This is a genomic window from Azospirillum sp. NS33 (genome assembly GCF_059703765.1).
Map to the genome: position 1 here is coordinate 56081 of NZ_BAAKJB010000008.1, position 112461 is coordinate 168541.

Here is a 112461-nt window from a genome sequence, read left to right on the forward strand (position 1 = left end):
CGTCGTGACCAGCGCCGACAGGGTGGCCGAGTCGAAGGGCTGGCGCAGCCGCACCCAGCCATAGCCGATGCCGGCGATGGCGAAGACAGGCAGCAGGATGGCGAGAAGCTGGTCGAGCATGGCAGCGCGCATTCCTGCGCCGGCGCGCGGAAAAAAGGAAGGGGCAGGCGGCACAATCGGCCGAGTACATATGGATTATTGGCCCTAAGCCGGGGGTGTGCTAAACGTCCGGTCGTCTCTCTGGACCGAACCACACGCTCAAGGTACGATAGCGATGATGAATGATCGCTCCGCGGTCCTCGACCGCATCCAGCCCGGAGACGTGGTGCTGGACATCGGCGCCTGGAACGACATTTTCCCCCGCGCCGACTGGATCATCGACCTTGCGCCCTACGAGACGCGGCGCAACCACACCGGGGAGGCGGAGAACTTCTCCGCGGACACCTGGGTCATCGGCGACGTCAACAGCCCGGAGGTGTGGAGCCGGTTTCCCGACAAGTTCTTCGACTGCGTGATCTGCTCGCACCTGCTGGAGGACGTCCGCGACCCCCTCTTCGTGTGCCGGCAGCTCAACCGTGTGGCCAAGCGAGGCTACATCGAGGTGCCGACGCGGTTCCGCGAGTGCGCCCGGTCCCACCCCCTGGAAACGGGCAGCGGCTACGATCACCACCGCTGGATCGTCGACATCGTGGACGGCGACCTCGCCTTCACCGCCAAGCTGCACTGGGCCAGCACCATCGACTACCTGCCGCCGGCGCTGCGCCCGCACTTCCACGACTTCAAGGTGCAGTTCATCTCCTACTTCTGGGAGGGCAGCTTCGGCTTCCACGAGCGCATCCCGAAGGGGGAGCTGAACGAGGGCGCGAACATCCTGTTCTACTACGACACCTTCGACGTGGTCGCCTTCTCCAACCTCCACGAGATCCGCGACGGCCAGGCGCACAGCGCGGTGCCGGCGGGGGCGACCTTGTGGACCAGCGAGTTCCTGCTGCCGATGGAGGAGGCCGGGGTGGCGGAGCGGTACTGGCGCCTCTACGAGGACCGCCTGCTGGCCATCGGCATGGCGCCGACCCGGCAGCGCACCGACGTGCAGCTTCCCGCCGTGACCCCGCCCGCCGCGCCCCGCCGCCGCCTGGTGGACCGTCTGCGGCGGCCGCGCCCCCCGGCGGAGCCCGTCCGCTCCGCCGACTGACCATGCCCGGCGCCGCGTCCGAATTCGGCAATCGGGGGTGCCCGATTGCCGAAATCCGTGCGACCACGCTGTCAGGTGACGCGGATAATCGCCAGAAATGTCCAGGACGGATTCGCCGCGATCGAGGCCGTTGTGCCATTCTGGTGATGGCAGTGGAGCTCGATGTAATCGCCCGAACCGTCCAGGTATATCACGTCGTGAACGAGTGAATTGAACAAGCCGGCGGTTGCAGCACTGCCGGCTCGGCAGACGGAGACGATGTTCCCGTTCTTCGCGATCCCGGCGGCGACGTTGGTGTCGACGCCAAGATTCATGGAGACCGCCCCAGTAACGGAATAAAAGCCGGCGGCCTCAGCGCGAAACCGATGGGTCACAGCGTCGAAACCCTCACCGACGTCGAAGTCGGTGGCCGTCAGTTTCACCTTCGTCCAGGCGCCGCTGGGAACCCCGGCCTGGTTCACGTTGTTCAGGTGCGCGCGGCAGGCGGTGCCGGCTGCCGCCGGCGGCGTGAGGTCACACAGCGCACGCTCATCGACGATCAGATCATTGGTGACGGTGGTGGTGGTGCTCTCCAGGAACACGCGGGCCACCGGCAGTGTGCCGGCGGGAATCGCCGGCGGCGTCAGGCTGTCGGGCGTGCCGGCGACGACCTGCGCGGCGCCGTTCGAGCGGTCGACGACCACGCGGTCGATGCGGAAGCCCGACGACGGAGTGAGCACGGCGTCCGCGTGCCCTGTGGAGACCAGTTCTTCGGCGGTCCGGTCGTCGAAACCGGCAAGCGGCCGGTGGTGGAACCAGAGGATGGCCCTGTCCGTGTCGCCGCCCAGCAGGTCGGACGCTGCGGCGATGACCCGCGCCACGTCGCCTTTCCAGGATTTGTGCCGAAGGGTGCTGGGCATGGAAGTTCCTGCGTGCATGGTGTGCAGGACGTCGATCGATCCTGCACACCATGCACGGGTGGGCGTGGAGAAGACAAGCCGGAGGTCGATCAGCCGATGCGCTGTGCCGTCAGGTAGGTGCGGGCGGGATTGCCGCTGAACGTGGGCGTGCCCCCGCCGATTTGGGCGCCGTAGAGCTCGACGTAGTCTGACACGCCGTCGAGTTGGACGATGTCACTGATCCAGCAGCACCAGTTTCCGATATTGGGCGCTGCACAGGACGCTGCGGCGGTCTCCGCCCCGCTCTTGTAGACGGCGGCGACCACATGGCCCTGCTCCGACATGACTGCGGTCACCAGCCCGTTGATCAGGTAGTTCCCGGGGGTCGACGGCTTGAAGCGGTGGTTGGCGGCGTCGAAGCCGTCTCCAACGTCGATAGAGGCGGTGGTCAAAGTCACCTTTGTCAGGGTCTGGGCGGGGAATCCCGTCTGGTTCGTGCCGCCGAGCGAGGCCCTGCAGACCACCGTCTGCGGGATAGGCGCCAGGTCACACAGCGCACGCTCATCGACGATCAGATCATTGGTGACGGTGGTGGTGGTGCTCTCCAGGAACACGCGGGCCACCGGCAGTGTGCCGGCGGGAATCGCCGGCGGCGTCAGGCTGTCGGGCGTGCCGGCGACGACCTGCGCGGCGCCATTCGAGCGGTCGACGACCACGCGGTCGATGCGGAAGCCCGACGACGGAGGAACCAGGGCCGGCGTGGATTGGGCGTTGACCTCGGTCAGGTCGGTGCCGGCGAGAAGGTGTCCCGGGTCGAGGGCCACCGTCATGTTGGGCGACACCTGGGCATGGGGAGCGAAGGGGCCGACGATGCGCTGGGCGACGGCCCAGTTGGCGGTGCTCTGGGACAGGTTGGTGGGATTGAAACTCTGGACCGGCATGACTGAAGTCCTTCCGACTGGAGAGAATAGATGTGGGAATGGAGCCGGTTGCGGCGGCGCCACACCGCTCGGCCGGCAAGGAAAGGACTATCAGCCTATGGCGCAGAACGCAACAGAAAAGTTTCCTAGTTAGGAACAGGGACCTATCCGTTGTTCGCCCACCGGAAGCCCGGATTGACAAACCCGCCGGGCCGGGTAGCTTAAACCCCACGCTGACGATCCCTCGCGGGAGAGACCGCCGCGGCGCCTGACGGTCCCTGGACCGGGAGGCACCGGCCGGGCGGCGCCGAAGGAGCAACCGCCCCGGAAACTCTCAGGCAAATGGACCGCGCGGGAAAGGCGCTCTGGAAAGCAGGTTCCCGGCCGTCCGCGGCCGGGGCCTCACCGAAGGAGTAAGCCGGTGAAGCGGGCCCCGGGCCCGGCCGGTGAATCTCTCAGGTCCAAGACAGAGGGGGCCCCCAATCCGCGCAGCCCCTGCGCGGAGGGCAAACCTGTCGGAGGATCGTGTGACCCAGGCGCCGGAGTCCCTCAAGACCACCCCCCTCAACGCCCTGCACCGCGAGCTGGGCGGCAAGATGGTGCCCTTCGCCGGCTACGACATGCCGGTGCAGTTTCCCATGGGCATCCTCAAGGAGCATCAGCACACCCGGGCCCGCGCCGGCCTGTTCGACGTCTCGCACATGGGCCAGGTGCGGCTCACCGGCGACGACCCGGCGGCCGCGCTGGAGGCCCTGGTGCCCGGCGACATCCGCGGCCTGAAGCCGGGGCGGATGCGCTACACCCTGTTCCTGGACGAGCGCGGCGGCATCCTCGACGACCTCATGGTGACCAACGCCGGCGACCACCTGTTCCTGGTCGTCAACGCCGCCCGCAAGGCGCACGACGTCGCCCATCTGCGCGCCGGCCTGGCCGGGCGCGCCGAGGTGCAGACGCTGGACGACGCCGCGCTGATGGCGCTGCAGGGGCCGGACGCGGCGGGGGTGCTGGCGCGCTTCGTGCCCGAGGCCGCCACCATGCGCTTCATGAGCTACCTGCCCGCCACCGTCGACGGGGTGCCGGTGCTGCTGACCCGCTCCGGCTACACCGGAGAGGACGGCTACGAGATCTCCTGCGCCGCCGCCGACGCCGAGGCCATCGCCCGCACCCTGCTGGCCGAGCCCGAGGTCGAGGCCATCGGCCTCGGTGCCCGCGATTCGCTGCGCCTGGAGGCCGGGCTGTGCCTCTACGGCCACGACATCACCGAGGAGACCACGCCGGTCGAGGCGGCGCTGGAATGGACGCTGTCGAAGCGCCGCCGCCAGGAGGCCGACTTCCCCGGCGCCGCGGTGATCCTCGACCAGCTCGCCACCGGCGCGGCGCGCCGGCGCGTCGGCCTGCGCCCCGAGGGCCGGCAGCCGGCCCGCGAGGGAGCCGGCGTCGTCGACGCGGACGGCACCAGCATCGGCACGGTCACCAGCGGCGGCTTCGGCCCCACGACCAACGGCCCGGTCGCCATGGGCTACGTCGACGCGGGCCACGCCGCCGTCGGTACGGCGGTCGGCCTGATGGTGCGCGGCAAGCCGCTGGGCGCCCAGGTGGCGGCCATGCCGTTCGTGCCGCAGCGCTACCACCGCGGCTGAACGCCGCCCGAAACACACGCATCGACACACACGCTTTTTCCGGAGGGGATGGGATGAGCACGGTCAAGTACACCAAGGACCACGAGTGGATCCGCGTCGAGGGCGACGTCGGCACGGTCGGCATCAGCGACTACGCCCAGAGCCAGCTCGGCGACGTCGTCTTCGTCGAGGTGCCGGAGCCCGGCCGCACCCTGGCCAGGGGCGCCGAGAGCGCCGTCGTCGAGTCGGTCAAGGCGGCCAGCGAGGTCTACGCCCCGGTGTCGGGCGAGGTGACCGAGGGCAACGCCGCCCTGGTCGAGGACCCGTCGCTGGTCAACTCCGCGGCCGAGGGCGAGGGCTGGTTCTACCGGCTGCGCCTCAGCGATCCGGCCGAGCTGGACGGGCTGATGGACGAGGCCGCCTACAAGGACTTCGTGGAGGGGCAGCACTGATGCGCTACCTGCCCCTGACCGACGCCGACCGGCGGGCGATGCTCGACACGGTGGGCGCCGGGTCGGTCGACGCGCTGTTCCGCGACGTGCCGGAGGCGGCCCGCCTCGCCGGCCCCATCGAGGGGCTGCCCGCCCACATGGGGGAACTGGAGGTCGAGCGGGCGCTGTCCGCGATGGCCGGGCGCAACGTGCCGGCCGGCAGCGTGCCCTCGTTCCTGGGGGCCGGAGCGTACCGCCACCACGTCCCGGCCAGCGTCGACTACCTGATCCAGCGCGGTGAGTTCCTCACCGCCTACACGCCCTACCAGCCGGAGATCAGCCAGGGCACCTTGCAGGTGCTGTTCGAGTTCCAGACCCAGGTGGCGCTGCTCACCGCCATGGACGCGGCCAACGCCTCCATGTACGACGGCGCCACCGCGTGTGCCGAGGCGGTGATGATGGCCAACCGCCTGACCCGCCGCAAGAAGGCGGTGCTGTCCGGCGGGCTCCACCCGCACTACCGCGACACCACCACCACCGACGCCCGCTTCATCGGCTTCGAGACGGTGGTGATGCCGGCCGCGCCGACCGGCGGCGAGGACCTGGCGGGCCGGGTCGACGACGACACGTCCTGCGTGGTCGTCCAGAACCCCGACGTGTTCGGCCACGTCCGGGACCACAGCGACCTCGCCGCCCTGTGCCAGGCCAAGGGGGCGCTGCTGATCGTCGTCGTCACCGAGGCGCTGTCGCTGGGTCTGCTGACCCCGCCCGGCGAGATGGGCGCCGACATCGTCGCCGCCGAGGGCCAGTCCCTGGGCAACCCGCTGGGCTTCGGCGGGCCCTATGTCGGGCTGTTCGCGGTGAAGGACAAATACGTCCGGCAGATGCCGGGCCGCCTGTGCGGCCAGACGGTGGACGCCGACGGGCGGCGCGGCTTCGTGCTGACCCTGTCGACGCGCGAGCAGCACATCCGCCGCGAGAAGGCCACATCCAACATCTGCACCAACTCCGGACTGTGCGCGCTGGCCTTCTCCATCCACCTCGCGCTGCTGGGCGAGGAGGGGGTGACCCGGCTGGCCCGCCTCAACCACGCCGCCGCCGTGCGGCTGGCCGACCGGCTGGCCGGGGTGCCCGGGGTGGAGGTGTTGAACGACGGCTTCTTCAACGAGTTCACGGTGCGTCTGGCCAAGCCGGCGGCCGCGGTGGTCGACGCCCTGGCGGCGCGCGGCGTGCTGGCCGGCGTTCCGGTGTCGCGGCTGTTCGCCGGCGACCACCCCGACCTCCTGCTGGTGGCCGCCACCGAGACCACCACCGACACCGACATGGACGCCCTGGCGAACGGCCTGGCCGAGGTGCTGCGATGACGATGAACGCCCAGGGGCGGCCGACCGCCGCCCACCCCCACCCCGGCGCCGGTCCGACCGAGACCGTGACCGGCAACCGCGGCCTCCAGATGGAGGAGGCGCTGATCTTCGAGCAGGACTCGCCCGGCCTCAGCGGCGTCGACCTGCCGCAGCCGGCCGACCGGCCGCTGCGCCTGGGCGCCGTGGCGCCGCGCGGCGCCATCGGCCTGCCCGGCCTGTCGGAGCCCCAGGTGGTGCGCCACTACACCCGGCTGTCGCAGAAGAACTACGCGATCGACAGCGGCCTCTACCCGCTGGGCTCGTGCACCATGAAGCACAACCCGCGCCTCAACGAGAAGATGGCGCGGCTTCCCGGCTTCTCCGACCTCCACCCGCTGCAGCCCACGGCCACCGTGCAGGGGGCGCTGGAGCTGATGGACACGCTGGCCCACTGGCTGAAGACCCTGACCGGCATGCCGGCCGTCACCCTGGCCCCGGCCGCCGGCGCCCACGGCGAGATGTGCGGCATGATGGCCATCCGCGCCGCGCTGGAGCACCGCGGCGAGACCGGACGCCGGCGCGTCCTGGTGCCGGAGAGCGCCCACGGCACCAATCCGGCCACCGCCGCGGCGCTGGGGTTCACCGTCGACCCCGTGCCCGGCGCGCCGGACGGCCGGGTCGACACCGCGGCGCTGACCGCCAAGCTGGGGCCGGACGTGGCTGGCATCATGCTGACCAACCCCAACACCTGCGGCCTGTTCGAGCGCGACATCCGCACCATCGCCGAGGCGGTGCACGCGGCGGGCGCCTACTTCTATTGCGACGGCGCCAACTTCAACGCCATCGTCGGCCGGGTGAGGCCGGCCGACCTCGGCGTCGACGCCATGCACATCAACCTGCACAAGACCTTCTCCACCCCCCACGGCGGCGGCGGACCGGGCTCCGGCCCGGTGGTCTTCTCCGCGGCCCTGGCGCCCTTCGTGCCGGTGCCCTACGTGGTCCACGACGGCGACGGCTTCCGCCTGGTGGAGGAGGCCGGCGCCGGGACGGGCGCCGGGACGGGCGACGGCGACGGCGCCGCCTTCGGCCGCATGAAGGCGTTCCACGGGCAGATGGGGATGTTCGTGCGGGCGCTGGCCTACATGATGAGCCACGGCGCCGACGGGCTGCGGCAGGCGTCGGGTGACGCCGTGCTCAACGCCAACTACGTCATGGCGCGGCTCGCCGACGTGATGACGGCGTCGTTCGAGGGGCCGTGCATGCACGAGTGCCTGTTCGACGACCGCTTCCTCAAGGGCACCGGGGTGACCACCCTCGACATCGCCAAGGCGCTGATCGACGAGGGGTTCCATCCCATGACCATGTACTTCCCCCTGGTCGTCCACGGCGCGCTGCTGATCGAGCCGACGGAGACGGAGTCCAAGGCCGGCCTCGACGGCTTCGTCGATGCCCTGCGGGCCCTGGCGGAGCGGGCCAAGGGCGGCGACGCCGCGTGGTTCCAGGCCGCCCCGCGGCTGACCCCGCGCCGCCGCCTCGACGAGACCACGGCGGCGCGCAAGCCGGTGCTGCGGTGGCGCGCGGCCGGGTGAGGCGGGGCCGGACGGGCCGCCCATGAAGAAGCGGTCCGTCCTGATCGCCGGCCACTCCACCAGCGTGTCCTTGGAGGAGGAGTTCTGGGAGGCCCTGCGGGTCATCGCCGAGGCGCGTGGCGTGTCCCTGAACGCGCTGGTGGAGGAGATCGACGCCGGACGCGGCGGCAACCTGTCCAGCGCCATCCGCGTCCACGTGCTGCGCCATTTCCGCGCCCGGGCGACGGCCGTTCCGGGGGGGGGCGCGGGGTAGCCGGCCGGCCGGGGGGCCTCAGCGCTGTTCGGCGGCCGGCCCCGGCCGCTCGGCCACCGTCGTCTGGGCGGCGCGTTCCGCCACCAGATCGGAGCAGCGCTCGCGCCGCTGGCTCAGATAGGCCTCGCGCATGCGGGTGAAATCGTCGAAGGGCATCGCCTTGGCCCGCGGGTCGATCTGGCGGGTCGCGGCGATGTCGGCGACGATCTCGATGCCCTCCACCACCAGGATGGTCTCCAGCCCCGAGCCCGCCGGCATCAGCGGCATGAACATGGAGTAGAGCACGGCGTTGGTGATGAGCACGTCGACCACGCCGTCGCGCAGGGTGCGCGGCCCGATGAAGGGGATCACCAGGTACGGCCCCTCCGCCACGCCATGGGCGCACAGTGCCAAGCCGAGGTCGGTGTGGTAGGGCTCCAGCCCCCAGCCGCTGGCCACGTCGTAGAAGCCCAGCAACCCCACCGTGCTGTTGACGGCGAACCGCCCGGCCGAGCGGGCCATCGCCCCGCCGTCGCCGGAGACGGCGGCGGCAAGGAACGACATCGGCTCGTTGACGACGTTGGAGGCCATGTGGCCGATGCCGGTCAGCAGCGCCGACGGCGCGGCCGGCGCCGGCTCCGCGGCCTCGGCGGTGGGCTGCGGGGCCGGCTCCGGCGCGGCGTCGGCCGCGCCGGGCTGGCCGTTCAGCGCGCTGTAGACCCACTGGTTGAAGGTGAAGACGTAGCGGCTGTAGGTGTCGAGCCACTCCCGCTCCTCGTAGGGCGGGCGGTCGCGGAAGGCGTCCCACTCCGCCCGGGCGGGCGCGGCGGCGGCAACCAGGGCGGACGCCGCGACCGCCACGAGCAGCAGCCTCGCCGGCAGTCGGCGCAGGGCGGCGCCCACTAGGCGTACGCCTTGTCGTCGTTGGCCCGGATAAGACCCTTGATGGTCCGGTAGAGGCTCCAGACCACCACGGCGGCGAGCAGGAGCCAGCCCACCAGGAAGATGGTGGTGATGCCGCCGACGATGCCGACCAGAAGGCCGATCCAGAACACCGAGATCTGGTTGCGGAAATGGGATTCGAAGAGGGTTCCGGCGGCGTCGCCCTTCTTCACGTGGGCGATGATGACGCCGATGACGCTGGTGAACCCGACGAACAGGGACGCGATGTAGAGGCCGTAGACGATCATCACCATCGTCTTCAGGCGCCGTTCCTCGGCCGTGAGCTCGCCGGGGAGCCGGGCGGAGCCGGTGGCGTTGACGTCGGTGGGCATGGCTGCTGTCCCTTGTGGTGCATCCCGCGGCCCAGTGTACCCGGGCACTCCGGCGAGGGAACAGGAAATCCCCGGCCGCGGCGGATGGCGGGCCGGCGCGGCGGCGCGGAGCGGCTTGCCAGCCGGGGGCGGCGGGGCTACACGGGGATCCCGTCTCCGTTCGCCGCCGGGAGGGCCGAGCCCCGTGCCTGCATCGCTGCCCGCCGACATCACCGCGCTCGACGTCTTCGCCTTCGCCTGGTTCTTCGGCGTCTGGGTGCTGTTCAACCTGTGGCAGGACCACCTGCTGCACGGCCGCGGCACCCTGAACCAGCACATGAAGGTGCTGCGGCGCCATTGGATGGAGCGCATGCTGGAGCGCGAGAACCGCATCATGGACTCGACCCTGGTCGGGCACACCATGCAGAGCTGCACCTTCTTCGCCTCCACCACCATGCTGGTGATGGCCGGGCTGATCGGCTCGTTCGGCGCCATCGACCTGGCCCACGGCATCGTCGGCGAGCTGAGCTTCGCGGTGCGGGTGTCGCGGGAGTTCTTCGAGATCAAGATGCTGACCCTGATCGGCATCTTCACCTTCGCCTTCTTCAAGTTCACCTGGGCGCTGCGCCAGTACAACTACGTCTGCGCGCTGATGGGCGCCGCACCGCTGCCGCCGCTGCCCGGGGACGAGCGGGCGGGGATGGCGGTCCATCTGTCCAAATCGATGACGCTGGCGGTGACCGCCTTCAACGGAGGCCTCCGCGCGTACTACTTCGCCCTGGCGGCGCTCGGCTGGGTGTTCGGCCCAATCCCCTTCGCGGTCGGCAGCGCCGCCGTGGTCGCCATCCTGGTGCGCCGCCAGGTGCTCTCGGGCACGGAGGTGGCGATCCGTGCCCAGACCGACGCCCTGGAGGAGCGGGGCAAGGGGGGGCCGCGGTAGGGACGCGCTGGCCGGCCCGGCGCCGGCCGGCGCGGCGCGGTCAGCGCCGCAGCGTCTTGCCGCCGCGGCCGCCCAGCGCGGCGTTGGCGCGGGTGAAATAGGCGAAGTCGCGGCTGGGGTGGCCGTAGAGGAACCCCTGGGCGTAGCCGACGCCGAGATCGACCAGCAGCTGGGCGTGGTCCGGCTCCTCCACCTGTTCGCCGACCAGGGCGAGGCCGAGCTGGCGGCAGACGTCGACCATGGAGCGCAGCATGGCCATGTCCCGCGGGTTGCCGGCGGCGCCGCGCACGAACGAGCCGTCGATCTTGGCGAAGTCGACCTGCAGCCCGTAGAGCGACTGGAACGAGGTGGAGCCGGCACCGACGTCGTCGAGGCAGATCCGGTAGCCCTCCTGGCGCAGCGTCTGCAGCACCCCGTTCAATCGGGCGATGTCGGTGACCACGACGGTCTCCGTCACCTCGATCAGCAACTTGCGGGCGAGCTCGCCGTAGGGTTGCGTCACCGCCTGGAACTGGGTGAGGAACAGCGGGCTCATCAGCGTCTTGGCCGAGAGGTTGATGGCGACGTCGGGCAGCCGCGTCTCCTTCTGGTGGGCGCGCAGGGTGTCGAGCACCGACTGGGTCAGCAGCAGGTCGAAGTCGTGGATCAGGCCGACATCCTCGGCGAAGGTGATGAAGTCGATGGGGGACGCCATGCCGTCGACCCGGGTCAGCGCCTCGAGGTGGTGGACCGCGCCGGTGTCCAGCGCGACGATGGGCTGGTAGACGACCGCGAACTCGCGCTTCTCGATGGTGGCGCGCAGGCGGGTGATGCGCTCCACGGCACCCGACATCATGCGCTTGGCCCCGTCCTCCAGGCTGGCGATGGTGAATTCGCCGCTCTGGGCGGTGGCGAACGCCTGCACGGTGTAGACCAGGGCCCGCGCGGCGTCGCCGGCGTCCAGCGGGCTGTGGTCGAGGTCCATGTCCCAGGTGCGGACGCCGCCCCCCAGGGCGCCCCCGGCCTCGGCGACGATGCGGGCGATGTGGTTCTGCACCTCCTGGCTGTCGACATCGCAGGCGTGGACGATGCCGAAGCGGTCGGCGGCGAGCTGCCCGGCGCTTTCGCCGTCGGCCGAGATGCCGCGCAGATAGGCGTCGATGCCCTGGCGGACCTCCGCCGCGGCGCCCGCGGGGAGGGTGTCGACCATCGCCTGAAGCCCTTCGACCAGCAGCAGGGTCAGGCCGTGGTCGAGTCCCTTCTCCCGGGCCCGCACGATGCGGTCCTCCAGCACCGACAGGAAGCCGTGGCCGTCCAGCAGCTGCCCGTCGGACGACGCCGCGGCCTGGGGGCCGTGCGGCCCGGACGCCAGCAGCACGGTGAGGAACAGGGAGCCGGGGCAGGAGTCGAGTCGGCAGCCGCCGAGCAGGGCGGGGAAGCGGTGCCCATCCACGCCCTCGAAGATCACCCGGGCGGGCTTGATCCGGGTCCGCTCCACCACGCGGTCGAGCAGCACGCGCAGGTACCGGCGGTCGCTGACCGCGACCAGCTCGGCCAGGTTGCGGCCCACCAGGGTGGCGACGTCGCCGTGGGTCAGGCGGCAGCGCGCGCCGGCGCAGAACAGGATGGTGCCCTGCCCGTCGGTCTCGATCAGCAGGTCGGCGGCGGCGAAGGCGAAGCCGACGAAGCGGTCGCGGTCGCGGTTGGACGGCACCGCGGCGGCCCGGCGCTCCGTGGCCCGGGGCGGGCGGGGCGGGCGGGCGGCGGTCGGGTCCATGCTGGGTGCCAAGGGGTCCATGCCGCACGCCGGAAGGTTCATCGGAGAGGAACGGGAACCGCCCGGTCGCGGCGATTTCCTTCAAATGCGAGAGTAGCCGGGAAGTCCGGGGGAAAAAAGCGGGAAGGCGCCGGTGGGGCTCAGCGCCGGCGCGGTGCCACCCGGTTGACGTGGCCCATCTTGCGCCCCGGCCGCGCCTCGGCCTTGCCGTAGAGGTGGAGGCGGGCGTCCGGCTCGGCCAGGATCGCCGCCCAGCGCTCCACGCCGTCGCCGATCAGGTTCTCCATCTCCGCGTCCATCAGGGCCTCGGTGGGCCCCAGGGGCAGGGCGCAGACGGCGCGCACGAACTGCTCGAACTGGCTGGTGGCGCAGGCGTCCATGGTCCAGTGGCCGGAGTTGTGGGGACGCGGCGCCATCTCGTTGACCAGCACCCGGCCGTCGGCGGTGACGAACATCTCCACCGCCAGCAGGCCGACCACGCCCAGCGCCTCGGCCAGCCGGGCGGCGACCCGCTCGGCCTCGGCCGCCGTGTCCGGGGCCACGCGGGCGGGGGCCAGGGTGCGGTCGAGGATGCCGTTCCTGTGGATGTTCTCCACCGTCGGAAAGGCCGCCATGGCACCGTCGGGGCGGCGGGCGACGATCACCGAGACCTCGCAGGCGAAGTCGACGAAGCCCTCGACGATGCAGGAGTCGGAGCCGACGGCGGCCCACGCCGCGGCCGGGTCGGTGCCGGCGTCGATCCGCGCCTGGCCCTTGCCGTCGTAGCCCAGCCGGTTCGACTTGACGACGCAGCGCGGCCCGATCGCGGCGCGGGCGCGGGCCAGGTCGTCCGGCCCGGTCGCCGCCCGCCAGGGGGCCGTGGCGATGCCCAGCCCGTTGGCGAAGGTCTTCTCGGCGACCCGGTCCTGGGTCACCGCCAGCACCCCGGCGCCAGGGCGCACCGGCACCAGGGCGGCCAGGAATTCCACGGTGTCGACGGGGATGTTCTCCCATTCCAGGGTGACCACGTCGACGGCGGCGGCGAAGGCCGCCAGGGCGGCGCGGTCGTCCCAGGCGGCGCAGGTCGCCGCGGCGGCCACCTGGGCGCACGGGCTGTCCGCCGCGTCCGGGGCGTAGACGTGCACCCGGTAGCCCAGGCGCGCGGCGGCCAGCGCGGTCATCCGGCCGAGCTGGCCGGCACCCAGCATGCCGATGGTGGAGCCGGGAGCGAGCATCGGGCTACGGCGCCTCGTCGCTGGGGGCCTCGGCCACCGCGGCGGTCTGGCGGGCCCGCCAGGCGTCCAGCGCCGCGGCGACGGCCTCGTCCTGGAGGGCGATGACCGCGCCGGCCAGCAGGGCGGCGTTGATCGCGCCGGCCTTGCCGATGGCGAGCGTGCCGACCGGCACGCCGCCCGGCATCTGGACGATGGACAGGAGGCTGTCCATGCCCTTCAGCGCGTGGCTCTCGATGGGCACCCCGAACACCGGCAGGGGCGTCATGGAGGCCGCCATGCCCGGCAGGTGGGCGGCGCCGCCGGCCCCGGCGATGACCACCTTCAGGCCGCGGCCGCGGGCGGTGCCGGCGTACTCCACCAGGCGCTGCGGCGTGCGGTGGGCGGAGACGATGCGCACCTCGTGGGGGACGCCCAGAACCGCGAGGGTGTCGGCGGCGTGCTTCATGGTCGGCCAGTCCGACTGGCTGCCCATGATGATGCCGACCAGCGGCGCGGCGGCGGGCGGGGATTCGGCGGACACGCGTCGTGGCTTCCCAAAGGGTTCCGGAAAGCGGCGCATTATAGGAAGCGGCGCGCCGGAGTCCAGCCGCTACGTGGCGGCGCCCGGCCGGTTCAGCCCGGCGCCGCGTCCGACGCCACGCCCGGCGCGTGCCCATCCGCCGCCGTCCGCTGGCGGGCCGCCCGCTGCTGGGCCGCCAGCGCGGTGAGGCCGAGGTCGTGGAGGATGGCGTAGAAGGCGGGCACGACGAAGACGATCAGCAGGGTCGCCGCCAGCAGGCCGAAGGCGATCGAGGTGATCAGCGGGATCAGGGTCTGCGCCTGCAGGCTGGTTTCGAACAGCATGGGGAACAGGCCGGCGAGCGTGGTCGCGGTGGTCAGCAGGATGGCGCGGAAGCGCGACGCCGCGGCGCGCGACGCGGCGACCGCGATGTCGGGCTCGTCCGGGCGGTGATGGTCCTTCATGAACTCGATCATCAGGATCGAGCCGTTGACGACGATGCCCGCCAGCGACACGGTGCCGAGCACGCTGGGCATGGCGAAGTTGATGCCCATGACCAGGTGGCCCAGCACCGCGCCGGTCAGCGCGAAGGGGATCACCACCATCACCGCCACCGGCTCGGCGTAGCTGCGGAACTGGAAGCTCAGCAGCAGGAAGATGCCGATCACGCCGATGGCCAGGCCGCGCACCATGGACGCCTGCGTCTCCGCGGCGTTGCGCGTCGCCCCCTCGACCGTGATGGTCAGTCCGGGATGGCGCGCTTCCAGCTCGGGCAGGAAGCGCGCCCGGGTGTCCTTGACGATCTCCGCGGCGTTGGCGACGGCGGTGTCGACGTCGCCCTCCACGGTCACGGTCGGGCGCCCGTCGATGCGGCGGATGCGGGCGTGGCCGCGGCCCTCGGCGATCTCCGCCACGGCGCTCAGCGGCACGTGGCCGCCGCCGGGCGTCAGGATGACGAAGCGGTCGAAGTCGTCGACGCCGTCGCGGTCGCCGAGATCCGCCCGCACGTCCACCTCGAAGGATTCGCCGCCCACCTGGATCTCGTCCGCGATGGTGCCCTGGAAGGCGGCGCGGATCTGGCCGGCCACCGCCTGGGCGTCGAGGCCGAGGCTGCCGGCGCCGTCGCGCAGGCGGATGCGCAGCTCGCGCTGGCCCGGGTTGAGGTCGTCGCCGACGTTGACGACGCCCTGGTAGCGCTCCAGCCACGCCTTCAGCTCGTCGGCGGCGCGGTCCAGCGCGGCGGTGTCGTCGCCGGCCAGCCGGAACTCCAGGGGCCGCCCCGCCGGCCCCAGCACCGCCTCGGTCAGGTTGACCCGCGTCGCCGCCAGGTCGGCGGGCAGGGCGGACCGCCACGCCCCCAGGATGGTGGCGTTGTCGACGCCGCGGACCTCGGCGTTCAGCAGGTCGACGACCACCGTCGCCAGGTGCGGGCCGACGGTGCCGGCGTCCTCGTTCTCGTTGAAGCGCACCAGCACGCCGCGGATCACCGGCTGGCCGCCGGGCTCGGCGGCGGTCCAGTCCGCGGCCAGGGCCTCCAGCGGCGCCACGACGCGGCGCACCGCCGCCTCGGTGTCGGCCAGGGTCGCGCTGGGCGGCATCTGGATGCGCGCCTCCAGCACGTCGCCGTCGAGATCGGGGAACGCCTCGAACTTGACGCCGCCGCCGGCCATCACCGCCAGCGCCACCAGGAAGACCAGGGCACCGACCCCCAGGGTCAGGTAGCGCCAGCGCACCGCGGCGAGCGCCGACGGAGCCACCAGCCGGTCGCGTGCCCACGCCACCGCGGCTTCGGCGGCGCGGGCCGCCCGGCCCGGCGCCGCCGGCGCGCCGTGGCTGAGATGGTTGGGAAGGATGAGGAAGGCCTCGACCAGCGAGAAGGTCAGCACCACCACCATGACCACCGGGATCACCCGCAGCAGCTCGCCCAGATCGCCCGCCAGGAAGGCCAGCGGCGCGAAGATGGCGGCGGTGGTGAGGAAGGAGTAGGCGACGCCGGAGGCGACTTCGCGGGTGCCGTCGACCGCCGCGTCGATCGGCGTCTTGCCGCGGGCGCGATGGCTGGCGATGTTCTCCGACAGGACGATGGCGTCGTCCATCAGGATGCCGATGACGATCAGCAGCCCGACCATGGTCAGCATGTTGAGGGAATAGCCCAGCGCCGCCATGACGGCGATGGCGCCGAGGAACGAGGTGGGCAGGCCCATGGCGATCCAGAAGGCCTGGCGCGCGCCGAAGAACAGCCACATCGTGGCGAACACCAGGGCCAGGCCCTGCAGCGCGTTGGACACCAGCAGGTCGAGGCGGTCGGCGACGATGGAGGAGACGTCCCTGGAGATGGTGAGGTCCACCCCCGGCGGCGCGGTGGCGCGCTCGGCGTCGAGGAAGGCCTGGATCGCCGCCATGACGTCGAGGGAATCGTCGTTGGCCGTCTTGGAGACGTTGAGCACCGCGGCCGGCCGGCCGTTGTAGACGGTCTTGACCTCGTCGTCCTCGAATCGATCGGTGATGGTGGCGATGTCGCCCAGGCGGATCTGACCACCCAGCTCGCCCGACACGACCACCAGGTCGCGGTAGGCGTCGAGGGTCAGCCGCTCGTCGGTGAAGCGCAGCCGCACCAGCCCGTCGGCCGCCTCGATCTCGCCGGCGGGCAGGTCGACGTTCTGGCGTTCCACGGCGGCGGCCACGTCGGCGAGGCTGACGCCGAGCCGGCGGGCCATCACCTCGGGGATCTCGATGCGCACCTGGCGGTCGGAGAAGCCGGTGATGTCGACCTTGGGAATGCCGCCCCAGCGCAGCATCCGCGTCTTGACGTCCTCGGCCAGCGCCTTGAGGTCGGTCGGGCGCGCCGGCCCGCTGACCACCAGGGAGGCCACGAACTCGGTGCGGCCGCGCTGGGTGACGATGGGCGTCTCCACGATGTCGGGAAAGTCGTCGATGCCGTCGATGGCGGTGCGGATGTCGGACAGGAACTGGTCGAGGTCGCGGCCCGCCACCATCTCCGCCGAGGCCACGGCGCGGTTGGCGCGGGCGTCGCAGATCACCTCGGCGAGGTTCTCGGTGCCCTCCACCGCGTCCTCGATGCGCCGGCAGACGGTGCGCTCGACGTCCTCGGGGCTGGCCCCGGGGTAGCGCACGCTGATCTCCACCTCGCGCGGCTCGATCCGCGGAAAGGTCTCGCGGCGCAGCGTCGGCAGGGTCAGCAGCCCCAGCGCGAAGAACATCAGCATCAGGATGTTCGCGGCGGTGGGGTGGCCGGCGAAGTAGCGGATCATCGCGCCGTCCCCCCACCCGCGGCGACGGCCTGCAGGCGTTGCGCCCGCTCGTCGTCCGGCACCGCGGTCAGGCGCTGGCCGGGCAGGGCGGGAACGATCTCGCTGACCACCACCCGGTCGCCCGCCGCCAGCCCCTCGGCGATCACCGCGGCGTCGCGGAAGGTGTAGGCGACGCGGACCTTGCGCGCCTGCAGCCGCTCGTCGTCACCGATCACATGGACCAGGCCGTCGCTCACCGCGGCGCGGGGCACCACCAGGCTGCCGGCGACCGCCCCGCCCCGCACCTCGACCTCGACGAACATCCCCTTGATGAGGGGCGGCCGCTCGCCCGGCACGACGCCGGCATAGGGGTCGTCGACGGTGACGATGACGCCGACCGTGCGGGTCCGCGGGTCGACCGTGTCGCTGATCCGGGTGACGCGCCCCCGCCACTCGATGGCGCCCTCGCCGACCCGCAGCCGCACGGTGGCGGGCAGTTGCAGCCGCCCGCCCACGTCCTCGGTGGTGACGTGCACCGCCCCGCCCGGCGCCGCCCCGCCCGGCGCCGCCCCGCCCGGCGCCGTGGCGCCGAGGGCGACCAGCCGGCCGAAGTCGCGCATGTCGGTCTGCGGGATCTGCACGTCGACCTCGGCGGCCCCGGTGCCGTCGATGGTGCCGAGCACGGTGCCGACGGCGACGAACTGGGTCGACTCGACGTTGGCCGCGGCGACCCGCCCGGCGAAGGGGGTGCGGATGACGGTGCGCTCCAGGTTCAGCTCGGCGATCCGGCGGTTGGCCGCGTTCAGCGCCTTCTGCTGCTCCAGCGCCCGCAGCTTCGACGGGACCAGGGCCAGGCTGTTCTCCAGGTCCTGGATCTTCGCCCGCTGGCGCAGCACCTCGCCCTGCTTCTGGTCGACGGTGGCCGCCGAGGCCGAGCCGCGGCCCAGCAGCGTGCGCTGGCGCTCCAGGTCCTGGAGCTCGAGCTGCAGGGCCTGCCGCTCGATCTCCAGCGACAGGGAGGTGGCCTCGGCGGTGGCCTGCAACTCGGCGATGTTGGCCTCGGTGGCGCCGATGTTGGCGTCGGCCTGGGCGATGGCCAGGGTGAAATCGTCGGGGGCGATGCGGGCGACCGCCGTGCCCTTCTCCACGAAGGCGCCGCGGACGAACTCCGGCGCCACCTCCTCGAGCCGGCCCCCGACCTGGGCCACGGCGGTCCAGGTGCGGGCCGGCGCCACGGTGCCGTAGCCGACCACCCGCGGCACGAAGGCGGTGGGCTCCACCGTGATGTAGCGGGCGACCACCGTGCGCTCCTGCGCGGCGACCTGGGCCGGCGCCGGGCGGTTGGCCGCGGCGACGGCGACCAGCGCGACGCCGGCGGCCAGGGGTGGAAGGATCAGCAGCGTGCGCAGAACCGACATGGATGCCCCCGGGTGGACCCGCCTCGTGCCCGGGACAATGCGCAGGCACGCGCGGGTTGTCCAGGGGTGCCGGCCATCGCCGTCGCGAGGGGGTGTGAGGTCAGGCGATGATGTCGGGAAGCAGCCGGCTTTCCAGGTGGGTGATCTGGTCCTTGAGCCACAGCTTGCGCTTCTTCAGACGTTGCATCTGAAGCTGGTCGAAGGGGGCGCGCTCCACGAGTCGTGCGATCACGTCGTCGAGATCGCGGTGTTCGCTCTTGAGGGCCGCGAGCTTCTGCCTCAACATTTCCTGTTCGTTCATCGTGCCGGCGCAAGGGCTGAAACGCGAGCCGGATCATAGCAGATTCCGCGCCCGGCGGTACGACGAAACGGCCGCGCCGCGGCCCGTCGGCCGCACGCATGCCATTGCGGTGCCGCAGCATTCTGGTATCTCTTGTACCAGTGTACAGGTCCACGCGAAACGGGAACCCCACATGACTCCTGCCAAGCGCATCGGCATCCTGACCAGCGGCGGTGACTGCGCCGGTCTGAACGCCGTCATCCGTGCCGTCGTTCACCGCGCCGTGCTCACCTACGGCTGGCAGGTGCTCGGTCTGAAGGAAGGCACCCAGGGTCTGCTGCACCGCCCCGCCCAGTATCAGGTGCTCGACCTGCCCATGGTCGACGGCAACATGATGCGCATGGGCGGCACCATCCTCGGCACCACCAACCGCGGCGACCCCTTCGCCTATCCCATGGGCGACGGCACCACCAAGGACCGTTCCGACGAGATCCTCGGCGGCTACCGCGAGCTGGGGCTGGACGCGGTCATCGGCATCGGCGGCGACGGCAGCTTCGCCATCCTGCGCAAGCTGGCCGAGAAGGGCGGGCTGAAGCTGGTGGGCGTGCCCAAGACCATCGACAACGACCTCGGCCTGACCGAGGTGTCGGTGGGCTTCGACACCGCGGTGGGCGTGGCGGTGGAGGCGCTGGACCGGCTGCAGCCGACGGCGGCCAGCCACGCCCGGGTCATGGTGCTGGAGGTGATGGGCCGCGACGCCGGGCACATCGCGCTCTCCGCCGGCATCGCCGGCGGCGCCGACGTCATCCTGATCCCCGAGATCGCCTACTCCATCGAGAAGATCGCCGCCAAGATCAAGCAGGTGCGCTCCACCGGCCGCAACTTCGGCCTGGTGGTGGTGTCGGAGGCGGTGAAGACCGAGGGCGGCGGCGAGATCCAGAAGGTCTACGAGGGCGGCGAGAAGCGCTACGGCGGCATCGGCGACTACATCGGCGAGCGCATCGCCAAGGCGACCGGTGCCGAGACCCGGGTCACCGTGCTGGGCCACGTCCAGCGCGGCAGCCCGCCCAGCCCGCGCGACCGCCTGGTGGCGGCGGCCTTCGGCGTCCACGCCGTCGACCTGATCGCCGAGGGCAAGTTCGACCGCATGGTCGCGTGGTCCAACCGCGGCGTCGTCGACGTGCCGATCGAGGAGGCGATCGCCCGCTACTCCTGCGTGGAACTCGACGGCACGCTGGTCAAGACGGCGCGCGGCCTGGGCATCAGCCTGGGCGACTGAGCCGGGCGGTGGCGGAGACCCCCTTCTGGGCGTTCTCGCTGGCGCTCTACGACCGCCCCGGCGTCGCCGCGGCGTGCCTGGACCTCCAGGACCGCCACGGCGCCGACGTCAACCTCGTGCTGTTCGCCCTGTGGGCGGGCGCGGCCTGCGGCGCGACCCTGACGGCGGGGGAGCTGGAGCGGCTGTGCGCCGCCGCCGCCCCCTGGCAGGCCGGGGTGGTCGGTCCGCTGCGCGGCGTGCGCCGCCGCCTGAAGGGCGAGCCCGACGCCCAGGCTCTGCGCGAGGAGGTCAAGCGGCTGGAACTGGCGGCCGAGCGGATCGAGCAGGACCGCCTGCACGCCCTCTCCGGCCTGCGTCCGGGGCGTGGCGACGCGGCCGCGGCCGCGGCCAACCTGCGCCTCCTGCTGCCCGCCACCGCCGATGGGGCGGTGCGTGTCCTGGTCGACGCCGCGGTCGGGGCGGGCGGGTGACGGTCAGAAGAACTGCACGATCCGCAGCGCCAGCTCGCTGCGCATGCGCAGCCCATTCTCCGGCGCCAGCGGTGTGTCGCTGCGGACGCTGGCGCAGGGGAAGGCCAGCGCCGGCGCCACGGTGACGCCGCCGATGCTCAACGTGCGGGCGAGTCGCAGGGCGCCGATGCGGGTCCGCAATGTGGTGTCGGTCTGCGGCCGTCCGCGGCGGTAGGGTCCTTCCTGATCGCGGTGGATGGCGTAGGCGGCGACGCTCCACAGCCCGGGAGGGGCGGGAACGGTGTCGCCGGGATAGGGGGCGTTGGCGCCGGCCCGGGCCACGGCCGGCAGGGCCATCTTGCGATCGCCAGAAGGGCGGCGGACACGGTGTGGCGCATCGATCGGGGTGCTCGGCTGTTGCCCTGGCACCCACCATTTACCCAGGCAACGGCCGGCCGCCACACGCGCCGAGTCCGTTTGATGACGAACCGTACGTGCAGCATATGGGGCGAAAGACTGCTTCTCCTCCCACATGCCGCGCCTGGCCCCGGGTGTCGCCCGGACCGGACGAGTGCCGATCGTCCGCCGGGTCACGCGCAATCATCGGTCGCGCCGCTTGTCCGCCTTCAACGACGCCTTCAGCGCGTCCATCAGGTTGACGACGTTGTCCGCGGGCGGCTTCGGTCCCTTGAGCGGCGCCGGCTTCGGCCCCCCCTTGTCCTTGGAGCGGGCGAGCTTGAGCAGGGCCGCCTTGTAGCGGTCGCGGAAGTCGCCGGGGCGGAACGGTCCCTCGCGTTCCTGCACCACCTTGCGCACCAGCGCGCGGGCGTCGGCGGGCAGTTCGGGGGCCGCCTCCACGGCGGCGAAGGCGTCGGCGCCGTCGCGGACCTCGTAGGGGTAGCGCAGGGTGGTCAGCATCAGCCCCTTGTCCCGCGGGACGATCAGGCAGCGCCGCTCGCGGCTCTGGATGGTGACCCGGCCGACCCCGACCAGCCCGGTCTCCTCCATGGCGTCGCGGATGACCCCGTAGGCGTCGAGGCCGACGGTGTCGTCGGGCACCAGGAAATAGACGGCGCGGTGCCACACCGGGTCGATCCGCTCCGCCTCGGTGAACATGCGGATGTCGATGGTGTGGGTCGATTCCGGGCGCAGTGCCTCGAGCTCCTCGTCCTCGACCTGGACATAGGTGTCCTTGGCCACCGCGTAGCCCTTGACCTGATCGTCCGGCTCGACCACACGGCCGGTTTCGCCGTCCACGAAGCGCCGGCGCAGCCGGTTGCCGGTGCCGGCGTTGAGGGTGTGGACGCTCACCCGCTCCGCCTCGTGGGCGGCGGGGATCACGGCGACCGCGCAGCTCACCAGGCTGAGCTTGAGGTATCCGCGCCACAGGCGGCCGCTGTCGCCACGCGGGATCTTGCGGTGCCGGGCCATCGCTCAGCCCGCCTTGCGCTTGGAGGCGGCGCCGGCGCGGCGCGTCGTGCGGGGCGGCCGGCGCTTGGCCGTGGACGGCGCGCCCCCCTCGGCCTTGACGCTGTCCAGCAGTGCGGCGCGCAGGTCCGACACCGGCTCCGGCCGCGGCGCCGCGCGCGGTGTCGGCGCGCGCCCCTCCTGCTTGGCGCGGATCAGGTCGGTCACCGCCTCCTCGAACTCGTCCTCGCAGGCGTCGAAGTCGAAGGCCGCCCGCTTGCGCTCCACGATGTGCGTCGCAAGGTCGAGCATCTCGTCGTCGGCGTCGTCGTCGGGGACGTCGGCAAACACCTCCTCGGCCTTGCGCAACTGGTCCGGCCAGCGCAGCGTCACCACCAGCATGCCGGCCCCGTGGGGGCGCAGCGCCACCAGCCGCTCGCGCGTCGACAGCACCACCCGGCCGATGCCGCAGAGATCACGCTCGTCCATCACGTCGCGCAGCAGGGCGAACAGCTGCTGGCCCACCGTGTCGCCGGGCGCCAGGTAATGGACGCCATCGGCGCGCTCCGGCTCGACCTCGTCGCGCGCCACGAACCGTTCGATGCACAGGGTGTGGGTGCTTTCCACGCGGATCGTCTCCAGCTCCTCGTCGCTCAAGGGGGCGTAGCGGTTCTTGGCCACGGCGATTCCCTTGACCGCGTCGTCGCGTTCCACCGGCTTGTGCGTCTTCTCGTCGATCATCTGCTGGCGCAGGCGGTGGCCGGTCTTGCGGTTCAGCAGGTTGAAGCTGACCTTGTCGCGGTCCGACTGGGCCACGTGCATGGTGACGGCGCAGGCGATCTTCCCCACCCGCAGATGCCCCTTCCAGGACGCGCGTGCCGCCATGTCCGCTCCTCCTCACGCACTCTTGCGCCGGCGCGGCGCCGTGGCGCGCGGCAGGGTCTGCCGGGTGGTGGCGAGATCCGCCCACGGGTCCCGGTCGAGGGCGGCCAGACGGCGCGGCAGGGTCGCCACGGTGAAGGCCGAGGGCGTGACCCCGGCCTCCAGCTCCTGCCAGGTCACCGGGGTGGCCACCGGCGCCCCCTCCCGCGCCCGGGTGGAGTAGGCGGCCACCGCGGTGGCGCCGCGGCCGTTGCGCAGGTAGTCGATGAAGATCCGCCCCTGGCGGGCTTTCTTGGCCAGGGTCGCCGTGTAGCGGTCGGGCTGGTCGGCGGCGATCGCCTTGGCCAGGTCGTGGGCGAAGCCCTTGACCCGGTCCCAGCCGTCGCGTGGCGTCAGCGGCACCACCACGTGCAGACCCTTGCCGCCGGTGGTCTTGACGACGCTGGCGAGGCCCTGGTCGGCGAGTCGGTCGCGCACCAGCAGGGCCCCCTCCACCACCGCCTCCCAGCCGACCCCGGGGCCGGGGTCCAGGTCCATCACCAGGCGGTCCGGGCGCTCCAGGTCGGCGGCCGTGGCGCCCCAGGGGTGCAGCTCCAGCACCCCCATCTGGACCAGCGCCACCAGCCCGCGCAGGTCGTGGACCATCATGTAGCGGTCGCCGTCGTCCGCGTCCTCCCCGGGGTCGCTGACGTCGACCCGGCGCACCGCCTCGTCCAGCCCGGCCAGGGCGTGCTTGGCGAAGAAGCAGGGCTTGCCCGACCCGCCGGGGCAGCGCACCAGGCTGAGGGGACGGTCGACCAGATGGGGCAGCACCCAGTCGGCGATGCCGGCGTAGAATTCGGCCAGCCCCAGCTTGGTGACGCCCTGTCCCTTCCACAGCACCCGGTCGGGGTGGCTGAGGGTGATGCCCGCCACCGTGCCCTCCGGCTCCGCTGCGCCACCACCGCCGGTCGCCGCCGGGATCGCCCGTTCCGCCACCACCTCGCCCGCCTCCTTGTCCTCGCGCATGCCCTTGAACACCCCGTGCCGGATCATCCCGTCGCCGGTCCAGCCGCGGAACTCCACCTCCGCCACCAGCTCCGGGCGCAGCCAGCGCACCCCGGCGGGACCGGCCAGACCCTTCGGTCTGGCGGTTTCCAGGGGCTCCAGCCGGCGGCGCAGCGCGGCGGCGTCGCGGGCGTTGAAGCCGGTGTTGACCTTGCCGACGGGAACCAGCCCGTCGGCGCCGTTCACCCCCATGAGCAGCGAGGCCACGGCCTTGGCGCGGGTGGTCGAGGGCTGGTAGCCCAGCACCACGAACTCCTGCCGGTCGGTGCATTTGACCTTGAGCCAGTCGCGCCCGCGCCCGCCGCGGTAGGGCGCGTCGGCGCGCTTGGCGATGATCCCCTCCGCCCCCAGCCGGCAGGCGTGGCGCACCATGCGCGCCGCGTCCTCCTCCAGGTGCTCGCTGTAGGCCAGCCGGCCGCCGGCCGGCTGGTCCTTCAGCAGCGCCTCCAGGGCCGCCTTGCGCTCCACCAGCGGCGCGCGGCGCCGGTCGGCGCCGTCCAGGCGCAGGAGGTCGAACAGCATCAGCCGGACCCGCGCCGGGTCCCGGGTCGCCAGCGCGTCCTGAAGGGCCGCGAAATCGCTGTGGCCGGAGGCGGATTCCACCACCGCCTCGCCGTCGAGCACGGCGTCCTCGACCGGCAGGGCGGCCAGCGCCTCGGCCAGCAGGGGAAAGCGGTCGGTCCAGTCGAGGCCGGAGCGCGTCAGCAGCCGGGCCCGGCCATCGGCGACGTGCGCCTGCAGACGGTAGCCGTCGAACTTCAGCTCGTGCACCCAGCCGGGGCCTGCCGGGGCCTCCTCGGCCAGGGTCGCCAGCATCGGCGCCAGGAACTTCGAGGGTGCCACCTTGGACGCCCGCCGTGGCGCCCCCTTCCGGCCCGCGGCGATCGCCGTCATGGTGCGGCCGCTGATGGCCGAACGGTCCTCGGCCAGCACGTCCGCGGCGTCCTCGCCGCGCGCCGCCTCGTCCTCGGCCTTGATCAGCAGCCAGGATTCCTGGGTTTCGCCGCGCTTGGCGCGCATGCGCACGAGGTGCCAGCGCCCGGTCAGCTTGCCGCCCTCCAGGCGGAAGGCGAGATGCCCTGTCTTCAGGCCCTTGGCCGGGTCGCCCTCGGGCTCCCACCGGCCGCGGTCCCACACCATCACCGTGCCGGCGCCGTACTCCCCCTCCGCGATGGTGCCTTCGAAGTCGCGGTAGCCGACGGGGTGGTCCTCGGTGCGCACCGCCAGGCGCTTGCGCCCGGCCACCAGGCTCGGCCCCTCGGGCACCGCCCAGCTCTTGAGGACGCCGTCCAGCTCCAGCCGGACATCGTAGTGCAGGCGCCGCGCGGCGTGCTTCTGCACGACGAAGGAGTCGCCGCCCGCCGACGCCGCCTCGCCCGCCGGCTCGGCGGTGCGGCGGAAGTCGCGCCGGGCGTTGTAGTCGTCCAGGGAATGCGCGGTCTGCCGGTCCATGCCCCTTAAACACACGAACCGGCGTCGGGTGCCGCGCCCGCCGGCGCGCTACTCCGACGGGGCCGCGGGCAGGGGCGCGCCGATCCGCAGCAGGTTGCCGTCCGGGTCGATGTGGGCGAACTCGCGCAGGCCGTAGGGCGTGTCGGCCGGCTCGGTCAGGCGGCCGGCGATGCCGGCCCCGCGCCACGCCCGGTGGAGCGCGTCGGCGTCGGACACGTAGAGGTAACAGGCCGACAGGGACGCCGTGGGGTCGAGATCCGGCACATGGGCGAGGTGGATCGTCACGCTGTCGCGGCTGAGGAACCCGTAGATCGGGGCGCCGCCGGTGCCGTCCTCGTAGGCGTGCCCCGTGAAGCCCAGGGCGCGGTAGTGCTCCAGCGCCGCGCGGACGTCGCGCACGGGCAGGATCGGTGCCACCACCCGGGCCGTCGCCGGCGTCTGAGTCATCGCCGTCATCCCTCCGGCGCGGTGCCGTTCTGGGTGAAGAGATAGGGCACGAAGCTGCGGTGGCGCTCGTCCACCGAGATTTCGCTGCCGATGGGCGGAAAGGCGCGCTGCTGGCAGTCGGTGCGTTCGCAGATGCGGCAGTTGACGCCGATCGGCACCGCCGCGGATTCGTCGGTGATGTCGATGCCCGCGGCGTAGACCAGCTCGTGGGCGTGGCTGGCCTCGCAGCCCAGCCCGACCGCGAAGCGGCGCGACGGCCGCAGATAGGCGCCGCCGCGCTTGGTCACCGTGCGGGCGATGCCGATGTAGGTGGTGCGGTCGGGCATCCGGGCGAACTGGACCAGGATCTTGCCGGGCTGGGCGAACGCCTCGTGGACGTTCCACAAGGGGCAGGCGCCGCCGAACCGGGCGAACTGGAAGCGGGTGGCGGAGTGGCGCTTGGTGATGTTGCCGGCCATGTCGACGCGCACGAAGTAGAAGGGCACGCCGCGCGCCCCCGGCCGCTGCAGGGTCGACAGGCGGTGGCAGACCTGCTCGAAGCTGGCGCCGAACCGGCTCTGCAGCTGCTCCACGTCGTGGCGCAGGGCGCGCGCCTCGTGCAGGAAGGCACGGTAGGGCATGACCAGCGCCCCGGCGAAGTAGTTGGCCAGCCCCACCCGGCAGATCGAGCGCGCGTCCTCGCTGGAGAAATGGGCCTTGCCGATGATCCCCTCGATGAGGTCGCCGTAGCCCAGCAGGGCGATCTGGTGGGCCAGCTGGAAGGCGCGGCTGGGGCCGTTGAGCAGGGCGGAGAGGCCCATGGTCCCGGTCCGCTCGTCGTAGGCGCGCATGGCGGTGTCGCTGCGCTCGTCGGCGACCACGGTGACCCGCACGTCGTGGCGCCGCTTGAGGTAGGCGGCGAGGTCGGCGGTCAGCTCGCCCGAGCCCGACCGCAGCTCCTCCGCCTCCCACAGCCGCTCCGCCGCCTCGTCCAGGGGGCCCACGTAGTTGTTGCAGTAGTGGAAGTAGTCGCGCACCTCCTCGTAGGGGAACTGCGCGCCCGTGGGGTCGCCGCCGACGTCGGGATGGCTCAGGCTGTCGGCCAGCGACTGCACCCGCTCGTGCATCTTCTGGTAGGCCTGGTGCAGGCCGAGCACGCGGCGCGCCAGCTCCGGCGAGGCGTTGACCACACCGCGCAGCTCCGCCATGCCGAGTGGCGCCCCGCCCAGCAGCGGCCCGGCCAACGCCTCGCGCAGGTCGGCGACCAGCCGCGCCTCATCGTCCTCGACGAAGGCGGTGAGCTCCACCTCGAAGGTGTTGGTGACCTTCAGCAGCACCGGCAGGGTCAGCGGCCGCTGGTTGTTCTCGAGCTGGTTCAGGTAGCTGGGCGAGAGCCCCAGGGAGGTGGCCAGCGCCGCCTGGGTCAGGCCGCGCTGCTCGCGCAGCCGGCGCAGCTTGTAGCCGAGATAGAGCTTCTTCTGCACGGGCCCCGCCTTCGCAAACGTCGCAAGCCATCTTCCGCGATTGCGAAGGAGTTTGCAACTTCGCACGTTTTATGCATTCGCGGCGTTGCCCCATTGTGAATCTTGTGAATAATTCGCCTCGTTCCGGGGGGAACGCGCCGCAAGCGCCCGCGCCACCCTGCGCACAAGACAGGGGGCGCGGGCGCTGCCACCGGCCGGACGTCAATTCTTGGGAAATCGCTGATGCAAGAGATCCTGGCGAAGTTGGAAGCCATGCGCTCGGCTGCGCGCGCGGGCGGCGGCGACGCGCGCGTCGCCGCGCAGCACGGCAAGGGAAAGCTGACCGCGCGCGAGCGCATCGAGCTGTTTCTCGACGAGGGGTCCTTCGAGGAGTGGGACATGTTCGTCGAGCACCGCTGCATCGACTTCGGCATGGAATCCCAGAAGGTGCCCGGCGACGGCGTGGTGACCGGCTACGGCACGGTCAACGGCCGCCTCGTCTTCGTCTACAGCCAGGACTTCACGGTGTTCGGCGGTTCGCTCTCGGAGAGCCACGCCGAGAAGATCTGCAAGCTGATGGACCAGGCGATGAAGGTGGGGGCGCCGGTGGTCGGTCTGAACGACAGCGGCGGGGCGCGCATCCAGGAGGGGGTGGCGTCGCTCGGCGGCTACGCCGAGGTGTTCCAGCGCAACGTGACCGCGTCGGGCGTGATCCCGCAGATCTCGCTGATCATGGGGCCGTGCGCCGGCGGCGCCGTGTACTCCCCGGCGATGACCGACTTCATCTTCATGGTGAAGGACAGCTCCTACATGTTCGTGACCGGCCCCGACGTGGTGAAGACCGTCACCCACGAGGTCGTCACCGCCGAGGAGCTGGGCGGTGCCGTCACCCACACCGCCAAGTCCGGCGTCGCCGACCTGGCCTTCGAGAACGATGTCGAGGCGCTGCTCAACCTGCGCCGCTTCTTCGACTTCCTGCCCGCGTCCAACCGGGAGGCGCCGCCCGAGCGGCCCTGCGCCGACGCGCCCGACCGTTCCGACGCCTCCCTCGACACCCTGGTGCCGGCCAATCCCAACCAGCCCTACGACATGAAGGAGCTGATCCTGAAGGTCGTCGACGAAGGCGATTTCTTCGAGCTCCAACCCGACTACGCCCGCAACATCCTCATCGGCTTCGCCCGCATGAACGGCTCCACCATCGGCGTCGTCGCCAACCAGCCGATGGTGCTGGCCGGCTGCCTCGACATCGACAGCGCGCGCAAGGCGGCGCGCTTCGTGCGCTTCTGCGACGCCTTCAACATTCCCATCGTCACCTTCGTCGACGTCCCCGGCTTCATGCCGGGCACGGCCCAGGAGTACGGTGGCATCATCAAGCACGGCGCCAAGCTGCTGTTCGCCTACGCCGAGGCCACGGTGCCCAAGGTGACGCTGATCACGCGCAAGGCCTATGGCGGCGCCTACGACGTGATGGCGTCCAAGCACCTGCGCGGCGACGTCAACCTCGCCTGGCCGTCGGCGGAGATCGCGGTGATGGGGCCGAAGGGCGCGGTGGAGATCATCTTCCGCGCCGACATCGGCGACCCCGCCAAGATCGAGGCGCGCACCGAGGAGTACCGGCAGAAGTTCGCCACCCCCTTCGTGGCGGCCTCGCGCGGCTACATCGACGACGTCATCATGCCCCACGGGACGCGGCGCCGCATCGGCAAGGCATTGGCCATGCTGAAGAACAAGGCGCTCCAGAATCCCTGGCGCAAGCACGACAACATCCCGCTGTGAGGCCGGCGACCATGTTCACCAAGATCCTCATCGCCAACCGCGGCGAGATCGCCTGCCGCGTCATCCGCACCTGCCGGCGCCTCGGCATCAAGACGGTCGCGGTCTATTCCGACGCCGACCGCACCGCCCTGCACGTGGAGATGGCCGACGAGGCGGTCCACGTCGGTCCCGCCGCCTCGGCCCAGAGCTACCTGCAGATCGACCGCATCGTCGAGGCTTGCCGGGCGACCGGTGCCCAGGCCGTGCACCCCGGCTACGGCTTCCTGTCCGAGAAGCCCGCGTTCCAGACGGCGCTGGCCGCCGCGGGGATCGCCTTCATCGGCCCCGACGCGCACGCCATGAGCGCCATGGGCGACAAGATCGAGTCCAAGAAGCTGGCCAAGGAGGCCGGGGTCTCGACGGTGCCGGGCTATCTCGGGGTGATCGCCGACGCCGAGGAGGCGGCGACCATCGCCCGCGACATCGGCTACCCCGTCATGATCAAGGCGTCGGCCGGTGGCGGCGGCAAGGGCATGCGCATCGCCTGGAACGACCAGGAGGCGCGGGAAGGGTTCGTCTCGGCGCAGAACGAGGCCCGCTCCAGCTTCGCCGACGACCGCGTGTTTCTGGAGAAGTACGTCCAGCAGCCGCGCCACATCGAGATCCAGATCCTGGCCGACGGCCATGGCAACGCCCTCTACCTGGGCGAGCGCGAATGCTCGATCCAGCGCCGCCACCAGAAGGTCATCGAGGAGGCGCCCTCGCCCTTCCTCGACGCCGCCACCCGCAAGGCGATGGGCGAGCAGGCGGTGGCCCTGGCCAAGGCGGTGAACTACAAATCCGCGGGCACGGTGGAGTTCATCGTCGACGCCGGGCGCAACTTCTACTTCCTGGAGATGAACACCCGTCTCCAGGTCGAGCATCCCGTGACCGAACTGGTGACCGGGCTGGACCTGGTGGAGTTGATGATCCGCGTCGCCGCCGGCGAGGCGCTGACCATCCGCCAGGAGGAGGTCCGCCTGCACGGCTGGGCGATCGAGGCGCGCGTCTACGCCGAGGACCCGTTCCGCAACTTCCTGCCCTCCACCGGACGCCTCACCCACTACGTCCCGCCGGCCGAGGACCCCCATGTGCGGGTCGACACCGGCGTCTACGAGGGTGGCGAGATCTCGATGTTCTACGACCCCATGATCGCCAAGCTGTGCACCTGGGGGTCGACCCGCGACAGCGCCATCCGGCGCATGCGCGAGGCGCTGGACCAGTATTACATCCGCGGCGTCAGCCACAACATCCCCTTCCTGGCCTCGCTGATGGCCCATCCCCGCTTCGTCGAGGGGCGGCTGACCACCAACTTCATCGCCGAGGAATACCCCGACGGCTTCCACGCCGCCGACCTGCCGCCCGACGACCCCGCCTGTCTGGTCGCCATCGCCGCGGTGATCCACCGCTGCGTCAACGACCGCGACATCCAGATCAGCGGCAAGATGCCCGGCGCCCGGGCCACGGTGCGGGCCGACTGGGTGGTCGTCCTGGACGGCACCCTCCACCCGGTGCGGGTCGAGCCGACCTCCGACAGCCCGCGGCGCATCGGCTATCTGGTCGACATCGACGGCCAGCACCACACCGTGTGGAGCGACTGGCGGATCGGCGAGCCGCTGTTCCGCGGCACCGTCAACGGCCAGCACCTCTGCGTGCAGATCGACCGCGTCGGGGTCGGCTACCGGCTGATCCACAACGGCGCCCAGGCCGTGGCCAAGGTGCTGACGCCGCGGGCCGCCTCCTTCGACGCGATGATGCCGGTCAAGGCGCCGCCGGACATGTCGAAGTTCCTGCTGTCGCCGATGCCCGGGCTGCTGGTGAGCCTGGCGGTCGCCGAAGGGCAGGAGGTGAAGTCCGGCGAAGTCCTGGCGGTGGTCGAGGCGATGAAGATGGAGAACGTGCTGCGGGCGACCCGGGACGGCACCGTCGCGAAGGTCCACGCCACGCCCGGCAGCAGCCTGTCGGTCGACCAGACGATCCTGGAATTCGCCTGACCCGGCGCTCCACCCCCACGAGAGGTTCCTCCCGATGATCCACGACCTGGCTCTCGCCGGCCGCCCGGCCTCCCTGCTCGACACCGTGCTGCCCCGCGGCGGCGCGGCCAAGGCGGTGGCCGCCGCGGTCCTGGGCAGCCTGCTGCTCGCCGCGTCCGCCAAGGTGCAGGTGCCGTTCTGGCCGGTGCCCATGACCATGCAGTCCATGATGGTTCTGCTGCTCGGCATGGCCTACGGCAGCCGGCTGGGGACGGCGACCGTGCTGCTCTACCTGGCCGAGGGGCTGGCCGGGCTGCCGGTGTTCGCCGGCGCCGGGGCCGGGCCGGCCTACATGGCCGGGCCGACCGCCGGCTACCTCGCCGGCTTCGTGCTCGGCGCCTGGGCCACCGGCCGGCTGGCCGAGCGCGGCTGGGACCGCGGGCCGCTGACCGCGCTGGCCGCCATGGCGGCGGGCCATGCCCTGCTGTTCGTGCCCGGCGTCGCCTGGCTGGCCGTGCTGTTCGGGCCGGAGAAGGCGGTCGCCGTCGGGCTGGTGCCGTTCTGGGCCGCCTCCCTGTTGAAGACCGCGCTGGGGGCGGTTCTGATGCAGGGCGCCTGGTCGCTGGCGGTGCGCCGCAGCCCCTGAGAACGGCGGCCACTTGCGGTGGATCAAGGGACGCCGCCACCGCTGTGGTACAAATCGGACGTCAGCCCGCCCCGCGCGCGGGGCGGTGCTCGGCCGCGACACGCAAGACCCGACCACGCAAGACCCGACGCCGAATGAGGGTTCCATGACCGACTTTCCGAAGAAGACGCCCGCCGATTGGGAGGCGCTGGCCGCCAAGGACATCGGCGCCAAGGGCTCGCTCCAGGACCTGACCTGGCAGACCCCGGAAGGCCTGGCCGTGAAGCCCCTCTACACCGCGGCCGACCTGGAGGGGATGGAGCTCGACACCCTGCCGGGCTTCGCGCCGTTCACCCGCGGGCCGCGCGCCACCATGTACGCCTTCCGGCCCTGGACCATCCGCCAGTACGCCGGCTTCTCCACGGCGGAGGAATCCAACGCCTTCTACCGCGCCAACCTGAAGGCCGGGCAGAAGGGGCTGTCGGTGGCCTTCGATCTCGCCACCCACCGCGGCTACGACAGCGACCACCCCCGGGTGGTCGGCGACGTCGGCAAGGCCGGCGTCGCCATCGATTCCGTCGAGGACATGAAGATCCTGTTCGACGGCATCCCCCTGGACACCATGTCCGTGTCGATGACCATGAACGGCGCCGTCCTGCCCATCCTCGCCGGCTACATCGTCGCCGCCGAGGAGCAGGGGGTCAGCCAGGACACGCTGAGCGGCACCATCCAGAACGACATCCTCAAGGAGTTCATGGTCCGCAACACCTACATCTACCCGCCGGAACCCTCAATGCGGATCATTGCCGACATCATCGAGTACACGGCGACCCACATGCCCAAGTTCAACTCGATCTCCATCTCCGGCTACCACATGCAGGAGGCCGGGGCGACGGCGGTCCAGGAGCTGGCCTTTACCATCGCCGACGGGCTGGAGTACGTGCGCGCCGCCATGTCCAAGGGGCTGGCCGTCGACACCTTCGCGCCGCGCCTGTCCTTCTTCTTCTCCATCGGCATGAACTTCTTCATGGAGATCGCCAAGCTGCGCGCCGCGCGTCTGCTGTGGGCGAAGCTGATGAAGGAGAAGTTCGCCCCCAAGGACGCCCGCTCCCTGGCCCTGCGCACCCATTGCCAGACCTCCGGCGTGTCGCTGACCGAGCAGGACCCCTACAACAACGTCATCCGCACCACGGTGGAGGCGATGGCCGCGGTGCTGGGCGGCACCCAGTCCCTGCACACCAACGCCTTCGACGAGGCGCTGGGCCTGCCCACCAAGTTCTCCGCCCGGGTCGCCCGCAACACCCAGCTCATCCTCGCCGAGGAGACCGGCATCCCCCACGTGGTCGATCCGCTCGGCGGCTCCTACTACGTGGAGAGCCTGACCCACAGCCTGGCCGACGCGGCGCTGGAGCTGATCGGCCGGGTCGAGGAGATGGGCGGCATGACCAAGGCGGTCGACAGCGGCATGCCCAAGCTGCTGATCGAGGAGGCCGCCGCGCGGCGCCAGGCCCGCGTCGACCGCGGCGAGGAGGTGATCGTCGGCGTCAACAAGTACCGTCCGGACAACCCCGAGATGGTCGACGTCCTGGACATCGACAACACCGCGGTGCGCGAGAGCCAGATCGCCCGCCTCAACACCGTGCGCGCGACCCGCGACGAGGCCCGCTGCCGGGCCGCCCTGGAGGCGCTGACCCGGGCGGCGGCCGACAAGACCGGCAACCTGCTGGCCTTGTCGGTGGAGGCGACCCGCGCCCGCGCCACGGTGGGCGAGATCTCCGCCGCGCTGGAGACGGTGTTCACCCGCCACGTGGCGCAGATCCGTTCGGTTTCGGGCGTCTACGGCAAGGCCTACGAGGGCGACGACGCCTTCGCGGCGATCCAGAAGGACATCGAGGCCTTCGCCGACGAGGAGGGGCGGCGCCCGCGCATCCTGGTGGTCAAGATGGGCCAGGACGGCCACGACCGCGGCGCCAAGGTGATCGCCACCTCCTTCGCCGACATCGGCTTCGACGTCGACATCGGGCCGCTGTTCCAGACGCCGGAGGAGGCCGCCCGCCAGGCCGTGGAGAACGACGTCCACGTGGTCGGCGTGTCCAGCCAGGCGGCCGGCCACAAGACCCTGGTGCCCCAGCTGATCGACGAGCTGCGCCGCCAGGGGGCGGGCGACATCCTGGTGGTGTGCGGCGGCGTCATCCCGCCCCAGGACTACGACTTCCTCTACAAGGCCGGCGCCGCGGCGATCTACGGGCCGGGCACCAACATTCCCAAGGCGGCGTCCGAGGTGCTGGCCATGCTGCGCAAGCAGCGCCTGGCCGCCTGACCGCCACCCGCGCCTTCCGCCGGCCCGCCGCCGGGGCTATCATTCCGGTGGCGGAACGGCGATGACCGGGGCGGGTGGGGCGTGATGGCGGACGGGATGCTGGAGGCGGAGGCCGCGGCGCGGGTCGCCGCGGTGGCGGAGGTCGACCTCTACGGCCCGGTCAAGGCCTTCCTGGAGGCGCTCGGCTACGACGTGAAGGGCGAGGTGCAGGGCTGCGACGTGGTCGGCGTCCGCGACGGCGAGCCGCCGGTGATTGTCGAGCTGAAGACCCGCTTCACCCTGGCCCTGGTGCTGCAAGGGGTGGACCGGCTGGCGCTCAGCGACGCCGTCTACTTGGCGGTGCCACGCTCCGGACGGCGGCCCGGCCCCCACGCGCCGGAGCGGTCGGACGTGCGCCGCCTGTGCCGCCGGGTCGGGGTGGGGCTGATGGTGGTCGACGCCGCGCGGGGGGCGGTGGAGGTGCTGGCCGACCCCGTGCCGTACAGCCCGCGCAAGGACCGCAAGCGCACGGCGCGCCTGCTGGGGGAGCACGCCCGCCGGGTCGGCGACCCCAACCGGGGCGGCGCCACCCGCACCCCCATCGTCACCGCCTACCGCCAGGACGCCCTGCGCTGCGCCCGCCTTCTGGGGACCGGCGCGGCGGCCCTCAAGGCGCTGCGCGCGGCGGGGGCGCCGGGCGACGCCGCGGCCATCCTGCAGCGCAACGTCTATGGCTGGTTCGAACGGGTGGGGCGCGGCACCTACCGCCTCACCGAGGCCGGCACGCGCGCGGTGGACCTCTACGCCGACGCCCTGGAACCGGCGGCCGTCCCCGCCGCCGACGGGTGAGAGGGTGGCCTGGCACGCCAGTTGTGACCCTCAGCGGAACGAGACGGCATTCGGATGTTGACACCATATATGGCATCATGCGGTATGATCCGCTGCTGTGATGTCGAATATGACGTCCCATGTTGAAGCTCGTTCTCGACACCGATGTCTTGTTCGCGGCGTTCCACAGTCCTGGAGGCGCGTCGCGCCGCCTTCTGCTGGATGTGCTGGATGAAAGGCGCAGCTTCTCCTCTCCACCACGGTGATGGTCGAGTATGAGGCCGTTCTAACGCGGCCTCGAAACCTCGACCAGTTTGGCATTGGGGTTGACGACGTTCTCGACGTCCTGGACGAGCTTGCCGCTCTGTGCGTACCGGTTGCCTTTGATTTTCGCTGGCGATCTGGTGCGGCTGACCCGGATGACGACTTGGTCTTGGAGACCGCGATCAACGGCGGGGCTGACGTCGTCGCCACATTCAACATCGTTGATTTGGCGGCCGGAGCCGCCGCTTTCGGCATCGTCGTCGAACGCCCGGCAGATGCCCTCAGGAGGATTGGAACATGAGCAGCTTTCCACTGCGGATTCCCGATGACCTGAAGAAGCAGGCCGCTGCCCAGGCGGAAGCCGCCGGCGTCAGCCTCAACCAGTACATCGCCGTGGCACTCGCCTCGCGCGTCGGCGCCCAGGCCGAGGCGGAACGGTATTTCAAGGCGCGCGGCGCACGCGCCGTGCGTGGTCGGGCCAAAGACGGTCTGGCCCGCTCGGGCGCCGGCAACGCGCCCCGCGACGACGATACGCTGTAGCACGAACCGGGGGCGACGGCCCGGCCACCGCGGCCGGGACCAGCGTCACGCCTTGCCGGCGCGCAGGAAATAGAGGAAATCCAGCACCGGACCCGGCACCCCCAGCTGGGTCAGCAGGCAGTGGGCCTGGCCGCGGTGGTGGGTCTGGTGGTTGAAGACGTGGGTGAGCACCTGGGTCATCGGCTGCTCGAAGGGCACGCCGGCCATCGTGGTGTAGGCCAGGGTGCCGGCCAGGCGCTCCGGTTCCAGGGCGTCGGCGAAGGCGAGGATACGCTCGTCCTCGGCCTCGCGGGCGGCGCGCAGCTCGGGCAGGCGGTCGTGGAGGATGGCGTCCAGCGAGGGTCGTTGCGGTCCCGTCCCCTCGAACCGGTGCATCCAGATGCGATCGGCCACCAGGATGTGGTTCAGCGTGCCGCCGAGCGAGCCGAAGACGGCGCCGCGGTCCTCGAACAGGCGCCCCTCCGGCACCGCGGCGGCGGCGTCGTAGAGGCGCCGGTTGGCCCAGCGGTTGTAGAGGGCGAACTCTTGAAAATGCGTCTTCATGGCCGCCTCACACCCCTGCGCGCTTGGCCGACAGACCGGCGATCGACAGCAGCACCTCGCGCTTGCCCTGGTGGTTGGCCGGGGAGACCACGCGCTCCTGCTCCATCCGCTCGACCAGGCGGGCGGCCCGGTTGTAGCCGATCTGGAGCTGGCGCTGGATGAACGACACCGACACCTTCTGCTCGCGCACCACCAGGTTGACCGCCTGGAGGTAGAGGTCGTCGGCCGAGCCGCCGCCGCCGCCGGCACCGCCGTCCTCCTCCTCCTCGGCGACGATCTCCTCGTCCTCCTCGGTGATGGCGGTGACGTAGTTGGGGGCGCCCTGGGCCTTCACGAACTGGACGATCTCCTCGACCTCGGAATCCGAGACGAAGGGGCCGTGGACGCGGGTGATGCGGCCGCCGCCCTGCATATACAGCATGTCGCCCTGGCCCAGCAGCTGCTCCGCCCCGGCCTCGCCGAGGATGGTGCGGCTGTCGATCTTCGAGGTCACCTGGAACGACACGCGGGTCGGGAAGTTGGCCTTGATGGTGCCGGTGATGACGTCGACCGAGGGGCGCTGGGTCGCCATGATCAGGTGGATGCCGGCGGCCCGGGCCATCTGGGCCAGACGCTGGATCGCCGCCTCGATCTCCTTGCCGGCGACCAGCATGAGGTCGGCCATCTCGTCGACGATGACGACGAGGAAGGGCAGCGGCACCGGCTCGTTGGAGGCGAGGTCGAGCAGCGCCATGTCGGTGTCGCCGTTGCGCGGCGGCAGCTTCTCGCCCTTGGCCGCCATCTCGGTGACCCGGGCGTTGTAGCCTTCGATGTTGCGCACGCCCAGGCGCGACATCGCCTCGTAGCGGTTCTCCATCTCCCGCACCGCCCAGCGCAGGGCCACCACCGCCTTCTTCGGGTCGGTCACCACCGGGGTCAGCAGGTGCGGGATGCCGTCGTAGACCGACAGCTCCAGCATCTTGGGGTCGACCATGATGAAGCGGCAGCGGTCGGGCGGCAGCCGGTAGAGCAGCGACAGAATCATGGTGTTGATCGCCACCGACTTGCCCGAGCCGGTGGTGCCGGCCACCAGCAGGTGGGGCATCCGGGCGAGGTCGGCGACCACCGGGTCGCCGCCGATGTCCTTGCCCAGGGCGATCGCCAGATGGGCCTGGCTGTCGCGGAAGGCGGCGGCCTCCAGCATCTCGCGCAGATAGACCATCTCGCGCACCGGGTTGGGCAGCTCCACGCCGATCACGCTGCGCCCGGCGACGATGGCGATGCGCGCCGTGACCGCGCTCATCGAGCGGGCGATGTCGTCGGTCAGGTTGATGACGGTGGCCGATTTGGTGCCCGGCGCCGGCTCCAGCTCGTAGAGGGTGACCACCGGGCCGGGGCGCACCTCCATGATCTCGCCGCGCACCCGGAAGTTCCTCAGCACCGTCTCGAGCTGGCGGGCGTTGCGCGCCAGCACGCCCTCGTCGTGCTGCTGCTGCGGGCGCGGCGGCGGCGGCTGCAGCAGCACGATGGGCGGGAACTGGTAGCCGGCGCCGGCCGGCACCCGGTCCAGCGCCTCCTGGGCGGTCGGCGTGCCGGGCTGGCCGTGGGACGGCGCCACCGCGGGTTGGACCGGGGTGGCCAGCGCCGGGGCGGCCTGGGGAACCGCCTCGGGCGACGGGGCGCCGGCCGGCGCGGCCATCACCGCGGCGGGCGGGGGGATGGGGGCGGCGCCGGTGGCGGCCGCGGGGGCGGCATCGGGGATTGCGGCCGGGGGCGTGGCGGCGGCCGGGATCGGCGCGGCGGCGGCCGGTTCCGCCGGGTCCGCCTCGACCGCCCAGTCCACGCCGGCCAGGAAGGCGAAGCCGGCGACCACCGCCAGGGCCTCCTCGCTCAGCCCCGTGGAGTAGACGGTGCCGGCACCGGGCGTGCCCGGCAGAACCTCGACGTCCCATTGCGGCCGGCCGTCGGGGCGGGCGGTGGGCACGAGGTTGAAGGGGCGGCCGTTCAGCGCGCACCAGAGGTTGAACTCGTCGGCGGTGACGACGCCGGTCTGGGTGAGGGGCGCCGTGAGGTGGGGCGTGCGCGGCTTCATGCCGGTGCTCCCGGACTGCGGGGGGGTGCGACGGGGTGCGGGGGTGCGGCCGGGGACGGCGGGCAGGGGGGAAGTTCGTAGGCGGCGACCATCAGCTTGTCGACGCCGGTGCCGTCGCCGCTCAGCGGCAGGACCAGGCGCTCGAAGGTGCGGGTGCGGCCGTCGAAGCTGGCGGTGTAGACCCGCGCCAACGGCAGCCGTTCGCGCAGCGCCGCCTCGTACTCCGCGGTCACCAGGGCGCGCTGCGCCGCGGGCAGGGAGTCCAGCGTGTGGCCGAGGCGCGAATGCCCCCAGGCCTGCGCCAGGGCCCGGCCATAGTAGGAGTAGACGAAATCATCCTCTCCGATCACCTCGAAGATGACGATGTGGTCCTTCCATGGCCGCAGTTCGGGCGGCGAAATGGTGCTGGAGACCGGCGGAGTCCCGGCCACGCACTTGCCGAGCCAGAAGTCCAGCAGGCGGTTGAGTGCCGGCGTCGCCAGCTCTGTTCTTTGCGTCGTCATCAAAGGGGCGGTTTCGCGACTGGGGCCACCTGGGCGGCCTGGTTGGGCCGGCGGAACCATACCCGCAACCCGCGCCGCGGTGCAACGGCCGCCCGCCGGCCGGTCCCGCGGTGCCGCCGCGCGCCCCGGCGCCGGCGCGCCAAAGGGTCATCCCGGTGACACGGGAACGTCGCGTCGCCGTGGTAGCGAAGCGAGTCGTCAACCCTGGGGAGCGCCGTCATGCCCTTCACCGATCTCGCCATCCGCAACAAGCTTCTGGTGGTGGCCGGGCCGATCGCCCTGGCCGCGTTCGCCGCCGTCTCCTGGATCGGCATCGGGGCGGTGATGGGGTCGGCCGAGACCGGCGCGCTGGAGCGGATGGGGCTTGCCGCCGGCCGCTACGCCGGCGAGGTCGCGGCCAAGGTCGGCGCGCCGATCGCCGCCACCGCGGGGGCGGCCCGGACGATCGAGGGCCTGCTGGCCGCCGGGGTGGTCGACCGGACCGCGCTGGGCGCGGCGGTGACCTCCACCCTGGCGTCGATGACGACGGTGGTCGGCATGACGCTGGCCTTCGAACCGGACGGCCTCGACGGGCGCGACGGCGACTTCCGCGACCATCCCTACTCCGACGACACCGGCCGCTTCGTGCCGTACTTCTTCCACACCGGCGGCGGGATTGCCGTCGAGCCGCTGGTGATGACCAAGGAGGCGGGCACCGAGGAGTGGTACGACAAGCCGATCCGCGAGGCGCGCAGCCTGCTGACGCCGCCCTACACCTACCCGGTCGACGGCAAGGAGGTGCTGATGACCACCGCCAGCATCGTCGTGCGCCGCGACGGCCGGCCGGTCGGCATCCTCACCGAGGACCAGGCCCTGGCCTTCCTGTCCAGCGAGCTGGGGGCGCTGCGGCCGCTGGGCGCCGGGACGGTGTCGCTGATCGGCGGCGGCGGCCTGTGGGTGGCCAACCCGGACGCGGCCAAGCTCGGCCGGCCGGTGGCGGAGGCCGGCCTGATGGAGGCGGCGGCGCGCGCCGCCGGCGGCCCGACGACCCTGGAGCGCCAGGGCCGCGACGGCGAGGCCACGCTGGTGGCGCTGGCCCCGGTCGCCTTTCCCGGGGTGGCCGAGACCTGGACCGTGGTGGTGGAGGTGCCGCGCGCCGCCGTCGTCGCCGCCGCGGAGCGCACGCGCCTGCTGCTGCTCGCGGCGTCCGCCGCGGGCGTGCTGGTGCTGTGCCTGGGGCTGTGGGCGGCCGCCCGCTCGGTGGCCCGTCCGGTCGGCGCCCTCACCGGCACCATGGCCCGGCTGGCGGCCGGCGACCTGTCGGTGGCGGTCGACGGCACCGGGCGGCGCGACGAGGTCGGCGCGATGGCCCGCGCCGTCGACGTGCTGAAGCGCCACGCCGCCGAAGCCACGCGCCTTGGCGCCGAACAGGAGCGGCTGGAGCAGGAGGCCGAGCGCCGGCGCCGCGATGGCCTGCTGGCGGTCGCCGCCGAGTTCGAGTCGACCGTTCGCGCCGTGGCCGGGGCGTTGGCCGACGCGGTCGGCCGCATGCGCGGCGAGGCCGGCACCCTGCACGGCCTGGCCGACGATGGCGCGGGCCGCACCGCGGCGGCCTCCGGCGCGACCTCCCAGGCCAGCGCCAACGTCCAGGCGGTGTCCTCGGCGACCGAGCAGATGGCGACCTCGGTCGCCGAGATCGCCCGGCTGGTGTCGCGCTCCGGCGAGATCGCCCGCACCGCGGAAAGCGAGGTGAACGGCACCAACGCCACCGTCGACCGCCTGGCGGAATCCTCGCGCCGCATCGGCGAGATCACCGGGCTGATCCAGAACATCGCCGGCCAGACCAACCTGCTGGCGCTCAACGCCACCATCGAGGCGGCGCGGGCCGGCGAGGCCGGCAAGGGCTTCGCCGTGGTCGCCAACGAGGTCAAGGCGCTGGCCAGCCAGACGGCGCGCGCCACCGAGGAGATCGCCTCGCAGATCGCGGTGATCCAGCAGGTGTCGGCGGAAACCGTGGAGGCCATGGGCCGCATCGCCCGGACCATCGGCGAGATGAACGGCTTCGGAGCGACCATCGCCGCCGCGGTCGATGAACAGGAGGCGGCGACCCGGGAAATCGCGCGCAACGTCCACGAGGCCGCCGCCGGCTCGGCCGCGGTGGCCCGCAACGTCGAGGGGCTGGCCGACACGGCCCACGCCATCGGCCGGGCGTCCGCCGCCGTCACCAGGGCCGCCGGCGACATCGCCAGCCGCACCGGCGAGCTGGAAAGCGCCGCCGACGCCCTGCTGTCCCGCATGCGCGCGGCGTAGGCGCCGGCCCGCGGCGCCTTTCCCGCTAGGCCACGCAGCGCACCCCGGTGCCGCCGAGCCCGCAATAGCCCTGCGGGTTTTTCGCCAGGTACTGCTGGTGGTAGGCCTCGGCGAAGTAGAAGGGCGGCGCGTCGCGGACCTCGGTGGTGACCGGCCCGTAGCCGGCGCCGGCCAGCGCCCCTTCATAGGTGGCGCGGGTCGCCGCGGCGGCGGCACGCTGGGCGTCGCTGTGCAGGAAGAGGGCGGAGCGGTACTGGGTGCCCACGTCGTTGCCCTGGCGCATGCCCTGGGTGGGGTCGTGGGATTCCCAGAACACCGCCAGCAGGTCCTCGATCCGCAGCTGGGCCGGGTCGTAGACGACGCGGACCACCTCGGTGTGGCCGGTGCGCCCGCTGCACACCTCCTCGTAGGTCGGGTTGGGGGTGTGGCCGCCCTGGTAGCCGACGGCCGTGACCCAGACGCCCGGCGTCGTCCAGAACTTGCGCTCGGCCCCCCAGAAGCAGCCCAGCCCGACGTCGATCACCTCCAGCCCCGCGGGGTAGGGCGGGGCGAGCGGGCGGCCGTTGACGGCGTGGCGCTCACCCGCGCGCACCGGCGTGTCGCGGCCGGGCAGGGCCTCGGCCGGGCTGGGGACGGACAGGGGCTTCAAGCCGAAGAACCCCGGCATGGCACGACTCCTTATCGGTCGGGTGTGTGCCTTGAGAGGTGGTGCGCCGCGCCGCCGCGGCAAGCCCGCGCCGCCGCACCGCCGCACCGCCGCACCGGGGTGGGACGCGCTCGGCCGGACCGCGGAAATCGCCGTCGGCGACGGAGCCTTGGCCGCTCCGGGGTGTTGAATCCCGCGACACCCACCACAGGACGCTGAAAGGAGCCACCGATGGCCATCGACGACGCCGCCTTCACCCGCCTGCAGGAGATCGGCCGGGAGCGCGGCCGGGTCACCACCGAGGACCTGGCCCGCGTCCTGCCGGTCGACCGCACGCCGCCCGGCGACCTGGCGCTGCTGGTGGAGCGCCTGGAAGGCGCGGGCATCGACGTCGAGCTCGACCCCGCGCTGATGCGGCCGCGCGCCGATCGCGGTGCCGGTGACGCCGGCGTCGTCGACATCGCCAGCCCGGCCGCCCCGGCGGTGTCGGCCCCGGGGGTGCGTCCCTCGACCAGCCACGACACCGCCTCCATGGGGGCGACGCACGGCCATGGCACGCGGCGCGCCCCGACCTGGGAACGCGGCGGCATCGACCTGCTGCCGATCGCCGCCATCGGCGCCGTGGCGGTCGTGCTGATCGTCGCGCTCGGCTGATCGGGCGGCGCTCAGCGCCGACGGGCGCCGGCGAGCCCGGCCGCCACGGACACCACGGCCCCGGCCGCAAGGGACACCGCGGCCCCGGCCGCGACGGACACCGCGGCCACCGCCACCGGCGCCGTCCAGGCCGGCAGCGGCGTGCGGACGCCGCCGCGGACGCCGCGGCCCCGCTCCACCGGGGCGAAGAGGTTGCCGTCGGTCGGCGGGGCCGGGCGGGTGCGGCTGAAATGGCGGTGCGCGGCCAGCCCGGCCACGGCCTCCACCAGCCGCGGCGCCGTGGCGTGGCCGAGCAGGGCCAGACGTGCCAGCGCCCCGACGAGCGCGCGCGGGCGTGGCCGCTCGACCAGCGCCACCATGGTGTCCGCCACGTCGTCGGGGTCGTCGTAGAACGGGCTGTGCGGCTCGATGGCGTGGCCGGTGTGGTTGGCCGCGTGCATCATGCCCGGCGTGTCGGTGAAGGAGGGGTAGACGCCGCAGACGTGGATGCCCGGCGCATCCACCAGCTCGGCCCGCAGGCTTCCCAGCAGGCCGTCCAGGCCGAACTTCGCGGCGGCGTAGGCGGCGGCGTAGGGCGCCGGGGCGTAGGCCCCCACCGACACGGTGGTGATCAGCACCCCCCGTCCCCGGCGGCGGAACCGCGGCAACACGGCATGGGCGCCGTGGAGCGGGCCCAGCAGGTTCGTCTCGATGACGCGGCGGTGGGCCGCCACCGGCGTCTCGTCGAAGCGGCCGAGCGCCCCGACGCCGGCGTTGCTGATCCACACGTCGATGGCGCCCAGCGCCCGCTCGGCGCGGTCGGCCAGGCGGTGGACGGCCGCGGCGTCGGTGACGTCGGTCACCACCACGTGGGCCTCCGCCCCGGCCGCCCGGCAGTCCTGCGCCACCTCCTCCAGCAGCGCCGCGCGCCGTGCCGCCAGCACCAGCCGCGCCCCGCGGCGCGCGAAGGCCTGGGCCGTGGCCCGGCCGATGCCGCTCGACGCACCGACCAGCACGACGCCGGCTCCTTCCACACGGGTCATCGCCCTTGCCCCTTCCGTTCCAGTGAACCGGGTCAACAGGCGGGACCGGCGGGCGTCGCGGTCTACAGGAGCTTGATCACGAGGAAGCCGCCCACCACGGCCACCGCGACGGCGCTGGTAACCAGCGCCAGCCGCTTCTCGATGAAGTCGCGGATCGGTGCCCCGAACCAGTAGAGCAGCGCGGCGACCAGGAAGAAGCGCATGGCCCGCGACAGGATCGACGCCCCGATGAACACCCACAGGCTGAGATGCGCCACCCCCGCGGTGATCGTCAGCAGCTTGTAGGGGATGGGCGTCATGCCCTTGATGATCAGGATCTCGGCGCCGTAGTCGACGAAGGTCCGCCGCAGCTCCTCGAACCGCGACTCCAGGTGGTAGAGGTCGATCACCCACTGGCCCAGCGTCTCGTAGAGAAAATAGCCGATCATGTAGCCGGCGAGGCCGCCGATCACCGAGGCCGCGGTGCAGATGCCGGCGATGCGCCACGCCTTGGCGCGGTTCGCCAGCACCATGGGGACCAGCAGGAGGTCGGGCGGCAGGGGGAAGAACGAGCTTTCCGCGAAGGAGATGGCCGCCAGCCATGTCTCGCTGTGGCGCGACGCGGCCTTGGCCATCGTCCAGTCGTAGAGGCGCTTGAGCATGCCCGTCGGGTCCCCGCAATGAACGGCTGCGGGGGTATGTAGCGGGCCGCGGCGCCCCCGGCTACGACCAAATCGGGGCGGGGGTGCCGGGCGGGATCCCGCTCAGCCGCCGTCGGCGCCCTCGCCGCGGACGAGGGGCAGCGGCGTGCAGTCCCCGGCGATCCCCGTGGTCCGCCGCCCCAGGCCGCGGTGCCGGGTGTCGGTGGCCGAGCCGCCGCCCCCGCTCAGCTCGTCGCACACCGGCGGCCAGGCGATGCCGTTGGCCGCGGGGCGGGGGTCGGGCGGGGCGGGGGGGTGGGCCGGCATGAGGTGGGGTCTCCGTCGGGTCGGGGGTGGCGGGGGTGAATTCGTTCCTTGCTCTATGGGACAACAGGACGCGGCTCCCATGGTTCCGCGGCCTCGATCGTGCGTGGCATGCACCTCCGTCCGGGTTTACGCTGGGCGGTCGCGGTGTTTATCTGGACCGGACCGGCTCCGCTGCGGCGGGCCGACCCAGCGGGGGAGAGGGCATGTTCGTCGACTGTGCGCAGCTAATCACCGACAACCGTCCGCGGCGGTCCAACGGCATGGCGGTGGTCGACGTCGACGGCGACGGCCTGTGCGAGGTGGTGGTGACCGGCGACGGCACCGCGAATCTCGTCCTGAAATGGGACGGGCACCGGTTGCGCGACATCGCCGATCCGGTGCTCGCCGACCCCACCGGCAAGGCGCTGGCGGTGGCCGCCGCCGACGTCGACGGCGATGGGCGCGAGGAGATCTACGTCGTCAACGCGGACAGCGCCCCGGAGGCGGAGGAGACCTGCGACCGCCTGTTCGCCAATTTCGGCAACCGCTGGCTGGACCTGCTGGGTCAGGCGGAGAACGCCGGGGCCGCCAACCGGCTGCCGGCGCGCGCCGTGGCCGCCCTCGACCGCGAGGGGCGCGGGCGCTACGGCTTCCTGGTGGCCGGGGACGGCGTGCCCTTCCGCCTGTTCGAGCTGAACCGCCGCGGCCGGCTGTCCGATGTCGCCGAGGACGCCGGCATCGACCACATCGCCCTGGGCCGCGGGCTGCTGTGCGCGCCCATCGTCGGCGACGGCATGGACGTCTTCGCCGCCAACGAGGCCGGGCCGAACCTGCTGTTCCACAACCTGGGCGACGGCACGTTCGAGGAGCTGGCCGGCGAGCGCGGCCTGGCCGACAGCCGCACCGCGGGGCGTGGCGCCGTGCTGGTCGACGCCGAGGGCGACACCACCCAGCTCCTGGTCGGCGCCTGGGAAGGGCCGCAGCGCCTCTACCAGCCGCGCCCGGGGGGCGCCTTCGTCGACGTCGCCGACGCCGACCTGTCGATGCCCGGCCGGGTGCGCACCGTGATCGCCGCCGACTTCGACAACGACGGGCACGTCGAGCTGCTCTTCGTGTGCTCCGGTGAACGCAACCGGCTGTTCACCTGGGGCGACGACCAGTGGACGGAAGCCGACCCGGGCGACGCCGCCGCGCCGCGGGCGCTCGCCACCGGGGCGGTGGTCGCCGACCTCGACGGCGACGGGCGGCTGGAACTGCTGGTCGGCCACGGCGAGGCGGGGGAGCAGCCGCTGGCGCTCTACCGGCCGCTTCCCAACGCGAACGCCTGGCTGCGGGTGCAGCCGCTCACCCCGTTCGGCGCCCCGGCACGGGGCGCGGTGGTCACCTGCCTGGCGCGGGGACGCCGCCAGCGCCGCGTGGTGTGCGCCGGGTCGGGGTATCTCGGTCAGATGGAGCCGGTCGCCCATTTCGGCCTGGGCACGGCGGACGCGGTCGACGCCGTGGAGGTCCGGTGGCCCGGCGGTGCCGTCGCCACCATCGAGGCGCCGCCCCTGCGCCGTGTGCTGACCGTCCCGCACCCCCCGGAGTGAGCACCGGCGCGGTTTCCGCAGTCTGGAAAACGTTGCCTCGCCGGATAAAAATTAAACTTTTCTGCATCGGTCGTAGGACGTAATTTCCTCATTCCCACGCATCGGTTGCTCCCGGGCGCGGGATCGCACCTTCCGCAACGACTGGAGCCGGGGCGCACGCTGCGCGTCCGGGCCGCTCGAGGGCACATGGCACGACGCGACGTTCCCCTGACCGGGGTGGAGCGGTTCTTCGACGCCGACGAGGTGATCGTCAGCAAGACCGACCTCAAGGGGCGGATCACGTACGCCAACCGCGTGTTCCAGCGGGTCGCCGGCTACACCGAGGCGGAGCTCATGGGGGCGCCGCACTCCATCGTGCGCCATCCCGACATGCCGCGCTGTGTCTTCAAGCTTCTGTGGGACACGCTCGAGGCCGGGCAGGAGATCTTCGCCTACGTGGTCAACCGGGCCAAGAACGGCGATCACTACTGGGTCTTCGCCCATGTGACGCCGAGCTACGACCCGTCGGGCCGGCTCGTCGGCTACCACTCCAGCCGCCGGGTTCCCGAACGCGCCGCCCTGGAAAAGGTCGTGCCGCTCTACCGCACGCTGCTGGAGATCGAGGACCGCAACGCCGACCGCAAGCAGGGAATGCACGAGGCGTTCTCCACGGTCGGCGGCCTTCTGAAGGACAAGGGGATCGGGTATGACGAGTTCGTCTTCTCTCTCTAAGGCCTTCGCCCTGACGGCCGTGGCGGCGCTGCTGGCGGCGCTGGCGGTGGCGGCGGAGGCGCTGGGGCCCGAGGCCGCCGGCGTGCGCATCGGGCTGGGGACGCTGGCGGTGGCGGCGCTCGTCGGGGCGGCGGTGTGCGTGCGGCGCGCCCGGCGGCTGGTCGAGGACGCCGCCGCGGTGTGCCGGGCGGTGGCCCAGGGCGATTTCGAGGCGCGCGTCCTGCACATCCGCGAGGGCGGTGCGCTCGGCGAGATGCTGCACGGGCTGAACGACCTGGTCGACCGCACCGACGCCTTCGTGCGCGAGGCCACGGCGTCGATGAGCTACGTGTCGCGCAACAAGTATTTCCGCCGCATCGTGCTGACGGGAATGCAGGGCAACTTCCTGCAGGCCAGCCGCACCATCAACGCCGCCACCGGCGCCATGTCCGACAAGGTCCGCGGGTTCGCCGGCGTGGCCCAGCGCTTCGAGGGGCAGATCCAGCTGGTCTGCACCGAGGTGGCGGGCGCCGCCCACCAGCTGGCGACCAGCGCCCAGACGATGGAATCGGACGCCCGGACCGCCACCGGCAAGGCGTCGTCGGTCGCCGCGGCGGCGGCGCAGACCGGGTCCAGCGTCGGCAGCGTCGCCTCCGCCGTGGACCGGCTGTCGGCGTCGATCGCGGAGATCGCCGGCCAGGTGGCGCGGGTCGCCCAGGTGGCCAACGGGGCCGCCGGCGACGCCGAGCGCACCAACGCCATGGTGACGGAGCTGTCGCAGACCGCCGGCACCGTGGGCGAGGTGGTCACCCTGATCAACGACATCGCCGCGCAGACCAACCTGCTGGCGCTCAACGCCACCATCGAGGCGGCGCGCGCCGGCGAGGCCGGCAAGGGCTTCGCCGTCGTGGCGCAGGAGGTCAAGAACCTGGCGGCGCAGACGGCGCGCGCGACCGAGGAGATCAGCCAGCAGATCGCCGCCATGCAGCACGCCACGGGAAGCGCCGTCGACGCCATCGTCGGAATCGGCCGCACCATCCACGACATCAACACCATCGCCGGCGGCATCGCGCGGTCGATCGACCACCAGGGCACCGCGGTCGGCGGCATCGTCCAGGACATGGACCACGCCGCCGCCGGCACCCGCGCCGTCTCGGACGACATCCAGGACGTCACCACCGCCGCCCAGCGCACCAGCGGCACCGCGCACGCCGTGTTCGCCGCCTCGGAGACCATGGCCGCCCAGGCCGACCACCTGACCCGCGAGGTCCAGGTGTTCCTGGACGAGATCCGCACGGTCGCCTGACGCGCCTCCTCCCGCCTTCCCGGGCCCGTCGCGGCCCCCGTCTCCACCCCCGACCCCGTCCCCGCGCCGCGGCCCTGGGGCGGGGTCGGGCCGTGCCCGGCGCCGGGCGCGGCCGGGCGTCGGGCGCGGAGGCTGACGGCGGCGCGCCAATTTGTGGTTAATGCCTGTTAAACCCGCATATTTTGGGGGTACGCCGGCCCTGCGCGACGCAAGACGTCTTTGTTTGCGCCGCAGCAGCAATAAAATTGCTTAAGATCCGTCGAATCCTGCGGGGCGGCAGCCTGAGTCCACCGCGTCTGATCGCGGCAACGACAGATTGCCTTTCAAAGGAGCAGCCAAACTCGCGACAAAACCACACAAACCTACGGGGTAATTTTACGGGTGCCGTGGAGCCGTTGTTCCGCCTGATGAATTTCCTTCCGTTACGCGATTGTCGCATTGGCACGAAAATTGTTAGCGAACTGACGCAAAGGCATCACATAAAAATGGGGTGGGTTCATGAGCGTGGCAGGCAACCAGCTTTTCGACCTTTCGCGCGAGGTCCTGGACGTCGCGTCGAAAAAGGTGTCCCTGATCGAGGACATCACCCGCCGCACGAAGATGCTGGCGATGAACGCCCTGATCGAGGCGGCCCGCGCCGGTGAGGCGGGGCGCGGCTTCGCCGTGGTGGCCAACGAGGTGTCGGAGATCTCGAAGCAGGTCAACGCCGTCACCCGCGAGCTGCGGGCCGAGATCGTGTCGCGGGTCGACCACCTCACCACCGCGGGCAGCCAGATGGTCCAGGACATGCGCGGCAAGCGCCTGGCCGACCTGGCGCTCAACATGATCGAGATCATCGATCGCAACCTCTATGAACGCTCCTGCGACGTCCGCTGGTGGGCGACCGACAGCGCGATGGTCGACTGCCTGGCCGAGCCCAGCGACGACAACCGGCGCCACGCCTCCTACCGGCTCGGCGTGATCCTGGAATCCTACACCGTCTATCTCGACCTGTGGGTGGTCGACCTCAAGGGCGAGGTGATCGCCAACGGCCGCCCGGACCGCTATCCCAACGCCGCGGGCACGCGGGTCAACGACGAGGCGTGGTTCCGCCAGGCCCTGTCGACGCGCAGCGGCGGCGAGTTCACGGTGGGCGACGTGGCGCGCAACCGCGTGCTCGACAACCACACCGTCGCCACCTACGCCACCGCGATCCGCCGCGAAGGACGGGCCGACGGCGAGCCGATCGGCGTGCTGGGCATCTTCTTCGACTGGGAGCCGCAGGCCTCCGCCATCGCCCAGGGCGTGCGCCTGGAGGAAGAGGAACGCGCCCACAGCCGCTGCATGCTGATCGACGCCCGTCACCGGGTGATCGCGTCGTCCGACGGGCGCGGCATCCTCAGCGAGTCCTTTCCGCTGCGCACCGGCGGCCAGAACCGCGGCCACTACACGGACGAGCAGGGGCGCTTCGTGGGCTTCTCGCTGACCCCGGGCTACGAGACCTACGAGGGGCTCGGCTGGTACGGGGTGATCGTCCAGGACCACTGACCGCGCGACGACGTGGCTCGGCACGGAGGGCGATCCAGGGCCTGGGCGGCGGTGCGCGGACGGGCTATGGTGCCTTGTTCCGTGTGCCGCCGAAGGGCTCGCCGATGACCGCGATCGCACAACCCTATCTCCTGTTCCTGGGCGATGCGCCCGACGCGTTGGCCGCCAAGACCGCCGACGGTGTCGCCCGGTGGCGACCGGACCACTGCGTCGGCCAGCTCCGCCTTGCCGGCTGCAACGCCGACCTGGGGCTGCCCGACCGCAGCCTCGACGAGGCCGTGGCCCAGGGGGCCCGGACCCTGCTGATCGGCGTCGCGAACCGCGGCGGGCGGGTGTCGGAGGTGTGGCAGGAGGCCATGCTGCGGGCGCTCGACCTGGGTCTGGATCTGGCGGCCGGGCTGCACCAGCGGATCGCCGACATCGCCCCGGTGCGCGAGCGTGCGGCGGCGCTGGGGCGGACGATCCACGACGTCCGCCACCCCACCCGCGCCTTCGACATCGCCACCGGCGCCCGGCGCCCGGGGCGGCGCCTGCTGACCGTCGGCACCGACTGTTCGGTGGGCAAGATGTACACCGCCCTGGCCCTGGAGCGGGAGATGCGGGCGCGCGGCCTGGACGCCGACTTCCGCGCCACCGGCCAGACCGGCATCCTCATCGCCGGCGACGGCGTGTCGGTGGACGCCGTCGTGTCCGACTTCGTCGCCGGGGCCGTGGAATGGCTCACCCCCGCCAACGCCCCCGATCATTGGGACGTGGTCGAGGGGCAGGCCAGCGTGCTCCACCCCAGCTACGCCGGGGTCACCCTGGCGCTCGTTCACGGCAGCCAGCCCGACGCCCTGGTGCTGTGCCACGAACCGACCCGGCGCCACATGCGCGGCCTGCCGCACCGCCCGGTGCCGGGCATCGAGGAGACCATCGCCGCCCACGAGGCGGCGGCCCGCGTCACCAACCCGGTCGCCCGCGTCGTCGGGCTGAGCGTCAACACCGCCAGCCTGTCGCCGGCCGAGGCGGAGTGCGTGCTCAACGACACCGCGGACGCCTTCGGGATGCCCACGGTCGACCCGCTGCGCACCGGGGTCGGGCCGCTGGTGGACGCGCTGGCGGGTGTGTGACATGGCGCGCCGCCTGACGGTGTCGTGCGAGAGCTTCCCGATCCGCGGCTCCTTCCGGATCTCCCGTGGCGCCAAGACCGCCGCCGACGTGGTGGTCGCCGAGGTGCGGGACGACGAGGGCCGGCGCGGGTGGGGCGAATGCGTGCCCTACGCCCGCTATGGCGAGTCGGTCGAGGGGGTGGTGGCCGCGCTCGACTCGCTCGCCGGCGCCGTGGCGGCCGGGGCCGGGCGTCGGGACCTGCAGACGCTGTGCCCGGCCGGCGCCGCCCGCAACGCGCTCGACGCGGCGCTGTGGGACCTGGAGGCAAAGGCGTCCGGGCGACCGGCGTGGCGCCTCGCCGGGCTGGCTGCGCCGCCGGAACCGCTGGCGACCTGCTTCACCCTCAGCGTCGACACGCCGCGTGCCATGGCCGACGCGGCGCGGGCCGCGGCGCCGCGCCATCCGCTGCTGAAGATGAAGCTGACGGGCGAGGGCGACCTGGAGCGCGTCGCCGCCGTCCGCCACGCGGCTTCCGCGGCGCGCCTGGTGGTCGACGCCAACGAGGGCTGGACCCTGGACCAGCTTCACCATTTCGCCCCGTCCTTCGCCGACCTCGGCGTGGAGATGATCGAGCAGCCGCTGCCCGCCGCGGCCGACGAGGCGCTGCGCGGGTACGAGAGTCCGGTCCCGCTGGGGGCGGACGAGTCGTGCCACGGCCTGGACGGGCTGGACCGGCTGCGGGGCCTCTACCGCGTGGTCAACATCAAGCTGGACAAGGCCGGGGGCCTGACCGAGGCGCTGGCCATGAAGGCCGCCGCCGCCGCCGCCGGCTTCGAGGTGATGGCCGGTTGCATGGTCGCCACCTCGCTGGCCATGGCGCCGGCGGTCCTGCTGGCCCAGGGGGCGCGATTCGTCGACCTGGACGGGCCGTTGCTGCTGGCGCGGGACCGCGTGCCGGGCTTGCGCTACGACGGCGCCCTGGTGCATCCGCCGGAGCCCGACCTCTGGGGGTGACGCGCGACGGCGCGGCCCGGGTTGCGCGGGCGCCGGCGCCACGTCATCTTGCCCGCCATGACGACCATTCCGGCCGACAACCTGTTGCGAGACCTGCCGGCGGCGGCGGCCGGCGAGCATTTCGCCGATCTGGCCGCCGCCGGGGCGGTGCGCGTGGAGCGCATCGTGTCCACCGGCCAGGCCTCGCCGGCCGGCTTCTGGTACGACCAGGAGGGCGACGAATTCGTCCTGCTGGTGCAGGGCGCCGCCGGCCTGCGCGTCGAGGGGGAAGCGCTGGTGCGCCGCCTCGGCCCCGGCGACTGGCTGGTGATCCCCGCCCGCACCCGCCACCGGGTGGAGTGGACGCAGACGGATCCGCCCACGGTCTGGCTGGCCGTCCACTACCCCAGCGGAGTCAAACCATGACCATCGACGTCGACCGCGCCCGGGCGGAGACGCCCGGCACCCGGACCGTCACGCACCTCAACAACGCCGGCGCCGCGCTGCCGCCGCAGGCCGTGCTGGACGCCGTGGTCGAACACCTGACCCTGGAGGCCGCCATCGGCGGCTACGAGGCGGCGGCGCGCAACGCCCGGCGGCTCGAGGACACCTACGACGCCGTCGCCCGTCTCCTGGGCTGCGCGCGCGACGAGGTGGCGCTGGTGGAGAGCGCCACGATGGCCTGGGACATGGCGTTCTACGCCCTGCCGTTCGGCCCGGGCGACCGCATCCTCACGGGCAGGGCGGAGTACGCCAGCAACGTCATCCCCTTCCTCCAGGTGGCCCGGCGCACCGGGGCGGTGGTCGAGGTGGTGCCCAACGACGAGCACGGCCAGCTCGACGTGGCCGCGCTGGAGCGGATGATCGACGACCGGGTCCGCCTCATCGCCGTCACCCACATCCCCACCAACGGCGGGCTGGTCAACCCGGCCGCCGCCATCGGCCGGGTCGCCCGCGCCGCCGGCGTGCCGTTCCTGCTGGACGCCTGCCAGGCGGCCGGGCAGATGCCCCTGGACGTGACGGAGCTGGGCTGCGACTTCCTGTCCGCCACCGGCCGCAAGTTCCTGCGCGGCCCGCGGGGCACCGGGTTCCTGTATGTCCGACGGCCGTGGATCGAGCGGCTGGAGCCGCCCTTCCTCGACCTGCACGGGGCCACCCTGGTGTCGGGCGACCGCTACGAGCCCCGCGCCGATGCCCGCCGCTTCGAGCTGTGGGAATGCAACGTGGCCGCCCGCATCGGCCTGGGGGTCGCCGTGGACTACGCCCTGTCGTGGGGGCTGGAGGCGATCCGGGAGCGGGTGTGGGGCCTGGCGGCGACCCTGCGCGGCCGGCTGGCCGCGCTGCCCGGGGTGCGGGTGCACGATCTCGGGCGCGAGCGTGCCGGCCTCGTCACCTTCACCGTGGACGGGCGGCCGGCCGCCGAGGTCAAGGCGGCCCTGTCGGCGCAGGGGATCAACGTCTCCGTCTCCGGCGCCTCCTCGACCCGGTTCGACATGGACGCCCGGAATCTGGAGGAACTGGTCCGTGCATCCCCGCATTATTACAACACGCAAGCGGAGCTGGAGCGCCTGGTGCGGGCGGTTGGCGCGCTTGCGTGAGCAGGGTTGTGCCGTCACTGTGGTGCCAACCTTTGCCTGTGGCCCGCCGCCGGTGCCCGTCCTGGGGATCCCCGTCATGCCCGTCGCCCGCCCCGTCCGCGCGCTGTGCGCCGCCGCCCTGGCCCTCGCTGTCCCGGCCCTCGCGGCCGTGGCCGTCGGGGCCGGGGCGGGCGGCGCCCTGGCGTCCGAGCCGTTGCCCGAGGAGTTCGTCCACCTGCGGGCCGTCGACCCCGGCATCGTCCAGGAGATCCGTTACTACGGCCCGCACAACTTCATCGGAACGCCGATCCACGGCTACCACGCGCCGGAGTGTATCCTCACCCGCCCCGCCGCCGAGGCGCTGGCGGCGGTGCAGCGGGAGCTTCGCCAGTCCCACCTGTCGATCAAGGTGTTCGACTGCTACCGGCCGCAGCGGGCGGTCGACCATTTCGTGCGGTGGAGCGACGTGCCCGACGACCAGGCCATGAAGCCGGCGTTCTACCCCGCCGTCGACAAGGCGGCGTTCTTCGCGCTGGGCTACGTCGCCGCCCGGTCGGGCCACTCCCGCGGCAGCACGGTCGACGTCACCATCGTTCCCGTCGGCACGGCGCCGCGCCAGGCATACGTCCCCGGCGAAACCGCGCTGGTGGACTGCCGCGCCCCCTACGACCGGCGGTTCGGCGACAACGGCCTGGACTTCGGCACCGACTACGACTGCTTCGATCCCGCCTCCCACCCCGACAGCACGGCGGTCGGCGCCGTCGCCCGCCACAACCGTGCCCTGCTGGCCGAGCTGATGGGCCGCCACGGCTTCACGCCGCTGCCCGAGGAATGGTGGCATTTCACCCTGAAGGAGGAGCCCTACCCGGACACCTACTTCGACTTTCCCATCGTCGCGCCGCAGGGTGCGCCGACGGCGTCGCAACCCTAGGGGCCCTCCTTGCCGTACAAGCTTGCCATTTTCGACTTCGACGGCACCCTCGCCGATTCGATGCCGTGGTTCCGCGACGTCATCAACACCGTTGCCGTCCGGTTCGACTTCAAGACGGTGGACGACGACGAGATCGCGGTGCTGCGCCGCTGCGACGCCCGCGAGATCATGCGCCGGCTCGGCATTCCGATGTGGAAGCTGCCGATGATCGGCCGCCACATGAAGGCGATGATGGCCGCCGACATCGGCCGCATCGCGCTGTTTCCGGGCATCGAGCGGATGCTGCGCGACCTGGCCGGCCGCGGCGTCGCGCTGGCGGTGGTCAGCTCCAACTCCGAGGAGAACGTGCGCCGCGTGCTGGGGCCCGACGCCGCGGCGCTGGTCGGCTGCTACGAGTGCGGGGCCGGCGTGTTCGGCAAGCGGGCGAAGTTCCGCAAGGTGCTGCGGCGCTGCGGTGTCCTGGCCGCGGACGCCATCTACATCGGCGACGAGCTGCGCGACCTGGAGGCGGCGGGCGAGGCCGGCATCGCCTTCGGCGCGGTCACCTGGGGCTACGCCACCGCCGACGCCCTGGCCGCGCGCTCGCCGGCGCTGCTGTTCGAGCGCGTCGACGAGGTCGCGCCGCGGATCGCCTGACGGCGCCGCCGGCGGCGGCGCCACCGGCAAGCTTCCGGTTTATCCGACGCCGCAACGGCCGTATGGTGGGCGCCCCGTCCCCGCGACCAACTGCCGGATTCCGCCCGTCCATGTCCACCCAGCTCTGGCGCATCGCGCTTGCCGTTCCCGAAGCCCATGCCGCCGCCTTCGCCGAGGCGGTGGGCGAGCACGCCGATGCGGTGTCGACCTTCGAGATCGAGGAGGACGTGATCTGGCTGGTCGAGGCGACGACCCACCGCGCGCCGGACCGCGCCCGCCTGGAGGCCCGCGTCGCGGTGCTGGCCGGGGCGCTGGGCATCCCGGAACCGGCGCTGGCGGTCGAGCCGATCCCGCCCATCGACTGGGTGTCGCACACCTACCAGGCCTTCCCGCCGATCCGCGCCGGCCGCTACTTCGTCCACGGGTCCCACCACGGCGACGCCCCGCCGGCCGGCAGCGTCGCCCTCCAGGTCGACGCCGCGACCGCCTTCGGCACCGGCGAGCACGGCTCCACCAAGGGCTGCCTGATGGCGCTCGACGGCCTGGCGCGCCACCTCCGTCTCGGCCGCGGCGCCGGGGCCGGCGCGCTCGACATGGGCTGCGGGTCCGGCATCCTGGCGCTGGCGGTGGCCAAGACCTGGCGGGTCCCGGTGATCGCCGCCGACATCGATCCCGAGGCGGTGCGCGTGACCGTGGAGAACGCACGGCTCAACGGCGTGTCGCACCTGCTGCGGGCCGAGGGCGGCGACGGCTACCGCACCCCGGTGGTGCGGCGCGGCGCGCCCTACCGCCTGATCACCGCCAACATCCTGGCGCGCCCACTGGCCCGCATGGCGCCGCAACTGGCCCGGCACCTCGCCCCCGGCGGCGTCGCGGTGCTGGCGGGGCTGCTGGCGCGCCAGGAGAACCACGTCCTTCAGGCCCACCGCGCCCAGGGCCTGCGGCTGGCACGGCGCATCGCCATCGGCGAGTGGACGACCCTGGTCCTCCAGGGCTGACGGCGACCGCGCCGCGCCCGGGCGGCGGGGCCTATCCAAAGGGGGGGGCGGGCGCGGAGGGCTTGTCTCCGGGTGAGGCGGGCTCTAGCCTTTGCGCCGGAATCGGGGAGCATGGGGAGGACGCCTGTGGACACGGACGCGCACGGCTATCGCGGCGATCGCGCGCTTGGGGAGCTGTTGGGACAGGCCGGACTCGCGGAGTCGCCCGCGGAGGTGCGCAGCCTGCTGGCCGGCGTGCTCGCGGCGCCGGAGGGGTACGGGCGCGACGACTGGCTGGCGCTGCTCGGCCGCGATCTGCCCCCCGAGCTGACGGCCCAGCTGCGGGCGCTGAAGGCGGGGCTGGCGGCCCCGGCCGACGCCGCGCCCCCCGACCGGGCGGCACGCCTCGCCGCCTTGCGCCGGGAGCTGGCGCAGCGCGACCTCGACGGCTTCCTGGTGCCGCGCGGCGACGAGCACCAGGGGGAGTACGTTCCCCCGCGCGCCCAGCGGCTGTCCTGGCTGACCGGCTTCACCGGATCGGCCGGGCTGGCGGCCGTGGCGGCCGGGCGCGCCGCCGTCTTCGTCGACGGCCGCTACACCCTCCAGGCCCGCGCCGAGGTGCCGGCGACGCTCTACGAGCAGCGCCACCTCACCGAGGATCCGCTGGCCGATTGGCTGGCCGACGCCCTGCCGCGCGGCGGCCGGCTCGGCTACGATCCCTGGCTGCACACCGCGGGCTGGGTCGAGAAGACGGCGCGCGCGCTGGAGCGCGCCGGCATCGCCGTGGTGTCGTGCGAGGACAACCCGGTGGACGCGGTGTGGCCGGACCAGCCGCCGCCGCCGCTGGCGCCGGTGGTGCCCCACGATCTGGCCTTCGCCGGCGTCGGCTCGGCCGAGAAGCGGGCCGCGGTGGCCGGGCGGCTGCGCCGCGACGGGCTGGCCGCGGCGGTGCTCACGCAACCCGACAGCGTCGCCTGGCTGCTCAACATCCGCGGCGCCGACGTGCCGTGCACGCCGTTGCCCCTGTCCTTCGCCATCGTCGCCGAGGACGGCGGCGTCGAGCTGTTCATCGACCGCCGCAAGCTGGTGCCGGGGCTGGAGGCCCATCTCGGCCCCGGCGTCGTCGTCCGCCCGCCCGAGGCGCTGGGTCCGGCCCTCGACGGGCTGGGCGCGGGCGGGCGCAAGGTGCTGGCCGATCCCTCCGTCACCGCGGCGTGGATCGTCGACCGGCTGTCCCGGGCGGGGGCGCGGGTGGAGCGCGACGGCGATCCCTGCGCCCTGGCCAAGGCTTGCAAGAACCCGGTCGAGTTGGACGGCGCGCGCGCCGCCCACCGCCGCGACGGCGTGGCCATGGTGCGCTTCCTCAAATGGCTGTCCGAGGCGGCGCCCGCCGGGGAGGTGGACGAGCTGACGGCCGCCGCCACCCTGGAGCGGCTGCGCGGCGAGGGCGCGATGTTCCGCGGTCCCAGCTTCGAAACCATCTCCGGCGCCGGTGCCAACGGTGCCATCGTCCATTACCGGGTGTCGGCCGAGACCAACCGGCGCCTCGAGTCGGGAACCCTGTACCTGGTCGACAGCGGCGCCCAGTACCGCGACGGGACCACCGATGTGACGCGCACGGTGGCGATCGGAACCCCGACCCTGGAGATGCGCGAACGCTTCACCCTGGTGCTGAAGGGGCACATCGCCGTCTCCACGGCGCGCTTTCCCGCCGGCACCAGCGGCTCGCAGCTCGACACCCTGGCCCGCCACGCCCTGTGGCAGGCCGGCCTGGATTTCGACCACGGCACCGGCCACGGGGTCGGCAGCTACCTGTCCGTGCACGAGGGGCCGCAGCGCATTTCCAAGGTGCCGAACACGGTGGCCCTGCTGCCGGGCATGATCGTGTCCAACGAGCCCGGCTACTACAAGACCGGCGCCTACGGCATCCGCATCGAAAACCTGGTCGTGGTGCAGGCCCTGGCCGAGACGGCGACTCAGGAACGGCCCATGCTGGGCTTCGAGCCCTTGACCCTGGCGCCGATCGACCGCGCCCTGATCGAGCCGTCCCTGCTGTCCAATCCCGAGGTGGCCTGGATCAACGCCTACCATCTGCGGGTGCGCGACACGTTGGCCCCGCATCTCGACGCGGACACCGCCGCCTGGCTCGCCGCCGTGACCGCACCGCTCATGGTGTGACGACGGCCGTGCACGTTTGATTGTTGTTCGTCCCGGGCCGCACAATCGCCGTCCGGCTAAACTCCTTGTTTACCTCCCCGTGGCAGGGTCGTCGCTTATGGATGACTTTTCGGCCGAGTTGAGGCATCACAGTCCCGCCAACAGCGTGCACAGTGCCGAACGCGGGGCCGGGTCGTGCCAACGGAAGAATGCGGAGACGCCTAGATGAAGATCCTCGTCGTCGATGATTACGCCACCATGCGTCGCATCGTGCGGAACCTCCTGACTCAGATCGGCTACACGGACATCGACGAGGCGGCCGACGGCGTGAGCGCGCTGGCCAAGCTGCGGGAATCCAAGTTCGGCCTGATCATCTCCGACTGGAACATGGAGCCGATGACCGGCCTCCAGCTCCTCAAGGAGATCCGCGCCGATGCCAAGCTGGCCGGCATGCCGTTCATCATGGTCACCGCGGAAAGCAAGACCGAGAACGTGATTGCCGCCAAGCAGGCCGGTGTCAACAACTACATCGTCAAGCCGTTCAACGCCGACACGCTGAAGCAGAAGATCCAAGCGGTCATTGGCGGCTGATGCCGAGGGGAGTGGGGCGGTGGACACGCTGCCGCAGTTGACCGACGACGAGTTCGAGCAGATCGAGGAAGCGATCGCCCGAACCGCGAAGGGTCGCGCGTTCCTGCGGCGCTTTCACCGCCGGGCGTCGGGTGCGGCTGCGGAGGAGATCCGCTCCATGCTCCAGGAGTTCCGTGCCTCCTGGCAGCAGCAGAGCCAAACCGCCGAAGCGGCCAAGCACGTCGACGTGCTGCGGCGTGAGCTGATGGAGATGGCCGCCTCCATCGAAACCGCGCGGCGCGAGGTGGCGGCGCTGCGCCCACCCGACACCTCGTCCAACAAGATCCTGTCGGCCACCAACGAACTCGACGCCATCGTGCTGTCGACCGAACGGGCGTCGATCGAGATCCTGAACGCCGCGGAGAAGCTGCTGGAGCTCGGCGGCAAGCTGCGCGCCGACGGTGCCGACGAGGAGATCTGCCGGGAGATCGACACCGAGGTGTCCAACATCTTCACCGCCTGCTCGTTCCAGGACCTCACCGGTCAACGCACGAGCAAGGTCGTGAACGCCCTGCGCTACATCGAGCAGCGCGTGAACGCGATGATCGGCATCTGGGGCGAGGAAGGGCTGAAGGGCCTGGCGGTCCAGCACGCGTCCGAGGACCGCCGCCCCGACGCCCATCTGTTGAACGGCCCCCAGCTCGACGGACTGGGCGTGTCTCAGGCCGACGTGGACAGCATGTTCGACGCGCCGGCCGCCGCGCCTCCCGCCGCGCCTCCCGCGGCGCCTCCCGCTGCGGCCGCGACGGGTTCTGGCCCGGCCAAAGCCAGCCAGGCGGACATCGACAGCATGTTCGATGCGCCGCCGCCCGCACCCCCGGCTCCGGCGAAGGCTCCGGCGCCGGCGGCCCCCGCCAAGGCCAGCCAGGCCGACATCGACAGCATGTTCGATGCCCCCGCGACGCCGGCCAAGGCCAGCCAGGCGGACATCGACAGCATGTTCGGCGGCCCGGCCCCGGCCGCCGCACCGGAGGCGGCCAAGGCGAAGGCGCTGAAGCCGACCGCCAAGCCGGTGCTGGCGAAACCCAAACCGGCGGCCCAGCCCGCCGGGGCCAAGCCGGCGCCGAAGCCGGCGGCCAAGCCGGCGCCCCCGGAACCGGAGCCATCGGGAGCACAGCCGGCGCTCGACCAATCGGCGATCGACGCGCTGTTCGGCTGAGCGGAAGCGAACGTCCGGGCCGCAGCCACGGGCGACATCAAAAAAAGAGCACAGGGGCAGGAACGGTAGGCTGGACGGACGGACGCCACGTGTGCCTCACGGGCCGCGTCCGGGGATGACAAACGCCCGCGAACGGGCCGTTGCGACAGGCGGGAAGGACATGAAGCAGATGCAGAAGCCGTTCATGGCGGAGTTGCAGAAGGCCAAGCGCAACGGAAGCCCCTATGCGCAGGCGGCATCGGGCGGCGACAGCGCCGCACCGGCCCCGCCGCCGGTGGCGGCGATCACCGGGCCGATCACCGTCGACAACAAGGAGGTGATCGCGGCGATCGAGCACCTCGGCGCGAAGCTCGACCGCTTCCTGACCATGGACGCGGCGCAGATCGACCAGATTCAGAACGAGATCGCCGACATCTCCGGCCGCATCAAGGCCACCAAGGTGGAGATGGCGGCGCTGCGCCACCCCCTGGCCGGGGAGGACCGCTTCCAGCAGGCCTCCCAGGAGCTGAGCGCGGTGGTGTCGGCGACCGAGGCGGCCACCAACACCATCATGGCCTGCGCGGAGGAGATGGAGGAGGTGGTGCACGAGCTGCGCGCCTCGATGCCGGAGGGCTACCAGTCCGATCGCGTCAACGACATGCACGAGGTGATCGTCCGCATCTACGAGGCGTGCAACTTCCAGGATCTGACCGGCCAGCGCATCACCAAGGTCGTCCGCGCCCTGACCTTCATCGAGGAGCGCGTGGACGCCATGATGGGCGTCTGGAACCGGCGCGAGTTCGAGGCCATGCCGCTGCCGCCGACCACCACCAAGATGGACGGCGAACTCGAGCTGCACGGACCGGCCGAGGAGGAGATCGCCGGCAACATCAGCCAGGCGGACATCGACGCACTGTTCGGCTGACGCAGCGTCGGCCCATCCTTGCCGAGGGAGCGAAACGACCATGCGGGAACGCCAAACCCTCTCCATCAAGTCGCGCCTGCTGGCGATCGCGCTGGTGTCGCTGGCGGCGGTGGCCGGCCTCACGGTCACCACCCTGGTCGGCAACGCCCAGGTGGCCGAGGCGGTGGCGGAGAACGCCCGCCGCCAGGACCAGCTCGGCCTGGTGGGGGAGTTGCGCAGGGCCGGAATGAACGTGGTGCTGACGGCCATGGACGTGCTGGTCGACCGGGCCGACGGGGCGGTGGCGGACGAGCGGGTCGCCCTGTTCGACCGCAGCTTCGCCGCCCTCGCCGACGGCCTGCCGCGCCTCGCCGCCGCGGCGGTCTCGGCCCCGGAACGGCAGGCGGCCGGGGACGCGGTGGCCGGCGTCGAGGAGTTGCGCCGGCAGATCGCCGCTTTGCAGGCCGCGGTGCGCACGCGGACGGGCGAGGACGCGTTCGCCGCGTTGGACGATCGCATCGACGCGCTGGGCGAACGGCTCGACGGGCTCCTCGCCGGCATCGAGGAGTCGGTGCGCCGGCAGGGCGTCGCCGCCGACGGCGCGCTTCACGCGGCCCTGGAGCTCACCGACACCGTCAGCCTGCTGGGTGCGGTGGTGGCGGCGGTCGCGCTGGCCTCGTTGCTGCTGTGGATCGGCCGGGGCATCACCGGGCCGCTCGACCGGCTGCGCGGGGCCATGGAATCGCTGGCCCGCGGCGCCACCGCCGTCGAGGTGCCGCACGCCGGCGACGGCGGCGAGATCGGGGCGATGGCCCGCACCGTCGAGGTGTTCCGCGACACCGCCGCCGAAAAGCAGCGCCTGGAGCAGGACCGCAGCGCCGCCGAGGCGCAGGCCGAAACGGCGCGCCGGGGGGCCCTGTCGGACATGGCCGATTCCCTGGAGGAGCGGGTGAGCGTCCTGGTCGAGGCGGTGGCCCGGGCGTCGTCGACGCTGTCGAAAACCGCCGACGACCTCACCGCCAACGCCGACGGCGCCCACAGCGAGGCGGCCACCGCGGCCGGCGCCTCGGCGCAGTCCTGCGCCAATCTCGGCGCGGTCGCCACCGCCACGGACCAGCTCACCGCCTCGATCGGCGAGATCGGCCGGCAGGTCTCCCAGTCGTCGGAGATCGCCCGCGCCGCGGTGGCCCAGGCGGACACCGCCGACCGCAGCATGGCCGGCCTGACCGAGGCGGCGCGGCGAATCGGCGACGTGGTCGACCTGATCGCCGACATCGCCAGCCAGACCAACCTGCTGGCGTTGAACGCCACGATCGAGGCGGCGCGGGCCGGGGAAGCCGGCAAGGGCTTCGCCATCGTCGCCCAGGAGGTCAAGAGCCTCGCCGCCCAGACGGCCCAGGCCACCGAGGAGATCGCCAGCCAGGTCGACGGCATGCGGCGCGCCACCGACGACACCGCCGGGGCCGTCGGCGGCATGGCCGAGACCATCGGGCGGGTCGAGGAAATCGCCACGCGGATCGCCAGCGCGGTCGAGCAGCAGGGGGCGGCGACCTCGGAGATTTCCCGCAACGTCGACCAGGCGGCCCAGGGCGCCCAGGTGGTGACGGCCAGCATCGACCAGGTCAACGCCGCCGCCGGGAACACCGGCAGTGCGGCGCGCGGCGTTTCGGCGCTCTCGGCCACCCTGGCCGGTCACGCCGACACGCTGCGCCAAGAGGTGGACGAGTTCCTGCGCACCTTGCGCACCGCGTGAAACAGGGGGGAGAACACCATATGGAGCCGACCGCACCGGCCACGGGGGGGACGACCCAGTCCCTTGAGACCAGCATCGATCGCCTGGGCGACGCCGCCAAGGATGCGGCGTCCGCGTTGGGCGACGCCGCGCGCGACGCCGCCGGCCGCGCCGCGGAGCAGGCCGGCCCGACCATCGACGCCGCCAAGGAGGCGGCGTCGGACGCGGCCCGCAACGCCGACATCGCCGTCAACACCGTTGTGGGCGGCTGCGGCGACGTCTTCGGGGCGGGCTGGAACGCGCTGTGGCAGGGCAACCTGGGCATCGCCGGACGCCTGTTCGGCGACGCCATGGTCACCTGCACCGATTCCGTCACCGCCGCGGTGATGGGGCTGTTCCCCGGCTGGTGGTGAGCGGCGGACTCAGCCGCCGACCAGGGCCAGCCATTCCTGTTCGCTGAGCACCGTCACACCCAGTTCCCGCGCCTTCGCCGCCTTGCTTCCGGCGTCGGCGCCGATCACCACGAAATCGGTCTTCTTGGACACGGACCCCGCGACCTTGGCGCCCAGCGCCTCGGCGCGGGCCTTGGCCTCGGTGCGGCCCATGGTCTCCAGGGTGCCGGTGAAGACCACCGTCTTGCCGGCGACCGGCGACTCCGAGACTCCGGGGGGCGCTGCCTCCTCGACCCGCACGCCGGCCGCCAGCAGGCCGTCGATCACCTCGACGTTGCGCGGTTCCAGGAAGAACGCGGCGATCTCCTCGGCGACGATGGCGCCGACGTCGCGCACCTCGACCAGCTCGTTCCAGGCGTCGCCGGGCGCCCCGGCGAGCGCCTCCTCCATGCCCTCGCGCCAGGCCTCCAGCGTGGGGTAGCGCTCGGCCAGCGCGGCGATGGCCGGCCGCTTCAGCTCCTTGATGCCCAGCTTGCCCAGCACCGTGTCCAGCCGCAGGTCTGACCCGGCGTGGAACGCGAGCTGGTCCAGATTGGCCGGCGCGGCGAACCACGCGCGCAGCCCGTCCACCGTCGACGGCCCCATGCCCTTCAGGGCGCGGAACGCCAGCCACGCCGGCTTGGGCATGTCCCGGGCGGCCGCCGTCATGGCGTCCAGCCAGGCCCCGACGCTGCCGTAGTGCTGGGCCAGCGTCTTGGCGGTGACCTCGCCGACATGGCGGATGCCCAGCGCGAAGATGAACCGGCTGAGGGCGATGGCGGTGCGCCGCTCCTCGATGGCGGCGAACAGGTTGGCGACCGACCTCTCCTTCCAGCCGGGGCGGCCGACCAGATCGACCGCGCCGTGCTCCACGCGCTCCTTCAGGGTGAAGATGTCGACGGGGGAACGGACCAGGCCGTCCTCCCAGAACTCCTCGACGATCTTCTCGCCCAGCCCCTCGATGTCGAAGGCGTTGCGCGACACGAAATGACGCAGCCGCTCCTTGGCCTGGGCGGGGCAGATCAGCCCGCCGGTGCACCGGCGCACCGCCTCGTCCGGCTCGCGCACCGCCAGGCTGCCGCACTCCGGGCAATGGTCGGGGAAGACGAAGGGCATGGCGCCCTCCGGCCGCTGGCCGGCGACCACGCCGACCACCTGGGGGATGACGTCGCCGGCGCGCTGCACGGTGACCAGGTCGCCGACCCGCACGTCCTTGCGGGCGATCTCGTCCTCGTTGTGCAGGGTGGCGCGCGCCACCACCACGCCGCCCACCGTGACCGGCTCCAGTTCCGCGACCGGGGTCAGGGCGCCGGTGCGGCCGACCTGGATGGCGATGGCGGTGAGCCGGGTCTGCGCCTGTTCGGCGGGAAACTTGTGGGCGATCGCCCAGCGCGGGGCGCGGCTGACGAAGCCCAGGCGCTCCTGCAGGTCGAGGCGGTCGACCTTGTAGACCACGCCGTCGATGTCGAAGGGCAGGGAGGCGCGGCGGCGGCCGATCCCGGCGTAGTAGCGCACCAGCGCCTCAACCCCGGTGCGCCGGGCGGCCGGCCGGTTGAGGGAGAAGCCCCAGGCCGCGAGGCGACGGCGGATGCCCGACTGGCTGTCGGCGATCGGCTCGGACACCTCGCCCAGCGCGTAGCCGAAGAACTTCAGCGGCCGCGACGCGGTGATCGCGGCGTCGAGCTGGCGCAGGCCGCCGGCGGCGGCGTTGCGCGGGTTGGCGAAGGGCTCCTCGCCACGCTCGGCCCGCGCCGCGTTCATGGCGGCGAAATCGCCACGGGTCATGTAGACCTCGCCGCGCACCTCCAGCACCGCCGGGACCGGGGCGGGCAGGCGGTCGGGCACGTCGGCGATGGTGCGCACGTTGGCGGTGACGTCCTCCCCCTCGGTGCCGTCGCCACGGGTCGCCGCCAGCACCAGCGCCCCGTTCTCGTAGCGCAGGGAGCACGACAGCCCGTCGATCTTGGGTTCGGCGACGAAGGCGACGGGGGTGTCGGCGGGCAGCGACAGGAAGCGGCGGATGCGCGCCTCGAACTCCGCCACATCCTCGGTGGCGAAGGCGTTGCCCAGCGACAGCATGGGCACGGCGTGGCGGACCTTGCGGAAGCCGGCGGCCGGCGCGGCGCCGACCCTCAGCGACGGCGAATCGGCGCGTTGGAGGCCGGGGAAGGCCTCCTCGATGGCCGCGTTGCGGCGGACCAGGGCGTCGTAGGCGGCGTCGGAAATCTCCGGCCGGTCCTGCTGGTGGTACAGCGCGTCGTGGCGGGCGATCTCGGCGGCCAGCGCCTCCAAGGCGCGGCGCGCCTCATCGGGCGTGAGGTCGGCGACGGGCGGAAACGGGGGGGCGGCGGGCGACGCGGGACCGTCGGTCATCGGAAGGCTCGGGGGCTGGTCGTCGGGTCGCCGGAGCATAACGCCGTGCGGCGGTCGGCGGAAGCGGTCCGCCGGCCGCGCCCTCAGCCGGTCGGCACGGACGGCTTCCCCGCCGGCCACGTCGCCAGCGCCTGGTCGGCGACGGCCATCAGCATCTCCCGGCCGAAGCCCGCCTTGGCCTGCACCGCCATGCCGTGAAGGATCGCCATGACGAACGCCGCGAGGACGGCGGGCTTGGCGGTGTCCGGCAGATCGCCCTCGGCCTGGGCCCGTTCGAAGCGCTCGCGCAGGCGCACCTCGCCGGCCGCGCGGGCCTCGATCAACGCCTGTCGGACGGGTTCGGCGTCGTCCGACGCCGCCAGCGCCCCGTTGATCGCCAGGCAGCCGGTGTGGTCGGGATGGCGCGTGTTGAGATCCACCGCGCTGTGCAGGATGTGGGCCGCCACCTCCCGCGCGGTCGGGCGCTGCAACGCCACGGGGATGTAGTCCAGATGCCGCTCGCTGTAGCGGTCGAGCGCGCGCCGGAACAGGGCCTCCTTGTTGCCGAACGCGGAGTACAGCGCGGGACGCTCCACCCCCGTCGCGGCGGTCAGGTCGGCGTAGGAGGCGCCCTCGTACCCCTTGCGCCAGAACACGCACAGCGCAGCGTCGAGCGCCGTCTCCACATCGAATTCGCGATGGCGACCCATCCAACCCCATCCGGCTTTTTTCGTAACGACCATTAATAAACCGATTGACAGGCCGGCGTCCACATTTCATACCGATCGTTATCGTAATCATTGTTACGAAAACGCGGACCGTCCGCCGGATGGGTGGCGGCCGCACCGAAGACTGGAAAGGGGTCCCCATGGACAAGGTGTTGAAGGGCAAGGTCGCGCTGGTGACCGGTGGGTCGCGGGGGCTGGGTGCCGCGACCGCGGTGGCGCTGGCCGCCCAGGGCGCCGACGTCGCCATCAGCTACGTCGCCTCGGCGGACAAGGCCGAGGCGGTCGTGCAGGAGCTGACCCGGGCCGGCGTGCGGGCCACGGCGATCCGCAGCGACCAGGCCGACCCGGCGGCGGCCGCACCGCTGGTCGATGCGGTGGTCGCCCGGTTCGGCCGACTGGACATCCTCGTGAACAACGCCGCCATCGCCGTGCAGGGGAAGACGGTGGACGATCCCGACCTCGACGCCGCGGCCCTCGACCGGCAATGGCAGATCAACGTGCTGGGCGCGGTGGCGACCACCCGGGCCGCGGCCCGGGCCCTGTCGGACGGGGGCCGCATCATCTTCATCGGCTCGGGCATCGCCAGCCGGGTCGCCTTCCCGGGCGTGGCGGACTATGCCGGCACCAAGGCGGCCATCGTCGGCTATGCCAAGGGCGTTGGCCGCGACCTCGGTCCGCGCACCATCACGGTCAACGTCGTGCAGCCGGGCATCATGCCGACGGACATGGCCGCAGCGGTGGCCGGCAACATCCCGGACACGGTGATGGACCTGCACGCGATCCGGCGCATCGCCACGGTGGAGGAGGTGGCCGCCGCCGTCTGCTTCCTGGCGGGGCCGCACGCCGCCTACATCAGCGGCGCCGTCCTGGACGTGTCCGGCGGCTTCCAGATCTGAGCCGCAGGCGCGCGAAGGGGCATCCCGCCCCGTCGCCGTCGCCCTGGCGTCTGGCGCCGGCGGGTCAGCCCCCTTGCGCTTTTGCGGTGGCTGTGGATCGCTGGGGGGTGCGATGTGTGACGGAGATCCCGATGACCCTGGAAACCTGGTTGGCCTTCGCGGCCGCCTCCGCCGCCCTGCTGGCCATTCCCGGACCGACGGTGCTTCTCGTCGTGTCCTACGCGCTCAGCCACGGCCGGCGGGCCATGCTGGCGACGGTGGCGGGGGTGGCGCTCGGCGACCTCACCGCCATGACCCTGTCGATGCTGGGGCTGGGCCTGGTCCTGGCGGCGTCGGCGACGCTGTTCACGGCGCTCAAATGGGCCGGAGCGGCCTATCTGGTCTGGCTCGGCATCACCTTGTGGCGCACGCCGGTCGCCGGCAATGGGGAGGTGGTGGAGCCGGCGGCGCCGACCCCGGGCCGCATGGCGCTGCGCCTGTGGCTGGTCACCGCGCTGAACCCCAAGGGCCTGATCTTCTTCATGGCGTTCCTGCCGCAGTTCCTCGATCCGGCGCGGCCCGTCGCCGGCCAGGTGCTGATCCTGGGAACGACCTTCCTGGTCCTGGCCGTCCTCAACGCCACCCTCTACGGCGTGCTGGCGACGACGGTGGGCGGCGTCTTGCGGCGGCCGCCGGTGCGCCGCGCGGTGAACCGGGTGGGCGGCTCGGCGTTGATCTCGGCCGGCGTGCTGACGGCGTCGTGACCGCGCGGCGGCGGCCTCATGTGGCAGGACCGCCGCCGGCGGCCGCGCGCAGCCCCGCCACCACCACGTCGACGCCGAAGGCGAAGCGGGCATCGAGATCGGTGTCGAAGATCGCCGGCACGGCGTCGGGCAGGGCGGGGTAGGCCGCCGCCATCCCGGCGAACTCGGCCCGCAGCCGTGGCAGGTCGACCGCCGCCGCGGCGTCCCCGGCGTGGAGCCCCTGCTCCTCCACCGTGAAGCCGAGGATGAAGTCGAGCAGGGTGAAGGCGCCCCAGGCCGCGCCTTGCGGGTCCGCGCCGCCGCGGCGCAGGGCGCCGACCAGCGCGTCGGTGACGCGCAGGGTGTTGTCGGTGACCAGATAGGTCCCGGCATAGACCCGCGCCCCGTCGCGGCGCGCGCACAGGGCGCCGCGCAGCTCGCCGGCGATCCGCCGCACCGCCGCCTCCCACCCCTCGTCCGGCGGCGCCGGGGCTCGGGCGACGTCGGCGATCAGGGCGTCGGCCATGGCGTCGATCAGCGCCTCCTTGGCCGGGAAATGCCAGTAGAGCGAGGGCGCCTGGACCGCCAGAGCCTGGGCCAGGCGGCGCATGGTCAACCCCTCCAGCCCGACCGCGTCGAGCACGTCGAGCGCGGTGGTGATCGCCGTCTCCCTCTGGATGCGCATGCCGTCTCCCCGAATCCGGATGTTGCAAACTAACGCCGTTAGGTTAATCTAACAACGTTAGTTTCCCAGCGTGGAAGGCCCCATCGTCATGTCCGACGCCCCCGAGTCCCATCGCATCGCCACCGTCGACCAGCTCCGCGCGCTCTACGAGATGCCGTCGGAGCGCATCCTGCGGATGACGTTCCCCGCCATGGACGACCACGTCGTCCGCTTCATCGCCGCGTCCCCGCTGGTCTTCCTGGCCACCCGCGGGCCCGACGGGCTGGACAACTCGCCGCGCGGCGGCGATCCCGGATTCGTCCATGTCCTGGATCGGCGCCATCTGGCGATCCCCGATTGGCCCGGCAACAACAAGCTGGAGAGCGTGAGCAACCTGCTGGCCTCCGACGGGGCCTGCGGCCTGGTGTTCCTGGTGCCCCACCAGGACGCCTTCCTGCGGGTCAACGGGGCGGCGACGCTGACCCGCGACCCGGATCTCCTGGCCCGCTTCGAGACCCAGGGGCGGCTGCCCAAGCTGGCCGTCCAGGTGGCGGTGACGGAGGTCTATTTCCATTGCGGCAAGGCGCTGCGCCGCTCCCACCTGTGGGCGCCGGAACGGTGGCGGGTGCCGCACGGCCTGCCCAGCGTCGGCACCATCGTCCGCGACCAGGGACTCATGACCGAACTCTCGGCGGAGGAGCTCGACCGCCACTACCAGCAGGCGCTCGCCGACGAGCTCTACTGACGCCGGCCTAGGCGCGGCCGGCGATCAGGCTCTCGGCCGCCGCGCGGGCCTCGGCGGTGACGGTGGCGCCGGACAGCATGCGGGCGATCTCCTCCCGCCGCTCCTCGCCGTCCAGCACGGCGACGCTGGTGGTGACGTGCTCGCCCTTGACCGCCTTCTGCACCTTCAGATGGACGGCGCCGCGCGCCGCCACCTGGGGGCTGTGGGTTACCACCAGGACCTGGAGCGCCTGGCCGAGCCGGGCCAGGCGCTCGCCCACCGCGGCGGCGACGGCGCCGCCGATGCCGGTGTCGACCTCGTCGAACACCAGGGTGCCGACGGTGCCGGTCTGGGCCAGCACCACCTTGAGCGCCAGCATGAAGCGGGCGAGTTCGCCGCCCGATGCGATCTTGTTGATGGGGCCGGGCGGTGCGCCGGGATTGGTGGCGACCTGGAAGGCCACCCGGTCGACCCCGCCCGGTCCCCAGTCGGCCTCGTCCAGCGGGTCGACCAGGGTGTGGAACCGGGCCTTGTCCATCTTCAGCGGCGCCAGCTCCACCGCCACCGCGGCGTCGAGCCGGCCGGCCGCCTTGGCGCGCTCCCCGCTCAGCGTCCCGGCCGCCTTGGCGTAGGCGGCGCGCGCCGTCTCCGCCTCGCGCGCCAGTCGGGCGAGCAGGTCGCCCTGGTCCTCGATCAGCAGGAGGCGGCGGGCGAAATCGTCGCGCAGCGCCGCCAGCCCGTCCACCTCCACCCCGTGCTTGCGCGCGGCGGCGCGCAGGGCGAACAGCCGCTCCTCCATCTTTTCCAGGGCGGCCGGGTCCATGTCCACGTCGGCCGAGGCCGATTGCAGGGCGGCCGACGCCTCCTCCGCCTCGGCCGCCGCGCGGTCGAGTGCCGCGACCACCGGGTCGAGGCGACCGCCGGCCTTGTCGGCGACCCGCGCCAGGGTGCGGGCGGCGCTGGCCAGCAGGCGCTCCGCGCCGCGTTCGCCGGACAGCTCGGCGAAGGCCTGGTTCATCGCCTCGACCACCTTCTCCCGGTGCATCAGCACGGCCCGGGTCTCGGCCAGGTCCGCCTCCTCGCCGGGCCTGGGGGCCAGCGCGTCCAGCTCGGCCACGGCGTGGCGCAGGTACTCCTCCTCGGCGCGCGCCCGGGCGATGTCGGCGGCCGCCGCGGCCCGCGACTCCTCCACCCGGCGCCACGCCCGGTGGGCGGCCGCCACCTGGGCGGCCCGCGCGTCCAGCCCGGCGTAGGCGTCGAGCAGGCCGCGATGGGTCTGCGGGTTGAGCAGGCCGTGGGTGTCGAACTGGCCGTGCACCTCCACCAGCTCCTCGCCCAGGCGTCGCAGCAGGGCGACGCCCACCGCCTGGTCGTTGACCCAGGCGCGGCTGCGCCCGTCGGCGCTGACGGTGCGCCGCACCACCAGACGGTCCTCGGCGTCCAGCCCCTGCTCGCGCAGGACCGCCAGCGCCGGGTGGTCGCCGGACAGGTCGAACTCCGCGGTGACCGCCGCCTGGTCGGCGCCGCGGCGGACCAGGCCGGAATCGGCGCGCGCGCCGAGCGCCAGCCCCAGCGCATCCAGCAGGATGGATTTGCCGGCCCCGGTCTCGCCGGTCAGCACGCCCAGGCCGGAGCGCAGCGGCAGCACCAGCCGCTCGATCAGGACGACGTCCCGGATCGTCAGGGCGACGAGCGTCGAGCGGCCTAGAACAGGGAGTTCCAGGCTTTGCTGATCCACGATTTCTCGTTCCTCTCCGGGCGGACGTTCGCGTCGACCAGAAGCGCGTAGCTGTCGAGATACCATTCGCTGCCGGGGAAGTTGTGGCCCAGCACGGCGGCTGCGGTCTTCGCCTCGTCGACCACGCCGAGGGCGAGATAGCACTCGACGAGACGATGCAGCGCCTCGGGCACGTGGGACGTCGTCTGGTACTGCTCCACCACCGTGCGGAAGCGGCCGATGGCGGCGGTGCACTGGCCCTGGTTCAGGTAGAAGCGGCCCACCTCCATCTCCTTGCCGGCGAGGTGGTCGGCGGTGAGGTCGATCTTCAGCCGCGCGTCCCGGGCGTAGTCCGTGCCGGGGAAGCGGCGCACCACCTCCGACAGGGCGTTCAGGGCCTGGCGCGTCATCCGCTGGTCGCGGCGCACGTCGGTGATCTGCTCGTAGTAGCTGACGGCGCGCAGATAGTAGGCGTAGGCGACGTCGGGGTTGCCGGGGTGGAGCTGGATGAAGCGGTCGGCGGCCAGGATGGCGTCGTCGTACTTCAGGTCCTCGTAATGGGCGTACGCGGCGCGCAGCTGCGCCCTGGTGGCCCAGGTCGAATAGGGGTGCTGGCGCTCGACCTCGTCGAACAGCTGGGCCGCCGTGGAGTAGCGGCCGTCCTTCATGGCGGCCTCGGCCTCGCCGAAGATGGTATCGGCCGGGCGCTCGACGTATTCCGGCTCGTCGGGGGTGCTGGAACACGCGGCAAGCGCCAGCGCCACCAGAAGCGCCGCGTGCGGCGTGCGGAAGGAAGGAACGCGCATCGGTCTCATGAGGCTCGAGAAAGTTGGCCCCTATATAGCACGGCGCCAAGGGGCCGCCACAAGGAAGGATGCGCCGGGACGGTCGAGGGCCTACGCCTTCCGGTCGAAGGCCTTTGTTCCGATGGGCAAGGATATCGGGGCAGGCTAGCCTTCGCGGAACGGCTGCTCAGGGACTCCCGATGGACGTGGACGGCGAAGCGCACGGTTCGGTGCGGTTGGGCGACCCCACGCCCGCGTTCCTGGCCGGTGGCGGCGAGATGGGCGACCGGATGCGGGCGTTCGACTGGGAGGCGACGCCGCTGGGCCGGCCGGGCTCCTGGCCGCAGAGCCTGAAGACCGCGATCCGGATCATGCTGACCTCGCGCCAGCCCATCTGGATCGGCTGGGGTCCCCAGCTGATCTTCTTCTACAACGACCCCTACAAGGCGATCATCGGCGGCAAGCACCCGCAGGGCCTGGGCCGTCCGACCGCCGTGGTGTGGCGCGAGATCTGGCACGACATCGCGCCCATGCTGTCCCAGGCGATGACCGGCGTCGAGGGCACCTACGTCGAGGGCCAGCTCCTGATCATGGAGCGCAACGGCTACCCGGAGGAGACCTACTACACCTTTTCCTACAGCCCGATTCCCGACGACGACGGCACCCCCGGCGGCATCATCTGCGCCAACACCGACGACACCCAGCGGGTGATGGGCGAGCGCCAGCTGGCGTTGCTGCGCGAACTGGCGGCCCGCACCGCCGAGGCGCGCACCGTCCGCGACGTCTGCGAGCGGGCGGCCGGGGCGCTGGCCAGCGACGCCCGCGACCTGCCCTTCGCCCTTCTGTACCTGGTGGCGCCCGGGGAGACCACGGCGACGCTGGCGGCGGCGCACGGCCTGGAGGCCGGTCACCCCGCGGCGCCGGCGCGCATGGTGCCGGGGCCGGGGGCGCCGTGGCCGGTGCCGGCCGGCGACCGGCGGGGCGACGGCCGGGGCGACGGGTGGCGGGCCGAGCTGGTGAGCGGCCTCGGCGCGCGCTTCGCCACCGCCTTCCCGTGCGGCCCCTGGACCACGGCGCCCGAGCACGCGGCGGTGCTGCCGTTGCCGGCGGCCGGCGACGGCGGGCACGAAGCCATCCTGATCGTCGGCCTCAACCCGTTCCGCCTGTTCGACGATCACTTCCGGCGCTTTCTCGGCCTGGTGGCCGGGCAGATCGCCGCCGCCCTGGCCAACGCCGACGCCCACGAGGGCGAGCGCCGCCGCGCCGAGGCGCTGGCCGAGATCGACCGCGCCAAGACCACGTTCTTCTCCAACGTCAGCCACGAGTTCCGCACGCCGCTGACGCTGATGCTGGGGCCGCTGGAGGAAAGCCTCGCCGCGGCCGAGCGCCTGCCGCCCGACGAGGTCGAGCGGCTGCGCATCGTCCATCGCAACGGGCGGCGCCTGCTGCGGCTGGTGAACGCCCTGCTCGACGTGTCCCGCCTGGAGGCGGGACGGGTGCAGGCGCGCTTCCAGCCCACCGACCTGGCCGTCCTGACGGCGGAACTGGCGAGCAATTTCCGCTCGGCGACGCAGCGCGCCGGCCTCGCCCTGGTGGTCGACTGCCCGCCGCTGCCGCGCCCGGTCCACGTCGACCGCGACAGCTGGGAAAAGATCGTCCTCAACCTGCTGTCGAACGCCTTCAAGTTCACCTTGGACGGGCGGATCGAGGTCCGCCTGCGCGCCGCCGCAGGCGCGGCGGAGCTGACCGTGCGGGACACCGGCACCGGCATCCCGGCCGACGAGCTGCCGCGGCTGTTCGAGCGCTTCCACCGGGTCGAGAACGCCGCCGGGCGCAGCCACGAGGGCAGCGGCATCGGCCTGTCGCTGACCCAGGAGCTGGTGCGGCTGCATGGCGGCACCATCGGCGTCGCCAGCGCCGTGGGCGAGGGCACCAGCGTCACGCTGTCCATTCCCTTCGGGACTGCGCACCTGCCCGCCGACCGGGTGGAGGAGGCGCAGACCGCCGTGGCGGCGTCGGGCCGCGCCGACGCCTTCGTCGAGGAGGCGCTGCGCTGGCTGCCGGAGCCGCCGCTGTCCGGCCTCGCCCCGGTCGACCAATCGCAGCCGGCGTGGCACGGAGAGCGGCCGCGCATCCTCCTGGCCGACGACAACGCCGACATGCGCGACTACGTCCGCCACCTGCTGGCGGGGCGCTACCGGGTCGAGGCCGTGCCCGACGGCGAGGCGGCGCTGGCGGCCATCCGGGCCGACCGCCCCGACCTGGTGCTGAGCGACGTGATGATGCCGCGTCTCGACGGGTTCGCGCTGGTGCGGGCCATCCGCGGCGACGCCGGGCTGGCCGACCTGCCGATCATCCTCCTGTCCGCCCGTGCCGGCGAGGACGAGAGCATCGAGGGGCGCGCCGCCGGCGCCGACGACTATCTGGTCAAGCCCTTCTCGGCCCGCGAGCTGGTCGCCGGCGTCGATTCCACCCTGGCCCTCTCCCGCGCCCGCCGCCAGGCGGCGGAGGCGGTGCGGGCGAGCGAGCGCCGCCTGCGCGACCTGGCCAACGCCATGCCCCACCTGGTGTGGACGGCGGACGCCACGGGCGCCGTCGACTTCATCAACGGGCGCGCCGTCGCCTACAGCGGCTTCTGCCAGGGGGAGGACGGGACCTGGTCCTGGGACCTTGCCCTCCACCCCGAGGACCGTGCGGCGACCAGGGCGGCCTGGGCGCGGGCCGTGGCGACCGGCGCGCCCTACCAGATCGAGCACCGCATCACCCAGACCGCCGGCACCCACCGCTGGCACATGAGCCGCGCGGTGGCGGGGCGGGACGGCGAGGGCCGGGTGGCGTGCTGGTACGGCACCGCCACCGACATCCACGACCTGAAGGCGGCGCAGGAGGAGCTGCGCGCCGTCAACGCCGGGCTTGAGCGGCGCGTCGAGGAGGCGGCAGCCCAGGTGGTCCAGCTCCAGAAGATGGAGAGCATCGGCCGGCTGACCGGCGGCGTCGCCCATGACTTCAACAACCTGCTGATGGCCATCCTGACCAGCCTGGAGGTCGTCAAGCGGCGCCTGCCTCCCGGCGACGACCGCCTGCCGACGCTGATCGACAACGCCGTGCAGGCGGCCAACCGCGGGGCCTCGCTGACGCAGCGGATGCTGGCCTTCGCACGCAAGCAGGAGTTGCGGCCGGAGCCGGTCTCCCTGCCGGAGCTGGTGTCCGGCATGGCCGACCTGCTGACCCGCTCCGTCGGGCCCCAGGTGGCGATCGAGACGCGGTTCCCGGTGGGCACGCCGCCCGCCCTGGTGGACGCCAACCAGCTGGAAATGGCGATCCTCAACCTGGCGGTGAACGCCCGCGACGCCATGCCCGAGGGCGGCACGCTCACCATCGCCGCCGGGGCGGATGGCGACGGGTTCGTCCGCCTGACGGTCCGCGACACCGGCAGCGGCATGGACGAGACGACCTTGCGCCGCGCCACCGAACCGTTCTTCACCACCAAGGGCACCGGCAAGGGCACCGGCCTTGGCCTGTCGATGGTCCAGGGACTGGCCGAGCAGTCCGGCGGCCGCTTCGTGCTGACCAGCGGCCCCGGCGAGGGGACCTCGGTGTCGATCCTGTTGCCGGCCGCGACCGAGGCGGGGGCGGTGGGCCGGACCGCATCGGCCGCCGCGCCGCGACCCGGGCAATCGGCTGATGCCGCCGCCGGGGCCGCCGCCGGGGGCGCCGCGCTCACGGTGCTGGTCGTCGACGACGACCCGCTGGTGCTGATGGGAATCGCCACGGTGCTGGAGACGCTGGGGCACGCCCCCCTGCGCGCCGGCTCGGCGCGCGAGGCGCTGGACGTGCTCGACGCGTGCACGGCGGTCGACGTGGTGGTGACCGACCAGGTGATGCCGGGCATGACCGGCGTCCAGCTCGCCGCCGCGGTGGCCGAGCGCCGGCCGGGGCTGCCGGTGGTGCTGGCGACCGGCTATTCCGAGTGGCCCGACGGCGTCCACCCCGCGGTGGTCCACCGCCTGCGCAAGCCGTTCCGGCCGGAGGAGCTGATGACCGCGCTGGCGCGGGCGGCGGAGCTCACGCCGCGCCGGTAGAGGGGCGACATTTCCGCGACGGGGAACCGGCCGGCGATCCGTACCAGCGTCAGGAAGCGGCGACATGTGGACGCCGCCCGGGACTGGGAGGACACGCCATGGTCGGCAGCGTCGGTGGGTATGAGGGTGGTGGTGCAGCGGCCTTGCGGGCGCTGCTCGCCCGGAGCGACGGTGCCACGGCCAGCAAGGCCAGCAAGGCGTCCGACGACACCACCGACGCTGCGGCGACCCGCGCCGCCGAGCTGGTCGCGGCCCTCGACGGCGACGGCAACGGCAAGGTCGGGGTCGCCGAGTTCACCTCCTTCGCGAGCCAGTTCGCCCCGTCCAACGCGTCGGCGTTGCTGGCCGCGCAGGAGGAATGGACCTCCGCCACGGGCTCCGCCGACGACCCGTTCACCGCACTGGACGGTGACGGCGACGGGGCGTTGAGCGCGGACGAGCTGGCGTCGGCGCTGGGGCAGGCCGCCCCGCCGCCGCCGCCGCCACCAACCGCCGCCGCGGCCGGTGAGGCGACCGACGAGGCCGGAGAGGCCGCCGCCGCGCTGTTCGACACGCTGGACGGCGACGGCGACGGGGCGGTCTCCGCCGACGAACTGGCGGCGTCCCTCTCCACGGCGTCCCTCTCCACGGCTGTCAGCGGCGCGGACGTCGCGGACGAAGCGGCGGCGCTGCTGGCCGACCTGGACGGCGACGAGGACGGCACGCTGAGCGAGGAGGAGCTGGCGTCCGGCCTGGAGGCCGCGGCCGCGCCGCCGCCGCCCGCGGGCGCGGCAGGAAGCACCGAGGACACGGCGAGCTACGACCCGCTGGACACCAACGAGGACGGGGTCGTGTCGTACGCCGAGCGGATGGCCGGCCAGGCGGAGTCGGCGCAGACCGCGGCCCAATCCTCGGCGGTCGCCGGCCTGTCGAGCCGGCTTGGCAGCGGCACGCTCGGCAGCCTTTTGCAGATGGTGAACGAGGTGGCGGCGTAGTGTCGCCGGCCCCCCTGCCGGCCGATCATTCCGCCGTCCGCATGCCCAGCCGGCCGAGGGTGCGGCGTTCCACCACGACCACCGCCTGATGGACGGCGACGGACACCAGGACGCTGACCGCCGCGACCGTCCAGATCATGCCGTAGTCGAGCGTGCCGCGGGAGCGGTTGAGCAGGTTGCCGAGCCCGGTGCCGGTGGCCAGCCATTCGGCGATCATCACCCCCAGCAGCGCCCGCGGCACGGTCAGCCGGGCCGCGGCGAAGACGTAGGGCAGCGACGCGGGGATGGCGACGAAGCGCATCTCGCCCCACGGCGACGCGCCATAGGCCCGGGGCAGGTCGAGGGCGGCGCGCGGGATCAGCGCCAACCCCTGGGCGATCATCACATAGGCCGGGAAGAAGGTGACGGAGACGGTGATCCACACGGTCACCGACGGGCCACGGCCCAGCAGCAGCACGAGCAGCGGGGTCAGCGCCACCAGCGGCATGGTCTGGGTGACCAGCGCCACCGGCAGGAAGGCCCGGGCGAAGGCGGGTGACAGGCGCGACGAGACGGCGAGCGCGAAGGCGGCCGCCAGCCCGGCGGCCATGCCCAGCGCGGTGATCGGCAGGGACTCCGCCAGCGCCGCCAGCAGGCGCTGTTGCGCCGCCGCGGCCCCGGGCGACAGGAACAGGTACTCGACCACCCCGTAGGGCGTCTTGGCGATCAGCGCGGGCACGCCGGCCAGCCGCAGCAGCGCCCACCACAGGGCGAAGGGCAGCGCCGCCGCGGCGAGCGCCAGCAGGACCCGCCGCCCGCCTCCGCCCGCCGCCGGCGCCGCGGGGCCGGGAGCGGCCGTGGACAGGGCGACCGCCCGGCTGGCGCCGATCAGGCGGGCCGACGCCAGGGCGAACAGGAGGTAGCCGAGGCCGGCGATGGCCGTCGCCACCAGGCCGATGCCCCAGATCCGCGCCGGCTCGCCGCGCCCCAGCGAGCCCAGGAGATAGGCGCCGAGCCCCCACCGTCCGCCGCCGCCGAACTCCGCCAGGATCGCCCCCAGCACGGCGTTGGGGGCGGCGACCCGCAGCCCGCCGAGAAGAGACGGCACGGCGCCCCGCGCCTGCACCCGCCACAGCACCTGCCAGCGCCCGCCGCCGTAGGCCCGCACCACGTCGGCGGCGCGCCCGTCGTAGTGGGTCAGCCCGACCACGGTGGCGCTCATGGTGACGAAGTAGCAGCCCAGCGCCGCCAGCACGATGCGCGGCGCCATGCCCGACAGGGTCAGCACGAGGATCGGCGCCAGGGCGATCGGGGGCACGGCGAAGGCGGCGATGTTGACGCCGCGGGCGAGGCGCAGGGCGGTCGGCGACAGGGCGAACAGCGCCCCGGCGAGCACCCCCAGCAGGCTGCCGGCCAGGAAGCCGGCGCCCGAACCCACCAGGGTGGCGGTGACGTGGCCGGGATAGTCGGCCCGGTCGGCCCACAGGCGCACCAGGATCTCGGTCGGGCCGGGCAGGGCGCCGCCGGCCACCAGGTCGAGGCGGCCCGCCACCTCCCACGCCAGCGCGGCAAGGGCGCCGGCGATCCCGCCGCGGTGGCGCCTCGTCCAACCGTCAGCCGGCATCGAGCGCCTCGGCGATCGTGTCGGCCAGGCGGTGGAAGGCCGGGTCGGCGAACAGGTCGGTGCGGCGCGGCCGGGGGAAGGGCACCTCGACGACGGCGGCGATGCGGCCGGGGCGGCTGTGCATCACGACGACCCGGTCGGCCAGGAACACCGCCTCGTCGATGCCGTGGGTCACCAGCAGGGCGGTGGACCGCGCCTCGGTCCAGATCCGCTGCAGCTCCACGTTCATCTGGCGGCGCAGGATTTGGTCCAGCGCCCCGAACGGCTCGTCCAGGAAGAGGACGCGCGGCTGCGTCACCAGGGCGCGGGCGATGGCGACGCGCTGGCGCATGCCGCCCGACAGCTCTCCCGGCAGGGCGTTCTCGAACCCCGCCAATCCGACCAGGCGGATCAGCCCGGCCACCGCCGCGCGGTGGGCGCTGGGCCGGCGCCCCAGCACCTCCAGGGGCAGGGCGACGTTGCGTGCCACGGTGCGCCAGGGCAGCAGGGCGGCGTCCTGGAAGGCCACCCCGGTGGCGCCGGCCGCGGTGGCCTCGGCCGGCGGCCGGCCGTCGACCACCACCGTCCCGGCGTCGTGGGCCTCCAGCCCCAGGGCGATGCGCAGGATGGTCGACTTGCCGCACCCCGACGGGCCGATCAGCGCCGTGAAGGAGCCGGGCGGGCAGTGCAGCGACACCTCCTTCAGCGCCTCCACCGTCGTGCCGCGCCCGGCGAAGGTTTTGGAGACGCCCGTCAGGGCAATGCCCTGGGGCGTCGCCATCACAGCTCCTCGAGCAGCGTGGTGTCGAACATGGCGCGGTCGCCCTTGATGCCGACCCGGCCCAGCGCCTCGATGGTCTTGGCGATGGCGTCCTCGGTCATCGCGAAGATGCCGTGGGGCGTCTCGATCAGCGGTTTCTGGGCGGTGTTGAAGTAGATCTCGTTCTCCACGCTGCGCCCGGTCCCCTTGAACCAGGTGTCGGCCCAGGCGGGCGGATGGGCGGCGGGGTCCGTCAGGGCCTCCTCCCAGCCCCGGCGGCTGGCCCTCAGCCAGGCCACCAGCTCCGTGCGCTTGGCGGCCAGCGTCGCCTCGGTGACCACGACGGTGTCGTTGAAGATGGTGACGCCATGGTCGTAAAGCAGGAACGAGACGGGCTCCGCCCCCTGCTGCCGGATCGTGTAGGGGACGTTGGTGGTGAAGTCGAGGGAGGCGTCGATCTCCCCCTTCAGCAGCGGCGTGGGGTCGTAGGCGTAGGGGACGATGGTGACGGCGCTGCGGTCGATGCCGTTCAGCGCCAGCATCGCCTCCACCGAGATGAGGTTGACCGGCGGCACGGCCAGGGTCTTGCCCACCAGGTCCTTGGGCTCGTGGACCGGGTTGGTGGCCAGCGAGACGATGCCGATGGGGTTCTTCTGGTACTGGGCGCCGATGATCTTGAAGGTGGCGCCCTGCTCGGCGATCGCCTTGATGGTGGTGTCCGGGGTGGTCAGCGCCAGGTCGGCCTTGCCGGCGATGATCGCGCCTTCCGGGATCACGTCGGGGCCGCCCGGCAGATACGTCAGGTCGAGCCCCTCGGCGGCGTACCAGCCCTTGTCCATGGCCAGGAAATAGCCGGAGAACTCGGCGTCGTTGATCCAGGCCGCCTGCATGGCGAGCGGCGTGGCGGCGCCGGCGCGCCGCGGCAGCAGGGGCAGGGCGAGGCCGGCGGCCATCGCGCCCAGCACGTGACGGCGGGACGGGGTGATGTTCATGGCGGGCTCCATCGCGGAGGGGGACGGGGAGGCGGCCGGCGTCGGGGCGCGCTCGGCGATCAGCGGAGGCCCTGCAGGCGGCGCAGCTCCTGCAGCGGCGGCGTGGCGGCGATCTGGTCGGGGTCCACCAGCTCCCACTTCACGCCGCGCGGACGCTTGGCGCGCCGGTCGACGACGTGGAGCCGGCCGGGGGTGGCGATGGTGTCCACCAGGATGTCGGTGGCGCTGGGATGGAGCTTGTCCTCGACCACCTGGCAGTCGTGCACCACGGCGACCACCGGCGTGTTCTCGTCGGCCAGGCCGGTGTCGGTGAACATGCCCCATTCCAGGTCGAAGAAGCCGTGCCCCTTGCCGAAGCGAACGCCGTCCATAGACACGGCGGACGCCCCGGTGACCATCAGGTCGAACCGGCCGCGCGCGGCGATCTCGGCCAGCGTGATCGGCCGGGCGAAATGCTCCATCCCGTCGAGCCAGGCGGCGTAGAGCGCCGCACCCTCGGGCACCATGCCCGGCTCCATCAGCAGGAAGCCGCGGTAGATGCCGTAGGTCGACATGACGAAGGGCCGGCCCTCCTCGATCATGCGGCGGCGCAGGTCGACCAGGCAGTTGTCGGGTGTGATGAAGGCGAAGCGGCTGGCACGATAGACATCCAGCCCCGCCACCCGGTCGGTCGCCCGCTCCGAGCCGGTGAAGTCGGGGATGACCTCGGCGAAGTTCATGTGGAACCGGGTGTCCGGTCTGGCCACCTCGCCGAGCTTCGACCATATTCGCTGCCGGATGATGCGCGATGTCGACACGGGAAGCCGCCTCCGCTGGTGATGTGGGTCAGGGTGTTTCAGCGTTTCAAGATTATGAAACAGGGATTTCACGAATGCAAACCGTTTCTCGGCGGCGCGCCATGGGGGCGGCATGGCCGCACGCCTGATGCTGCGCATCCAGGAGCGCATGGCGCGCCTGACCGGCAGCGAACAGAAGCTGGGCCGGGTCATCCTGGAGAATCCGGGGATCGTCGAGACCCACACGGCGACCGACCTGGCGAAGCTGGCCGGCGTGTCCAAGGCGACGGCGGCGCGCTTCTTCCGCACCCTCGGCTACGCCGATTTCGACGAGGTCAAGCTGCAGGCCGGGGAGGAGCGCAAGCGCACCCAACCCTACAGCTACTCGGCCGCGGCCTCCGACCGGGTGGTGCTCGGGCGCACCATCGGCGACCACCTGGACCTGGAGATCCTCAACCTGACGCGCACCTTCGAGGAGATGCGCTCCGACCGCCTGACCGACGCCGCCAAGCTGGTGGTCGAGGCGCCGCGGGTGTTCGTCCTGGGCTTCGGCATGGAGGAGGGGCTGGCCCGTTACGCCCGGGTGCTGTTCGCCCGGCTGCGCCACAACGTGCTGCAGATCGGCGGCGCCGGCGGCGCCTGGGCGGAGGATCTGGCGATGACCGGACCGCGCGACGCCCTGGTGGTGTTGACCCTCGACCCGCGGCCGCGGGTGCTGCGCTCCATCGTCGGCTACGCCCGCACCACCCGGATGCGGGTCATCACCCTGACCGACCAGGAGTATGTGGCGCGCGCCCAGCGCTTCTCGGACATCGTCCTGCCCTGCCACGTCGCCAGCTACGGCCGGGTGTCGTCCCACACCACCATGGCCAGCGTGCTGCGCCTGCTGGCCATCGCCTATGTCGGCCTGGCCGGCGACCCGGCGATCCAGCGCTTCGGCATCGTCGACGAGATCAACGAGGAACTGGACGTGATGGAGTAGGGGACGCGGCCGGGACCAGGCCGACCTGCCACGCGGCGTCGGCGATGCGACGCCCGGAGAGCGCCGTGAAGCGGGGACGGTCGCCGCAAGCGCGACCGCTGGGGCCGCATCATGGGGGGTGATCCGAGCGGGTGATCCGACGGCGGGCCGGAGGGCTGGCGGGGCGTGGCAGGCAGCAAATCGCCCTCCCCACGGGTGGGGGAGGGCGGGTCTGAGTTCAGGGAGGAAGGGGGCGGCGGTGGCGTCAGGCCACCGCGCGTTCCGGCTGCTCCGCCCAGCCGCGCAGCGAGCCGGCGGGGCTGTCCCAGCACCAGGCGCCGCGGTCGGCGAAGAGGGCGTGCAGAAGCCTGTTGTTCAGCGCGTGGCTGGAGCGGCAGCCGTGGAAATGGCCCAGCAGCGGCGCCCCGGCCAGGGAAAGGTCGCCCACCGCGTCGAGGATCTTGTGGCGCACGAACTCGTCCTCGAAGCGCAGGCCGTCCTCGTTGAGGACGCGGTCGCGGTCGATGACGATGGCGTTCTCCAGCGAGCCGCCCAGCGCCAGGCCGGCGCGGCGCATGGCGTCGACCTCGTGCAGGAAGCCGAAGGTGCGGGCCCGCGCGATGTCCTGGCCGAAGGCGCCGGGCACCATGTCGAAGCTGGCGCTCTGGCGGGCCACCACCGCGTTGTCGAAGTCGATCTCGAAGCTGTAGCGCGTGCCCTCGCCGGGCAGCAGGCTGACGGCCTTGACTCCGTCGGTCACGTGAACCGGCTTCAGCACGCGGATGGCGCGGCGGGGGGCGTCCTGCTCTAGGCGCCCGGCGCGCTCGATCATCGCCACGAAGGGGGCGGCGCTGCCGTCCATGATGGGCACCTCGCCGGCGTCCAGGCGCACCACCGCGTTGTCGATGCCGCAGCCGGCCAGGGCCGCCATCAGATGCTCGATGGTTCCGACGGTGGTGCGTTCGGCGTTGGCGATCACCGTGCACAGGCGGCTGTCGGCGACGGCATCCCATTCCGCCCGGATCTCGGCGGCGGCGCCGCGCTTGTCGGTGCGCACGAAGACGATGCCGCTGTCGGCCTCGGCCGGGGCGATGCTCAGGGACACGGTCGAACCGGAATGAAGGCCGACGCCGCTGGTGTGAATGGCGCTCCGCAGCGTGTTCTGGAACAGTCCGTTCGACGTGGCGCGGATATGGGTCACGACTCTTTCCCTGCTTATTCTTTGGTCCGACGGTCGGCCGCGCGGCGGCCTCCAGTCTTGGCTTGGAGCGGATGTTGCCCAGCCACGGTTATGAGGTAACACCGGCCTTTGGCGAGAACAAATCACTCTTTATTACGAAATGTTGCAACGCGAGCGGCGGTGTCCGGTTCCCGCGAATACTGTTGGCCTCCCAAACGAAAAGAGCCTCCGGACCTGCCCTTGCGGGGGTCCGGAGGCCGAGGGTTCTGGGAAGGTTGTGATCCCGCGGGCTCCGGTTGGGCCGGTGCCCGCGGGGTCCTTTGGAGGAAGGACCTCGGAAGGCGGGCCGCCCGGAGGCGGCCGGCCGATCAGTTGGCCTGGCGGCGCAGGAAGGCCGGGATGTCCAGCACGTCCTCGTCGTGGTGCGCCATCTTCGACGACGCCGGCGCGGCCTCGTGGCCGGTCCGGGCCGCGGGCGCCGGGTGGCCGCCCGTCTGGGCCGGGGCGTGGGACGCCGGGGTGTGGGCGGCCGGGGCGTGGGCGGCCGGGTGGGCCTCGGCCGCCGCCTCGTCGCGGCGGCGGCCGAGGCCGGTCACCAGACCGAAGAGCGAGGTGCGCTTGCGCGGTGCCTCATGGGCGTCGGGCGCCGTCGGCTGGGCCGGGGCGGGCCCGGCGGTCAGCGTCGGGCGGGGGCCGGGGTCGGCCGGCTTCGGCGCGAAGAACTGGCCGTCCCGGCGCTCCGCGGCGACCGGGCCGGCGGCCGGACGCGGAGCGGCGGGAGCCTGCGCCGGGGCGGCCTGGGCGGCCGGCTGGGCCGGCTGCGGGGCCGTCTCGGCGTAGCCGACGGACTGGGTCTCGGCCTGCGGCACCGGGGCTTCCAGGGCGAAGGCGGTTGCGGCGGTGGCGATGGGCTGCGCCTTCAGCGCCTGGGCGGCCGCCCCGTATCCGGCGTTGCCGGTGGCGCCGTATCCGGCGTTGCCGGTGGCGCCATATCCGGCGTTGCCGGTGGCGACCGCCGGGGCGGCGGGGGCGGCCGGGGCGGTCAGCGGGGCGGCCGCCGGGGCGGCGGCGGCGAGGCCGGGCAGGGAGCCCTGCTTGGCGACGCCCGGGGCACCGAGCGGGCCGGCGGCGGGTGCGGCCGGCCGGGTGCGGTCGGACACCACGGACAGGCTGACCGGCTGGGCCGGGCGCGGGCTGGCCATGGCGGCCGCGTCGATGCCGGTGGCGACCACCGACACCCGCATGGTGCCCTCCAGCGTGCTGTCGAAGGTCGAGCCGAAGATGATGTTGGCGTCGGGGTCGACCTCGTCGCGGATGCGGTTGGCCGCCTCGTCCACCTCGAACAGGGTCATGTCGTAGCCGCCGGTGATGTTGATGAGGACGCCGCGCGCCCCCTTCATCGACACGTCGTCCAGCAGCGGGTTGGAGATGGCGGCCTCGGCGGCCTCGATGGCGCGGCGCTCGCCGCCCGCCTCGCCGGTGCCCATCATCGCCTTGCCCATCTCGGTCATCACCGAGCGGATGTCGGCGAAGTCGAGGTTGATGAGGCCGGGCATCACCATCAGGTCGGTGACGCCGCGCACGCCCGAATGCAGCACGTCGTCGGCCATCTTGAAGGCGTCGGCGAACGTCGTCTTCTCGTTGGCGATGCGGAACAGGTTCTGGTTGGGGATGATGATCAGGGTGTCGACGTACTGCTGCAGCTCCGAGATGCCCTGCTCGGCCAGCCGCATGCGGTGGGCGCCCTCGAAGTGGAAGGGCTTGGTGACCACGCCGACGGTCAGCAGCCCGCGTTCGCGCGCGCAGCGTGCGATCACCGGAGCGGCGCCGGTGCCCGTGCCACCGCCCATGCCGGCGGTGATGAACACCATGTTGGCGCCTTCGAGGTGATGGGCGATCTCCTCGATCTGCTCCTCGGCGGCGGCCCGGCCGACGTCGGGCTTGGAGCCGGCACCCAGGCCACGGGTCACCGTGTTGCCGAGCTGGATGCGCTTCTCCGCCAGGCTGCCCTTGAGCGCCTGGGCGTCGGTGTTGCCGACCACGAAGTCGACCCCTTCGAGGTTCGACTTGATCATGTTGCTGACGGCATTGCCGCCGGCGCCGCCGACGCCGAAGACGGTGATGCGGGGCTTCAGTTCGGGTTCGATCTGGGGAATGCTGACGTTGATCATGTGAGCCTCTCCACAACCTTCCAATGTTTTTGATCGCTTCAGACGTTCAGACGCCGGTTGGGTCCGGCGGTTTGCGATGGACGTGTTCCGGTGCGTTGCCCCGCCGCTCCATCCTCCCGCCCGGGGGCGGAAGGCGGCGGGGTGCGTGGAAGACGCTGGCGGCGGCGGGTTCACCCATCACAGGTTCTCCCGCAGCCAGAGGCCGACGCGGCCCCACAGTCCCGACCCGTGGACGGTCTCGTGACCGGCCACCGGCAGTTCGGCGGGGTGACGCACGGCGTGAAGCAACAGCCCGGCGGCCGTGGAGAACGCCGGACCACCGGCGGAATCGGCCAGGCCCGCGATGCGGGTCGGCCGGCCCAGCCGGACCTGCTTGTCGAGGATGAGCTGGGCCAGCTCGCGCGTGCCGGGGAGCTGGCTGGCCCCGCCGGTGAGCACGACCCGCCGCCCCGCCAGCTTGGCGAAGCCGGACTGTTCGAGGCGGGAGCGGACCAGCTCGAAGATCTCCTCCAGGCGCGGCTGGACGATGCGCACCAGCAGCGAGCGGGGCACGTGGCTGGTGTTGCCGCGCTCCTCCTCGCCGACCTGGGGGACCTCGATCATCTCGCGCTCGTCGGCGGCGCTCGCCATGGCGCTGCCGTAGAGCGTCTTCATGCGCTCGGCGTGGACCACCGGGGTGGTCAGGCCGCGCGCGATGTCGTTGGTGACGTGGCCGCCGCCGACCGGGATGCAGTCGGTCCACACCATGTTGCCCTCGAAGAAGACCGAGATGGTGGTGGTGCCGCCGCCCATGTCGATGCAGGCCACCCCCAGCTCCGTCTCGTCCTCGACCAGGCAGGCGAGGCCCGAGGCGTAGGGGCTGACCACCTGCGCCTCGATGTCGAGGTGGCAGCGGGCGACGCAGGTGTGCAGGTTGCGCACCGCCCCGGCCGAGGCGGTGATCACATGGACCTGGACGCCCAGGCGGTCGCCGTACATTCCCTTGGGATCGCGGATGCCGCGGTTGCCGTCGAGCATGAAGCCGACGGGGATGGCGTGGATCAGCGTCTGGTCGGCGCCGATCTGCAGCGCCCGGGCGTGGGCCATGGCGCGGCGCAGGTCGCTGGCCGTGACCTCCTGGCCCGGCACCGTCACCTCGGCGTTGAAGGCGTGGGAGGTGGGGTAGCCGCCGGACACGTTGACCACGACGTCGCGGATGGTCTCCCCGGCCATCTGCTCGGCCGCGTGCACGGCGGCGCCGATGGACGTCTCCGCCGCCTCCATGTCGATGATGGCACCGGCCCGCACGCCGGCGGCGAGCTGGTGGCCCATGCCGACCACCTTCACCGCCCCGGCGTCCTCGATCCGCGCGATGAAGCAGCAGACCTTGGTCGAGCCGACGTCCAGCGCCGCGACGATGCCGCCGCGGGTCGGACGCTTCGGCTTCTTGCCTCCGTTGAAGCCCATCCTCACGTCCCCCTGGCCTCGCTGCCGCTCATGTCTTGTTCCCCGTCTTGCGCTTCCGGGTGTCCTCCGGCACGGCGGCCGTCGGCGTCTGCAGGACCATGCGATCCGGCATCCGCAGGTCGATGGCGACGATGTCGCGGGCCAGCAGCCGGTGCGAGGCGTCGAGCGCCGCCAGCTGGTGCAGCGCCTCCTCCATCTCCTCCTCCGGCAGCTTGACCAGCACCCCGTTGTTGAGCTTGAGGTCCCAGCGGCGGTCGCCGACCCAGGTCGCGGCGGCAACCCGGCGGTGCAGGGCGGGCACCGCCTCCAGCGCCGCCAGCAGCCCGGGCACCCGGGCCGGCGCGTCGGCGCCCACCACGTGGGGCAGGGTCTCGATCCGGGTGTTGCCGCGGCTGGCCATCTCGGTGGCGTCGGCCAGCGGCCGGCCGTCGCGGTCGATCACCGTGAACCGGCGCTCGTGCTGCCAGATCGCCATGGGATGGCGCTCGGCCAGGCGCACGAACAGGATGTCGGGCAGGCGCCGCTCGACGCTGGCGGCGGCGACCCAGGGCAGGGCCTCCAGCCGCTCCTTGGCGGCCTCCAGGTCGACCGCCAGGATGGCGTCGCCGCGCTGCACCCCGAGCGCCGCCAGCAGGGCCTCGCGCTCGGTCTCCTCGCGGCCCTCGACCAGGATGTCGGCCACCGCGAAGCCGGCGCCGGCGGTCAGCGCGACCGCGCCGTTGCGCACCTCGTCACCCACGGCGGCCAGCGTGCCGGCCTGCCACATCCAGAAGGCGGCGGTGAACAGCCCGGCGACCGGCAGCATGGCCAGGCCGGTGCGAAGCGCCGGCCGTGTCCAGCGCGGCCAGGCGCGGCGGCGGTTGCCGCGCTGGGCGGCGTTGGCCATGGCGCGCGGCGGCGCCGGCGTGTCGCGGCGGGGGCGGGGCGGGGCGGTCAGGCGGGCTGGCATGCGGCGTCCTCCACCATCCAGCTCACCAGGGCGCGGTACGAGATGCCGAGATGCGCCGCCTGCTCGGGCACCAGGGACAGCGGCGTCATCCCCGGCTGGTTGTTGATCTCCAGGAAGTACAGGCCCTCGGTTCCCGGCTTGCGGTCGTCCCAGCGGAAGTCGCTGCGCGACACGCCGCGGCAGCCCAGCGTCTCGTGGGCCAGCAGGGCCACCCGCATGGCCTCCGCCGCCACCTCGCCGGGGACCGCGGCCGGGAGCACGTGGCGGGCGTGGCCGGCGGTGTACTTGGCGGTGTAGTCGAAGACCTCGGCGGTGAACTCGATCTCGGTGACGGTCAGCGCGCGGTCGCCCATCACCCCGACCGTCAGCTCGCGGCCGGGCACGAACTCCTCCACCAGGACGCGCTCGCCGTAGGCCCAGCCCTCGCCGACCGGGGCGTTCTGGCCCTCGCGCACGAGGGTGACGCCGACGGTCGAGCCCTCGTCGACCGGCTTGACGATGTAGGGCACCGGCATGGGGTGGCCGACGTCCGCCGCGACCGTGCCGCGGTGGACGATCACCCCCTTGGGCGACCGCACCCCGACGGTCGCCAGCAGGCGCTTGGTCATCGCCTTGTCCATGGCGATGGCCGAGGCCAGCACCCCCGAATGGGTGTAGGGGACGCCCAGGAACTCGCACACACCCTGGATCGTCCCATCCTCGCCGCCGCGGCCGTGCAGGGCGTTGAAGATCACGTCGGGTCGCGGGTCGAGCGCCGCGATGAGCCCGTCGAGATCACGCTGCACGTCGACGGCGGTGACGGTGTAGCCCTCCTCCTCCAGCGCCCTGGCGATGGCGGCGCCGGACACCAGCGAGACCTCCCGCTCGGCCGACCAGCCGCCCATCAGCACGGCGACGTGCTTGCGTGCGTGGCTCATTCCGCGGTCTCCCGGCCGGTGTGGGACGGCGCACCGGCGGCGCGGCGGGGCAGGTTCGGGCGGCGCGGCACCGCCCGGCGCGGGCGCTCCTCGTCCGCCGTGCCGACCGCCTGCTCCAGCAGGCGCTCGATGCGGTCGCCGGCCGACCCGTGCACCATGTACCCGTTGCTCATCAGTCCTCTCCCCCGGGAACGCCCAGCCGTTTGATCTCCCAGTCGAGCTCCACGCCGCAGGCCTCGCGGACGCGGCGGCGGACCTCCTCGCCCAGCGCCTCCAGGTCGGCCGCCGTGGCCGAGCCGAGGTTGAGCAGGAAGTTGCAGTGCAGCTCCGACACCTGGGCGTCGCCGATGCGAAGGCCGCGGCACCCGGCCTCGTCGATGTACTGCCAGGCCTTCTTGCCGCCGGGCGGGTTCTTGAAGGTCGAGCCGCCGGTCCGCGTGCGCACCGGCTGCGACTCGCCGCGGTCGGCGGCGATCTCGGCCATCCGCCGCTGGATTTCGATGGGCTCGTCCTCGACCCCCTGCAGCGTGGCGCCGACGAAGATCAGGTCGTCGGCCACGGCGGTGCCGCGGTAGCGGAAGCCCATGGCCTCGGCCGAGAAGCTGTGCACGGCGCCACGGCGGTCGAGCGCCCGGGCGGCCAGCAGCACGTCCTTGATCTCCGCCCCGTAGGCGCCGGCGTTCATGCGCACCGCCCCGCCGATGGTGCCGGGAATGCCCGACAGGAACTCCATCCCGGCCAGCCCGCTGTCCCGGGCCACCGCGGCGACGTTGACGTCCAGCGCCGCGGCGCCGGCGGCGATCACCGTGCCCGACACGTCGATCCCGGCGAAGCCGCGTCCCAGGCGGATGGTGACGCCGGGAATGCCGCCGTCGCGGATCAGCAGGTTGGAGGCGACGCCCAGCACCGTCACCGGGACCTCGTCCGGCAGGGCGGCGAGGAACCCGGCGAGATCGTCGGCGTCGGCCGGGCGGAACATCACCTCGGCCGGGCCGCCGACGCGGAACCAGGTCACGCCGGCCAGGGCGACGTCGGCGCTGAGGCGGCCGCGGCAGGCGGGCATGCGGTCGATGAGATGGGTGTCGGCCATGGCTGCTCTCCCCCCCGCGCCTAGGCGCGGCCCCCCGTCGTGGCCGCGGCGTCGAGCTGGGCCGGCAGGGCGTTGGCCCATTGGGTGATGGTGCCGGCACCCAGGCAGACCACCAGGTCGCCGCGCCGGGCGATGCCGGCCACCGTGGCGGCCAGCGCCTCGGGCGCGTCCAGCGCGACCACGTGGCGGTGGCCGTGGGTGCGCAGCCCCTCCACCAGGGAGTCGCGGTCGGCCCCGGCGATCGGCGCCTCGCCGGCGGAGTAGACGTCGGCGACGATGACGGCGTCGGCGTCGTTGAAGCAGGTGCAGAACTCCTCGAACAGGCTGTTCAGGCGGCTGTAGCGGTGGGGCTGCACGACCGCGATGGTGCGGCCGGTGCCGGCGGTGCGCGCCGCCTTCAGCACCGCGGCGATCTCCACGGGGTGGTGGCCGTAGTCGTCGATCACCACCACGCCGTTGGACTCGCCGGTCTTGGTGAAGCGCCGCTTGACGCCGGTGAACTTGGCGAGCGCGCCGTGGATGACCTCGCCCGCCAGGCCCATCTCGTGGCCCACGGCGATGGCGGCCAGCGCGTTCTGCACGTTGTGCTGGCCGAACATGGGGAGCGCGATGCGGGCCAGCGTCTGGGTCTCGCCGCTGTGACGGTCGGACAGGATGGCGTCGAACACCGCGCCGGTGACCCCGAGGTCGACGTTGACGGCCCGCACGTCGGCCTGGGGCGAGAAGCCGTAGGTCACGATGCGCCGGTCCGACACCCGCGGGATCATCGCCTGCACCTCGGGATGGTCGACGCACAGGGCGGCGAAGCCGTAGAACGGGATGTTCTGGACGAAGGTGTCGAAGGCGTCGCGCTCGCGCTCGAAGGTGCCGTAGAAGTCGAGATGCTCCGGGTCCATGTTGGTGACCACGGTGATGCAGGCCGGCAGCTTGGTGAAGGTGCCGTCGCTCTCGTCCGCCTCGACCACCATCCAGTCGCCCTCGCCGAGGCGGGTGTTGGTGCCGTAGGCGTTGATGATGCCGCCGTTGATCACCGTCGGGTCGAGGCCGGCGTGCTCCAGCAGCGTGCCGATCATCGAGGTGGTGGTGGTCTTGCCGTGGGTGCCGCCGACGGCGATGGCCCATTTCAGGCGCATCAGCTCGCCCAGCATCTCGGCGCGCCGGACCACCGGGATCAGGGCGCCGCGCGCCGCCACCACCTCGGGGTTGTCGCGCTTGACCGCGGACGAGATCACCACCACGGCGGCGCTGCCCAGGTTCTCGGCGCGGTGGCCAATGGCCACCGGGATGCCCAGGCCCAGCAGGCGCTTGACGTTGGCGCTTTCGGCGATGTCGGAGCCCTGCACGGCATAGCCCAGGTTCTTCAGCACCTCGGCGATCCCGGACATGCCGATGCCGCCGATGCCGACGAAGTGGATGGTGCCGATGGTCAGGGGGAGGGCGCGCATTCTAGAGGGTCCCCCGGCGCAGCATGAGGTTCAGCGAGGCGTCCACGGAGTCGTCGGACAGGGCGCAGGGAAGCGGCGGCACCCCGGCGGTGACGTGCAGGCGGTCGCGCAGGAACCCGCCGTCGGCCGCCGCCCGCGGCAGCAGCGGGCAGTCCGGCCGCCGGCGCCATCCCCCCTCGGTGCGTGTCTGCTCGGGTCCCCAGTCGTGCAGGGGGCGGGCGCTGCGGCGGGTGATGTGGCGCATGACCTGCTTCATGGCACGGGCTCCGTGGTCGGGGTGGATGGGGCGGCCGTGCCGACGCCGGAGGCCAGGGACAGCACGGCGTCGGCGAGACGCTCGGCGGCGTCGTCGCGGCCCCAGGCGTGGGCGGCGGCGGCAGCGGCGGCCAGCCCGGCGGGGTCGCCCAGCAGCGTCGCGAGGCGGTCGGCGACGGCCGGCGCGGTGAACCCGGTCTGGGGCAGGTGCCAGGCCGCCCCGGCCGCGGCGACCTGGCCGGCGTTGGCGCTCTGGTGGTCGTCGGTGGCGTGGGGGTAGGGCACCAGCAGGGCGGGCCGGCCGACGCAGGTCAGCTCGGCGATGGTCGAGGCGCCGGCCCGGGTGACCGCGAGATGGGCGGCGGCGAGGCGCTCCGGCACGTCGCGGAAGAAGCTCTCGAGCTCCACGGCGCCCAGCCCGAGGCCGGCGGTGGCGGCGCGCACCGTCTCCAGATCCTCCGGCCGGCACTGCTGGGCCAGGTGGATGCGCGCGCGCAGCCCCTCCGGCAGCAGGGCGAGGGCGGCCGGCAGCACCTCGCTGAAGACCCGGGCCCCCTGGCTGCCGCCCATCACCAGGACGCGCAGAGGCCCGCCGGCGTCCGGGGCGGCGTAGGGAACAGCCCGCTTGGCGGCGACGGCCGGGCGCACCGGGTTGCCGGTGTGGATCAGCTTGGCCTGGTCGCGCTCGCGCAGGCCGGCGATCGCGGGGAAGGCGCCGGCGAGGCGCCGCGCCCCGGCGGCCAGCATGCGGTTGGCGCGCCCCAGCACGGCGTTCTGCTCGTGCAGCAGGGTGGGCACCCGGGCGTTGGCCGCCGCGTACACCGTGGGCACCGACGGATAGCCGCCGAAGCCGACCACCGCGACCGGCTCCAGATGGCGCATCAGGGCGCTGGCGCCGAGCAGGCCCAGCCCCATCCACCAGCCGGCCTTGGCCTTGCCGATCAGGCCGCGGCCGGGGGCGGCGGCGTGGATGCGGTGCACGGCCACCTCCGGCAGGGTGTCGAAGGCCTGGCCCCGCTTGTCGGTCACCAGGGTCACCGGAAGGCCGCGCGCCAACAGGGCGCGCGCCAGCGCCTCGGCCGGGAACATGTGCCCGCCGGTGCCGCCGGCCGCCAGGAGGATGGGACGGTCGTGGGCCATCGCCGTCACTCCCCCGGTCCGAAGCGCTTGCGGGTCAACGCCAGCACCATGCCCATGCCGAGCCCCAGGGCCAGCAGCGACGAGCCGCCGTAGCTGATGAACGGCAGGGTCATGCCCTTGGTCGGCATCAGGTGCAGGGACGACGCCATGTTGATCATCGCCTGCAGGCCGAACTGCACCAGCAGGCCGGCCGTCGCCAGCAGGATGAAGTAGTTGTTTTCGTTGAACACCCGGGCGAAGCCGCGCATCACCACGAAGGCGAAGAGCACGACCAGGAACAGGCAGAAGATCAGGCCCATCTCCTCGCCGGCGACGGCGAAGATGAAATCGGCGTGGCTGTCGGGCAGCGAGAACTTCACCGTGCCCTGGCCCGGTCCGGTGCCCAGCAGGCCACCGTTGGCGAAGGCCTCCAGCGAACGGGTGACCTGGTAGGTGTCGCCGGAGTGGGGGTCGAGGAAGCGGTCGATGCGGCTGGTGACGTGGGGGAAGGTGAAGTACGCGGCGATCAGCCCGACGATGCCGAGCACCGCCAGCGCCACCACCAGCATGATGTTGAGCCCGGCCAGGAAGAACTGGGTGAACCACACCGCCGACACCACGAAGGCCATGCCGAGGTCGGGCTGCATCAGCAGCAGGCCGATGGTCAGGCCGTACAGCGCCATGGAGACCAGGGCCCCGGGGAAGCCCGGCGCGGTCCGCGACAGCGAGAACAGCCAGCCCGCCACCACCGCGAAGGCCGGCTTGACGAACTCCGACGGCTGGATCGACAGGCCCGGCACGTGGATCCAGCGCCGCGCCCCCTTGATCTCGACGCCCACCACCAGGGTCGCCGCCACCAGCAGCAGCGCACCCAGGAACACCAGCAGTGCCAGCCGGCGCACGCCGCGCGGCGACAGCAGCGAGATGCCGGTCATCAGCAGCACCGCCGGCAGCAGCATCACCAGGTGCCGCTCGACGAAGTAGAAGGTGTCGTCGATGCCGATGCGCTCGGCCACCGGCGGGCTGGCGGCGGTGATCAGCACCGTGCCCAGCGCCATCAGGATGGCCAGCGCGGTGAGCTGCCAGCGGTCGACGGTCCACCACCAGCGGCCGAAGATGGACTGGTCGGTGCGGTCGAACGTCATCATGCCGCACCCCCGGGAAGATCCTGGACCAGCCGGGCGAAGGCGTCGCCTCGGGCTTCGAAGTTGGCGAACTGGTCCCACGAGGCGCAGGCCGGCGACAGCAGGACCGTGGCGCCCGGCCGCCGCTCGGCCAGCGCCAGCCGGGCCGCTTCGGGAACCGCCGCCTCGAGGGTGCCGCAGCGGGTATAGGGCACGCCCCGGGCGTCGAGCCATGCGGCGAAGTGACTCTCCGCCTCGCCGATCAGGAAGGCGTGGCGCACCGCGCCGAGATGGGTGTCCAGCCCGGCCAGCCCGGTGTCCTTGGCCCGCCCGCCGACGATCCAGTAGATCGCCTCGTAGGTGGTCAGCGCCTTCTCCGCGGCGTCGGCGTTGGTGGCCTTGCTGTCGTTGACGAAGCGCACGCCGTCGATGGCGCGCACCAGCTGCTGGCGGTGGGCCAGCCCGGGGAAGGTCTTCATGGCGGCGATGATGGCCGGGGCAGGGATGCCGGTGGCGCGGCAGGCGGCGTAGGCGGCCGCCGCGTTCTGCCAGTTGTGGCGTCCCGGCAGGGCGCGCATGGCGGCGAGGTCGGCGACCCGCTCGTGGCGGCCCTCGGTGTCGTCGTAGAGCCAGCCGTCGAGGACATAGACGCCGCCGGGCTCGCGCCCACGCACCGACACCGGCCGGATGAACTGGTCGCCCTTGGCCTTGAGCTCTTCGAAGATGCCGCGCCCGTGGGCGTCGTCGACGCCGATCACCGCGGTGCGCGGGCGGGTCTGCCGGTGGAAGATCTGGCGCTTGGCGGCGACGTAGCCGGCCATGCCGCCGTGGCGGTCGAGGTGGTCGGGGGTCACGTTCAGCAGCACGCCGACGTCCCAGGTGATCGAGACCGTCAGCTCCAGCTGGTAGGAGGACATCTCCAGCACGTAGCTGCCCGTCGCGCCCATGGCGGGCAGGGTGAGCACCGGCGTGCCGAGGTTGCCGCCCACCGCGGCCTTGCGCCCGGCCGCCTGGAAGATGTGGCCGATCAGCGCGGTGGTGGTCGATTTGCCGTTGGTGCCGGTGATGCCGATGTAGGCGGCGTCGCGCTCGGCCCGGGCCAGCAGCTCGATGTCGCAGACCAGCTCGATGCCGGCGGCGCGGGCCCGCTCGGCCACGGGGTGCGGCCTGGGATGGGTGTGGGGGATGCCGGGGGACCAGACGATGGTCATCAACTCGCCCAGGTCGGCGGTGGTGAGATCGACCAGCGGGACGCCCGCGGCGGCGGCCTTTTCGCGGCTCGCCGCGGTGTCATCCCACGCCCACACCTCGGCACCGCTCGCCACCAGGGCGCGGGCGGTGGCGAGGCCGGAGGCGCCGAGCCCCATCACGCCCACGGGCAGACCGTTCATGTAGAAGAGGTCGATCATTCCCGCCTCACCGCAGCTTGAGCGTGGACAGGCCGATCAGCGCCAGGATGGTGGCGATGATCCAGAACCGGATGACGACGGTGGGCTCGGCCCAGCCCTTCTTCTCGAAGTGGTGGTGCAGCGGCGCCATGCGGAACACCCGCTTGCCGGTCATCTTGAAGGAGGCGACCTGGACGATGACCGACACCGTCTCCAACACGAACAGGCCGCCGATGATCGCCAGGACGATCTCGTGCTTGGTCACCACCGCGATGGTGCCCAGCGCGCCGCCCAGCGACAGCGAGCCGGTGTCGCCCATGAAGACCATGGCCGGCGGCGCGTTGAACCACAGGAAGCCCAGGCCGGCGCCGATCAGCGCGCCGCAGAACACCGTGAGCTCGCCGGCGCCCGGCACGTGATGGATCTGCAGGTAGTTGGCGAAGATGGCGTTGCCGGTGAGGTAGGCGATCAGGCCGAAGCAGGCGGCGGCGATCATGGTCGGCACGATGGCCAGCCCGTCCAGCCCGTCGGTGAGGTTGACGGCGTTGGAGGCGCCGACGATGACGAAGGCGCCGACGCCCAGGAAGAACCAGCCGAGGTTCAGGACGAAGTCCTTGACGAAGGGCACCGCCAGGCCGCCGGCGAGCCCGGTGTCGGCGACGACCATGCAGGCCAGCGTCGCCACCAGGGCGATGGCGATCTCCGCGCCGAGGCGGGTGCGCCCGGACAGCCCCTTGGTGTTGCGCTTGGTCAGCTTGACGTAGTCGTCGCCGAAGCCGATCGCCCCGTAGGCCACCGTCACCAGCAGGACGATCCAGGTGTAGGCGTTGGTCAGGTCCATCCACAAGATGGTGCTGACGCACATGGCGATCAGGATCATCAGGCCGCCCATGGTGGGCGTGCCCTTCTTCTTCAGGTGGGTCTCGGGCCCGTCGCTGCGGATCGGCTGGCCCTCGCCCTGCTTGCTCTTCAGCCAGGCGATCAGGCGGGGGAAGAAGACGAAGCTGATGACCAGCGCCGTCATCACCGCGCCGCCCGTCCGGAAGGTCAGGTAGCGGAACAGGTTGAACGGGCTGACGACGTCCGCCAGGGGGAAGAGCAGGTTGTAGAGCATGCCGGCCTCAACCCCGCTTGCCGTTGGCCGCGGCGGAGGGCGCGGCGGCGAGGTCGGGGTCGGCGGCGGGGGTCTCCAGGGCGCCCAGCGCGGTGACCACGGCGCCCATCCGGCTGCCGGCCGAGCCCTTGACCAGCACCACGTCGCCGCCGCGCACGGCGTCGGCGACCATGGGCGCCAGGGCGGCGCTGTCCTCGCTCCAGGAGCCGCGCTGGGCGGCCGGCAGGCGGTCCCACAGGGCCTTCATGTGCGGGCCGCAGCAGAACACCGTGTCGACGTGGGCCGCCGCGAGGGCGGGCGCCAGCCCGGCGTGCAGCGCATCGGCGCGGGTGCCGAGTTCGCGCATGTCGCCCAGCACGGCGATGCGCCGGCCGCCCGCTCCGGGGTCGAGCTTGCCCAGCACCTCGAACGCCGCGGTCATGGCCGCGGGGCTGGCGTTGTAGCTCTCGTCCACCAGGGTGAAGGCGCCACGCCCGGCGTGGATGCGGGTGCGGGTGCCGCGGCCCTTCACCGGGCGGAGCTGCGACAAGGCGCGCGCCGCCGCCGCCAGATCGCCGCCGGCGGCGCGCACCGCCAGCAGCACGGCGAGGCTGTTCATGACCCAGTGGCGCCCCGGCAGGGACAGGCAGTACTGCAGCCGCTCGCCCTTGATCAGCGCGGTGACCGTGCTGCAGGTGGCGTGCAGGGAGAAATCCAGCAGCCGCGCCTCGGCGCCGTCGTGGCTGCCGAAGCCCCAGATCCGCGACAGGCCGGCGGTGCGGGCGGCGGCCAGCAGGCGGGCGAAATGCGGGTTGTCGCGGTTGAGGATGGCGACGCCGTTGGGTGTCATCCCGTCGAAGATCTCCGCCTTGGCGTCCGCGATCGCCTCGACCGAGGCGAAGTGCTCCAGGTGCGCCGGCTCCACCGTGGTGATCACCGCGACGTCGGGGCGGACCATGCGCGACAGCGGCCCCAGCTCGCCGGCGTGGTTCATGCCCAGCTCGAAGACGCCGTAGGCGCTGGCGCCGGGCAGGCGGGCCAGCGACAGCGGCACGCCCCAGTGGTTGTTCAGCGAGCCCTCGGTGGCGAAGGTCTCGCCCTGGCCGCCCAGGCAGTGGCGCAGCGCCTCCTTCGTGCCGGTCTTGCCGACCGAGCCGGTGACCGCGACGACGCGCGCCCGGCTGTGCAGGCGGGCCATGCGGGCGAGGTCGCCCAGCCCGGCCATCGTGTCGTCGACCGCCAGCAGCGGCGCGTCGCCGGGGACGCCGGCGGGCACCCGCGACACCATCGCCGCGGCGGCGCCGGCGGCCAGGGCCTGGGCGACGAAGTCGTGGCCGTCGAACGTCGGCCCGGCGATGGCGACGAACAGGTCGCCGGGCGCCACCGTCCGGCTGTCGATGGACACCCCGGTCGCCACCCAGGGCAGCGTCGCCAGCCCGTTGGTGGCGGCCGCGGCGTCGCTTGCGGCCCAGAGGATCGGCTTCTCCGCAGGCACTGGCTCGCTCATGCTCCAACCTCCGCTACGGCGGCCCGGGCTTCGGCGGCGTCGTCGAACGGCCGTGCCTCGGTGCCGATGATCTGACCCTGTTCGTGCCCCTTGCCGGCCACCACCAGGACGTCGCCGGCGCCCAGGCCCCGCACCGCCGCGCGGATCGCCTGGCGGCGGTCGCCGATCTCCTCGGCCGAAGGGACGCCCGCCAGCACCTCCCGGCGGATCGCCGCGGCGTCCTCGGTGCGCGGGTTGTCGTCGGTGACGATGGCGCGGTCGGCCAGCCGGCCGGCCAGCTCCCCCATCACCGGCCGCTTGCCGCGGTCGCGGTCGCCGCCGCAGCCGAACACCACGACCAGCCGGCCTGCTGCGTGCGGGCGCAGGGCCCGCAGCACCGTCTCCAGGGCGTCCGGGGTGTGGGCGTAATCGACGAACACCGGGGCCCCGGCGGGGTGGGTCGCGACGTGCTGCAGGCGTCCCGGCACGCCCTCCAGCGTGGCCAGGGCCCGCACCGCGGCGACCGCGTCGCCGCCGGTGCCGAGGACGAGGCCGAGCGCGCACAGCGCGTTCCACGCCTGGAAGCGGCCGACCAGCGGCAGGTCGACGTCGACCTCCCGGCCCAGCACGGTCAGCGCCAGGCGCTGGCCGTGGGCCAGGGCGTCGACTCCGCGCACGGCCAGCTCCCGGCCGGCCACGCCATAGCCCAGGACGCGGTGGCCGCGCAGCGAACAGACCGCACGCAGGCTGTCGAACTCGGGACTGTCCGCGTTGAGCACGGCGGTGCCGCCGGGCGTCAGGACGCGGTCGAACAGCGCCGCCTTGGCGGTGAGGTAGGCCTCCATGGTGCCGTGGTAGTCGAGGTGGTCGCGGGTCAGGTTGGTGAACCCGGCGGCCTGCACCCGCACCCCGTCGAGGCGGAACTGGTCGAGGCCGTGGCTCGACGCCTCCATGGCCAGGCGGTCGACACCGGCCGCCGCCAGGGCGGCCAGCGCCCGGTGCAGGGCGACCGGGTCGGGGGTGGTCATGGCGCCGTAGCGGTCCAGCCCCGGCGCGGTGATGCCCAGGGTGCCGAGGCTGGCCGCCTTGTGGCCCAGGGCGGACCAGATCTGGCGGGCGAAGCTGACGGTGGAGGTCTTGCCGTTGGTCCCGGTCACCGCGGCCACCGCCGCCGGCTGGCCGGCGTGGAAGGCGGCGGCGGCGCGGGCGAAGGCCCGCCGCGGCTCGGCGTCGGTCACCAGCACGGCGCCCGATCCCTCGGGCAGCACCGTCCCCTCGGGCGCCAGCACGGCCACGGCGCCGCCGGCCAGGGCGTCGGCGACGAAGGCGCGGCCGTCGACCCGGGTGCCGGGCAGCGCCGCGAACAGGCAGCCGGGGGTGACCGCCCGGCTGTCGGCGGTCAGGTCGGTCACCTCGATGTCGCCCGGCCGGTCAGCGGCGGGCGGGAGTATCCGGGACAGACGCAACGCTGTTGTCCTTGGGCAGGGGAAGGGCGGTGGTGCCGTTGGCGTTGATGTGGACGGCCTGGACGATCCGCGGCGCGGTCTCGTCCAGGGGATGCAGGCCCAGCAGCGGGCCGATCTGGCGGATGATGCGGCCGGCCGTGGGGGCGGCGACCCAGCCCCCGGTGGCGTAGCCGTAGGTCTTGGCGGTGGGCTTGGGCTCGTCGACCATGACGTAGACGATGTAGCGCGGGTCGTTCATCGGGAAGGCGCCGAGGAACGAGGAGATGCGGGCGTTGCTGGCGTAGGACCGGCCCTTCTGCTTGTCCGCCGTGCCGGTCTTGCCGCCGACCACGTAGCCGGGGACGTTCGCCGACTTCGCCGTGCCCTGGGTGACCACCAGGCGCATCAGGCGGCGCACCGCCTCGGAGGTCGCCGGCGACACCACGCGTTCGCCGCCGACCTCGGCCCCCGGAGCCCGCTTCAGCAGCGTCGGCGGCGGCATGATCCCGTCGTTGATGATGCCGGCCACCGCGGCCACCGTGTGCATCGGGCTGACCGACAGGCCGTGGCCGAAGCTGATGGTCATGGCGTTGATCTCGCGCCACGGGTTCGGCACCAGCGGCCAGCCCAGCTCCGGCAGCTCCAGCGGCACTGGCCGGAAGAACCCGACCTTCTGCATGAACGCCTGCTGGGTCGTCACGCCCGCCGCCAGGGCCATGCGCACCGAGCCGATGTTCGAGGAGTGCTGCATGATCTCCGGCACCGTCAGCCAGCGGTGCTCGCCATGGAAGTCGCTGATGGTGAAGCGGCCGACCTGGATGCCGTGGGTCGCGTCGAAGCTGTCGGTCAGGCGCACCCGGCCGCTGTCGAGCGCCATCGCCGAATTGAGGATCTTGAAGGTGGAGCCCATCTCGTAGACGCCAAGGGAGCTCCGGTTGAACAGGGTGTCGGCGTCCAGCCCGTCCGGGTTGTGGGGGTCGAAGTCCGGCAGGGAGACCATCGCCAGCACTTCGCCCTGATGGACGTCGTAGATCAGGCCGGCGGCGCCGATCGCCCGGAACTCCTCCACCGCGGCGGCCATCTCCTTCTTCAAAACGTGCTGGAGGCGGAGGTCGAGGGAGAGCTGCAGGGGGGTGGCATCGTGGCGAAGCCGCGAGTCGAACTGCCGCTCGATCCCCGCCAGCCCGCCGTTGTCGACGCCGGTGAAGCCGACGACATGGGAGGTCAGGTTGCCGGCGGGGTAGAAGCGGCGCTCCTCGCGCTCGAAGTAAACGCCGGGGATGCCCTGGCGGTGCACCAGGTACTGCTGGCGCGGCGGCAGGTTGCGGCGAATCCAGACGAAGCGCTTGTCCCCCGACAGCTTCTGCACGAGGTCGGCGTAGTCGAGGTCGGGCAGGACGGCGATCAGCTTCTTCGCCGCCTCGGCCGGGTCGATCACCAGCTTCGGGTCGGCGTAGAGCGACGCGGTGGCCAGCGAGGTCGCCAGCAGGTTGCCGTTGCGGTCGACGATGTCGGCGCGCCCCACCGGCAGGCCACCGGCCTCGGCCGCCTTGGTCTGGCGCGGCTCCGCGCCCTCGCGCAGCAAGGTGGCGTCGACCAGGCGCAGGCCGATGGTGGAGAAGGCCAGGGTGATCACCGCCGCGGTGACCATGAGACGGTTGCGTGCCTGTTCCAGCGCCACCGACAGCGCGGTTCGCGGCCGGCTGACCGGCGGCGCCTGGTAGGCGCGGGTCAGCGGCTCGAAACCGTGCAGGGCCGAGGGCGCGGTGGCGTCGGTCATTGATTGCCCCCGAGCCGGGCGATCATCACGCCGATCGAGTCGTGGGCCGCCGGCGGCGCCGGCTGCGGCGCCGCGGGTGCGACGGCGGGCGTCGCACCCGGCGTGCCGGCCGGGCGCGGGGTGGGCGGCGCGGGGACGGCGGAGGCGACCACGGGCGCCGCGGTCGCCGGCGCCGCCGGCGCGGCGATGCCCTGGACGGTCGGGCTGTACCCCGGCGGGACGTAGTTGGCGGGCATCACCGTCAGCCCGGCCATGGGCGGCAGGTAGGGGACGGCGTCGGGCGAGGCCGGCCCGGAGCGGAAGGGCAGCGACTCGACCGCGGCCAGGAACTGGCGGGCGTCGCCGGGGCCGAGGTTCAGATGGGCGCGGGCCAGCGTCTCCAGCCGCGCCGGGTCGTTGAGGAAGCTCCACTCCGCCTTCAGGACCTGGATCGCCTCCTGCTCCTGGACGATCTTGTGGTTCAGGGTGGCCAGCCGCTCCTCCAGGTCCTGGACGTCGTAGCTGGTCTCGAACAGGACACCGCCGGCAACGGTCGCCAGGCCGAGCCAGAGCAGCGCGGTCTTGTACTTCATGCGGCCTCCTTGCCGGTCGCCGGAAAGGCCGGCGTCGACGTGCGTTCGGCGGCGCGCAACCGGGCGGAGCGCGCGCGGGGATTGGACGAGAGTTCCGCGGCACCCGGAACGACGGGCTTCCGATGCAACAGGCGGAACGACGGCTCGTAGCGGTCGGCGGTGACGGCCGGGGCGTGACGCGAGGGGGACGGCGGGGGCGACGACCGCTCCTTCAGGAAGGTCTTCACCTCGCGGTCCTCCAGGGAATGGAAGGACACCACGGCCAGGCGGCCGCCCGGCTTCAGAAGCCGTTCGGCGGCGGCGAGACCGCGGCGGATCTCGCCCAGCTCGTCGTTCACGTGGATGCGCAGCCCCTGGAAGGTGCGAGTCGCCGGGTCGATGCCGTCGCGCCCCTTGGGCACCACGGCGCGGACGACGTCGGCCAGGCGGCCGGTGCGCAGGATGGGCGCCTCGGCCCGGGCGGCGACGATGGCGCGGGCGACCCGGCGGGCCAGCCGCTCCTCGCCGTAATGATGGAGGATGTCGGCGATCTCCTGCTCCGAGGCGGCGTTGACCACGTCCGCCGCGGTCGCCCCGTCGCTGCCCATGCGCATGTCGAGTGGGCCGTCGAAGCGGAAGGAGAAGCCGCGCTCCGGCTCGTCGATCTGCGGCGAGGAGACGCCGAGGTCGAGGGCCACGCCGTCCACCGTTTCCACCCCGCCGGCCGCCAGCAGGGTGTCCATGGCGCCGAAGCACCCTTCGACGACGGTGAGGCGTCCGTCCAGCGCCGGCTCCATGGCGCGGGCCCGGGCGACGGCGGCGGGGTCCCGGTCGATGCCCCAGACCCGGCAGGGTGCGGCGTCGAGGATGGCGCGGCTGTAGCCGCCGGCCCCGAAGGTGCCGTCGACGTAGACGCCGCCGGCGCGGGGCGCCAGGGCCGCCAGCACCTCGGCCAGCAGGACGGGGGTGTGGGGGGCGGTGCCGCTCATGCCCCCTCCTTGCGCGCGGCGGTTCCGCGCTGGGCCTTGGCGACGATCTGGCTGAGCGAGATGTCCTTGCGCACCACCTGGTCGCGCAGCGCGTCCTCGTGCGCCTTGAGCGCCCCCGGCTCCCAGATCTGGAAGGTCTTGCGGCGGCCGATGAAGGACGCTTCCTCGACGATCCCGGCGAACTCGGCCAAGTCCCGGGGAAGGACGATGCGGCCTTCCGTGTCGATCTGCAGCGGCATCAGCTTTCCGAAGATGAAGGTTTCGATCATTTCCCGCTCGTCGGCGTCGAGATCGGGCGATTCGAGGCTGTCGCTGAGAACGTCGAGATAGTCCTGGTCCGCGCCCTCGAGCGCCTGGTGGTTCAGCGAGGGCCAGAGATAGATGGTGCCCGGTGTCGAGGACTTGGCGAGGGACGCGCGAAACTGCGCCGGAACCGAGCAGCGGCCTTTCCTGTCAACCTTGTTGACGTATGTGGACAGGAAAACGGCCATTCGGCTTCTACACCCCTCCGCCTGATGCTTGAGGCTGCACGCGCTGCCGCCTTTTCCTCTGCGAAACCCGCCCCGAAGGCGCCGCGACTGGGCGGAACCTCCACCAATTTGGGCAGACATGGGATAGCATGGGCCAGTGTGGGCGTCAACGGCCGCCGGAGTATTCAGGGTGTGCTGTCAAGAGTTTTGAAAGGGAGTGTTGCGAACTTGCAAGCAGGCCGTGGGATTGCGGTGATTTTATCAAGTTTTGCCCAGGATTCACAGGCTGTGGAAAAGTTAAGAGCGATAAGTTCCACGAATGTTCCCAGAATAGACCATTCGTCAGCTATCGAAAGGCATTGTGCCGGGGCGACTCCGGACTCTGCGCGCGGCGATGGGAGGGCGGGGGATGTGTGGGAATTCCATGGGCTGGCATGGGACTGCGCGCCACACATATCCACAGCGGTGGATGGAACTGGGGAAAAATGCCAGACGGCCTGTAAGCCGGGTTTTGTCCCCGCCGGCCAGGGCCGGTGGGTGATGGTCATTCATCTGGGACGCCCGTTGCCGGACGCCTCGCGCGACCAACCCGGGCGGCGGCGCGGAAACGCGCTTGGTCCCATGCCACCCCACGTCGGCCCGAAGGCCGTGCGTGTGGATGGCGGACCGTGCCGCCCCTATTCGGTCTTGCTCCCGGTGGGGTTTACCGTGCCGCGTCCGTTGCCGGCCGCGCGGTGCGCTCTTACCGCACCCTTTCACCCTTACCGCTGCCCCGAAGGACGGCGGCGGTTTGCTTTCTGTGGCACTTTCCCTAGGGTCGCCCCCGCCGGCCGTTAGCCGGCACCGTGTTTCCGTGGAGCCCGGACTTTCCTCCCCCGACGAATCGTCGAAGGCGACCATCCGGCCGTCTGGCAGGCGCCTGTGTAGAGGGTTGCCGCGGCCGACGCAACGGCCGATTGGCCGGGCCGGGCGCTATATATGAGGACAAGCCCGCCGGCTCAGCGGCCCATGACGCGGGCCAGGGCGCGCAGCCGGGCGACGGTGTCGCCGTCGGCCGTGCCGCTCAGCGCCGCCGGCCGGTAGCGCCGCTGGAACGCCAGCAGCGCCCGCGGGCAGGCGGGGTCGTAACCGATGCGGGCCAGAAGGGCCGCGACCTCGGCGGCGCCGAACGGCGCGTGGTCGGCCTGGGACGGCGTGGGCCACAGGCCGATCCCGGCCCGCGCCAGGCGTGGCCAGTCGAACAACTCCCCGGGGTCCTGCTTGCGGTCGGGGGCGATGTCGCTGTGGGCGACCACGTCGGCGGGCGCCATCCCATGGCGTCCCATCACCGCCCGGCACAGCGCCTCCACCGCGTCCATCTGCGCCGCGGGGAAGGGGCGGTAGCCGAACTCGTGGCCGGGGTTGACGATCTCGACGCCGACCGACCGGCTGTTGACGTCGCCGGCGCCGCGCCAGGCGCTAACTCCGGCGTGCCAGGCCCGGCGATCCTCCGCGACATGGGCGTAGACCGTGCCGTCCTCGTCCACGGTGTAGTGGGCGCTGACCTGGGAGGCGGGATCGCACAGGCGGGTCAGCGCTGCGCCGGCCGAGGGCATCCCGGTGTAGTGGAGGACCAGAAGCTCCGCGCCGACGCCCGGCGGCCGCGGCCCGTGGTTGGGGGAGGGCAGGGCGACGGGCGCGGCGGCGCTCATGTCGTGCTGGCCGTCCTGCGGTGCACGGTGCGCGGCCGGCGGAAGATGATGACGCCGACGCCGACGATGACCAGGGCCCCGCCGCCCAGCAGATAGGGCGTCACCGGCTCGCCCAGCACGAGCACGCCGGACAGCACACCGAACACCGGGACCAGCAGCAGGAACGGCGTGGTGTGGTTCACCGGATAATCGCGGGCCAGCCGATACCACAACCCGTAGGCGGCGATGGTCGCGCCGAAGACGATGAAGGCGAGGCCCAGCCAGCTCTGCAGCGGCGCCGCCGTCAGGCTGGCCCACTGGCCGTCCTCCAGCAGCAGCGACAGGATCAGCACCTGGGGCGTGGCGAACAGCGCCATCCAGCCGTTGAGGGTGAAGCCGTCCAGGGCGCCGATCCGCTTGATCTGGACGTTGGCGCAGGCGAACGCGAAGCTGGCGCCGACGATCAGCAGGATGTGCACCACGCTGCCGTGCAGGCGCGGCGCCCCGGCGATGACGACGATGCCGCCGAACGCCACGAGCATGCCCAGGAAGCGCCGCCAGCCCAGCACGTCCTTGTAGATCAGCGCCGCCAGCAGGGAGGAGAAGGGCACCTGCAACTGCACCACCAGCGCCGCCGTCGCCGCGTCCACCCCGGCGACGCCGCTGAAGATCAGCGGGAAGTGCAGCCCGCCCAGGATGACGGAGAGGATGGCGATGTCCAGCAGCTTGCCCCTGGGCACGGCGACGAAGGGAACCACCAGGGCGGCGACGATGGCGAAGCGCAGGAACAGCAGGAACAGCGGATCGAATCCCACCACCGACAGCTTGACGGCGACGAAGTTGAACCCCCAGCAGGCCATCACCAGGAGGGCCAGCATGGAATCGCGCACCGTCATCCGCGGCCGCCTTCCAGCTCTTCGCGCAGGCTCTCCAGCTCCAGCCAGCGCTCCTCGGCTGCCGCCAGCTCGGCCTGACGGGCGTGCAGGGCGTCGCCCGCCGCCTGGAAGGCGGCGGCGTCGCGGCTGAACAGGTCGGGGTCGGCCAGCACCCCCTCCAGCCGCGCCACCTCCGCCGCGAGACGGTCGAGGCGGGCCGGCAGGTCGTCGAGTTCGCGCTGGTCCTTGTAGGACAGCTTGACCCGCGGCCGCGGCGGGGCGGCGGCCGCGGCGGCGGCCGCCGGCTTGGTCTTGGCCTGGGGCGGCGCCTCGCGCGCCGGGCGCTGCAGCAGGTAGTCGGAGTAGCCGCCGGCGTACTCCGCCGCCGTGCCGTCCCCTTCCAGCGCCACGGTCGACGTGATCAGGCGGTCCAGGAAGTCGCGGTCGTGGCTGACCAGCAGCAGGGTGCCCTGGTAGTCGCCCAGCACCTCCTCCAGCAGGTCCAGCGTGTCCATGTCGAGGTCGTTGGTCGGCTCGTCGAGGATCATCAGGTTGGACGGGCGGGCGAACAGGCGGGCCAGCAGCAGGCGGTTGCGCTCGCCGCCCGACAGCGACTTGACCGGGCTGTCGAGCTGCCGGGTGTCGAACAGGAAGTCCTTGAGGTAGCCCGCGACATGGCGCGACTCGCCGTTCACCACCACGCGGTCGCCGCCGAACGGGCACAGCACCTGGCGCACCGTCTCCTCGGGATCGAGGGTGGCGCGGCGCTGGTCGAAATAGGCGATCTCCAGGTTGGTGCCCAGGCGGACGCTGCCGCTGTCGGGCTCGAGCTGGCCCGTCAGCATCTTCAGCAGCGTCGACTTCCCCGCACCGTTGGGGCCGATCAGGCCGACCCGGTCGCCGCGCAGGATGCGGGTGGAGAAGTCCTTGACGATGGGGCGGGGGCCGTCGGCGGTCTGGAAGGTCTTGGCGATGCCCTCGGCCTCCACCACCAGCCGGCCGCCGCGGTCCGCCTCGGAGATCGCCAGCTTGGCCTGCTGGCCGCCCTTGATGCGTTCGGCCCGGTCGGTGCGCAGCTGCTGCAGCGCCCGCACCCGGCCCATGTTGCGGGTGCGCCGCGCCGAGATGCCCTCGCGCAGCCACTTCATCTCGCCTTCGATCCGGCGGTCCAGCTTGTGCGCGGCCGCCTCGTCGGCGGCGAACACCTCGGCCTGCCACTCCTCGAACTGGGCGAAGGGCTTGTCGCTGGGCCGCAGGCCGCCGCGGTCGAGCCACAGGGTGCGCCGGGCCAGGGTCTTGAGGAAGGCGCGGTCGTGGCTGATCAGCAGGAGGCCGCCCCGGAAGGCCTGGAGTTCGCCTTCCAGCCACTCGATGGTCGGCAGGTCGAGGTGGTTCGTCGGCTCGTCCAGCAGCAGCACGTCGGGGGCGCCAACCAGGGTGCGGGCCAACGCGGCGCGGCGGGCCTCGCCCCCGGACAGGATGGCGGGCGCCAGGGCGCCGTCGATGCTGAGGTGGTCGAGCACGGCGTCGACCCGGTGCGTCTCGTCCCGCTCGGTCTCCGGCAGGCCGGCGGCGACGTAGTCGTGGACATTGGCGAAGCCGGTGAAGTCCGGCTCCTGCGGCAGGTAGGCGATGCGCGCGCCGGGCTGCACGAAGCGGTCGCCGCCGTCGGCGGCGACGATGCCGGCCAGCGCCTTCATCAGCGTCGACTTGCCCGAGCCGTTGCGCCCGACCAGGCAGGCCTTGTCGCCGCGCGAGACGGCGAGGTCGATTCCCTCGAACAGCGGGCGGCCGCCGAAGGTGACGGCCGCTCCTTGCAGGGCGACGATGGGAGCGGGAGGGGCCATGGGGCGAGCGGCGGCTTTCGGGGCTGACAGGGGGGCGTGTGGCGGCGCGCCGGCGGCGTCGCCGCGTCTTATAGCGCGCCGGCGGGCGCCGCCGCGACCCCCCAGATGCGCATACCGCGCCTCCGGGCGGGCCGGCGCCGCGCTAGGTCATCGCGTGGGCCTTGCGGATGCGGTCGTACGCCTCGTTGATCGCCGCCATGCGCTCCGTCGCCTGCGCCACGAACTCCTCCGGCAGGCCCTGGGCGATCAGGCGGTCGGGGTGGTGCTCCCGCACCAGCCGCCGGTATGCGGCGCGTACGGCGTCCGGGCCGGCGTCCGCCGCGACCCCCAGCACCGCATGGGGCGGCACGTCGCCGCGGCCGCAGCACATGCAGTGCTCGCACACGATCCGGTCGAAATCGGCGTCGGAGAACCCGAAGATGGCGGCCACCGTGCGCAGGTACGCCAGCTCCGCGTCGTTGACCTCGCCGTCGGCCTCGGCGATGCGCAGCAGGCTCTCCAGCAGCTCCTCCAGGACCGCGTGCCCGTGCTCGAACAGGGCGGCGATCTGATGCGCGTACACTTCGAACCCGGCGGCGTCCTGGCGTGCCAGGTCGAAGACCCGGCCGACGTTGCGCATCTCGTCGGCGGGAATGTGGAACAGGCGCTTGAAGGCCTCCACCTCGACCCGCTTCACCATGCCGTCGACCTTGGCCATCTTGGCCGACAGCACGACCACGCCGATGGTGAAGACGATGGACTGGGTGGCGTCGCCGTCCTGCCCGCCGCCTGGCCCGCCGCCTGGTCCACTGGTACCCTCGCCCGCGCGCAGGCGGTCGACGGCATGGCCCGCCGCGGTGCCCAGCAGCGCCCCCAACGGCCCGCCCACGGCGAATCCCGCCGCGGTGCCGAGGACCTTGCCCCAGATGCTCATCTCGTCCGGCTCCATCCTCCGCCTGTGGCGCGCATGCCACATCCGACGATCATTGTCGCCGCCTCTGGACCGTGGTAGCGCAAACCGTGTTATTGTTGCAATGCACCATCGCGGGTCATGCCGCCGGACGGGGCGGCAAAGGCCACCGGGTCAACGGTGGTCCACAAGGGATGGACGCTCTGAACGTTGCGTCGAATGACGACGATACGGATTCAGGGTCATGCCGGTGTTTCGCAAGCTTATCACCGCAGAGTGGGGGCGCTACGAGCGCCATCTCCTGCGTCTCGACCGCGCCAGCCGCACCATGCGGTTCGCCGGGATTGTGTCCGACGAGGCCATCTCCCGGCGCTGCCGGACGGCCGACCGGGTGCGCACCCAGCTGGTCGGCTGCATCGTCCAGGGCGAGCTCCGGGGGGTCGCCGAGATCTCCTTCGACGGCGCCGTCTGGCAGGGTGAGGCGGAGATCGCGCTCAGCCTGGAAACCGAGGTCCAGGGGCGGGGCTATGGCGGGACGCTGCTGCGCCGCGCGCTCACCATCGCCCGCAACCGCCGCATCCACCGCGCCCACATGCTGTGCCTGCGCGAGAACCTGCGCATGCGCGCGCTGGGACGCCGCTTCGGCGGCCAGGCGTCCTACGACGCCGGCGAGACCACGATCGTCTTCGACCTGCCGCCGCCCACCCAGCTGTCCCTGGCGGTGGAGGCCATGGAGGACGGGGCCGGCGCGGTGGGCTGGTGGCTCGACCCGTTCCTGGCGCCGGAGCCGCTGGCGGCGTGAGGAGCCCCCCCCGCGCGTGGCGTGATCCGCCCCGATGTGCCGGATATCGCCACGTTCTGGCCGCGACGCGCCAAGCTCCTGCGGGCCGGTCACCCCGAATTCCAGAGCCTGCCCCGGAATCCCGCGATGGCATGACGGCTGCAACCAGCGTGGTCGTCATGCACCTGCACAAAAGGGAGGTTGGGATGAGGTTGGCCATGGCCGGTGTGCTGCTTGCCGCGTTGGGGATGGTCGCCGCACAGGCGGGTGCGCAGCCCTTGCATGCGGGCGTCGTCCGCCTCGCCGTGCCGGGCGATGATCCCGTCGATGTCCTGGTCGCCTATCCGACGCGCGCCGCGGAGGAACCGGTGGAGGTCGGGCCCGTGGTGGTGTCCGCCGCGCGCGGCGCGCCGGTCGCGCCCGCGCCCGCGGCCGGAGATGGCCGCTGGCCGGTGGTCCTGTTTTCCCATGGAGGCGGTCGGAAGGCCGGCACCCCGTTGCTCCACCGCGAGCTTCTGCTGCATCTGGCGCGCGAGGGGTTCGTCGTGGTGGCTCCCTTTCACACGGCGGCGCGGCGGCCGTTCGAGGCGCGCCCCCGGCAGATCCAGGCGGCGCTCGAGCGTGTCCTGGACGACCCGCGGTTCGCCGACCGTGCCGATGCGTCACGGCTCGGCATGGTCGGATACTCCTTCGGCGGTGCGGTGGCGTTGCTTTCGGCCGGCGCGCCGCTCGACCTGGCGCAGCTGTCGCGCTATTGCGGGGAACGCCGCGACGATCCCAGGGCCTGCGACGGCATTCCGACCGACGGCTCGCTGGCCGGGCTGCCGGCGCGGGCCTCGGCGGCGGTGCTTGCGCTCAAAGCCCTCGTCCTTCTGGACCCTTACGGCGCGCCCTTCGGCGCCGGGGGGCTGGCCGGCGTCGACATGGCGGTCCTGATCGGGCGGGCCCGGCAGAGCGACCTGCGGGCGGAGGGCAACGCCCTCGCGGTCGCCGCCGGCTTGCCGCGGCCGCCCGTCGAATTGGTCGTCCCGGGCAACCATTTCGTGTTCGTCGACCCGTGCCCGCCGTCGCTGGCCGCGGCGGCCCCCGAGCTGTGCCAAGATCCGCCGGGCGTCGACCGCGCGGCGGTCCATCGCGATCTGCACCAGCGGGTCGCCCACTTCCTCCATGCCGCCTTGTGACGTCATGCGACGGGGTGGCTGGCGCCGGACTCCGTGGCGGTTGACCTTGGCCGCGGGATCGTCACACTCCCCGTTTCGGCGTGGATGAGCGGAGCGCGGGCATGAACACCGAAGGGCAGGGGCGCTGGCAGTTCTGGGTCGACCGGGGCGGCACCTTCACCGACATCGTCGCCCGCCGTCCCGACGGCTCGGTCGCCACCCACAAGCTGCTGTCGGAGAACCCGGAACGCTACGGCGACGCCGCCATCCAGGGCATCCGCGACCTGCTGGGCCTGGCCCCCGGCGAGGCCATTCCGGGCGACCGGGTGGAGGCGGTGAAGATGGGCACCACCGTGGCGACCAACGCGCTGCTGGAGCGCAAGGGCGACCGCACCCTGCTGCTCATCACCGAGGGCTTCGCCGACCAGCTCCGCATCGGCTACCAGGCGCGGCCGAAGATCTTCGCCCGCCACATCGTCCTGCCGGAGCTGCTGTACGAGCGGGTGGTGGAGGTTCCCGAGCGCGTGCGCGCCGACGGCACGGTGGTCCGGTCCCTCGACCTGCGCAGTGTGCGCGCCGCCCTGGAGGAGGCCCACCGCGACGGGCTGCGGGCCTGCGCGGTGGTGCTGATGCACGGCTACCGCTTTCCCGACCACGAGCGCCAGGTGGCGGCGCTGGCCCGCTCCGTCGGCTTCACCCAGGTGTCGGCGAGCCACGAGGCGAGTCCCCTGATGAAGATCGTCGGGCGGGGCGACACGGCGGTGGTCGACGCCTACCTCTCGCCGATCCTGCGCCGCTACGTCGACCAGGTGGCGGGCGAGCTCAACGGCGTGCGCCTGATGTTCATGCAGTCCAACGGCGGCCTGACCGACGCCCGCCTGTTCCAGGGCAAGGACGCCGTGCTCTCCGGCCCCGCCGGCGGCGTGGTCGGCGCCGTGCGCACCGCGGCGATGGCCGGGTTCGCGCAGGTCATCGGCTTCGACATGGGCGGCACCTCCACCGACGTCTCCCATTACGCCGGGGAGTACGAGCGGACCTTCGAGACGGTGGTCGCCGGCGTGCGCATGCGCGCGCCGATGATGCACATCCACACCGTGGCGGCGGGTGGCGGCTCGATCTGCGCCTTCGACGGCACCCGCTTCCGCGTCGGCCCGGAGAGCGCCGGGGCCAATCCCGGACCGGCCTGCTACCGCCGCGGCGGCCCGCTCACGGTCACCGACTGCAACGTCATGGTGGGCAAGCTCAACCCCGACTTCTTTCCCCATGTCTTCGGGCCGGACGCCGACCAGCCCCTCGACGCCGCGGTGGTGCGCAGCCGCTTCGCCGCCCTGGCCGCCGAGGTCAAGGAGGCCACCGGCCGGGACCTCGGCCCCGAGGCGGTCGCCGAGGGCTTCCTCACCATCGCTGTCGACAACATGGCCACCGCGATCAAGAAGATCTCGGTGCAGCGCGGCTACGACGTCACCCGCTACACCCTCAATTGCTTCGGCGGCGCCGGCGGCCAGCACGCCTGCCTGGTGGCCGACGCGCTGGGCATGCGCACGGTGTTCGTCCACCCCCACGCCGGGGTGCTTTCGGCCTACGGCATCGGCCTGGCCGACACGGTGGCGATCCGCGAGAAGGCGGTGGAAGCCCGCCTCACCGAGGAGCTCATGCCCACCCTGGTCATCGCGCTGGACCGCCTCGCCGCGGAGGGCCGGACGGAGCTGCGCCGCCAGGGCGTGGAGGAGGCGCGCATCGCGGTGCTGCGCAAGGCCCACATCAAGGTCGAGGGATCGGACACGCCGCTGATCGTCGATTTCGGCGAGCGCGCGGCGATGCTGTCGGCGTTCGAGGCCGCCCACCGCCAGCGCTACGGATTCATGATGGCGGGCAAGGCGCTGGTGGTGGAGGCGGTGTCGGTCGAGGCGGTCGGCCACACCGAGACCACCGACGACCCCGACAGCCCGCAGCCCGCCTCGGGCGCCCTGCCGCGCCGCCTGGCGACGCTGCGGTTGTGGTCGGGCGGGCGGGCGCACGACGCGCCGGTCTACGACCGCGACGCGCTGACGCCCGGCAACCGGGTGGTGGGGCCGGCGGTGCTGAAGGAGCGCATCGCCACCACCGTGGTCGAGCCGGGATGGATGGCCGAGGTCACCCGCAAGAACCACCTGGTGCTGACCCGCATCGAGGCGCTGCCCGGGCGGGTGGCCATCGGCACCAAGGCCGACCCGGTCATGCTGGAGGTGTTCAACAACCTCTTCATGTCGATCGCCGAGCAGATGGGCTTCACCCTGGAGAAGACCGCCTATTCCGTGAACATCAAGGAGCGGCTGGACTTCTCCTGCGCCCTGTTCGACGCGGACGGCGGGCTGATCGCCAACGCCCCGCACATGCCCGTGCACCTCGGCTCGATGGGGGAAAGCGTGCGCGCGGTGATCGACGCGTGCCGCGGCACGATGGTGCCGGGCGACGTCTACATGTTGAACGATCCCTACCACGGCGGCACCCATCTCCCGGACATCACCGTGGTCTCGCCGGTGTTCGACGACGCCGGGGGCGAGGTCCTGTTCTACGTCGCCAGCCGCGGCCACCACGCCGACGTCGGCGGCGTCACCCCCGGCTCCATGCCGCCCGACAGCCGCACCATCGGCGAGGAGGGCGTGCTGATCGACAACGTCCTGCTGGTGGAGGCCGGCGCCTTCCGCGAGGAGGCCACGGTGGCGCTGCTGACCCAGACCCCGCACCCCGTGCGCAACGTCGAGCAGAACCTGGGCGACCTCAAGGCGCAGATCGCCGCCAACGAGAAGGGCGTGCAGGAGCTGCGGCGCATGGTCGGCCAGTTCGGCCTGCCGGTGGTGCGCGCGTACATGCACCACGTCCAGGACAACGCCGAGGAGCAGGTGCGCCAGGTCATCGACGTGCTGAAGGACGGCAGCTTCGAGCAGGAGCTGGACAACGGCGCGGTGATCCGGGTGGCCATCGCCATCGATCGGGCGACGCGCTCGGCCACCATCGACTTCACCGGCACCAGCGCCCAGCTCGCCAGCAACTTCAACGCCCCGTCGGCGGTGTGCCGGGCGGCGGTGCTGTACGTGTTCCGCACCCTGGTCGACGACGACATCCCGATGAACGAGGGG

98 protein-coding genes, 1 other RNA gene, 2 pseudogenes and 2 riboswitches (2 of these 103 only partly in view) are annotated in these 112461 nt (G+C 72.5%); of the genes and pseudogenes, 44 read left to right on the forward strand and 57 right to left on the reverse strand.

What is annotated here, in order from left to right:
- Positions 1 to 120, reverse strand: the 5' end (the start) of a protein-coding gene (locus AC6H2I_RS09475; RefSeq protein WP_497500365.1) for an AEC family transporter. The gene continues 756 nt to the left of window position 1, outside the view; the window shows 120 of its 876 coding nt (coding positions 1-120); the start codon lies at positions 118 to 120; its stop codon lies beyond the left edge, outside the window.
- Between the two features lie 154 nt (positions 121 to 274).
- On the opposite strand from AC6H2I_RS09475, the gene AC6H2I_RS09480 reads away from it, so the two are divergent.
- Positions 275 to 1192, forward strand: coding sequence for a class I SAM-dependent methyltransferase (locus AC6H2I_RS09480; RefSeq protein WP_497500366.1), 918 nt, complete (start codon positions 275 to 277; stop codon positions 1190 to 1192).
- Between the two features lie 71 nt (positions 1193 to 1263).
- Here the strand turns inward: AC6H2I_RS09480 and AC6H2I_RS09485 are convergent, their stop codons facing one another.
- Positions 1264 to 2091 (reverse strand): hypothetical protein, encoded by an 828-nt coding sequence (locus AC6H2I_RS09485; protein WP_497500367.1) that lies wholly within the window; start codon positions 2089 to 2091, stop codon positions 1264 to 1266.
- Positions 2092 to 2180: 89 nt separating this feature from the next.
- Positions 2181 to 3011, reverse strand: a complete 831-nt coding sequence (locus tag AC6H2I_RS09490) for a hypothetical protein (protein ID WP_497500368.1) — start codon at positions 3009 to 3011, stop codon at positions 2181 to 2183.
- A gap of 216 nt (positions 3012 to 3227) precedes the next feature.
- Positions 3228 to 3350: riboswitch (glycine riboswitch) on the forward strand.
- A 3-nt stretch (positions 3351 to 3353) separates the two neighbouring features.
- A riboswitch (glycine riboswitch) is annotated at positions 3354 to 3462 on the forward strand.
- Positions 3463 to 3517: 55 nt separating this feature from the next.
- Between AC6H2I_RS09490 and gcvT the strand changes: the two genes are divergently transcribed.
- The 5 genes from gcvT to AC6H2I_RS09515 are packed head-to-tail and all read left to right on the forward strand — an operon-like array spanning position 3518 to position 8225.
- Positions 3518 to 4630 (forward strand): glycine cleavage system aminomethyltransferase GcvT, encoded by a 1113-nt coding sequence (gene gcvT, locus AC6H2I_RS09495; protein WP_497500369.1) that lies wholly within the window; start codon positions 3518 to 3520, stop codon positions 4628 to 4630.
- Positions 4631 to 4683: 53 nt separating this feature from the next.
- Positions 4684 to 5061 carry a glycine cleavage system protein GcvH gene (gcvH, locus tag AC6H2I_RS09500; RefSeq protein ID WP_497500370.1) on the forward strand — a complete coding sequence of 126 codons (378 nt, stop codon included), beginning with the start codon at positions 4684 to 4686 and terminating at the stop codon, positions 5059 to 5061.
- Positions 5061 to 6404, forward strand: coding sequence for an aminomethyl-transferring glycine dehydrogenase subunit GcvPA (gcvPA, locus tag AC6H2I_RS09505; RefSeq protein ID WP_497500371.1), 1344 nt, complete (start codon positions 5061 to 5063; stop codon positions 6402 to 6404). Before gcvH ends, gcvPA begins: the two co-directional genes overlap by 1 nt.
- Positions 6401 to 7972 (forward strand): aminomethyl-transferring glycine dehydrogenase subunit GcvPB, encoded by a 1572-nt coding sequence (gcvPB, locus tag AC6H2I_RS09510; protein ID WP_497500372.1) that lies wholly within the window; start codon positions 6401 to 6403, stop codon positions 7970 to 7972. The genes gcvPA and gcvPB overlap by 4 nt, the downstream gene beginning before the upstream one ends.
- Positions 7973 to 7994: 22 nt before the next feature.
- The gene (locus AC6H2I_RS09515; protein ID WP_497500373.1) at positions 7995 to 8225 is read left to right on the forward strand and encodes a ribbon-helix-helix domain-containing protein; all 231 of its coding nucleotides are present in this window, start codon (positions 7995 to 7997) and stop codon (positions 8223 to 8225) included.
- A gap of 18 nt (positions 8226 to 8243) precedes the next feature.
- Here AC6H2I_RS09515 and AC6H2I_RS09520 read toward each other — a convergent pair whose 3' ends face one another.
- The gene (locus tag AC6H2I_RS09520) at positions 8244 to 9107 is read right to left on the reverse strand and encodes an MlaA family lipoprotein (RefSeq protein ID WP_497500374.1); all 864 of its coding nucleotides are present in this window, start codon (positions 9105 to 9107) and stop codon (positions 8244 to 8246) included.
- The gene (locus AC6H2I_RS09525; protein ID WP_497500375.1) at positions 9107 to 9478 is read right to left on the reverse strand and encodes a DUF4870 family protein; all 372 of its coding nucleotides are present in this window, start codon (positions 9476 to 9478) and stop codon (positions 9107 to 9109) included. Before AC6H2I_RS09525 ends, AC6H2I_RS09520 begins: the two co-directional genes overlap by 1 nt.
- A gap of 184 nt (positions 9479 to 9662) precedes the next feature.
- Here AC6H2I_RS09525 and AC6H2I_RS09530 point away from each other — a divergent pair, with 184 nt between their 5' ends.
- Positions 9663 to 10397 (forward strand): DUF599 domain-containing protein, encoded by a 735-nt coding sequence (locus tag AC6H2I_RS09530; protein ID WP_497500376.1) that lies wholly within the window; start codon positions 9663 to 9665, stop codon positions 10395 to 10397.
- A gap of 40 nt (positions 10398 to 10437) precedes the next feature.
- Here the strand turns inward: AC6H2I_RS09530 and AC6H2I_RS09535 are convergent, their stop codons facing one another.
- From AC6H2I_RS09535 to AC6H2I_RS09560, 6 genes are all read right to left on the reverse strand, one after another.
- Entirely contained in the window at positions 10438 to 12174 is a 1737-nt protein-coding gene (locus tag AC6H2I_RS09535; protein WP_497500377.1) for an EAL domain-containing protein, read from the reverse strand.
- Positions 12175 to 12293: 119 nt separating this feature from the next.
- Entirely contained in the window at positions 12294 to 13367 is a 1074-nt protein-coding gene (locus AC6H2I_RS09540; protein ID WP_497500378.1) for a 5-(carboxyamino)imidazole ribonucleotide synthase, read from the reverse strand.
- A 4-nt stretch (positions 13368 to 13371) separates the two neighbouring features.
- Positions 13372 to 13839: a 5-(carboxyamino)imidazole ribonucleotide mutase gene (gene purE / locus AC6H2I_RS09545; RefSeq protein ID WP_497500479.1), complete on the reverse strand. Its 468-nt coding sequence runs from the start codon at positions 13837 to 13839 to the stop codon at positions 13372 to 13374.
- A 140-nt stretch (positions 13840 to 13979) separates the two neighbouring features.
- Positions 13980 to 17138: an efflux RND transporter permease subunit gene (locus AC6H2I_RS09550; protein ID WP_497500379.1), complete on the reverse strand. Its 3159-nt coding sequence runs from the start codon at positions 17136 to 17138 to the stop codon at positions 13980 to 13982.
- On the reverse strand, positions 17135 to 18535 hold the full coding sequence (locus tag AC6H2I_RS09555) for an efflux RND transporter periplasmic adaptor subunit (protein ID WP_497500380.1): 1401 nt from the start codon (positions 18533 to 18535) through the stop codon (positions 17135 to 17137). The genes AC6H2I_RS09550 and AC6H2I_RS09555 overlap by 4 nt, the downstream gene beginning before the upstream one ends.
- 100 nt (positions 18536 to 18635) lie before the next feature.
- Entirely contained in the window at positions 18636 to 18821 is a 186-nt protein-coding gene (locus tag AC6H2I_RS09560; RefSeq protein ID WP_497500381.1) for a YdcH family protein, read from the reverse strand.
- A 187-nt stretch (positions 18822 to 19008) separates the two neighbouring features.
- Here AC6H2I_RS09560 and AC6H2I_RS09565 point away from each other — a divergent pair, with 187 nt between their 5' ends.
- Positions 19009 to 20094 carry an ATP-dependent 6-phosphofructokinase gene (locus tag AC6H2I_RS09565; protein ID WP_497500382.1) on the forward strand — a complete coding sequence of 362 codons (1086 nt, stop codon included), beginning with the start codon at positions 19009 to 19011 and terminating at the stop codon, positions 20092 to 20094.
- An 8-nt stretch (positions 20095 to 20102) separates the two neighbouring features.
- Complete coding sequence (locus AC6H2I_RS09570; RefSeq protein WP_497500383.1) at positions 20103 to 20564, forward strand: TIGR02444 family protein; 462 nt, start codon at positions 20103 to 20105, stop codon at positions 20562 to 20564.
- 3 nt (positions 20565 to 20567) lie between these two features.
- Here the strand turns inward: AC6H2I_RS09570 and AC6H2I_RS09575 are convergent, their stop codons facing one another.
- The 6 genes from AC6H2I_RS09575 to AC6H2I_RS09600 all read right to left on the reverse strand — a co-directional run bounded on the left by AC6H2I_RS09575 (position 20568) and on the right by AC6H2I_RS09600 (position 27241).
- Positions 20568 to 20900, reverse strand: coding sequence for a hypothetical protein (locus AC6H2I_RS09575; RefSeq protein WP_497500384.1), 333 nt, complete (start codon positions 20898 to 20900; stop codon positions 20568 to 20570).
- A 243-nt stretch (positions 20901 to 21143) separates the two neighbouring features.
- On the reverse strand, positions 21144 to 21974 hold the full coding sequence (gene ku / locus AC6H2I_RS09580; RefSeq protein WP_497500385.1) for a non-homologous end joining protein Ku: 831 nt from the start codon (positions 21972 to 21974) through the stop codon (positions 21144 to 21146).
- 3 nt (positions 21975 to 21977) lie between these two features.
- Positions 21978 to 22835 (reverse strand): non-homologous end joining protein Ku, encoded by an 858-nt coding sequence (gene ku, locus AC6H2I_RS09585; protein WP_497500386.1) that lies wholly within the window; start codon positions 22833 to 22835, stop codon positions 21978 to 21980.
- Between the two features lie 12 nt (positions 22836 to 22847).
- The gene (ligD, locus tag AC6H2I_RS09590) at positions 22848 to 25331 is read right to left on the reverse strand and encodes a DNA ligase D (RefSeq protein WP_497500387.1); all 2484 of its coding nucleotides are present in this window, start codon (positions 25329 to 25331) and stop codon (positions 22848 to 22850) included.
- A 48-nt stretch (positions 25332 to 25379) separates the two neighbouring features.
- Positions 25380 to 25778: a bleomycin resistance protein gene (locus AC6H2I_RS09595; protein WP_497500388.1), complete on the reverse strand. Its 399-nt coding sequence runs from the start codon at positions 25776 to 25778 to the stop codon at positions 25380 to 25382.
- A 5-nt stretch (positions 25779 to 25783) separates the two neighbouring features.
- On the reverse strand, positions 25784 to 27241 hold the full coding sequence (locus AC6H2I_RS09600; RefSeq protein WP_497500389.1) for a helix-turn-helix domain-containing protein: 1458 nt from the start codon (positions 27239 to 27241) through the stop codon (positions 25784 to 25786).
- A gap of 222 nt (positions 27242 to 27463) precedes the next feature.
- On the opposite strand from AC6H2I_RS09600, the gene AC6H2I_RS09605 reads away from it, so the two are divergent.
- From AC6H2I_RS09605 to AC6H2I_RS09635, 7 genes and pseudogenes are all read left to right on the forward strand, one after another.
- On the forward strand, positions 27464 to 28996 hold the full coding sequence (locus AC6H2I_RS09605) for an acyl-CoA carboxylase subunit beta (RefSeq protein WP_497500390.1): 1533 nt from the start codon (positions 27464 to 27466) through the stop codon (positions 28994 to 28996).
- A gap of 11 nt (positions 28997 to 29007) precedes the next feature.
- The gene (locus tag AC6H2I_RS09610; protein WP_497500391.1) at positions 29008 to 31008 is read left to right on the forward strand and encodes an acetyl-CoA carboxylase biotin carboxylase subunit; all 2001 of its coding nucleotides are present in this window, start codon (positions 29008 to 29010) and stop codon (positions 31006 to 31008) included.
- Positions 31009 to 31042: 34 nt separating this feature from the next.
- Complete coding sequence (locus AC6H2I_RS09615) at positions 31043 to 31633, forward strand: biotin transporter BioY (RefSeq protein WP_497500392.1); 591 nt, start codon at positions 31043 to 31045, stop codon at positions 31631 to 31633.
- 145 nt (positions 31634 to 31778) lie between these two features.
- Positions 31779 to 33932, forward strand: coding sequence for a methylmalonyl-CoA mutase (scpA, locus tag AC6H2I_RS09620; protein ID WP_497500393.1), 2154 nt, complete (start codon positions 31779 to 31781; stop codon positions 33930 to 33932).
- Positions 33933 to 34016: 84 nt separating this feature from the next.
- Positions 34017 to 34760: a DUF2161 domain-containing phosphodiesterase gene (locus tag AC6H2I_RS09625; protein ID WP_497500394.1), complete on the forward strand. Its 744-nt coding sequence runs from the start codon at positions 34017 to 34019 to the stop codon at positions 34758 to 34760.
- A 229-nt stretch (positions 34761 to 34989) separates the two neighbouring features.
- Positions 34990 to 35304, forward strand: a pseudogene (locus AC6H2I_RS09630) (PIN domain-containing protein); the annotation flags it as partial.
- Positions 35301 to 35543 (forward strand): toxin-antitoxin system HicB family antitoxin, encoded by a 243-nt coding sequence (locus tag AC6H2I_RS09635; protein ID WP_497500395.1) that lies wholly within the window; start codon positions 35301 to 35303, stop codon positions 35541 to 35543. The pseudogene AC6H2I_RS09630 and the gene AC6H2I_RS09635, both read left to right, overlap by 4 nt.
- Before the next feature lie 45 nt (positions 35544 to 35588).
- Here AC6H2I_RS09635 and AC6H2I_RS09640 read toward each other — a convergent pair whose 3' ends face one another.
- Genes AC6H2I_RS09640 through AC6H2I_RS09650 form a run of 3 tightly spaced genes read right to left on the reverse strand, consistent with a single transcriptional unit; the run spans position 35589 to position 38660 of the window.
- A complete protein-coding gene (locus tag AC6H2I_RS09640; RefSeq protein WP_497500396.1) occupies positions 35589 to 36086 on the reverse strand; it encodes a DinB family protein in 498 nt (165 codons plus the stop codon).
- 7 nt (positions 36087 to 36093) lie between these two features.
- Positions 36094 to 38157, reverse strand: a complete 2064-nt coding sequence (locus AC6H2I_RS09645) for a DNA translocase FtsK (RefSeq protein ID WP_497500397.1) — start codon at positions 38155 to 38157, stop codon at positions 36094 to 36096.
- On the reverse strand, positions 38154 to 38660 hold the full coding sequence (locus AC6H2I_RS09650) for a PAS domain-containing protein (RefSeq protein ID WP_497500398.1): 507 nt from the start codon (positions 38658 to 38660) through the stop codon (positions 38154 to 38156). The genes AC6H2I_RS09645 and AC6H2I_RS09650 overlap by 4 nt, the downstream gene beginning before the upstream one ends.
- Positions 38661 to 38879: 219 nt before the next feature.
- Between AC6H2I_RS09650 and AC6H2I_RS09655 the strand changes: the two genes are divergently transcribed.
- Complete coding sequence (locus tag AC6H2I_RS09655; RefSeq protein WP_497500399.1) at positions 38880 to 40949, forward strand: methyl-accepting chemotaxis protein; 2070 nt, start codon at positions 38880 to 38882, stop codon at positions 40947 to 40949.
- A gap of 25 nt (positions 40950 to 40974) precedes the next feature.
- On the opposite strand, the gene msrA is transcribed toward AC6H2I_RS09655, so the two are convergent.
- Positions 40975 to 41616 carry a peptide-methionine (S)-S-oxide reductase MsrA gene (msrA, locus tag AC6H2I_RS09660; protein ID WP_497500400.1) on the reverse strand — a complete coding sequence of 214 codons (642 nt, stop codon included), beginning with the start codon at positions 41614 to 41616 and terminating at the stop codon, positions 40975 to 40977.
- Between the two features lie 210 nt (positions 41617 to 41826).
- On the opposite strand from msrA, the gene AC6H2I_RS09665 reads away from it, so the two are divergent.
- Complete coding sequence (locus AC6H2I_RS09665) at positions 41827 to 42249, forward strand: hypothetical protein (protein WP_497500401.1); 423 nt, start codon at positions 41827 to 41829, stop codon at positions 42247 to 42249.
- 11 nt (positions 42250 to 42260) lie between these two features.
- Here the strand turns inward: AC6H2I_RS09665 and AC6H2I_RS09670 are convergent, their stop codons facing one another.
- The 3 genes from AC6H2I_RS09670 to AC6H2I_RS09680 form a co-directional block, all read right to left on the reverse strand.
- On the reverse strand, positions 42261 to 43271 hold the full coding sequence (locus AC6H2I_RS09670; protein ID WP_497500402.1) for an SDR family oxidoreductase: 1011 nt from the start codon (positions 43269 to 43271) through the stop codon (positions 42261 to 42263).
- 62 nt (positions 43272 to 43333) lie between these two features.
- The gene (locus tag AC6H2I_RS09675; protein WP_497500403.1) at positions 43334 to 43912 is read right to left on the reverse strand and encodes a YqaA family protein; all 579 of its coding nucleotides are present in this window, start codon (positions 43910 to 43912) and stop codon (positions 43334 to 43336) included.
- Positions 43913 to 44014: 102 nt separating this feature from the next.
- Entirely contained in the window at positions 44015 to 44218 is a 204-nt protein-coding gene (locus AC6H2I_RS09680) for a hypothetical protein (protein ID WP_497500404.1), read from the reverse strand.
- Between the two features lie 203 nt (positions 44219 to 44421).
- Between AC6H2I_RS09680 and AC6H2I_RS09685 the strand changes: the two genes are divergently transcribed.
- The 17 genes and pseudogenes from AC6H2I_RS09685 (at position 44422) to AC6H2I_RS09765 (ending at position 62489) form a co-directional block, all read left to right on the forward strand.
- A complete protein-coding gene (locus tag AC6H2I_RS09685; RefSeq protein ID WP_497500405.1) occupies positions 44422 to 45786 on the forward strand; it encodes a CRTAC1 family protein in 1365 nt (454 codons plus the stop codon).
- A gap of 186 nt (positions 45787 to 45972) precedes the next feature.
- Positions 45973 to 46497: a PAS domain-containing protein gene (locus AC6H2I_RS09690; RefSeq protein ID WP_497500406.1), complete on the forward strand. Its 525-nt coding sequence runs from the start codon at positions 45973 to 45975 to the stop codon at positions 46495 to 46497.
- 793 nt (positions 46498 to 47290) lie between these two features.
- Positions 47291 to 47782 (forward strand): annotated as a pseudogene (locus AC6H2I_RS09695) (methyl-accepting chemotaxis protein); the annotation flags it as partial.
- A gap of 498 nt (positions 47783 to 48280) precedes the next feature.
- Entirely contained in the window at positions 48281 to 49309 is a 1029-nt protein-coding gene (locus tag AC6H2I_RS09700) for a cache domain-containing protein (protein ID WP_497500407.1), read from the forward strand.
- A gap of 104 nt (positions 49310 to 49413) precedes the next feature.
- Positions 49414 to 50421 carry an N-acetyltransferase DgcN gene (dgcN, locus tag AC6H2I_RS09705; protein WP_497500408.1) on the forward strand — a complete coding sequence of 336 codons (1008 nt, stop codon included), beginning with the start codon at positions 49414 to 49416 and terminating at the stop codon, positions 50419 to 50421.
- 1 nt (position 50422) lies between these two features.
- Positions 50423 to 51415: an N-acetyl-D-Glu racemase DgcA gene (gene dgcA, locus AC6H2I_RS09710; protein WP_497500409.1), complete on the forward strand. Its 993-nt coding sequence runs from the start codon at positions 50423 to 50425 to the stop codon at positions 51413 to 51415.
- A gap of 57 nt (positions 51416 to 51472) precedes the next feature.
- Positions 51473 to 51820, forward strand: a complete 348-nt coding sequence (locus AC6H2I_RS09715; protein ID WP_497500411.1) for a cupin domain-containing protein — start codon at positions 51473 to 51475, stop codon at positions 51818 to 51820.
- Positions 51817 to 52992 carry an aminotransferase class V-fold PLP-dependent enzyme gene (locus tag AC6H2I_RS09720; RefSeq protein WP_497500412.1) on the forward strand — a complete coding sequence of 392 codons (1176 nt, stop codon included), beginning with the start codon at positions 51817 to 51819 and terminating at the stop codon, positions 52990 to 52992. Before AC6H2I_RS09715 ends, AC6H2I_RS09720 begins: the two co-directional genes overlap by 4 nt.
- A 76-nt stretch (positions 52993 to 53068) precedes the next feature.
- Positions 53069 to 53902 (forward strand): M15 family metallopeptidase, encoded by an 834-nt coding sequence (locus tag AC6H2I_RS09725; RefSeq protein WP_497500413.1) that lies wholly within the window; start codon positions 53069 to 53071, stop codon positions 53900 to 53902.
- Between the two features lie 9 nt (positions 53903 to 53911).
- Positions 53912 to 54538, forward strand: a complete 627-nt coding sequence (locus AC6H2I_RS09730; RefSeq protein ID WP_497500414.1) for an HAD hydrolase-like protein — start codon at positions 53912 to 53914, stop codon at positions 54536 to 54538.
- Positions 54539 to 54648: 110 nt separating this feature from the next.
- Positions 54649 to 55536, forward strand: a complete 888-nt coding sequence (locus AC6H2I_RS09735; RefSeq protein ID WP_497500415.1) for a 50S ribosomal protein L11 methyltransferase — start codon at positions 54649 to 54651, stop codon at positions 55534 to 55536.
- 111 nt (positions 55537 to 55647) lie between these two features.
- The gene (locus AC6H2I_RS09740) at positions 55648 to 57693 is read left to right on the forward strand and encodes a M24 family metallopeptidase (protein ID WP_497500416.1); all 2046 of its coding nucleotides are present in this window, start codon (positions 55648 to 55650) and stop codon (positions 57691 to 57693) included.
- Between the two features lie 204 nt (positions 57694 to 57897).
- Positions 57898 to 58263 (forward strand): chemotaxis response regulator CheY, encoded by a 366-nt coding sequence (locus AC6H2I_RS09745; RefSeq protein WP_497500417.1) that lies wholly within the window; start codon positions 57898 to 57900, stop codon positions 58261 to 58263.
- A gap of 19 nt (positions 58264 to 58282) precedes the next feature.
- Positions 58283 to 59461 (forward strand): protein phosphatase CheZ, encoded by a 1179-nt coding sequence (locus AC6H2I_RS09750; RefSeq protein ID WP_497500419.1) that lies wholly within the window; start codon positions 58283 to 58285, stop codon positions 59459 to 59461.
- A gap of 160 nt (positions 59462 to 59621) precedes the next feature.
- Positions 59622 to 60365: a protein phosphatase CheZ gene (locus tag AC6H2I_RS09755; RefSeq protein WP_497500420.1), complete on the forward strand. Its 744-nt coding sequence runs from the start codon at positions 59622 to 59624 to the stop codon at positions 60363 to 60365.
- A gap of 40 nt (positions 60366 to 60405) precedes the next feature.
- Entirely contained in the window at positions 60406 to 62097 is a 1692-nt protein-coding gene (locus AC6H2I_RS09760) for a methyl-accepting chemotaxis protein (protein ID WP_497500421.1), read from the forward strand.
- A 20-nt stretch (positions 62098 to 62117) separates the two neighbouring features.
- On the forward strand, positions 62118 to 62489 hold the full coding sequence (locus AC6H2I_RS09765; RefSeq protein ID WP_497500422.1) for a hypothetical protein: 372 nt from the start codon (positions 62118 to 62120) through the stop codon (positions 62487 to 62489).
- Between the two features lie 9 nt (positions 62490 to 62498).
- Here the strand turns inward: AC6H2I_RS09765 and ligA are convergent, their stop codons facing one another.
- Both ligA and AC6H2I_RS09775 read right to left on the reverse strand, forming a co-directional pair.
- The gene (ligA, locus tag AC6H2I_RS09770; protein ID WP_497500423.1) at positions 62499 to 64880 is read right to left on the reverse strand and encodes an NAD-dependent DNA ligase LigA; all 2382 of its coding nucleotides are present in this window, start codon (positions 64878 to 64880) and stop codon (positions 62499 to 62501) included.
- A gap of 83 nt (positions 64881 to 64963) precedes the next feature.
- Entirely contained in the window at positions 64964 to 65569 is a 606-nt protein-coding gene (locus tag AC6H2I_RS09775; protein WP_497500424.1) for a TetR/AcrR family transcriptional regulator, read from the reverse strand.
- A 158-nt stretch (positions 65570 to 65727) separates the two neighbouring features.
- Here AC6H2I_RS09775 and AC6H2I_RS09780 point away from each other — a divergent pair, with 158 nt between their 5' ends.
- Together AC6H2I_RS09780 and AC6H2I_RS09785 are read left to right on the forward strand one after the other, a co-directional pair.
- Positions 65728 to 66483 carry an SDR family NAD(P)-dependent oxidoreductase gene (locus AC6H2I_RS09780; protein WP_497500425.1) on the forward strand — a complete coding sequence of 252 codons (756 nt, stop codon included), beginning with the start codon at positions 65728 to 65730 and terminating at the stop codon, positions 66481 to 66483.
- Positions 66484 to 66614: 131 nt separating this feature from the next.
- Positions 66615 to 67226, forward strand: coding sequence for a LysE family translocator (locus tag AC6H2I_RS09785; protein ID WP_497500426.1), 612 nt, complete (start codon positions 66615 to 66617; stop codon positions 67224 to 67226).
- A gap of 16 nt (positions 67227 to 67242) precedes the next feature.
- On the opposite strand, the gene AC6H2I_RS09790 is transcribed toward AC6H2I_RS09785, so the two are convergent.
- Positions 67243 to 67890: a TetR/AcrR family transcriptional regulator C-terminal domain-containing protein gene (locus AC6H2I_RS09790; protein ID WP_497500427.1), complete on the reverse strand. Its 648-nt coding sequence runs from the start codon at positions 67888 to 67890 to the stop codon at positions 67243 to 67245.
- Between the two features lie 88 nt (positions 67891 to 67978).
- Between AC6H2I_RS09790 and AC6H2I_RS09795 the strand changes: the two genes are divergently transcribed.
- The gene (locus AC6H2I_RS09795; RefSeq protein ID WP_497500428.1) at positions 67979 to 68614 is read left to right on the forward strand and encodes an MSMEG_1061 family FMN-dependent PPOX-type flavoprotein; all 636 of its coding nucleotides are present in this window, start codon (positions 67979 to 67981) and stop codon (positions 68612 to 68614) included.
- Between the two features lie 7 nt (positions 68615 to 68621).
- Here the strand turns inward: AC6H2I_RS09795 and recN are convergent, their stop codons facing one another.
- The gene (recN, locus tag AC6H2I_RS09800; protein ID WP_497500429.1) at positions 68622 to 70331 is read right to left on the reverse strand and encodes a DNA repair protein RecN; all 1710 of its coding nucleotides are present in this window, start codon (positions 70329 to 70331) and stop codon (positions 68622 to 68624) included.
- Positions 70298 to 71116 (reverse strand): outer membrane protein assembly factor BamD, encoded by an 819-nt coding sequence (locus AC6H2I_RS09805; RefSeq protein ID WP_497500430.1) that lies wholly within the window; start codon positions 71114 to 71116, stop codon positions 70298 to 70300. The genes recN and AC6H2I_RS09805 overlap by 34 nt, the downstream gene beginning before the upstream one ends.
- A 179-nt stretch (positions 71117 to 71295) precedes the next feature.
- Between AC6H2I_RS09805 and AC6H2I_RS09810 the strand changes: the two genes are divergently transcribed.
- Together AC6H2I_RS09810 and AC6H2I_RS09815 are read left to right on the forward strand one after the other, a co-directional pair.
- Positions 71296 to 75177, forward strand: coding sequence for an ATP-binding protein (locus tag AC6H2I_RS09810; RefSeq protein ID WP_497500431.1), 3882 nt, complete (start codon positions 71296 to 71298; stop codon positions 75175 to 75177).
- A 98-nt stretch (positions 75178 to 75275) separates the two neighbouring features.
- A complete protein-coding gene (locus AC6H2I_RS09815; RefSeq protein WP_497500432.1) occupies positions 75276 to 76151 on the forward strand; it encodes an EF-hand domain-containing protein in 876 nt (291 codons plus the stop codon).
- A 25-nt stretch (positions 76152 to 76176) separates the two neighbouring features.
- Here AC6H2I_RS09815 and AC6H2I_RS09820 read toward each other — a convergent pair whose 3' ends face one another.
- Genes AC6H2I_RS09820 through AC6H2I_RS09835 form a run of 4 tightly spaced genes read right to left on the reverse strand, consistent with a single transcriptional unit; the run spans position 76177 to position 80282 of the window.
- Positions 76177 to 77754 carry an ABC transporter permease gene (locus AC6H2I_RS09820; RefSeq protein ID WP_497500433.1) on the reverse strand — a complete coding sequence of 526 codons (1578 nt, stop codon included), beginning with the start codon at positions 77752 to 77754 and terminating at the stop codon, positions 76177 to 76179.
- Positions 77744 to 78514, reverse strand: coding sequence for an ABC transporter ATP-binding protein (locus AC6H2I_RS09825; RefSeq protein ID WP_497500434.1), 771 nt, complete (start codon positions 78512 to 78514; stop codon positions 77744 to 77746). Before AC6H2I_RS09825 ends, AC6H2I_RS09820 begins: the two co-directional genes overlap by 11 nt.
- Positions 78514 to 79485: an ABC transporter substrate-binding protein gene (locus AC6H2I_RS09830; protein WP_497500435.1), complete on the reverse strand. Its 972-nt coding sequence runs from the start codon at positions 79483 to 79485 to the stop codon at positions 78514 to 78516. The genes AC6H2I_RS09825 and AC6H2I_RS09830 overlap by 1 nt, the downstream gene beginning before the upstream one ends.
- Before the next feature lie 59 nt (positions 79486 to 79544).
- Positions 79545 to 80282: a 5-formyltetrahydrofolate cyclo-ligase gene (locus AC6H2I_RS09835; protein ID WP_497500436.1), complete on the reverse strand. Its 738-nt coding sequence runs from the start codon at positions 80280 to 80282 to the stop codon at positions 79545 to 79547.
- Positions 80283 to 80394: 112 nt separating this feature from the next.
- Here AC6H2I_RS09835 and AC6H2I_RS09840 point away from each other — a divergent pair, with 112 nt between their 5' ends.
- A complete protein-coding gene (locus AC6H2I_RS09840; RefSeq protein ID WP_497500437.1) occupies positions 80395 to 81243 on the forward strand; it encodes a MurR/RpiR family transcriptional regulator in 849 nt (282 codons plus the stop codon).
- Positions 81244 to 81487: 244 nt separating this feature from the next.
- On the opposite strand, the gene lpxC is transcribed toward AC6H2I_RS09840, so the two are convergent.
- The 24 genes from lpxC to AC6H2I_RS09960 all read right to left on the reverse strand — a co-directional run bounded on the left by lpxC (position 81488) and on the right by AC6H2I_RS09960 (position 107425).
- Complete coding sequence (lpxC, locus tag AC6H2I_RS09845; protein WP_497500438.1) at positions 81488 to 82423, reverse strand: UDP-3-O-acyl-N-acetylglucosamine deacetylase; 936 nt, start codon at positions 82421 to 82423, stop codon at positions 81488 to 81490.
- 347 nt (positions 82424 to 82770) lie between these two features.
- Entirely contained in the window at positions 82771 to 84573 is a 1803-nt protein-coding gene (ftsZ, locus tag AC6H2I_RS09850; RefSeq protein ID WP_497500439.1) for a cell division protein FtsZ, read from the reverse strand.
- Between the two features lie 177 nt (positions 84574 to 84750).
- The gene (gene ftsA, locus AC6H2I_RS09855; protein WP_497500440.1) at positions 84751 to 86019 is read right to left on the reverse strand and encodes a cell division protein FtsA; all 1269 of its coding nucleotides are present in this window, start codon (positions 86017 to 86019) and stop codon (positions 84751 to 84753) included.
- Positions 86020 to 86047: 28 nt separating this feature from the next.
- Positions 86048 to 86968 carry a cell division protein FtsQ/DivIB gene (locus tag AC6H2I_RS09860; RefSeq protein ID WP_497500441.1) on the reverse strand — a complete coding sequence of 307 codons (921 nt, stop codon included), beginning with the start codon at positions 86966 to 86968 and terminating at the stop codon, positions 86048 to 86050.
- Positions 86953 to 87885, reverse strand: a complete 933-nt coding sequence (locus AC6H2I_RS09865) for a D-alanine--D-alanine ligase (protein ID WP_497500442.1) — start codon at positions 87883 to 87885, stop codon at positions 86953 to 86955. Before AC6H2I_RS09865 ends, AC6H2I_RS09860 begins: the two co-directional genes overlap by 16 nt.
- Positions 87882 to 88058: a hypothetical protein gene (locus tag AC6H2I_RS09870; protein ID WP_497500443.1), complete on the reverse strand. Its 177-nt coding sequence runs from the start codon at positions 88056 to 88058 to the stop codon at positions 87882 to 87884. Before AC6H2I_RS09870 ends, AC6H2I_RS09865 begins: the two co-directional genes overlap by 4 nt.
- On the reverse strand, positions 88058 to 88975 hold the full coding sequence (gene murB, locus AC6H2I_RS09875) for a UDP-N-acetylmuramate dehydrogenase (protein ID WP_497500444.1): 918 nt from the start codon (positions 88973 to 88975) through the stop codon (positions 88058 to 88060). Before murB ends, AC6H2I_RS09870 begins: the two co-directional genes overlap by 1 nt.
- A 20-nt stretch (positions 88976 to 88995) precedes the next feature.
- A complete protein-coding gene (gene murC / locus AC6H2I_RS09880; protein ID WP_497500445.1) occupies positions 88996 to 90420 on the reverse strand; it encodes a UDP-N-acetylmuramate--L-alanine ligase in 1425 nt (474 codons plus the stop codon).
- A gap of 1 nt (position 90421) precedes the next feature.
- Entirely contained in the window at positions 90422 to 90676 is a 255-nt protein-coding gene (locus AC6H2I_RS09885; RefSeq protein WP_497500446.1) for a hypothetical protein, read from the reverse strand.
- Entirely contained in the window at positions 90673 to 91815 is a 1143-nt protein-coding gene (murG, locus tag AC6H2I_RS09890; protein ID WP_497500447.1) for an undecaprenyldiphospho-muramoylpentapeptide beta-N-acetylglucosaminyltransferase, read from the reverse strand. The genes AC6H2I_RS09885 and murG overlap by 4 nt, the downstream gene beginning before the upstream one ends.
- A 5-nt stretch (positions 91816 to 91820) precedes the next feature.
- A complete protein-coding gene (locus AC6H2I_RS09895; protein ID WP_497500448.1) occupies positions 91821 to 92942 on the reverse strand; it encodes an FtsW/RodA/SpoVE family cell cycle protein in 1122 nt (373 codons plus the stop codon).
- Positions 92939 to 94327, reverse strand: coding sequence for a UDP-N-acetylmuramoyl-L-alanine--D-glutamate ligase (gene murD / locus AC6H2I_RS09900; RefSeq protein ID WP_497500449.1), 1389 nt, complete (start codon positions 94325 to 94327; stop codon positions 92939 to 92941). The genes AC6H2I_RS09895 and murD overlap by 4 nt, the downstream gene beginning before the upstream one ends.
- A gap of 7 nt (positions 94328 to 94334) precedes the next feature.
- Positions 94335 to 95420: a phospho-N-acetylmuramoyl-pentapeptide-transferase gene (mraY, locus tag AC6H2I_RS09905; protein WP_497500450.1), complete on the reverse strand. Its 1086-nt coding sequence runs from the start codon at positions 95418 to 95420 to the stop codon at positions 94335 to 94337.
- Between the two features lie 7 nt (positions 95421 to 95427).
- Positions 95428 to 96906: a UDP-N-acetylmuramoylalanyl-D-glutamyl-2,6-diaminopimelate--D-alanyl-D-alanine ligase gene (locus AC6H2I_RS09910; protein ID WP_497500451.1), complete on the reverse strand. Its 1479-nt coding sequence runs from the start codon at positions 96904 to 96906 to the stop codon at positions 95428 to 95430.
- Complete coding sequence (locus AC6H2I_RS09915; RefSeq protein WP_497500452.1) at positions 96903 to 98351, reverse strand: UDP-N-acetylmuramoyl-L-alanyl-D-glutamate--2,6-diaminopimelate ligase; 1449 nt, start codon at positions 98349 to 98351, stop codon at positions 96903 to 96905. The genes AC6H2I_RS09910 and AC6H2I_RS09915 overlap by 4 nt, the downstream gene beginning before the upstream one ends.
- Positions 98317 to 100110 (reverse strand): peptidoglycan D,D-transpeptidase FtsI family protein, encoded by a 1794-nt coding sequence (locus AC6H2I_RS09920; RefSeq protein WP_497500453.1) that lies wholly within the window; start codon positions 100108 to 100110, stop codon positions 98317 to 98319. The genes AC6H2I_RS09915 and AC6H2I_RS09920 overlap by 35 nt, the downstream gene beginning before the upstream one ends.
- A complete protein-coding gene (gene ftsL, locus AC6H2I_RS09925) occupies positions 100107 to 100682 on the reverse strand; it encodes a cell division protein FtsL (protein ID WP_497500454.1) in 576 nt (191 codons plus the stop codon). The genes AC6H2I_RS09920 and ftsL overlap by 4 nt, the downstream gene beginning before the upstream one ends.
- Positions 100679 to 101650 (reverse strand): 16S rRNA (cytosine(1402)-N(4))-methyltransferase RsmH, encoded by a 972-nt coding sequence (rsmH, locus tag AC6H2I_RS09930; RefSeq protein WP_497500455.1) that lies wholly within the window; start codon positions 101648 to 101650, stop codon positions 100679 to 100681. Before rsmH ends, ftsL begins: the two co-directional genes overlap by 4 nt.
- Positions 101647 to 102141 carry a division/cell wall cluster transcriptional repressor MraZ gene (locus AC6H2I_RS09935; RefSeq protein WP_497500456.1) on the reverse strand — a complete coding sequence of 165 codons (495 nt, stop codon included), beginning with the start codon at positions 102139 to 102141 and terminating at the stop codon, positions 101647 to 101649. Before AC6H2I_RS09935 ends, rsmH begins: the two co-directional genes overlap by 4 nt.
- Positions 102142 to 102604: 463 nt before the next feature.
- Positions 102605 to 103032: RNase P RNA component class A (gene rnpB / locus AC6H2I_RS09940), an RNA gene on the reverse strand.
- A gap of 86 nt (positions 103033 to 103118) precedes the next feature.
- On the reverse strand, positions 103119 to 103811 hold the full coding sequence (locus AC6H2I_RS09945; protein WP_497500457.1) for an N-acetylmuramoyl-L-alanine amidase: 693 nt from the start codon (positions 103809 to 103811) through the stop codon (positions 103119 to 103121).
- Entirely contained in the window at positions 103808 to 104686 is an 879-nt protein-coding gene (locus AC6H2I_RS09950; RefSeq protein WP_497500458.1) for a DMT family transporter, read from the reverse strand. The genes AC6H2I_RS09945 and AC6H2I_RS09950 overlap by 4 nt, the downstream gene beginning before the upstream one ends.
- Complete coding sequence (locus tag AC6H2I_RS09955) at positions 104683 to 106512, reverse strand: ATP-binding cassette domain-containing protein (protein WP_497500459.1); 1830 nt, start codon at positions 106510 to 106512, stop codon at positions 104683 to 104685. Before AC6H2I_RS09955 ends, AC6H2I_RS09950 begins: the two co-directional genes overlap by 4 nt.
- 142 nt (positions 106513 to 106654) lie before the next feature.
- Complete coding sequence (locus AC6H2I_RS09960; protein ID WP_497500460.1) at positions 106655 to 107425, reverse strand: TerB family tellurite resistance protein; 771 nt, start codon at positions 107423 to 107425, stop codon at positions 106655 to 106657.
- Between the two features lie 220 nt (positions 107426 to 107645).
- Between AC6H2I_RS09960 and AC6H2I_RS09965 the strand changes: the two genes are divergently transcribed.
- From AC6H2I_RS09965 to AC6H2I_RS09975, 3 genes are all read left to right on the forward strand, one after another.
- Entirely contained in the window at positions 107646 to 108203 is a 558-nt protein-coding gene (locus AC6H2I_RS09965; protein ID WP_497500461.1) for a GNAT family N-acetyltransferase, read from the forward strand.
- A gap of 185 nt (positions 108204 to 108388) precedes the next feature.
- Entirely contained in the window at positions 108389 to 109363 is a 975-nt protein-coding gene (locus AC6H2I_RS09970) for an alpha/beta hydrolase family protein (protein WP_497500462.1), read from the forward strand.
- Between the two features lie 101 nt (positions 109364 to 109464).
- Positions 109465 to 112461, forward strand: the 5' portion of a protein-coding gene (locus AC6H2I_RS09975) for a hydantoinase B/oxoprolinase family protein (protein ID WP_497500463.1). It continues 612 nt past the right edge of the window; the window shows 2997 of its 3609 coding nt (coding positions 1-2997); its start codon is at positions 109465 to 109467; its stop codon lies off the right edge, out of view.

Excerpts from the sequence above, each read along its gene's own strand:
- AC6H2I_RS09480 (WP_497500366.1), top strand. The coding sequence starts at position 275 with ATGATGAATGATCGCTCCGCGGTCCTCGACCGCATCCAGCCCGGAGAC.
- AC6H2I_RS09485 (WP_497500367.1), bottom strand. The coding sequence starts at position 2,091 with ATGCCCAGCACCCTTCGGCACAAATCCTGGAAAGGCGACGTGGCGCGG.
- AC6H2I_RS09490 (WP_497500368.1), bottom strand. The coding sequence starts at position 3,011 with ATGCCGGTCCAGAGTTTCAATCCCACCAACCTGTCCCAGAGCACCGCC.
- gcvH (WP_497500370.1), top strand. The coding sequence starts at position 4,684 with ATGAGCACGGTCAAGTACACCAAGGACCACGAGTGGATCCGCGTCGAG.
- gcvPA (WP_497500371.1), top strand. The coding sequence starts at position 5,061 with ATGCGCTACCTGCCCCTGACCGACGCCGACCGGCGGGCGATGCTCGAC.
- gcvPB (WP_497500372.1), top strand. The coding sequence starts at position 6,401 with ATGACGATGAACGCCCAGGGGCGGCCGACCGCCGCCCACCCCCACCCC.
- AC6H2I_RS09515 (WP_497500373.1), top strand. The coding sequence starts at position 7,995 with ATGAAGAAGCGGTCCGTCCTGATCGCCGGCCACTCCACCAGCGTGTCC.
- AC6H2I_RS09525 (WP_497500375.1), bottom strand. The coding sequence starts at position 9,478 with ATGCCCACCGACGTCAACGCCACCGGCTCCGCCCGGCTCCCCGGCGAG.
- AC6H2I_RS09535 (WP_497500377.1), bottom strand. The coding sequence starts at position 12,174 with ATGGACCCCTTGGCACCCAGCATGGACCCGACCGCCGCCCGCCCGCCC.
- AC6H2I_RS09540 (WP_497500378.1), bottom strand. The coding sequence starts at position 13,367 with ATGCTCGCTCCCGGCTCCACCATCGGCATGCTGGGTGCCGGCCAGCTC.
- purE (WP_497500479.1), bottom strand. The coding sequence starts at position 13,839 with ATGGGCAGCCAGTCGGACTGGCCGACCATGAAGCACGCCGCCGACACC.
- AC6H2I_RS09550 (WP_497500379.1), bottom strand. The coding sequence starts at position 17,138 with ATGATCCGCTACTTCGCCGGCCACCCCACCGCCGCGAACATCCTGATG.
- AC6H2I_RS09555 (WP_497500380.1), bottom strand. The coding sequence starts at position 18,535 with ATGTCGGTTCTGCGCACGCTGCTGATCCTTCCACCCCTGGCCGCCGGC.
- AC6H2I_RS09560 (WP_497500381.1), bottom strand. The coding sequence starts at position 18,821 with ATGTTGAGGCAGAAGCTCGCGGCCCTCAAGAGCGAACACCGCGATCTC.
- AC6H2I_RS09565 (WP_497500382.1), top strand. The coding sequence starts at position 19,009 with ATGACTCCTGCCAAGCGCATCGGCATCCTGACCAGCGGCGGTGACTGC.
- AC6H2I_RS09575 (WP_497500384.1), bottom strand. The coding sequence starts at position 20,900 with ATGGCCCTGCCGGCCGTGGCCCGGGCCGGCGCCAACGCCCCCTATCCC.
- ku (WP_497500385.1), bottom strand. The coding sequence starts at position 21,974 with ATGGCCCGGCACCGCAAGATCCCGCGTGGCGACAGCGGCCGCCTGTGG.
- ku (WP_497500386.1), bottom strand. The coding sequence starts at position 22,835 with ATGGCGGCACGCGCGTCCTGGAAGGGGCATCTGCGGGTGGGGAAGATC.
- ligD (WP_497500387.1), bottom strand. The coding sequence starts at position 25,331 with ATGGACCGGCAGACCGCGCATTCCCTGGACGACTACAACGCCCGGCGC.
- AC6H2I_RS09595 (WP_497500388.1), bottom strand. The coding sequence starts at position 25,778 with ATGACTCAGACGCCGGCGACGGCCCGGGTGGTGGCACCGATCCTGCCC.
- AC6H2I_RS09605 (WP_497500390.1), top strand. The coding sequence starts at position 27,464 with ATGCAAGAGATCCTGGCGAAGTTGGAAGCCATGCGCTCGGCTGCGCGC.
- AC6H2I_RS09610 (WP_497500391.1), top strand. The coding sequence starts at position 29,008 with ATGTTCACCAAGATCCTCATCGCCAACCGCGGCGAGATCGCCTGCCGC.
- AC6H2I_RS09615 (WP_497500392.1), top strand. The coding sequence starts at position 31,043 with ATGATCCACGACCTGGCTCTCGCCGGCCGCCCGGCCTCCCTGCTCGAC.
- scpA (WP_497500393.1), top strand. The coding sequence starts at position 31,779 with ATGACCGACTTTCCGAAGAAGACGCCCGCCGATTGGGAGGCGCTGGCC.
- AC6H2I_RS09625 (WP_497500394.1), top strand. The coding sequence starts at position 34,017 with ATGGCGGACGGGATGCTGGAGGCGGAGGCCGCGGCGCGGGTCGCCGCG.
- AC6H2I_RS09635 (WP_497500395.1), top strand. The coding sequence starts at position 35,301 with ATGAGCAGCTTTCCACTGCGGATTCCCGATGACCTGAAGAAGCAGGCC.
- AC6H2I_RS09640 (WP_497500396.1), bottom strand. The coding sequence starts at position 36,086 with ATGAAGACGCATTTTCAAGAGTTCGCCCTCTACAACCGCTGGGCCAAC.
- AC6H2I_RS09645 (WP_497500397.1), bottom strand. The coding sequence starts at position 38,157 with ATGAAGCCGCGCACGCCCCACCTCACGGCGCCCCTCACCCAGACCGGC.
- AC6H2I_RS09650 (WP_497500398.1), bottom strand. The coding sequence starts at position 38,660 with ATGACGACGCAAAGAACAGAGCTGGCGACGCCGGCACTCAACCGCCTG.
- AC6H2I_RS09655 (WP_497500399.1), top strand. The coding sequence starts at position 38,880 with ATGCCCTTCACCGATCTCGCCATCCGCAACAAGCTTCTGGTGGTGGCC.
- msrA (WP_497500400.1), bottom strand. The coding sequence starts at position 41,616 with ATGCCGGGGTTCTTCGGCTTGAAGCCCCTGTCCGTCCCCAGCCCGGCC.
- AC6H2I_RS09665 (WP_497500401.1), top strand. The coding sequence starts at position 41,827 with ATGGCCATCGACGACGCCGCCTTCACCCGCCTGCAGGAGATCGGCCGG.
- AC6H2I_RS09670 (WP_497500402.1), bottom strand. The coding sequence starts at position 43,271 with ATGACCCGTGTGGAAGGAGCCGGCGTCGTGCTGGTCGGTGCGTCGAGC.
- AC6H2I_RS09675 (WP_497500403.1), bottom strand. The coding sequence starts at position 43,912 with ATGCTCAAGCGCCTCTACGACTGGACGATGGCCAAGGCCGCGTCGCGC.
- AC6H2I_RS09680 (WP_497500404.1), bottom strand. The coding sequence starts at position 44,218 with ATGCCGGCCCACCCCCCCGCCCCGCCCGACCCCCGCCCCGCGGCCAAC.
- AC6H2I_RS09685 (WP_497500405.1), top strand. The coding sequence starts at position 44,422 with ATGTTCGTCGACTGTGCGCAGCTAATCACCGACAACCGTCCGCGGCGG.
- AC6H2I_RS09690 (WP_497500406.1), top strand. The coding sequence starts at position 45,973 with ATGGCACGACGCGACGTTCCCCTGACCGGGGTGGAGCGGTTCTTCGAC.
- AC6H2I_RS09700 (WP_497500407.1), top strand. The coding sequence starts at position 48,281 with ATGAGCGTGGCAGGCAACCAGCTTTTCGACCTTTCGCGCGAGGTCCTG.
- dgcN (WP_497500408.1), top strand. The coding sequence starts at position 49,414 with ATGACCGCGATCGCACAACCCTATCTCCTGTTCCTGGGCGATGCGCCC.
- dgcA (WP_497500409.1), top strand. The coding sequence starts at position 50,423 with ATGGCGCGCCGCCTGACGGTGTCGTGCGAGAGCTTCCCGATCCGCGGC.
- AC6H2I_RS09715 (WP_497500411.1), top strand. The coding sequence starts at position 51,473 with ATGACGACCATTCCGGCCGACAACCTGTTGCGAGACCTGCCGGCGGCG.
- AC6H2I_RS09720 (WP_497500412.1), top strand. The coding sequence starts at position 51,817 with ATGACCATCGACGTCGACCGCGCCCGGGCGGAGACGCCCGGCACCCGG.
- AC6H2I_RS09725 (WP_497500413.1), top strand. The coding sequence starts at position 53,069 with ATGCCCGTCGCCCGCCCCGTCCGCGCGCTGTGCGCCGCCGCCCTGGCC.
- AC6H2I_RS09735 (WP_497500415.1), top strand. The coding sequence starts at position 54,649 with ATGTCCACCCAGCTCTGGCGCATCGCGCTTGCCGTTCCCGAAGCCCAT.
- AC6H2I_RS09740 (WP_497500416.1), top strand. The coding sequence starts at position 55,648 with ATGGGGAGGACGCCTGTGGACACGGACGCGCACGGCTATCGCGGCGAT.
- AC6H2I_RS09745 (WP_497500417.1), top strand. The coding sequence starts at position 57,898 with ATGAAGATCCTCGTCGTCGATGATTACGCCACCATGCGTCGCATCGTG.
- AC6H2I_RS09755 (WP_497500420.1), top strand. The coding sequence starts at position 59,622 with ATGAAGCAGATGCAGAAGCCGTTCATGGCGGAGTTGCAGAAGGCCAAG.
- AC6H2I_RS09760 (WP_497500421.1), top strand. The coding sequence starts at position 60,406 with ATGCGGGAACGCCAAACCCTCTCCATCAAGTCGCGCCTGCTGGCGATC.
- AC6H2I_RS09765 (WP_497500422.1), top strand. The coding sequence starts at position 62,118 with ATGGAGCCGACCGCACCGGCCACGGGGGGGACGACCCAGTCCCTTGAG.
- ligA (WP_497500423.1), bottom strand. The coding sequence starts at position 64,880 with ATGACCGACGGTCCCGCGTCGCCCGCCGCCCCCCCGTTTCCGCCCGTC.
- AC6H2I_RS09775 (WP_497500424.1), bottom strand. The coding sequence starts at position 65,569 with ATGGGTCGCCATCGCGAATTCGATGTGGAGACGGCGCTCGACGCTGCG.
- AC6H2I_RS09780 (WP_497500425.1), top strand. The coding sequence starts at position 65,728 with ATGGACAAGGTGTTGAAGGGCAAGGTCGCGCTGGTGACCGGTGGGTCG.
- AC6H2I_RS09785 (WP_497500426.1), top strand. The coding sequence starts at position 66,615 with ATGACCCTGGAAACCTGGTTGGCCTTCGCGGCCGCCTCCGCCGCCCTG.
- AC6H2I_RS09790 (WP_497500427.1), bottom strand. The coding sequence starts at position 67,890 with ATGCGCATCCAGAGGGAGACGGCGATCACCACCGCGCTCGACGTGCTC.
- AC6H2I_RS09795 (WP_497500428.1), top strand. The coding sequence starts at position 67,979 with ATGTCCGACGCCCCCGAGTCCCATCGCATCGCCACCGTCGACCAGCTC.
- AC6H2I_RS09805 (WP_497500430.1), bottom strand. The coding sequence starts at position 71,116 with ATGCGCGTTCCTTCCTTCCGCACGCCGCACGCGGCGCTTCTGGTGGCG.
- AC6H2I_RS09810 (WP_497500431.1), top strand. The coding sequence starts at position 71,296 with ATGGACGTGGACGGCGAAGCGCACGGTTCGGTGCGGTTGGGCGACCCC.
- AC6H2I_RS09815 (WP_497500432.1), top strand. The coding sequence starts at position 75,276 with ATGGTCGGCAGCGTCGGTGGGTATGAGGGTGGTGGTGCAGCGGCCTTG.
- AC6H2I_RS09820 (WP_497500433.1), bottom strand. The coding sequence starts at position 77,754 with ATGCCGGCTGACGGTTGGACGAGGCGCCACCGCGGCGGGATCGCCGGC.
- AC6H2I_RS09825 (WP_497500434.1), bottom strand. The coding sequence starts at position 78,514 with ATGGCGACGCCCCAGGGCATTGCCCTGACGGGCGTCTCCAAAACCTTC.
- AC6H2I_RS09830 (WP_497500435.1), bottom strand. The coding sequence starts at position 79,485 with ATGAACATCACCCCGTCCCGCCGTCACGTGCTGGGCGCGATGGCCGCC.
- AC6H2I_RS09840 (WP_497500437.1), top strand. The coding sequence starts at position 80,395 with ATGGCCGCACGCCTGATGCTGCGCATCCAGGAGCGCATGGCGCGCCTG.
- ftsZ (WP_497500439.1), bottom strand. The coding sequence starts at position 84,573 with ATGATCAACGTCAGCATTCCCCAGATCGAACCCGAACTGAAGCCCCGC.
- ftsA (WP_497500440.1), bottom strand. The coding sequence starts at position 86,019 with ATGGGCTTCAACGGAGGCAAGAAGCCGAAGCGTCCGACCCGCGGCGGC.
- AC6H2I_RS09860 (WP_497500441.1), bottom strand. The coding sequence starts at position 86,968 with ATGCCAGCCCGCCTGACCGCCCCGCCCCGCCCCCGCCGCGACACGCCG.
- AC6H2I_RS09865 (WP_497500442.1), bottom strand. The coding sequence starts at position 87,885 with ATGAGCCACGCACGCAAGCACGTCGCCGTGCTGATGGGCGGCTGGTCG.
- AC6H2I_RS09870 (WP_497500443.1), bottom strand. The coding sequence starts at position 88,058 with ATGAGCAACGGGTACATGGTGCACGGGTCGGCCGGCGACCGCATCGAG.
- murB (WP_497500444.1), bottom strand. The coding sequence starts at position 88,975 with ATGGCCGACACCCATCTCATCGACCGCATGCCCGCCTGCCGCGGCCGC.
- murC (WP_497500445.1), bottom strand. The coding sequence starts at position 90,420 with ATGCGCGCCCTCCCCCTGACCATCGGCACCATCCACTTCGTCGGCATC.
- AC6H2I_RS09885 (WP_497500446.1), bottom strand. The coding sequence starts at position 90,676 with ATGAAGCAGGTCATGCGCCACATCACCCGCCGCAGCGCCCGCCCCCTG.
- murG (WP_497500447.1), bottom strand. The coding sequence starts at position 91,815 with ATGGCCCACGACCGTCCCATCCTCCTGGCGGCCGGCGGCACCGGCGGG.
- AC6H2I_RS09895 (WP_497500448.1), bottom strand. The coding sequence starts at position 92,942 with ATGATGACGTTCGACCGCACCGACCAGTCCATCTTCGGCCGCTGGTGG.
- murD (WP_497500449.1), bottom strand. The coding sequence starts at position 94,327 with ATGATCGACCTCTTCTACATGAACGGTCTGCCCGTGGGCGTGATGGGG.
- mraY (WP_497500450.1), bottom strand. The coding sequence starts at position 95,420 with ATGCTCTACAACCTGCTCTTCCCCCTGGCGGACGTCGTCAGCCCGTTC.
- AC6H2I_RS09910 (WP_497500451.1), bottom strand. The coding sequence starts at position 96,906 with ATGAGCGAGCCAGTGCCTGCGGAGAAGCCGATCCTCTGGGCCGCAAGC.
- AC6H2I_RS09920 (WP_497500453.1), bottom strand. The coding sequence starts at position 100,110 with ATGACCGACGCCACCGCGCCCTCGGCCCTGCACGGTTTCGAGCCGCTG.
- ftsL (WP_497500454.1), bottom strand. The coding sequence starts at position 100,682 with ATGAAGTACAAGACCGCGCTGCTCTGGCTCGGCCTGGCGACCGTTGCC.
- rsmH (WP_497500455.1), bottom strand. The coding sequence starts at position 101,650 with ATGAGCGGCACCGCCCCCCACACCCCCGTCCTGCTGGCCGAGGTGCTG.
- AC6H2I_RS09935 (WP_497500456.1), bottom strand. The coding sequence starts at position 102,141 with ATGGCCGTTTTCCTGTCCACATACGTCAACAAGGTTGACAGGAAAGGC.
- AC6H2I_RS09945 (WP_497500457.1), bottom strand. The coding sequence starts at position 103,811 with ATGAGCGCCGCCGCGCCCGTCGCCCTGCCCTCCCCCAACCACGGGCCG.
- AC6H2I_RS09950 (WP_497500458.1), bottom strand. The coding sequence starts at position 104,686 with ATGACGGTGCGCGATTCCATGCTGGCCCTCCTGGTGATGGCCTGCTGG.
- AC6H2I_RS09955 (WP_497500459.1), bottom strand. The coding sequence starts at position 106,512 with ATGGCCCCTCCCGCTCCCATCGTCGCCCTGCAAGGAGCGGCCGTCACC.
- AC6H2I_RS09960 (WP_497500460.1), bottom strand. The coding sequence starts at position 107,425 with ATGAGCATCTGGGGCAAGGTCCTCGGCACCGCGGCGGGATTCGCCGTG.
- AC6H2I_RS09965 (WP_497500461.1), top strand. The coding sequence starts at position 107,646 with ATGCCGGTGTTTCGCAAGCTTATCACCGCAGAGTGGGGGCGCTACGAG.
- AC6H2I_RS09970 (WP_497500462.1), top strand. The coding sequence starts at position 108,389 with ATGAGGTTGGCCATGGCCGGTGTGCTGCTTGCCGCGTTGGGGATGGTC.